Annotated in this window: 116 protein-coding genes, 2 tRNA genes, 1 pseudogene, 3 riboswitches and 4 other annotated features (1 of these 126 running past the window's edge); of the genes and pseudogenes, 93 read left to right on the forward strand and 26 right to left on the reverse strand. The window is 36.0% G+C overall.

What is annotated here, in order from left to right; genetic code table 11:
* The first annotated feature begins 80 nt into the window (after positions 1-80).
* Together H9650_RS04695 and H9650_RS04700 are read left to right on the forward strand one after the other, a co-directional pair.
* Positions 81-171: transfer RNA gene (locus H9650_RS04695), tRNA-Ser, on the forward strand.
* Positions 172-178: 7 nt separating this feature from the next.
* Positions 179-250 (forward strand) — tRNA-Glu (locus H9650_RS04700).
* 505 nt (positions 251-755) lie between these two features.
* On the opposite strand, the gene H9650_RS04705 is transcribed toward H9650_RS04700, so the two are convergent.
* Positions 756-1,667, reverse strand: a complete 912-nt coding sequence (locus tag H9650_RS04705; RefSeq protein WP_191696710.1) for a 1,4-dihydroxy-2-naphthoate polyprenyltransferase — start codon at positions 1,665-1,667, stop codon at positions 756-758.
* Between the two features lie 151 nt (positions 1,668-1,818).
* Here H9650_RS04705 and H9650_RS04710 point away from each other — a divergent pair, with 151 nt between their 5' ends.
* The 7 genes from H9650_RS04710 to H9650_RS04740 all read left to right on the forward strand — a co-directional run bounded on the left by H9650_RS04710 (position 1,819) and on the right by H9650_RS04740 (position 9,122).
* Complete coding sequence (locus tag H9650_RS04710; protein ID WP_154310238.1) at positions 1,819-3,180, forward strand: isochorismate synthase; 1,362 nt, start codon at positions 1,819-1,821, stop codon at positions 3,178-3,180.
* Entirely contained in the window at positions 3,173-4,885 is a 1,713-nt protein-coding gene (menD, locus tag H9650_RS04715) for a 2-succinyl-5-enolpyruvyl-6-hydroxy-3-cyclohexene-1-carboxylic-acid synthase (protein WP_191696711.1), read from the forward strand. Before H9650_RS04710 ends, menD begins: the two co-directional genes overlap by 8 nt.
* Positions 4,873-5,700, forward strand: a complete 828-nt coding sequence (gene menH / locus H9650_RS04720) for a 2-succinyl-6-hydroxy-2,4-cyclohexadiene-1-carboxylate synthase (protein WP_225215926.1) — start codon at positions 4,873-4,875, stop codon at positions 5,698-5,700. Before menD ends, menH begins: the two co-directional genes overlap by 13 nt.
* On the forward strand, positions 5,697-6,515 hold the full coding sequence (menB, locus tag H9650_RS04725) for a 1,4-dihydroxy-2-naphthoyl-CoA synthase (protein ID WP_144535134.1): 819 nt from the start codon (positions 5,697-5,699) through the stop codon (positions 6,513-6,515). The genes menH and menB overlap by 4 nt, the downstream gene beginning before the upstream one ends.
* 155 nt (positions 6,516-6,670) lie before the next feature.
* Positions 6,671-8,089, forward strand: a complete 1,419-nt coding sequence (locus H9650_RS04730; RefSeq protein ID WP_191696712.1) for an o-succinylbenzoate--CoA ligase — start codon at positions 6,671-6,673, stop codon at positions 8,087-8,089.
* Positions 8,090-8,286: 197 nt separating this feature from the next.
* Positions 8,287-8,835, forward strand: a complete 549-nt coding sequence (locus H9650_RS04735) for an AAA family ATPase (protein WP_191696713.1) — start codon at positions 8,287-8,289, stop codon at positions 8,833-8,835.
* Positions 8,836-8,930: 95 nt separating this feature from the next.
* Positions 8,931-9,122: a hypothetical protein gene (locus H9650_RS04740; protein WP_191696714.1), complete on the forward strand. Its 192-nt coding sequence runs from the start codon at positions 8,931-8,933 to the stop codon at positions 9,120-9,122.
* A 373-nt stretch (positions 9,123-9,495) separates the two neighbouring features.
* On the opposite strand, the gene H9650_RS04745 is transcribed toward H9650_RS04740, so the two are convergent.
* The 3 genes from H9650_RS04745 to H9650_RS20625 form a co-directional block, all read right to left on the reverse strand.
* Positions 9,496-10,503 carry a metal ABC transporter solute-binding protein, Zn/Mn family gene (locus H9650_RS04745; RefSeq protein ID WP_191696715.1) on the reverse strand — a complete coding sequence of 336 codons (1,008 nt, stop codon included), beginning with the start codon at positions 10,501-10,503 and terminating at the stop codon, positions 9,496-9,498.
* A gap of 103 nt (positions 10,504-10,606) precedes the next feature.
* The gene (gene yidD, locus H9650_RS04750) at positions 10,607-10,840 is read right to left on the reverse strand and encodes a membrane protein insertion efficiency factor YidD (RefSeq protein ID WP_144535143.1); all 234 of its coding nucleotides are present in this window, start codon (positions 10,838-10,840) and stop codon (positions 10,607-10,609) included.
* A 1-nt stretch (position 10,841) separates the two neighbouring features.
* Positions 10,842-10,967, reverse strand: a complete 126-nt coding sequence (locus tag H9650_RS20625) for a hypothetical protein (RefSeq protein WP_255475367.1) — start codon at positions 10,965-10,967, stop codon at positions 10,842-10,844.
* A 100-nt stretch (positions 10,968-11,067) separates the two neighbouring features.
* On the opposite strand from H9650_RS20625, the gene H9650_RS04755 reads away from it, so the two are divergent.
* From H9650_RS04755 to H9650_RS04790, 8 genes are all read left to right on the forward strand, one after another.
* Positions 11,068-11,517, forward strand: a complete 450-nt coding sequence (locus H9650_RS04755) for a Dps family protein (RefSeq protein WP_144535145.1) — start codon at positions 11,068-11,070, stop codon at positions 11,515-11,517.
* Between the two features lie 50 nt (positions 11,518-11,567).
* Positions 11,568-11,744 carry a putative motility protein gene (locus tag H9650_RS04760; protein ID WP_151113387.1) on the forward strand — a complete coding sequence of 59 codons (177 nt, stop codon included), beginning with the start codon at positions 11,568-11,570 and terminating at the stop codon, positions 11,742-11,744.
* 72 nt (positions 11,745-11,816) lie between these two features.
* Positions 11,817-12,140, forward strand: coding sequence for a transposase (locus H9650_RS04765; RefSeq protein WP_144535149.1), 324 nt, complete (start codon positions 11,817-11,819; stop codon positions 12,138-12,140).
* Positions 12,140-12,313 (forward strand): hypothetical protein, encoded by a 174-nt coding sequence (locus H9650_RS04770; protein WP_154310252.1) that lies wholly within the window; start codon positions 12,140-12,142, stop codon positions 12,311-12,313. Before H9650_RS04765 ends, H9650_RS04770 begins: the two co-directional genes overlap by 1 nt.
* Positions 12,314-12,373: 60 nt before the next feature.
* Positions 12,374-13,021 carry a CPBP family intramembrane glutamic endopeptidase gene (locus tag H9650_RS04775; RefSeq protein WP_151113389.1) on the forward strand — a complete coding sequence of 216 codons (648 nt, stop codon included), beginning with the start codon at positions 12,374-12,376 and terminating at the stop codon, positions 13,019-13,021.
* A gap of 115 nt (positions 13,022-13,136) precedes the next feature.
* Complete coding sequence (locus tag H9650_RS04780) at positions 13,137-13,613, forward strand: NUDIX domain-containing protein (protein WP_191696716.1); 477 nt, start codon at positions 13,137-13,139, stop codon at positions 13,611-13,613.
* Positions 13,588-14,379 (forward strand): alpha/beta hydrolase family protein, encoded by a 792-nt coding sequence (locus tag H9650_RS04785; RefSeq protein ID WP_151113393.1) that lies wholly within the window; start codon positions 13,588-13,590, stop codon positions 14,377-14,379. The genes H9650_RS04780 and H9650_RS04785 overlap by 26 nt, the downstream gene beginning before the upstream one ends.
* A 1-nt stretch (position 14,380) precedes the next feature.
* The gene (locus H9650_RS04790; protein WP_154310256.1) at positions 14,381-14,830 is read left to right on the forward strand and encodes a hypothetical protein; all 450 of its coding nucleotides are present in this window, start codon (positions 14,381-14,383) and stop codon (positions 14,828-14,830) included.
* A 277-nt stretch (positions 14,831-15,107) separates the two neighbouring features.
* Here the strand turns inward: H9650_RS04790 and pckA are convergent, their stop codons facing one another.
* Entirely contained in the window at positions 15,108-16,694 is a 1,587-nt protein-coding gene (gene pckA, locus H9650_RS04795; protein ID WP_151113395.1) for a phosphoenolpyruvate carboxykinase (ATP), read from the reverse strand.
* A 218-nt stretch (positions 16,695-16,912) separates the two neighbouring features.
* Positions 16,913-17,029: riboswitch (SAM riboswitch) on the forward strand.
* Between the two features lie 190 nt (positions 17,030-17,219).
* Here pckA and metK point away from each other — a divergent pair.
* Positions 17,220-18,416, forward strand: coding sequence for a methionine adenosyltransferase (gene metK, locus H9650_RS04800; RefSeq protein ID WP_191696717.1), 1,197 nt, complete (start codon positions 17,220-17,222; stop codon positions 18,414-18,416).
* A 247-nt stretch (positions 18,417-18,663) separates the two neighbouring features.
* Here metK and H9650_RS04805 read toward each other — a convergent pair whose 3' ends face one another.
* The gene (locus H9650_RS04805; RefSeq protein WP_151113399.1) at positions 18,664-19,179 is read right to left on the reverse strand and encodes a gamma carbonic anhydrase; all 516 of its coding nucleotides are present in this window, start codon (positions 19,177-19,179) and stop codon (positions 18,664-18,666) included.
* Between the two features lie 108 nt (positions 19,180-19,287).
* Between H9650_RS04805 and H9650_RS04810 the strand changes: the two genes are divergently transcribed.
* Entirely contained in the window at positions 19,288-20,079 is a 792-nt protein-coding gene (locus H9650_RS04810; RefSeq protein WP_151113401.1) for an alpha/beta hydrolase, read from the forward strand.
* Between the two features lie 119 nt (positions 20,080-20,198).
* Positions 20,199-21,515, forward strand: a complete 1,317-nt coding sequence (locus H9650_RS04815; RefSeq protein ID WP_151113403.1) for an NAD-dependent malic enzyme — start codon at positions 20,199-20,201, stop codon at positions 21,513-21,515.
* Positions 21,516-21,573: 58 nt separating this feature from the next.
* Here H9650_RS04815 and H9650_RS04820 read toward each other — a convergent pair whose 3' ends face one another.
* Genes H9650_RS04820 through H9650_RS04835 form a run of 4 tightly spaced genes read right to left on the reverse strand, consistent with a single transcriptional unit; the run spans position 21,574 to position 24,769 of the window.
* Entirely contained in the window at positions 21,574-22,116 is a 543-nt protein-coding gene (locus H9650_RS04820) for an isoprenylcysteine carboxyl methyltransferase family protein (protein WP_144535169.1), read from the reverse strand.
* 1 nt (position 22,117) lies between these two features.
* Positions 22,118-23,200, reverse strand: a complete 1,083-nt coding sequence (locus tag H9650_RS04825; protein WP_191696718.1) for a type III polyketide synthase — start codon at positions 23,198-23,200, stop codon at positions 22,118-22,120.
* Positions 23,201-23,246: 46 nt separating this feature from the next.
* Positions 23,247-23,816, reverse strand: a complete 570-nt coding sequence (locus H9650_RS04830; protein WP_154310267.1) for a class I SAM-dependent methyltransferase — start codon at positions 23,814-23,816, stop codon at positions 23,247-23,249.
* Positions 23,813-24,769, reverse strand: a complete 957-nt coding sequence (locus H9650_RS04835; RefSeq protein ID WP_191696719.1) for a TIGR01212 family radical SAM protein — start codon at positions 24,767-24,769, stop codon at positions 23,813-23,815. Before H9650_RS04835 ends, H9650_RS04830 begins: the two co-directional genes overlap by 4 nt.
* Before the next feature lie 123 nt (positions 24,770-24,892).
* On the opposite strand from H9650_RS04835, the gene H9650_RS04840 reads away from it, so the two are divergent.
* The 11 genes and pseudogenes from H9650_RS04840 to H9650_RS04885 all read left to right on the forward strand — a co-directional run bounded on the left by H9650_RS04840 (position 24,893) and on the right by H9650_RS04885 (position 32,072).
* Positions 24,893-26,077 carry an MDR family MFS transporter gene (locus H9650_RS04840; protein ID WP_154310271.1) on the forward strand — a complete coding sequence of 395 codons (1,185 nt, stop codon included), beginning with the start codon at positions 24,893-24,895 and terminating at the stop codon, positions 26,075-26,077.
* A 307-nt stretch (positions 26,078-26,384) separates the two neighbouring features.
* Positions 26,385-26,837 carry a GNAT family N-acetyltransferase gene (locus H9650_RS04845; RefSeq protein ID WP_191696720.1) on the forward strand — a complete coding sequence of 151 codons (453 nt, stop codon included), beginning with the start codon at positions 26,385-26,387 and terminating at the stop codon, positions 26,835-26,837.
* Between the two features lie 178 nt (positions 26,838-27,015).
* A complete protein-coding gene (locus H9650_RS04850; protein ID WP_225215927.1) occupies positions 27,016-27,231 on the forward strand; it encodes a DUF6366 family protein in 216 nt (71 codons plus the stop codon).
* A 227-nt stretch (positions 27,232-27,458) separates the two neighbouring features.
* Complete coding sequence (locus H9650_RS04855; protein WP_191696721.1) at positions 27,459-27,968, forward strand: YfiT family bacillithiol transferase; 510 nt, start codon at positions 27,459-27,461, stop codon at positions 27,966-27,968.
* Positions 27,969-28,089: 121 nt separating this feature from the next.
* Positions 28,090-28,608: a GNAT family N-acetyltransferase gene (locus tag H9650_RS04860; protein ID WP_144535180.1), complete on the forward strand. Its 519-nt coding sequence runs from the start codon at positions 28,090-28,092 to the stop codon at positions 28,606-28,608.
* A 118-nt stretch (positions 28,609-28,726) separates the two neighbouring features.
* A complete protein-coding gene (locus tag H9650_RS04865; RefSeq protein WP_144535182.1) occupies positions 28,727-29,017 on the forward strand; it encodes an RNA polymerase alpha subunit C-terminal domain-containing protein in 291 nt (96 codons plus the stop codon).
* A 354-nt stretch (positions 29,018-29,371) separates the two neighbouring features.
* Positions 29,372-29,746 (forward strand): hypothetical protein, encoded by a 375-nt coding sequence (locus H9650_RS04870; protein ID WP_191696722.1) that lies wholly within the window; start codon positions 29,372-29,374, stop codon positions 29,744-29,746.
* A gap of 170 nt (positions 29,747-29,916) precedes the next feature.
* The gene (locus tag H9650_RS04875) at positions 29,917-30,378 is read left to right on the forward strand and encodes a hypothetical protein (protein ID WP_191696723.1); all 462 of its coding nucleotides are present in this window, start codon (positions 29,917-29,919) and stop codon (positions 30,376-30,378) included.
* A 53-nt stretch (positions 30,379-30,431) separates the two neighbouring features.
* Positions 30,432-30,884 (forward strand): NUDIX hydrolase, encoded by a 453-nt coding sequence (locus H9650_RS04880; protein WP_191696724.1) that lies wholly within the window; start codon positions 30,432-30,434, stop codon positions 30,882-30,884.
* 205 nt (positions 30,885-31,089) lie between these two features.
* Positions 31,090-31,398, forward strand: a pseudogene (locus H9650_RS20865) (DUF6843 domain-containing protein); the annotation flags it as partial.
* Positions 31,399-31,667: 269 nt separating this feature from the next.
* Positions 31,668-32,072, forward strand: a complete 405-nt coding sequence (locus H9650_RS04885; protein WP_191696725.1) for a hypothetical protein — start codon at positions 31,668-31,670, stop codon at positions 32,070-32,072.
* A gap of 251 nt (positions 32,073-32,323) precedes the next feature.
* Here the strand turns inward: H9650_RS04885 and H9650_RS04890 are convergent, their stop codons facing one another.
* Complete coding sequence (locus H9650_RS04890) at positions 32,324-32,764, reverse strand: Lrp/AsnC family transcriptional regulator (protein WP_191696726.1); 441 nt, start codon at positions 32,762-32,764, stop codon at positions 32,324-32,326.
* Between the two features lie 121 nt (positions 32,765-32,885).
* On the opposite strand from H9650_RS04890, the gene H9650_RS04895 reads away from it, so the two are divergent.
* The 12 genes from H9650_RS04895 to H9650_RS04950 all read left to right on the forward strand — a co-directional run bounded on the left by H9650_RS04895 (position 32,886) and on the right by H9650_RS04950 (position 44,253).
* Positions 32,886-33,308, forward strand: coding sequence for a carboxymuconolactone decarboxylase family protein (locus H9650_RS04895; RefSeq protein WP_191696727.1), 423 nt, complete (start codon positions 32,886-32,888; stop codon positions 33,306-33,308).
* A gap of 74 nt (positions 33,309-33,382) precedes the next feature.
* Positions 33,383-33,943 carry a cysteine hydrolase family protein gene (locus H9650_RS04900; RefSeq protein WP_191696728.1) on the forward strand — a complete coding sequence of 187 codons (561 nt, stop codon included), beginning with the start codon at positions 33,383-33,385 and terminating at the stop codon, positions 33,941-33,943.
* Between the two features lie 61 nt (positions 33,944-34,004).
* On the forward strand, positions 34,005-34,643 hold the full coding sequence (locus tag H9650_RS04905) for a hypothetical protein (protein ID WP_191696729.1): 639 nt from the start codon (positions 34,005-34,007) through the stop codon (positions 34,641-34,643).
* 358 nt (positions 34,644-35,001) lie between these two features.
* The gene (locus tag H9650_RS04910) at positions 35,002-35,508 is read left to right on the forward strand and encodes a hypothetical protein (protein ID WP_154310289.1); all 507 of its coding nucleotides are present in this window, start codon (positions 35,002-35,004) and stop codon (positions 35,506-35,508) included.
* A gap of 77 nt (positions 35,509-35,585) precedes the next feature.
* Positions 35,586-36,020 (forward strand): SMI1/KNR4 family protein, encoded by a 435-nt coding sequence (locus H9650_RS04915; protein WP_191696730.1) that lies wholly within the window; start codon positions 35,586-35,588, stop codon positions 36,018-36,020.
* A 113-nt stretch (positions 36,021-36,133) separates the two neighbouring features.
* Positions 36,134-36,553: a flavoprotein gene (locus tag H9650_RS04920; RefSeq protein WP_191696731.1), complete on the forward strand. Its 420-nt coding sequence runs from the start codon at positions 36,134-36,136 to the stop codon at positions 36,551-36,553.
* Between the two features lie 27 nt (positions 36,554-36,580).
* Positions 36,581-37,141, forward strand: a complete 561-nt coding sequence (locus H9650_RS04925) for a DUF4256 domain-containing protein (protein ID WP_191696732.1) — start codon at positions 36,581-36,583, stop codon at positions 37,139-37,141.
* A gap of 415 nt (positions 37,142-37,556) precedes the next feature.
* Positions 37,557-39,521: an LTA synthase family protein gene (locus tag H9650_RS04930; protein ID WP_191696733.1), complete on the forward strand. Its 1,965-nt coding sequence runs from the start codon at positions 37,557-37,559 to the stop codon at positions 39,519-39,521.
* Between the two features lie 238 nt (positions 39,522-39,759).
* The gene (locus tag H9650_RS04935; protein ID WP_144535204.1) at positions 39,760-40,449 is read left to right on the forward strand and encodes a CoA transferase subunit A; all 690 of its coding nucleotides are present in this window, start codon (positions 39,760-39,762) and stop codon (positions 40,447-40,449) included.
* A gap of 13 nt (positions 40,450-40,462) precedes the next feature.
* Positions 40,463-41,116, forward strand: coding sequence for a 3-oxoacid CoA-transferase subunit B (locus H9650_RS04940; protein ID WP_144535206.1), 654 nt, complete (start codon positions 40,463-40,465; stop codon positions 41,114-41,116).
* An 85-nt stretch (positions 41,117-41,201) separates the two neighbouring features.
* Positions 41,202-41,417, forward strand: a binding site (T-box leader).
* 98 nt (positions 41,418-41,515) lie between these two features.
* The gene (leuS, locus tag H9650_RS04945; RefSeq protein ID WP_191696734.1) at positions 41,516-43,927 is read left to right on the forward strand and encodes a leucine--tRNA ligase; all 2,412 of its coding nucleotides are present in this window, start codon (positions 41,516-41,518) and stop codon (positions 43,925-43,927) included.
* 83 nt (positions 43,928-44,010) lie between these two features.
* The gene (locus H9650_RS04950; protein WP_191696735.1) at positions 44,011-44,253 is read left to right on the forward strand and encodes a hypothetical protein; all 243 of its coding nucleotides are present in this window, start codon (positions 44,011-44,013) and stop codon (positions 44,251-44,253) included.
* 313 nt (positions 44,254-44,566) lie between these two features.
* On the opposite strand, the gene H9650_RS04955 is transcribed toward H9650_RS04950, so the two are convergent.
* The 3 genes from H9650_RS04955 to H9650_RS04965 all read right to left on the reverse strand — a co-directional run bounded on the left by H9650_RS04955 (position 44,567) and on the right by H9650_RS04965 (position 48,143).
* Positions 44,567-45,139 (reverse strand): aminodeoxychorismate/anthranilate synthase component II, encoded by a 573-nt coding sequence (locus H9650_RS04955; protein WP_191696736.1) that lies wholly within the window; start codon positions 45,137-45,139, stop codon positions 44,567-44,569.
* Positions 45,136-46,524 carry an anthranilate synthase component I gene (gene trpE, locus H9650_RS04960; RefSeq protein WP_144535214.1) on the reverse strand — a complete coding sequence of 463 codons (1,389 nt, stop codon included), beginning with the start codon at positions 46,522-46,524 and terminating at the stop codon, positions 45,136-45,138. The genes H9650_RS04955 and trpE overlap by 4 nt, the downstream gene beginning before the upstream one ends.
* Before the next feature lie 65 nt (positions 46,525-46,589).
* Positions 46,590-46,815, reverse strand: a binding site (T-box leader).
* Between the two features lie 74 nt (positions 46,816-46,889).
* The gene (locus tag H9650_RS04965) at positions 46,890-48,143 is read right to left on the reverse strand and encodes a BaiN/RdsA family NAD(P)/FAD-dependent oxidoreductase (RefSeq protein ID WP_191696737.1); all 1,254 of its coding nucleotides are present in this window, start codon (positions 48,141-48,143) and stop codon (positions 46,890-46,892) included.
* 103 nt (positions 48,144-48,246) lie between these two features.
* Here H9650_RS04965 and H9650_RS04970 point away from each other — a divergent pair, with 103 nt between their 5' ends.
* Together H9650_RS04970 and H9650_RS04975 are read left to right on the forward strand one after the other, a co-directional pair.
* The gene (locus H9650_RS04970) at positions 48,247-49,872 is read left to right on the forward strand and encodes a putative polysaccharide biosynthesis protein (RefSeq protein WP_144535218.1); all 1,626 of its coding nucleotides are present in this window, start codon (positions 48,247-48,249) and stop codon (positions 49,870-49,872) included.
* On the forward strand, positions 49,873-50,595 hold the full coding sequence (locus H9650_RS04975; protein WP_144535220.1) for a pseudouridine synthase: 723 nt from the start codon (positions 49,873-49,875) through the stop codon (positions 50,593-50,595).
* 29 nt (positions 50,596-50,624) lie between these two features.
* On the opposite strand, the gene H9650_RS04980 is transcribed toward H9650_RS04975, so the two are convergent.
* On the reverse strand, positions 50,625-50,846 hold the full coding sequence (locus H9650_RS04980; RefSeq protein WP_144537096.1) for a DeoR family transcriptional regulator: 222 nt from the start codon (positions 50,844-50,846) through the stop codon (positions 50,625-50,627).
* A gap of 531 nt (positions 50,847-51,377) precedes the next feature.
* On the opposite strand from H9650_RS04980, the gene pepV reads away from it, so the two are divergent.
* The 8 genes from pepV to H9650_RS05020 all read left to right on the forward strand — a co-directional run bounded on the left by pepV (position 51,378) and on the right by H9650_RS05020 (position 58,689).
* Positions 51,378-52,769 carry a dipeptidase PepV gene (pepV, locus tag H9650_RS04985; protein ID WP_144535221.1) on the forward strand — a complete coding sequence of 464 codons (1,392 nt, stop codon included), beginning with the start codon at positions 51,378-51,380 and terminating at the stop codon, positions 52,767-52,769.
* Between the two features lie 17 nt (positions 52,770-52,786).
* Complete coding sequence (gene dat / locus H9650_RS04990; RefSeq protein ID WP_144535223.1) at positions 52,787-53,638, forward strand: D-amino-acid transaminase; 852 nt, start codon at positions 52,787-52,789, stop codon at positions 53,636-53,638.
* Entirely contained in the window at positions 53,635-54,168 is a 534-nt protein-coding gene (thpR, locus tag H9650_RS04995; protein ID WP_225215928.1) for an RNA 2',3'-cyclic phosphodiesterase, read from the forward strand. The genes dat and thpR overlap by 4 nt, the downstream gene beginning before the upstream one ends.
* Positions 54,169-54,183: 15 nt before the next feature.
* Complete coding sequence (locus tag H9650_RS05000; protein WP_151113445.1) at positions 54,184-55,167, forward strand: nuclease-related domain-containing protein; 984 nt, start codon at positions 54,184-54,186, stop codon at positions 55,165-55,167.
* Entirely contained in the window at positions 55,160-56,098 is a 939-nt protein-coding gene (locus tag H9650_RS05005) for a diacylglycerol/lipid kinase family protein (RefSeq protein WP_191696739.1), read from the forward strand. Before H9650_RS05000 ends, H9650_RS05005 begins: the two co-directional genes overlap by 8 nt.
* Before the next feature lie 4 nt (positions 56,099-56,102).
* The gene (trmB, locus tag H9650_RS05010) at positions 56,103-56,753 is read left to right on the forward strand and encodes a tRNA (guanosine(46)-N7)-methyltransferase TrmB (protein ID WP_191696740.1); all 651 of its coding nucleotides are present in this window, start codon (positions 56,103-56,105) and stop codon (positions 56,751-56,753) included.
* A gap of 31 nt (positions 56,754-56,784) precedes the next feature.
* Positions 56,785-57,633, forward strand: coding sequence for a YtnP family quorum-quenching lactonase (locus H9650_RS05015; RefSeq protein ID WP_191696741.1), 849 nt, complete (start codon positions 56,785-56,787; stop codon positions 57,631-57,633).
* 165 nt (positions 57,634-57,798) lie between these two features.
* Positions 57,799-58,689: an alpha/beta fold hydrolase gene (locus H9650_RS05020; protein ID WP_191696742.1), complete on the forward strand. Its 891-nt coding sequence runs from the start codon at positions 57,799-57,801 to the stop codon at positions 58,687-58,689.
* Positions 58,690-59,008: 319 nt separating this feature from the next.
* Here the strand turns inward: H9650_RS05020 and H9650_RS05025 are convergent, their stop codons facing one another.
* The gene (locus H9650_RS05025; protein WP_186318030.1) at positions 59,009-59,179 is read right to left on the reverse strand and encodes a hypothetical protein; all 171 of its coding nucleotides are present in this window, start codon (positions 59,177-59,179) and stop codon (positions 59,009-59,011) included.
* Positions 59,180-59,255: 76 nt separating this feature from the next.
* On the reverse strand, positions 59,256-59,570 hold the full coding sequence (locus tag H9650_RS05030; protein ID WP_144535237.1) for a hypothetical protein: 315 nt from the start codon (positions 59,568-59,570) through the stop codon (positions 59,256-59,258).
* 173 nt (positions 59,571-59,743) lie between these two features.
* Between H9650_RS05030 and H9650_RS05035 the strand changes: the two genes are divergently transcribed.
* The 10 genes from H9650_RS05035 to H9650_RS05080 all read left to right on the forward strand — a co-directional run bounded on the left by H9650_RS05035 (position 59,744) and on the right by H9650_RS05080 (position 69,445).
* Positions 59,744-60,817, forward strand: coding sequence for a M42 family metallopeptidase (locus tag H9650_RS05035; RefSeq protein ID WP_191696743.1), 1,074 nt, complete (start codon positions 59,744-59,746; stop codon positions 60,815-60,817).
* Between the two features lie 180 nt (positions 60,818-60,997).
* Positions 60,998-61,546: a DUF84 family protein gene (locus H9650_RS05040; RefSeq protein WP_144535241.1), complete on the forward strand. Its 549-nt coding sequence runs from the start codon at positions 60,998-61,000 to the stop codon at positions 61,544-61,546.
* A 93-nt stretch (positions 61,547-61,639) separates the two neighbouring features.
* Complete coding sequence (locus tag H9650_RS05045) at positions 61,640-62,152, forward strand: hypothetical protein (protein ID WP_154310303.1); 513 nt, start codon at positions 61,640-61,642, stop codon at positions 62,150-62,152.
* Between the two features lie 11 nt (positions 62,153-62,163).
* Positions 62,164-62,475, forward strand: coding sequence for a thioredoxin family protein (locus tag H9650_RS05050; protein WP_144535245.1), 312 nt, complete (start codon positions 62,164-62,166; stop codon positions 62,473-62,475).
* 131 nt (positions 62,476-62,606) lie between these two features.
* Positions 62,607-63,422 carry a DUF1444 family protein gene (locus tag H9650_RS05055; RefSeq protein WP_144535247.1) on the forward strand — a complete coding sequence of 272 codons (816 nt, stop codon included), beginning with the start codon at positions 62,607-62,609 and terminating at the stop codon, positions 63,420-63,422.
* Complete coding sequence (gene ytpR, locus H9650_RS05060) at positions 63,419-64,024, forward strand: YtpR family tRNA-binding protein (protein WP_144535249.1); 606 nt, start codon at positions 63,419-63,421, stop codon at positions 64,022-64,024. Before H9650_RS05055 ends, ytpR begins: the two co-directional genes overlap by 4 nt.
* 127 nt (positions 64,025-64,151) lie before the next feature.
* Positions 64,152-66,794, forward strand: coding sequence for a DNA translocase FtsK (locus H9650_RS05065; protein ID WP_191696744.1), 2,643 nt, complete (start codon positions 64,152-64,154; stop codon positions 66,792-66,794).
* Between the two features lie 112 nt (positions 66,795-66,906).
* A complete protein-coding gene (gene murC, locus H9650_RS05070) occupies positions 66,907-68,208 on the forward strand; it encodes a UDP-N-acetylmuramate--L-alanine ligase (RefSeq protein ID WP_191696745.1) in 1,302 nt (433 codons plus the stop codon).
* Between the two features lie 144 nt (positions 68,209-68,352).
* Positions 68,353-68,811 (forward strand): DUF948 domain-containing protein, encoded by a 459-nt coding sequence (locus tag H9650_RS05075; RefSeq protein WP_144535255.1) that lies wholly within the window; start codon positions 68,353-68,355, stop codon positions 68,809-68,811.
* Positions 68,812-68,830: 19 nt separating this feature from the next.
* Positions 68,831-69,445 carry a YtxH domain-containing protein gene (locus tag H9650_RS05080; protein ID WP_144535257.1) on the forward strand — a complete coding sequence of 205 codons (615 nt, stop codon included), beginning with the start codon at positions 68,831-68,833 and terminating at the stop codon, positions 69,443-69,445.
* 430 nt (positions 69,446-69,875) lie between these two features.
* Here H9650_RS05080 and pilM read toward each other — a convergent pair whose 3' ends face one another.
* The gene (gene pilM / locus H9650_RS05085) at positions 69,876-72,011 is read right to left on the reverse strand and encodes a pilus assembly protein PilM (protein WP_191696746.1); all 2,136 of its coding nucleotides are present in this window, start codon (positions 72,009-72,011) and stop codon (positions 69,876-69,878) included.
* A gap of 166 nt (positions 72,012-72,177) precedes the next feature.
* On the opposite strand from pilM, the gene H9650_RS05090 reads away from it, so the two are divergent.
* From H9650_RS05090 to H9650_RS05120, 7 genes are all read left to right on the forward strand, one after another.
* A complete protein-coding gene (locus tag H9650_RS05090) occupies positions 72,178-73,263 on the forward strand; it encodes a bifunctional 3-deoxy-7-phosphoheptulonate synthase/chorismate mutase (protein ID WP_144535261.1) in 1,086 nt (361 codons plus the stop codon).
* 127 nt (positions 73,264-73,390) lie between these two features.
* Positions 73,391-74,389 carry a catabolite control protein A gene (ccpA, locus tag H9650_RS05095; RefSeq protein WP_144535263.1) on the forward strand — a complete coding sequence of 333 codons (999 nt, stop codon included), beginning with the start codon at positions 73,391-73,393 and terminating at the stop codon, positions 74,387-74,389.
* Positions 74,390-74,976: 587 nt separating this feature from the next.
* Positions 74,977-75,543 (forward strand): signal peptidase I, encoded by a 567-nt coding sequence (gene lepB / locus H9650_RS05100; RefSeq protein WP_318245391.1) that lies wholly within the window; start codon positions 74,977-74,979, stop codon positions 75,541-75,543.
* Between the two features lie 141 nt (positions 75,544-75,684).
* Entirely contained in the window at positions 75,685-76,227 is a 543-nt protein-coding gene (locus tag H9650_RS05105; protein ID WP_191696748.1) for a ClbS/DfsB family four-helix bundle protein, read from the forward strand.
* 144 nt (positions 76,228-76,371) lie between these two features.
* A complete protein-coding gene (locus H9650_RS05110) occupies positions 76,372-76,752 on the forward strand; it encodes a VOC family protein (protein WP_144535269.1) in 381 nt (126 codons plus the stop codon).
* A 379-nt stretch (positions 76,753-77,131) separates the two neighbouring features.
* On the forward strand, positions 77,132-77,839 hold the full coding sequence (locus tag H9650_RS05115; protein ID WP_144535271.1) for a DNA alkylation repair protein: 708 nt from the start codon (positions 77,132-77,134) through the stop codon (positions 77,837-77,839).
* A gap of 732 nt (positions 77,840-78,571) precedes the next feature.
* Positions 78,572-84,361, forward strand: a complete 5,790-nt coding sequence (locus H9650_RS05120; RefSeq protein WP_191696749.1) for an NPCBM/NEW2 domain-containing protein — start codon at positions 78,572-78,574, stop codon at positions 84,359-84,361.
* 117 nt (positions 84,362-84,478) lie between these two features.
* On the opposite strand, the gene H9650_RS05125 is transcribed toward H9650_RS05120, so the two are convergent.
* The 3 genes from H9650_RS05125 to H9650_RS05135 are packed head-to-tail and all read right to left on the reverse strand — an operon-like array spanning position 84,479 to position 86,970.
* Positions 84,479-85,654 carry an acetoin utilization protein AcuC gene (locus tag H9650_RS05125; RefSeq protein WP_225215929.1) on the reverse strand — a complete coding sequence of 392 codons (1,176 nt, stop codon included), beginning with the start codon at positions 85,652-85,654 and terminating at the stop codon, positions 84,479-84,481.
* On the reverse strand, positions 85,651-86,298 hold the full coding sequence (locus H9650_RS05130) for an acetoin utilization AcuB family protein (protein ID WP_144535279.1): 648 nt from the start codon (positions 86,296-86,298) through the stop codon (positions 85,651-85,653). The genes H9650_RS05125 and H9650_RS05130 overlap by 4 nt, the downstream gene beginning before the upstream one ends.
* A 39-nt stretch (positions 86,299-86,337) precedes the next feature.
* Positions 86,338-86,970 carry a GNAT family N-acetyltransferase gene (locus H9650_RS05135; RefSeq protein ID WP_144535281.1) on the reverse strand — a complete coding sequence of 211 codons (633 nt, stop codon included), beginning with the start codon at positions 86,968-86,970 and terminating at the stop codon, positions 86,338-86,340.
* A 173-nt stretch (positions 86,971-87,143) separates the two neighbouring features.
* Between H9650_RS05135 and acsA the strand changes: the two genes are divergently transcribed.
* Both acsA and H9650_RS05145 read left to right on the forward strand, forming a co-directional pair.
* The gene (acsA, locus tag H9650_RS05140; protein WP_144535283.1) at positions 87,144-88,862 is read left to right on the forward strand and encodes an acetate--CoA ligase; all 1,719 of its coding nucleotides are present in this window, start codon (positions 87,144-87,146) and stop codon (positions 88,860-88,862) included.
* A gap of 211 nt (positions 88,863-89,073) precedes the next feature.
* Complete coding sequence (locus H9650_RS05145) at positions 89,074-89,283, forward strand: hypothetical protein (protein ID WP_144535285.1); 210 nt, start codon at positions 89,074-89,076, stop codon at positions 89,281-89,283.
* A gap of 444 nt (positions 89,284-89,727) precedes the next feature.
* Here the strand turns inward: H9650_RS05145 and H9650_RS05150 are convergent, their stop codons facing one another.
* Positions 89,728-91,122: an amino acid permease gene (locus H9650_RS05150; RefSeq protein WP_154310320.1), complete on the reverse strand. Its 1,395-nt coding sequence runs from the start codon at positions 91,120-91,122 to the stop codon at positions 89,728-89,730.
* 83 nt (positions 91,123-91,205) lie between these two features.
* Positions 91,206-91,457, reverse strand: a binding site (T-box leader).
* Between the two features lie 397 nt (positions 91,458-91,854).
* Between H9650_RS05150 and H9650_RS05155 the strand changes: the two genes are divergently transcribed.
* The 6 genes from H9650_RS05155 (at position 91,855) to H9650_RS05180 (ending at position 96,518) form a co-directional block, all read left to right on the forward strand.
* Positions 91,855-92,265: a VOC family protein gene (locus tag H9650_RS05155; RefSeq protein ID WP_191696918.1), complete on the forward strand. Its 411-nt coding sequence runs from the start codon at positions 91,855-91,857 to the stop codon at positions 92,263-92,265.
* A 245-nt stretch (positions 92,266-92,510) separates the two neighbouring features.
* A complete protein-coding gene (locus H9650_RS05160; protein ID WP_191696750.1) occupies positions 92,511-92,936 on the forward strand; it encodes a hypothetical protein in 426 nt (141 codons plus the stop codon).
* Between the two features lie 310 nt (positions 92,937-93,246).
* Positions 93,247-93,684, forward strand: coding sequence for a VOC family protein (locus H9650_RS05165; RefSeq protein WP_191696751.1), 438 nt, complete (start codon positions 93,247-93,249; stop codon positions 93,682-93,684).
* A gap of 556 nt (positions 93,685-94,240) precedes the next feature.
* Positions 94,241-95,071, forward strand: a complete 831-nt coding sequence (locus H9650_RS05170) for an amino acid ABC transporter substrate-binding protein (RefSeq protein ID WP_151113490.1) — start codon at positions 94,241-94,243, stop codon at positions 95,069-95,071.
* Positions 95,058-95,747: an amino acid ABC transporter permease gene (locus tag H9650_RS05175; protein ID WP_144535296.1), complete on the forward strand. Its 690-nt coding sequence runs from the start codon at positions 95,058-95,060 to the stop codon at positions 95,745-95,747. The genes H9650_RS05170 and H9650_RS05175 overlap by 14 nt, the downstream gene beginning before the upstream one ends.
* Before the next feature lie 36 nt (positions 95,748-95,783).
* Positions 95,784-96,518 carry an amino acid ABC transporter ATP-binding protein gene (locus H9650_RS05180; RefSeq protein WP_191696752.1) on the forward strand — a complete coding sequence of 245 codons (735 nt, stop codon included), beginning with the start codon at positions 95,784-95,786 and terminating at the stop codon, positions 96,516-96,518.
* Between the two features lie 371 nt (positions 96,519-96,889).
* Here the strand turns inward: H9650_RS05180 and H9650_RS05185 are convergent, their stop codons facing one another.
* Positions 96,890-99,805, reverse strand: a complete 2,916-nt coding sequence (locus H9650_RS05185; protein ID WP_191696753.1) for a transglycosylase domain-containing protein — start codon at positions 99,803-99,805, stop codon at positions 96,890-96,892.
* Positions 99,806-99,903: 98 nt separating this feature from the next.
* Positions 99,904-100,099, forward strand: a binding site (T-box leader).
* An 81-nt stretch (positions 100,100-100,180) separates the two neighbouring features.
* On the opposite strand from H9650_RS05185, the gene tyrS reads away from it, so the two are divergent.
* The 6 genes from tyrS to H9650_RS05215 all read left to right on the forward strand — a co-directional run bounded on the left by tyrS (position 100,181) and on the right by H9650_RS05215 (position 104,431).
* Positions 100,181-101,446 carry a tyrosine--tRNA ligase gene (gene tyrS / locus H9650_RS05190; RefSeq protein ID WP_144535302.1) on the forward strand — a complete coding sequence of 422 codons (1,266 nt, stop codon included), beginning with the start codon at positions 100,181-100,183 and terminating at the stop codon, positions 101,444-101,446.
* Positions 101,447-101,757: 311 nt separating this feature from the next.
* The gene (locus tag H9650_RS05195) at positions 101,758-102,006 is read left to right on the forward strand and encodes a DUF3006 family protein (protein WP_144535304.1); all 249 of its coding nucleotides are present in this window, start codon (positions 101,758-101,760) and stop codon (positions 102,004-102,006) included.
* A gap of 170 nt (positions 102,007-102,176) precedes the next feature.
* Entirely contained in the window at positions 102,177-102,554 is a 378-nt protein-coding gene (locus H9650_RS05200) for a VOC family protein (protein WP_151113496.1), read from the forward strand.
* A gap of 17 nt (positions 102,555-102,571) precedes the next feature.
* A complete protein-coding gene (locus H9650_RS05205) occupies positions 102,572-103,387 on the forward strand; it encodes an alpha/beta fold hydrolase (protein ID WP_151113498.1) in 816 nt (271 codons plus the stop codon).
* A 45-nt stretch (positions 103,388-103,432) separates the two neighbouring features.
* Positions 103,433-103,741 carry a hypothetical protein gene (locus H9650_RS05210; protein ID WP_225215930.1) on the forward strand — a complete coding sequence of 103 codons (309 nt, stop codon included), beginning with the start codon at positions 103,433-103,435 and terminating at the stop codon, positions 103,739-103,741.
* A gap of 96 nt (positions 103,742-103,837) precedes the next feature.
* Entirely contained in the window at positions 103,838-104,431 is a 594-nt protein-coding gene (locus tag H9650_RS05215; RefSeq protein WP_191696754.1) for a hypothetical protein, read from the forward strand.
* A gap of 106 nt (positions 104,432-104,537) precedes the next feature.
* Here the strand turns inward: H9650_RS05215 and H9650_RS05220 are convergent, their stop codons facing one another.
* Positions 104,538-105,512 carry an ABC transporter substrate-binding protein gene (locus H9650_RS05220; RefSeq protein ID WP_191696755.1) on the reverse strand — a complete coding sequence of 325 codons (975 nt, stop codon included), beginning with the start codon at positions 105,510-105,512 and terminating at the stop codon, positions 104,538-104,540.
* 187 nt (positions 105,513-105,699) lie between these two features.
* Between H9650_RS05220 and H9650_RS05225 the strand changes: the two genes are divergently transcribed.
* From H9650_RS05225 to H9650_RS05235, 3 genes are read left to right on the forward strand one after another with little or no spacing between them, the layout of a single operon-like run.
* On the forward strand, positions 105,700-106,704 hold the full coding sequence (locus tag H9650_RS05225; RefSeq protein WP_154310336.1) for a FecCD family ABC transporter permease: 1,005 nt from the start codon (positions 105,700-105,702) through the stop codon (positions 106,702-106,704).
* Positions 106,701-107,756 (forward strand): FecCD family ABC transporter permease, encoded by a 1,056-nt coding sequence (locus H9650_RS05230; RefSeq protein ID WP_191696756.1) that lies wholly within the window; start codon positions 106,701-106,703, stop codon positions 107,754-107,756. The genes H9650_RS05225 and H9650_RS05230 overlap by 4 nt, the downstream gene beginning before the upstream one ends.
* A 20-nt stretch (positions 107,757-107,776) precedes the next feature.
* Positions 107,777-108,589 carry an ABC transporter ATP-binding protein gene (locus H9650_RS05235; RefSeq protein ID WP_191696757.1) on the forward strand — a complete coding sequence of 271 codons (813 nt, stop codon included), beginning with the start codon at positions 107,777-107,779 and terminating at the stop codon, positions 108,587-108,589.
* 214 nt (positions 108,590-108,803) lie between these two features.
* On the opposite strand, the gene H9650_RS05240 is transcribed toward H9650_RS05235, so the two are convergent.
* Entirely contained in the window at positions 108,804-109,277 is a 474-nt protein-coding gene (locus H9650_RS05240) for a hypothetical protein (RefSeq protein ID WP_191696758.1), read from the reverse strand.
* 220 nt (positions 109,278-109,497) lie between these two features.
* Between H9650_RS05240 and H9650_RS05245 the strand changes: the two genes are divergently transcribed.
* The 4 genes from H9650_RS05245 to H9650_RS05260 all read left to right on the forward strand — a co-directional run bounded on the left by H9650_RS05245 (position 109,498) and on the right by H9650_RS05260 (position 113,195).
* A complete protein-coding gene (locus H9650_RS05245) occupies positions 109,498-110,622 on the forward strand; it encodes a DUF418 domain-containing protein (protein WP_191696759.1) in 1,125 nt (374 codons plus the stop codon).
* 59 nt (positions 110,623-110,681) lie between these two features.
* Positions 110,682-111,722 (forward strand): sensor histidine kinase, encoded by a 1,041-nt coding sequence (locus H9650_RS05250; protein ID WP_225215931.1) that lies wholly within the window; start codon positions 110,682-110,684, stop codon positions 111,720-111,722.
* Positions 111,723-111,734: 12 nt separating this feature from the next.
* Positions 111,735-112,343: a response regulator transcription factor gene (locus tag H9650_RS05255; protein ID WP_154310343.1), complete on the forward strand. Its 609-nt coding sequence runs from the start codon at positions 111,735-111,737 to the stop codon at positions 112,341-112,343.
* A gap of 105 nt (positions 112,344-112,448) precedes the next feature.
* Positions 112,449-113,195 (forward strand): alpha/beta hydrolase, encoded by a 747-nt coding sequence (locus H9650_RS05260; protein ID WP_154310345.1) that lies wholly within the window; start codon positions 112,449-112,451, stop codon positions 113,193-113,195.
* A 261-nt stretch (positions 113,196-113,456) separates the two neighbouring features.
* Here the strand turns inward: H9650_RS05260 and H9650_RS05265 are convergent, their stop codons facing one another.
* A complete protein-coding gene (locus tag H9650_RS05265) occupies positions 113,457-113,825 on the reverse strand; it encodes a DUF2294 domain-containing protein (RefSeq protein ID WP_144535326.1) in 369 nt (122 codons plus the stop codon).
* 245 nt (positions 113,826-114,070) lie between these two features.
* A riboswitch (cyclic di-AMP (ydaO/yuaA leader) is annotated at positions 114,071-114,212 on the reverse strand.
* A 253-nt stretch (positions 114,213-114,465) separates the two neighbouring features.
* Positions 114,466-114,607, forward strand: a riboswitch (cyclic di-AMP (ydaO/yuaA leader).
* Between the two features lie 543 nt (positions 114,608-115,150).
* Here H9650_RS05265 and H9650_RS20870 point away from each other — a divergent pair.
* Positions 115,151-115,228 carry a potassium-transporting ATPase subunit F gene (locus H9650_RS20870; RefSeq protein ID WP_144537104.1) on the forward strand — a complete coding sequence of 26 codons (78 nt, stop codon included), beginning with the start codon at positions 115,151-115,153 and terminating at the stop codon, positions 115,226-115,228.
* Between the two features lie 26 nt (positions 115,229-115,254).
* A protein-coding gene (gene kdpA, locus H9650_RS05275) for a potassium-transporting ATPase subunit KdpA (RefSeq protein ID WP_191696760.1) crosses the window boundary here: on the forward strand, positions 115,255-115,343 show its beginning. It continues 1,582 nt past the right edge of the window; 89 of the gene's 1,671 nt are visible here — the first part of the coding sequence; the start codon lies at positions 115,255-115,257; the stop codon falls past the right edge of the window.

Genomic DNA, 115,343 nt, shown 5'->3' on the forward strand with positions numbered 1-115,343 from the left:
CGAAGTAGCTCAGTGGTAGAGCAATCGGCTGTTAACCGATCGGTCGTAGGTTCGAGTCCTACCTTCGGAGCCATATATATGGGGAAGTACTCAAGTGGCTGAAGAGGCGCCCCTGCTAAGGGTGTAGGTCGGGCAACCGGCGCGAGGGTTCAAATCCCTCCTTCTCCGCCATATATAAGGCCCCTTGGTCAAGCGGTTAAGACACCGCCCTTTCACGGCGGTAACACGGGTTCGAATCCCGTAGGGGTCATAACTTAAAAAAAGACAATCACTTAGGTGGTTGTCTTTTTTGTTTTGAAAAGATAGAGTTGCGCAGGTGTTTTTAGAGTATTAATGTTTTGTCCTTTGTTCTGTAAATGCTACTTATTAATACGGAGTGAAAGGACCGATTTCATAAAACAATTCCATTTCTAAGTTTTACTTATTGGTATCAAATCATGAGTTATGTATTTATACACTTTCTTCTTTGTTCTTGTGTCCATCTATAATTCCCACTCTACTATAACCTCATCACACTTTGTTCATTAATACTCACAAGAACATTTCTTAACAGGTTTCTACACACTGAATTCTGCTTACATTATCCTGCTTCGCTAAGTAACTCTTTTCAAGCCTTAATCATCACATAAATAGCAAATTCATACTAACCAATTTTAGTGGCTGGCCATGTGTTCCAAATTATAATAAATCATTTTTTCCATTCACATAGCAAAAAATAAAAAAGCCAGGAAGCTATTAAACTTCCTGACTGACTGTTAAATTATAAAGCCGAGCAATAACCCTATACCTAAAAGAAATACAAAAATCGTGTTGGTGAGTGCAGTATTCTTCATTGCTAATCCAACTTCAAGATGATTTTCTTTTGCTTTAAATAGTTTTATAGCATCTAAAGGTTTCTTAGCACTTAATAGGACTAGTAGTGCCCAAGGGGTGATAATCTGTAGAATTACCAATAGAATGATCCATACATAAGAAACGATGAAAAATAAGGCTAACACATTAATAGCACTATCTCTACCAATGAGAATGGCCATCGTCTTTCTACCACCTTTTGTATCCTCAACTATATCGCGAATATTATTGGAAAGCATAATAGCAGCAACAAGTAGAGTACTAGGGATGGATAGGAATAAGGCAAAGTTTGGTATTGAACCAACCTGAATGTATGTAGCAATTAATACGATAAACATTCCCATGACAACACCGCTAAATAGTTCACCGAATGGTGTATACGCTATTGGGTAAGGTCCACCAGTATAAAGGTAACCAATAAGCATACAAACAGCTCCAACGATCAATAATAACCAAGACGATTGGGAGCAAATATATATACCTAATATCGCTGCAAGGATATATAATGCTAAGGCTAATTGAAGTACTATTTTTGGTTTAACCCCATTACGAACAATAGCTCCACCGATACCAATTGATTCTTCGCTATCGAGCCCCCTAACAAAGTCATAGTACTCGTTAAACATATTTGTAGCTGCCTGGATAAATAAACATGCAATTAGCATTGCTAAGAATAATAGCCAATCAATATTTACGTAGTAAAGTGCAATCATTGTACCTAAAAATACTGGGGCAAAGGAGGCAGTTAATGTATGTGGTCTTGTCAACTTCCACCATATACGCCAGCCTTTATCAGCTTGTAGTTCCTGTGACATATAAATTTCTCTCCTTTAAAAGACTCAACATCAATTTTAGCATACATTTGTAGCGAAATGTGTGCCGAAACGCGGAGAAAGTTGTATGATAAAGGGTAGAGTAATAAAACAAGAAATTTAACAGCAGGTAATTTATACGGAGGTCATATATATGCCGAACACCACCGGGCAAAATAAAACAACATTACGTTTTTATACGGAAACAATAGAAGTATCTAGAATGTCCGCTCACGCCTTTTTTGAAGCCGGAGAGGATTGCTATAAAGGGAAACGTTTCTTTTGGCAAAACAAAGAGAAAACCTTCACACTGGTTGGACTTGGACATGCTTATGTACTGGCTAATGATTTAGAAAAAAATAGATATCAGGATATAGCACAAAAATGGGAAGAGTTGTGTGCATGCTCTTTAATAGAAAAAGCGGACGTATCTCCAATCCTATTTGGTGGATTCTCATTCGATCCTGCCAACAAGATATCCTCGGAGTGGAATAGCTTTCCTTCCAGTTTTTTTGCTGTGGCTACATTCCAATTAGTCATTCGGGATGACCAGGCATTTGTAAGCATCCATCTTATTACGGAAGAGCAAGACAGCGCGGCGGCTTTTGAAAACTTGAGAATAGAAAGAGATACATTAATTCATACAGCTCAAGTAAAAGAGTTAAAAGTCCATGAAAAGCCACAGCTTCTTCAAAGAGAAGATAGACTAAAGGATGAATACTTATCTGCGGTTGAAGCCGTTACAAACCGTATTCGCAATAAGGAAGTTAATAAGGTGGTCATTGGACGCTCCTTGAAATTGACCTTTGAGAATAGTTTTTCATCTTCTACAGCTATTTATAATGCGTCTATGGAACAACCAGAGAGTTATTTGTTTGGTTTAGAAAAAGAAGACAAAATTTTCTTTGGAGCAACACCCGAGAGATTAGTTAAGCTAGAAAAAGGCAAGGTTGAATCTGCAGGGTTAGCTGGATCGGTTCGTAGAGGTACAAATCTAGAGGAAGACAAGAAGCTAGGGGATGCGCTATTAGCTGACAATAAAAACTTAATGGAGCACCAGTACGTAGTTAATATGATCCGAAAAGTATTTGATCAATATTGTGAACAGGTTAAAATTCCATCTAGACCAAAGCTAATGAAAATAAGAGATATTCAGCATTTGTTTACCCCTATTGAAGGAAAAATTAAAGGAAGCTCTTCTCTTTTCGAATTTGTAGAGGCAATGCACCCAACTCCAGCACTTGGGGGAGAACCTAGACAAGAGGCAATTGAAATTATTAGAGAATCTGAGCAAATGAACCGTGGCTATTACGCAGCACCAATCGGCTGGGTCAATGCCGAGGGAGAGGGAGAGTTTGCCGTAGGAATCCGCTCAGCACTTATAGAGAACCAATACGCTTATCTATATGCCGGAGGCGGACTAGTTTCAGAATCTACTTCGTTAGAAGAGTTTGAAGAAACACGAGTAAAATTCCGACCAATGCTTCGCACACTTGGAGGAAATATGAATGACTAATACAAGCTTTTTGACATCTTATGTAAATCAATTTGTGGAAACAATTAAAAAGGCGGGCATAGAAGATGTTGTATTATGTCCAGGATCTAGATCTACTCCTTTAGCTTATGGGTTTGCCAAAACAAAAGGATTTAACTTCTATCGTCAAATTGATGAGCGATCTGCAGGGTACTTTGCTTTAGGAATTGCTAAAGCAAAGAAAAATCCTGTAGTTCTTTTATGTACTTCTGGCACTGCTGCAGCTAACTTTTTCCCAGCAATTGTAGAAGCATATTATGCAAGAATCCCGTTGCTTGTTATTACAGCAGATAGACCTCATGAACTAAGAGAGGTTGGGGCTCCCCAAGCGATTGACCAAATTCATATGTACGGTAAGCATGTGAAGTGGTCTGTTGATTTTCCTTTACCGGAAGCTAGAGAAGAAAGTCTAGCTTTTGTAGAGAGACATATCCACCGTGCAGTATCTTCTTCTAAAGCAGCTCCGATGGGTCCGGTTCATATTAACGTGCCTTTCCGTGAACCACTTTTATTAGAAATGGATAAGCCTTCTACTACAACGCAAATGCATCTTGCTGATTTAGGAAAGCTTGGACCAAGTGAAGAATTTTTAAAATGGTATACGCATTTAATTAGTAACACAGAAAAGGGACTTATCATTGTTGGGGATTCCTTAGCAACAACTGATGGATTTTGGGAATTTGCTAAAACCATTCAATGGCCAGTGTTAGCTGATCCATTATCTAATCTTCGTAGCAATGTCCCAGCAGATTGTATGCATTTGTGTGTAGACCAATACGATGCTATTTTAAAAAGTGAAATTTTTAAAGAGGTAGCTGTCCCAGAAGTAGTTATTCGTTTTGGTGCTCAGCCTGTTTCTAAACCGCTAGTAAAGTTTCTAGAAGCTCACCAGCCTGAGACTTTTATAGCAGTTGACGAAAGCCCATTATTTAGAGACTCTATTCATATTGTGACTCATCATATTCAAGTAGATGCCTCTTCTCTATGGATGTCGATAGAAGAAAAGCAACCATCGGAGTATCTAAAGCACTGGTCGAAGGCTAATGATATAGCAACAGCGCATATTAAATCCTATATTTCCGAGGAATTGGATGAAGGAGCATTAGCCGGAATTTTGTTTGAGAGTTTATCCGAAAATACAGATTTAGTTGCTAGCAGTAGTATGCCTATACGTGATGTAGACACATTTTTCAATAAAACCTCTAAGGATATTCAAGTATATGCAAATAGAGGAACTAACGGGATTGATGGTGTAGTATCTACTGCGTTAGGTATACAAGCAGCTACTAAAAGACCAGGTTTTCTATTAATCGGGGATTTAGCATTTTTACATGATATAAACGGATTAGTAGTTACACGTTTTAATGAGACAGATTTGACGATTGTTATTATGAATAATGATGGGGGAGGCATATTCTCTTACTTGCCTCAATCAACGGAGACTAACTACTTTGAGCATTTGTTTGGTACACCTACAGGTCTTGAATTTTCAGCTATTGCAACTATGTACGATGCTCAGTACGATGTAGTACATACAAAAGAGGATTTTCAAACCGTGTTGAGTAAGAATAAAACTAAAAATATTCGTATAATTGAAGTTCGTACTGATCGAAAAATCAACACTGAAACTCATCGAAAACTTTGGGCCGCTATAACAGAGGAGCTGGATGCTACTTGGAACGCTTAAATATATCTGTTAGAGACATTCAGATGAATGTAAAAAGGTACAATAGTGAAAGCGATAAAAAGGTCGTTTTGCTTCATGGCTTCACTGGCTCCACAAACACATGGGAGGAAGTTGTTTCTTCTATAGATCCATCTATTGAAATACTTACTATAGATTTGATCGGGCATGGGGAGACTGATAAACCTAAAGAGGCAAGACGGTACCTTGTAGAGGAGCAGGTGGCAGATTTACACGAACTGTTCCAGCAGATTGGGTGGGAACATTTTACGCTTGTAGGGTATTCTATGGGCGGTAGATTGGCACTCGCATATTCAAGTAAGCATGGAGTGGACCGTTTAATACTAGAAAGCAGCTCTCCAGGCTTGATTGACCAGGATGCTCGTATTGAAAGGAAATTTGCGGATGAGCAGCTTGCTCAAAGAATTATAGAAGAAGGAGTTCCAGCATTCATTGACTACTGGGAACAGATTCCTTTATTTGATTCGCAAAAGAGATTATCTCACAAAAAGAAAAAAATGATTCGGGAAGAACGATTATCCCAAACAGCAGTAGGGCTATCAAATAGTTTGAAGGGCTTTAGTACTGGGGAACAGCCCTCTTTATGGGGGAACCTAAATTCGCTCCACATTCCCGTGACCTTATTAACAGGGGAATTAGATGTAAAGTTCTGTGAAATAGCCAAAAAAATGTTGGCATTATTACCGAATGCTGACTGGAAAATAATAAACAATGTTGGGCATGCAATTCATGTGGAAAATCCTAAATTGTTTGCTACAATAGTAGAGGATATAATTTTAAAGGAGGATATAAAATGACTCGTGAATGGACAACATTACATACATACGAAGACATTAAGTATGAATTTTATAATGGAATTGCGAAAGTAACTATTAATCGCCCTGAAGTGCGAAATGCTTTCCGCCCAAAAACAGTTATGGAAATGATCGATGCATTTTCTCGTGCACGCGATGACAAAAACGTTGGGGCAATCATTTTAACTGGAGAAGGCGAAAAAGCTTTCTGTTCAGGTGGAGACCAAAAAGTTCGCGGACATGGCGGTTATGTGGGAGAGGATGAAATTCCTCGTCTAAATGTTTTAGACCTACAACGTTTAATCCGTGTAATTCCTAAACCGGTTGTAGCTATGGTAGCTGGATATGCTATTGGTGGTGGTCATGTATTACATGTAGTTTGTGACTTAACAATTGCTGCTGATAATGCAATCTTTGGACAAACTGGACCTAAGGTAGGTTCATTTGACGCTGGCTACGGTTCCGGCTATTTAGCTCGTATCGTCGGTCATAAGAAAGCACGTGAAATTTGGTTCTTATGCCGCCAATATGATGCACAACAAGCATTGGATATGGGCTTAGTTAACACAGTAGTTCCTTATGAGCAATTAGAGGACGAGACTGTTCAATGGTGTGAGGAAATGTTAGAAATGAGTCCAACAGCTCTTCGTTTCTTAAAAGCTGCTATGAATGCTGATACAGATGGATTAGCTGGTCTTCAACAAATGGCTGGAGATGCAACTCTTCTTTATTACACTACTGATGAAGCAAAAGAAGGTCGCGATGCGTTTAAGGAAAAACGTAAACCAGACTTTGGTCAATTCCCACGTTTCCCGTGATTTAGTAAGATACTTTATGATGTTCTCAGGCTGTCCTAATAAGGGCAGCTTTTTTTAAAGATTAGAAAAGTAATTGTTAAGCTCCAGCTCCAGCGACTTGCCCAATGAGGAAATATAGATCGCTTACACTTTTCTTAAAAAAGGAGTTGTTTTATATGTACCCTAATCTATTAGTTAAACGAGCAAGTCTTACGCCAAATAGATCGGCTATAATATTTGAAGGCCGTCGATGGACATTTTCACAATTAAAGCAAGAGGCAATAGATTTTGCCGAAAAACTGCATATGTTAGGTATTAACAAAGGTATGAGAATTGCTATTTTAGCTTCTTCCAATCCTCAGCTGGTGACAGTTTTACACGGATGTATGCAGTTAGGTTGCGAACTTGTCATGCTCAACGAGCGCTTAACAGAGGAAGAATTATTATATCAATTGAACGATAGTCAGCCTGACGTATTATTGGTAGATGGTTTAAATAGAAGTCTTATGTATGTAAATAGACTTTCCTTCGATGAGATTATAGCAGCTCCCAATAAACCGATTAAAATAGATTCCGAGTGGTCAAAGGATAGAACCATTACGATAATGTACACGTCAGGTACAACTGGTAATCCAAAGGGAGTGAGACAAACACTTGAGAATCATGTGATGAGCGCTACAGGGTCTGCTTTAAATTTGGGTGTTCATCCTAACGATTGCTGGCTATGTGCAATGCCATTATTTCATATTAGTGGTTTTTCTATTTTGATGCGCTCCGTTTTATATGGTATGACAGTAAGTCTCCATACGAAATTTAATGCTGAAAAGGCAACAGAGGAAATTTTAAATGGAACGGTTACTAGAATGTCAGTAGTCGCTGTAACATTAGAGAGAATAATAAGCGTGTTAGAAGAACGAAATCTTGCAATCCCCGACACTTTTCAATCTATGTTAGTGGGAGGAGGGCCAGTTCCTCTTAATTATCTTGAAAGGGCGATAGCACGTAATATACCTGTTTTACAGACATATGGTATGACGGAAACTTCCTCTCAAACAACGACTTTGTCTAGTGAGGATGCCATTCGAAAGCTTGGGTCAGCAGGTAAACCGCTTTTCTTCGCAGATATCCGTATTTCAGGGGAAAAGGAAAAAGGGGAAATCTGTATTAAGGGACCCCATGTTACTAAAGGTTATGTTGGAGCAGCATCCTCCAAAAATCCTCAAGTTGATGGATGGCTCCATACAGGAGATATCGGCTATATCGATGATGAAGGTTATTTATACGTAGTTGATCGTAGGTCAGATTTAATCATATCCGGTGGTGAAAATATTTATCCCGCAGAGGTGGAGCAGGCCATTGTTAAGCATAAGGCTGTAAAAGAAGCTGGAGTAACTGGTATAAAGGATGATACATGGGGACAAGTACCAATTGCCTTTGTCGTATTAAAGGGGCAAGTAACCGAGGAAGAATTGAAATCCTTTATGAAAACTCAGCTTGCTACATATAAACAGCCTGTGGGTTACTATTTTATCGACGAGCTACCTAGAAATGCTTCAAACAAAATTTTAAGAAGAAAGCTACATGAATATTTGTAGGGTCGAGAGAAACACTTCTCTCGGCTTTTTTTAAAGGCGCATGCGTTTTTATATTGTCTAGCGCAAGCAGCTTGGCCCTCGAGGTCAAATGGAAAAAAGCAGCGGTGGCTGAGGAACTGCCTCCTCGCTTTTCTCCATCTGCTTGTCTGGCCAGACGTAGGCGCTTACGCTTTTATAGTTATAGGAGGGGAAATCTTATGAGAGTGCAAATTATTGGTGGGTCTGGAACAGGGAAGAGCACACTAGGTAAATATATTGGTCAGCAAGAGAATATTAAATGGATTGATACGGATTCTTATCTTTGGAAGGACAATTCATTTCTAGAGAATAATCCAATTGAAAAAAGAATAGAAATGTACGAGAAAGATATAATTTCAAATACATCTTATGTAGTTTCAGGCTCTATTTTTTCTTGGCTACCAGAAGGTTTTTCAAATCGAGACCTGTTAGTCTTTTTAACTTTAGATGAGGAAGAAAGGATGGAACGCGTAAGAAAAAGAGAAGTATTACGTAAATCTTTAAAAGAGTCATGGCTTGATGAGCATGGAGACTTTACGAATGAATTCATCGAATGGTGCAAAACGTATTTAACCGAGTCGGATAAAAGCCAAGGAGGAACATTCGTCGCTCAGAGCTATGAAATGGAGTTATCTGAGAGTCCTATACTTAGGTTAGATAGCTCAAAAAGTGTAGAAGAGCTGTACAATGAAATCAAACAATACTTAGTAAAAACACATTTAATCTAGGCATGGGAAATGACTTACAATTATCGGAAGGTTTTTTAAACGCACTTAACGAATATTAGAAAGAGGGAGAGATAGAGCATAGGGGGAATATCATCGTGGAAGGTATTTTTAGCTTAATCATTTTATTTATTGGTTTTTATATACTTTATATTGTTATTCATTCAGCAGTTACTAAAGGAATTAACAATTCAATAGTTGGTAAATTACTAGAAGGTGAAAATAGAAGCGCTGATATAAATGAGATACTTGCTAAATACGGAAAAATAGATGAGAGCCAAAAGAATTAACACTTCAAATTTTGTCATAGGTGGAGTCTAAGGGGCGTACAAATGATTTTCTGTAGTAGATTATTACAGGCCAAGTGATGATTTAAAATGCTATGGGTTATATTATTACTTTTATTTATGGTATATGTGATATATAGTCTATCAACTATAAAATATCAGCTTAAATTGATTTCTAAGCATCTTAAAGTTAACGAAAAAATAGAGACAGTTAAAATTAGTAATGAAGAAATTGAAAAAATTTTAGAAGATGAAGGGAAACAGTAATACTTATAAAGCAAAGAAAAAACTCAGAGCTTTTATTATAGGCTGCTGAGTTTTTGTGCTTATTTCAAAATGTCCTTCGTGGCCGTATAGGAAAGGAGCTCCATCATTTCTAATTTAATGCTGTTTTTAAAGTTTCAAGATTTTTCTTCATTAAAGTAAAGTAGGTTTCTTTGTTTTTTATATCCTCTTTGGAAAGGACGCCTAGATTATGGAGTACAAGACTTTCAGCACCAATTTCTTTTTGAATGACTTCTGTCAGCTTAGAGCTAACATTTTGTTCAAATAGAATATACTCAACATTTTTCTCTTTTGCCAAATCAATAATTTTAGTTAGCTCTTTTTGAGAGGGCTCTTCCTGAGAATTTAAACCTGCAATAGCAATTTGTTCTAGATTATATGTGTTTGCAAGATAACCAAATGCAGCATGTGATACAAAAAATGTTTTAGTTGATGCACTATTCGCCATTTCTTCAAAGTCTGTGTCTAGTTGTTGAAGCTCACTGACAAGTGTTTGATAGTTTTCTTCAAATAATTCTTTGTTTTCTGGTGAAGCTTCTACTAGTGAATCTTTAATCTTTAAGGCTAAGCTCTGACTAATTTTTGGAGATATCCAAACATGTGGATCAGTGTCTCCATGATCATGTCCCTCATGTCCTAATTCCTCAGCTTCTGAACCATGATCATGTTCATTTGCAGCTTCATTATCTTCGTCATGTCCGTCATGATCGTGGTCATGTTCATCGTTAGCTTCTAAGACAGTATCTGGCACCCCATCAATAACGGCTACCATTGAGACATTTTCTTCTGCTAAAGTCTTTTTAGCATTTTCAACAAAACCCTCTAGACCTAAACCTATGTAAAAAAATAAATCAGCATCAGCAAGTGCAATCATATCCTTTTGAGTAGGCTCAAATGTATGCTCGTTTGCTCCTGGAGGATAAATTGATTGAACGTTAACATGGTCTTCTCCAATTCTCTGTGCAAAATACTGCAATGGATAAACGGTTGTATATACTTCTAATTGGTCGCTATCTGTAGTAGTGGATTCTTTTTCATTTCCACAAGCAGCGATGAATAAAACAAATGATACTATGCATAATAGGAAAAGACGTTTCAAATTTATCAACCTTTCTAAATAGTAATGATTACGCTTTAAATCATAAGAACTTTATTAGCTTACAGTATTTTGTTCAAAAAGGCAAGAAAAAATAGCCTTTGAATTATTTTTTCTTCAAAGGCCATTCTTCTGGCACTGGGTCAAATCCTCCTTCATGAAAGGGATGACACTTAGATATGCGTTTGACAGTTAGGTAGCTACCTTTTATAGCACCATGTTTCTCCACAGCTTCCACCCCGTAGTGAGAGCATGTGGGATAGAAGCGACAGCTAGGGGGAGACAATGGCGATATAAACTTTTGATAAAAGCGGAATATACTTAATATGATTCGTTTCATCTTACAGTTCCGTATCCTTAGGTTTAGGGTCTATAGCTGAAATATTTTCTTTTGTTGCTAATTTATATAGGAAGGTAAATCCAACAATACTAAATATAATTGCTATACCTAAGATCCAAAATACCATTGAGTTCACTCCAGTTAATTGTCGTTATGTTTATTGTAAGAAAATAAGAGGTATATGAAAAGAGAAAGCAACTATAATTCTAGAGGAGAGTGTCAATATTATGTCAGCAGCATTAAACAAGGAACTAAATAATCTAGTAGCAACCTTTTCGGTAATGTATACAAAATTACATAATTTTCATTGGTATGTAAAGGGACCACAGTTTTTTACATTACACGCTAAATTTGAAGAATTATACAATGAAACAACATTAAACATGGATGAAATCGCAGAACGCTTATTAACTTTAGGCGGAAAACCAACAGCTACCTTAAAAGAGCATTTAGAGCTTTCAGCTGTGAAGGAAGCTACAAATAAAGAAACAGCTGAGGAAATGGTAGAAACAGTAGTGAAGGATTTTGACAAAATTATGAAATCCCTAAAAAAAGGTATGGACGAGGCAGCGAAGGATGAAGATGATATGACAGAAGACATTCTGAATGCCATCTATCAAAAAACAGAGAAACACCAATGGATGTTAAATGCATTCCTAGGAGATTCCAATAAGTAATGAAATAAACAAATTTTATACCGATAATAAGCTTGTAAGGGGGAATTATTTTGGATATTAACTCCATAATGTCTTCTCAGCTAGCGCAGTTACAACAAACAGTTCAAATGAGTGTATTGAAAAATGCACTCAATATGGAAACGGTAGCTGCAGTAACAATGCTAGAAGATATGCCTCAACCTGCTTCGCATCCTTTTAAAGGAACGGTAGTAGACGTACAAGCATAAGAAAAAACATGTACCGTAATTGGTGCATGTTTTTTTGTTTTGAGTACATACTACACAAAAAGGATGTGTGATATGACAGAAATAAAAGCTTACATTTCATTGAGTCAAAGGAGAGTTTATTTATATCCAGATGAATCGCCGTGGGAATATGAAATAACTGCAAGACAGGACATTATACCAGTTTTTGAAACACTTTTTTATCAGCTCTATCACAAAGACATGAATACATTTTGGAGGGCGCATGTACCGATAAAGCTTTATAGTAATGATTTTTCTAATGAGGAATATGATAATCGGATTAAAAAATTGTATGCCCTCATTCACGAGTTTAGTGACAAGGATTCTCAAATGTTTATTGAACAGCTTCCATTTTTTAAAGAAAGTAGGCATCTATAATGACAAAAAATATTAATAATAATGGTAAAGGTAATGACACTACTACCTATCGTAATGCAAGCTCCCTTCTAAATCTTTCTCCTCAAGACAAAGCTAAGATTAACGCTGGTCAAAATAGTCAAGAGGGCGGTAAAAACTTTAAACAACAAGAGCAAGAAAAGTGGGAAAATTAAGACTTGGCACATTGCCAAGTCTTTTACCGTGTGATAAATTAGAAATAATTAGGAGGTTATATGGTTAAACAGCTTGTTTTATTATTCGGACCTACAATTATGATTATTCTGGGTCTTCCTATCTTACAGAATGTCCCGATTACTTTTCTGCTTTTCTATGGTTGGTTGCTTCTAATACCTATTGTAGTCAGCTTTAGAAGAAAAAATCGTAACCGTTTTTTTGTACCACAGCCAAAATCCTCACTGACAGTAGGAATTATAAGTGGAATCATATGTTTAATAGCTATTTATGGCTTTTTCTATTTGTTTCAATCACTGGTTATTGACCGAGAAAACTTGTCTACTCTACTGGTTCAATGGGATTTTACAGGATCAAAAGTAATTCTTCTAGTATTTTTCTTGATTCTTGTTAACCCCATTCTAGAGGAATTTTATTGGAGAAGGTTTATGTATGATCGATTATATCCAAGATTAGGTTCTACTTTTACGATTCTGATTACTTCTTTTTTCTATAGTCTTTATCATTTGGTAGTAGTAATGCCTATTTTTAATTCTCCCTTTCATATTCTAGCAGCTATGATAGTTTTTCTGGCGGGCATTATGTGGGGAATCTTTCGTTCGAAATTTCACACAATCGTACCATCTATTGTTAGCCATAGCTTAGCTGACTTAGGAATTATGCTTGTTTATTTATTCATTATTCTTTAAGCTTAACCAGGTTTAGTATAACTACTAAGCCTTTTTTTGTTGCGTATGCTAAACTTTTAAGTAAATATCTCAAAAGAATCTAAGGCAATAGGGATTAAAAAGGGAGAAGACTAATATGATTTCTTTCTATGATTTAAATGGCTATAAGGTGGATCTTTCCTTTGAAAAAGATAGATTTACAATAAAACCACAGCATGTACTCGTTTTAGCAAAAAAAGAACATAAATGGTTATTAACAAACCATCCTAAAAGAGGAATAGAGTTTCCTGGAGGGAAAAAAGAGGTATATGAAACTATAGAGGAGGCTGCCGTACGAGAAACACTAGAAGAGACGAATGTAGTAGTTTCTAACTTAAGATGGCTTGCAGAATATGTAGTTCATGATGTCAGCCCCTTTTGTAAGGCGGTATATATCGCAGAGGTCGAGGATATACATACAGGGTCAACCATATATGAAACAGATGGAGCACTCTGGCTTACTCAGGAGGAGCTGGAAGCTTGTACAAATCTAAGTTTTCATATGATGGATAAAGGTATGATAGCTATTCTTAAAGAGGTGAGGGTTCATGAAGAAAAATGGAACGATCGATAGGATTCGAGTCTATCCATCTCCAAATCCTAATGTTCATTTAAAGGAAATCACTTACTGGTCTTGTGGATTGCGCATAAAAGGCATGCTAGCATTCCCTGTTAAAAAGGGGAATTATGATGGGATGCTTTATTGTAGGGGTGGTATTCAAGGGATAGGCATGGTTCGTCCTGCACGAATAGCCCAATTTGCTTCGCAGGGCCTTGTTGTCTTTGCTCCCTATTATCGAGGAAATCGTGGTGGAGAGGGGCGAGATGAATTTGGTGGAGAGGATCGATGGGATGCCGTCTATGCAGTGGATGTCTTAAAGCAATTTTGCAATCCTGACAAAATTCATCTATTTGCCTTTTCTAGGGGCGGTATGATGGCATTATGGACAGCCGTCATAAGAGAAGACATAAGTTCTCTTGTTTCCTGGGCAGGAGTAACTGATATTTTTCTTACATATGAGGAAAGACTGGATATGCGGAGAATGATGAAGCGTGTAATTGGTGGCACTCCTTCAAGCCGTGAGGAAGAATATGAGGATAGAAATGTATTAGAGCGAGTAGAAGAAATCAGTGCTCCTATTTTAATAATTCATGGTAGAAAAGACGTCAATGTTTCTATTGAGCATGCAAAAGTATTAGAGCAGGCATTAATAGGGTATAACAAAATTGTAGAGACATGGTATTATCCGGATTACACACATTACTTTCCTTCTAAGGTAAATCGACAAGTAGTGAGAGACGTGTGTATTTGGATGAAAAAACATGGAGGAGGAAAATAATTTGGGTCAGTTAGTTATTCAAGTAGAGTCAATGAGTTTAGAGGAAAAAACGTTATTCCCAATAGATTTAAGCTTTTGGGAAGACTTATGGGATCAGTATACAACACAGTATTCTGAAGTAGTTATACATTGCTGGGCTGAAGAAGAGGATGCAGTCAATGAGCTTTGTGAAAAAAGCTTTGAAGTGATGAATGAGGGATTGATGAAGGTAATTACTGTTAATTTAAACGATGAAAATAGATTGTTTTTCCGGAATTACTCCATTGACCCAGTCGGAGGACTTAAATGGTTCACGATGTTTTTCAATGCAGAGGGCGAAGAAGAGTTAGAAATTGGACATTATGGCTCTGAGATTATTTTTTCTAATGTAGATGAAGAAAAAGCAGAAGAGATAAAAGGAATCTTCCCCATTTCTACTGACATGGAATATCACGACGACTTTGAGGAGTAATATTCTTTTAAATTTATAGGAGAGGAGGTGATAGACTATTGTCTATGGCCTCCTTCTTTTATGCGACGATAGCTGGATGATTATTATTTGTTTTCCACATAAGCGTCATTTGTGGAGGAGAAGTGAACTTTACAATTACTATGGTGACTAAGGAAATATATCCTAGCTTCAATAATTGCTTGTATGTACAAATAAGACGACTTAGCTATTATTATCACTAAGCAAATAAACAAAAAAATGGCCGTGAAAAGTTTCACGGCCATTTAAAGTATATAGATTAAGCAGTTGGACCGCCTTTAAGAGATATCTCTTCTGATACGGTACCAAACTTTTTGAAGTTCTCATGGAAAGATTGAGCAAGCTCAGCAGCTTTTTTATCATAAGCAGTTTTGTCTGCCCATGCGTTACGAGGAACTAATACCTCAGAAGGAACTCCATCGATGCTTGTAGGAATATCTAAACCGAATACTGCATCTTTTGTTGTTTCCACTTCGTTTAATTTTCCTTCAATCGCTGCACGGACCATTGTACGAGTGTAAGAAAGCTTCATACGACTTCCAACGCCATATTCTCCACCAGTCCAGCCAGTGTTCACTAGGAATACTTGTGCTCCATGCTCGTCAATTTTCTTACCAAGCATTTCTGCATAAACTGTTGCATGCAATGGAAGGAATGGAGACCCGAAGCATGTTGAGAATGCAGGCTGAGGAGAAGTAACTCCACGTTCTGTACCAGCTAATTTAGACGTAAATCCACTTAAGAAGTGATACATTGCTTGCTCTTTAGTAAGTTTGCTGATAGGAGGTAGCACGCCAAATGCATCTGCAGTTAAGAAGATGATTGTATTTGGATGACCCGCTACAGATGGATCTACAATATTATCGATATATTGAATTGGGTAAGCTGCACGTGTATTTTCTGTTAAAGAGTTATCTGCATAATCTGCAACTCGTGTTGTATGGTCAACAACAACGTTTTCTAAAACAGTACCAAATTTAATAGCGTCAAAGATTTGTGGTTCATTTTCTCTTGTTAGGTCGATACATTTTGCGTAGCAGCCACCTTCAATATTAAATACACCGTTATCTGACCAACCATGTTCATCATCACCGATTAGCTTTCTTCCAGCATCAGCAGATAATGTAGTTTTACCTGTACCTGAAAGGCCGAAGAATAATGTTACATCGCCTTTTTCTCCAACGTTAGCAGAGCAGTGCATAGGCAAAATATTTTGTTCTGGCAATAAATAGTTCATAATAGAGAAGATAGATTTTTTCATTTCTCCTGCGTATTCTGTTCCACCAATTAAAACAATACGTTTTTCCATAGATACAATGATAAAAGTCTCTGAATTTGTTCCATCAATAGCAGGATCTGCTTTGAAGTTTGGTGCGCTGATTACAGTAAAGTCTGCTTTATGAGCTACTAATTCTTCTTCAGAAGGACGAATAAATAGTTGGTGAGCAAAAAGATTATGCCAAGCATATTCGTTTATTACTTGAATGCTTAGACGTGAATCCTTATCAGCACCAGCAAATCCTTTGAATACAAATAGTTCATTTTGTTCTTTTAAATAGTTCATAACTTTTGTATATAATGCTTCAAAATGAGAAGATGAGATAGGTTGGTTTACAGAGCCCCAATCGATTTTGTCTTTTGAGATAGGTTCATCAACAATATACTTGTCTTGTGGAGAACGTCCTGTATATTTGCCTGTCTCTGCTTTAACAGCTCCAGTTGAAGTTAGTACTGCTTCTCCTCTAGAAGTAGCTTTTTCCACCAATTGTGGTACTGATAATTGAAGGCTAATGTTGTTACCAGCTAACAATTCGTTCAGTTCGCTCACAGTATCGATTGAATTCATTTAGTATTACCATCCTTTTTTAATTTTTATCTCTTCACGTAAATAGTCAACATAAAGAGGATTTTTCATTGATATGTGAAATAGTATAACACATTACACTAAATAGTCTACACTAATAGAAGCCCATTATTGGAATAATTTTTGTTTTTGAGAAAAAATTACATTTAATCGGTTGACTTATAACATATTTTTACGTATGATGGTGAATTGAACGGATACTCTTATTCCGAGCTGGTGGAGGGGTCAGGCCCTGTGAAACCCGGCAACCTGTAATTGAAAAATCATTACAAAGGTGCCCAACCTGAGACAAGGTGAAATCCCTTGATTGATAAGAGTGAAAGGTGTTTATGATATTAATCCCTTTCCTCATGTAATTACGTGAGTGAAAGGTTTTTTTATTTTACATCGCCCTAAATCCTTGTGTGCCAAGTCCGAAGCAGCTTCAAGTTTACTATTGGCTTGACATGGGAATGAGTACCGTATCAATTCCTGAGAGAAATCTCGCAGGATATAGGAGGGAATCTTTTGACACAACGTCGATTATTTACATCGGAGTCAGTAACAGAAGGGCATCCAGATAAAATTTGTGACCAAATTTCTGATGCTATATTAGATGCAATTTTAACGGAAGACCCTAATGCACGAGTTGCTTGTGAAACAACCGTTACTACAGGTTTAGTGTTAGTTGCAGGAGAAATAACAACTTCTACATATGTAGACATACCTAAAGTTGTACGTTCGACTATCCAAGAAATTGGTTATACACGTGCTAAATACGGCTTTGACTCTGAAACTTCAGCAGTTTTAACTGCGATTGATGAGCAATCCGCTGATATTGCAATGGGTGTAGACCAAGCGCTAGAGGCTAGAGAAGGTGCGATGACTGATTCAGATATCGAGGCTATTGGAGCAGGAGACCAAGGGTTAATGTTTGGTTACGCATGTAATGAAACTCCAGAGCTAATGCCACTACCAATCAGTCTAGCTCACAAACTTGCCCGTCGCTTAGCACAGGTTCGCAAGGATGAAACTTTAGACTACTTACGACCAGACGGTAAAACACAGGTAACAGTTGAATATGATGAAAATAACAACCCTGTTCATATTGATACGATTGTTATTTCTACACAACATCACCCAGAAATAACTTTAGAACAAATCCAAAGAGATTTAAAAGAGCATGTTATAAAACCGGTAGTACCTACTGATTTAATAACAGAGGAAACGAAATACTTTATTAACCCGACGGGACGATTTGTTATTGGTGGTCCTCAAGGTGATGCTGGACTAACTGGACGTAAAATTATTGTTGATACATACGGAGGTTATGCTCGCCATGGAGGAGGAGCTTTCTCTGGTAAAGATCCAACAAAAGTAGACCGTTCTGCAGCTTATGCCGCTCGTTATGTAGCAAAAAATATTATTGCTGCTGGTCTTGCAGATCGCTGTGAGGTACAACTAGCGTATGCAATTGGTGTAGCACAACCAGTTTCTATCGCAATCGATACATTTGGTACAGGAAAAGTAGCAGAGTCGGATTTAGTGTCATATATCCGTGATCTATTTGACCTTCGTCCAGCTGGAATTATTAAAATGCTAGACCTTCGTCGCCCAATTTACAAGCAAACGGCAGCTTACGGACATTTCGGACGTACTGACATCGATGCTCCATGGGAAAAAACCGACAAGGCAGAGCAATTAAAGCAAAAAGCAGGTATTTAAGAATTCAGAGACTTCCTTCTATTGGAATGCCTCGCCTAAAGAAAGAAGGTATTAAGAGGCTAGCCTCTTAATACCTTTTGTTTTTTTCAAACAATTATACAGCTTAACGGTAAATAGGCTGACCAAATAAATGGATCTATTTACTCTTAATGGATTATTGTATAAAAATAACCGGAGTCAAATTTATAAAAATTTTAAAATTAGGTGTTTGTTAATTCTAATTTATTCTATTTTAAATTCGATCTTTCTATAAGGGTTTGATGGATTTATAGTACTGACCTTTTTCAGCATATTCATGAATAATTCGTTGGACATCTTTTTTATCTTCGTCATTCAATTCACGTATAATCTTAGCTGGACTACCGAATGCTAAAGTATTAGGCGGGATTTTTTTCCCTTGAGGGACAAGACTACCAGCACCAATAAATGCTCCTTCGCCTATTTCTGCACCATCTAAAATAATGGACCCCATGCCTATTAATGCGCCTTTACGTATAGTACAGCTATGTAATGTAACCTGATGGCCAACAGTTACCTCATCTTCAATTATGAGTGGATTATTTGGGCTTTGATGAAGGCAACTTAAATCTTGAATACTAACTCTGCTTCCTATTATAGTAGGGGCAACGTCCCCTCTTATTACCGTATTAAACCAAATTGTAGTCTCTGGACCGATTGTAACATCACCTGTGATTGTGACATAATCAGCAATATAGGCAGATGCATCAATCGAAGGTTTCTTATCTTTGTATGGATAAATCAAAATAGACACGCTCCTTTGTTTTTCGAGTATAATTAATCCTATCAAACAAATCGAAAGAAAGAAATAAATAGGACGTAGAGAGTGTTACAGAAATGAGGTATGTTGAACATGTGGAAGTGGGAGTCAGATGAAAAGGCTAAAGCGGTTGTAATTATTGTTCATAGTGCCTATGAGCATCACAGACGTTATGCTTGGCTAATCGAAAAATTGCGAAGCTCAAATTGCCATATAGTGATGGGAGATTTGCCAGGTCACGGGGAGTTAGTGAGAACCAAGACCATTCACGATGAATCCTTTGATCTTTATAAAGACTACATAAAGCAAGCAGTGCAGGTTGCTGTTTCATATGACCTTCCTATTTTTATAGTAGGACATGGGCTTGGAGCAACCTTAGTTATGAAGATGTTACATAAGATAGAGGTGGAATATGCTGGTGTTATCTTAACATCTCCGTGGCTTTTGTTAAAAAAACTTCCTTCCAAGTGGACAAAGGCATTAGCTAAAATCTCAGTGCAGCAGAAGATCAATCATGACATTGAACTAAAGGAACTAACTAGAAACTACAGCGCCTATCAAGATCTAGTAAACGATCCGTATTATCGAACGATTATTTCACATGATTGGTATAAAGAGCTTGAAAATGAGATGAAAACTGTAAGCCAGTATCCCGAATCTATTCCTAATGTCCCGGTTTTATTAATGACGGGAGAAAGAGATAAGATAACGGACACCGCAGCTGCCAAAGCATGGTTAAAAAAACAGGAGCTATCGGATTATCAATTCAAGGAATGGAAGAATTGTTTTCATGATCTGTATTTAGAGCCAGAAAGAGAAGAAATTTTTACATATTCTCACTCCTTCATTAATAATGTACTGAGATCTATCGGTTATATCGTTTAAAATGCATCTTTATTTCAAACAAATATATTAAGCAACAATTAATCTTCATTTTTATAAATGGGGATTTTTTGTGTTATAATCATATAATTGAAAATAGAGTAAGAGATTAGGAGAGAGATATGGAAAACCAACATATTATTCGTAATATTATCGTCGAAACACCTTCAAAACCTGGTAACTTTGCTAAGGTAGCGACTGCCATAGGCATGGGAGAAGGAGATATAGGAGATATCACTACTTTAAAGAGTGGTGCATTGACAACTATTCGAGATATATCCGTTACGAGCAAGTCTAAAAAAGACTTCGAGCTAATTATAAAAAACATTGAAGCAATTGGAAATGGTGTGAAAATCCAAGCTATCAGTGATGATGTGTTAAAAGCCCATGAAGGCGGGAAAATTGCAATGAAGAGCAGATATGATGTCCGCTCATTAGGAGATTTGCAAAGAATCTATACACCTGGAGTGGCAAGTGTATGTATGGAAATTGTTAACGAACCAGATAAGGCCCAATATTTCACTTCCATCGGAAACTCCGTTGCTATTGTAACGGATGGTACCGCTATTTTGGGTTTAGGCAACATTGGTTCCGTGGCAGGTATGCCAGTAATGGAAGGGAAATCTGTACTATTAGATCAGTTCGTTGGATTGAGCGGAATACCAATTCTATTAGATACTAGTGATCCCGATGAGATTGTAGAAACTATAAAGCATATTCACCAAGGATTTGGTGCAATTCTATTAGAAGATATCGGTTCACCGCATTGCTTTGAAATAGAAGAAAGACTGAAAGCAGAGCTTCCAATACCTGTGATGCATGATGACCAGCACGGCACTGCTGTAGTGGCTTTAGCGGCTATACTTTCTGCTTGCCGAGCTACTGAGGTAGACATAAAAACTGCGAGAATTGGTCAGATTGGCTTAGGAGCAGCGGGATTAGCTATTTGTCGTATGTTAATGGCTTACGGTGTGGAAGAAGTGTATGGCTTGGACCGTCAGGAAGCGGCTAAAGAGCGTCTTCTTCACTATGGAGGAAAAACGATTGATTCATTAGAAGAGATGATGAAGAATTGTGATATTATTGTTGCTACGACAGGTGTCGAGGGATTGATTAAACCTGAGATGGTGCGAAAAGGTCAAATTATTTTAGCACTTTCCAACCCTAATCCAGAAATCCTTCCATCTATTGCTATCGCAGCGGGAGCAGCCTTTGCAGCAGATGGTCGCTCTGTTAATAATGTAATTGGCTTCCCAGGTATTTTTAAGGGTGCTTTAAATGCTGGGGCAAAAGAAATTACGTATCCAATGCTTATTGCAGCAGCTCAGGCAATAGTCGATTATACAAGACCGGGAGAGTTAATACCAAATCCATTAGACCCTGCGGTACATTATATAGTTGCTCGAGCAGTTGAAGAGGCAGTGACTAAAGAAGCTTAATAATCTAGCATGAGTCAGCATTATTTAATATGATATATACAAGAAAAGAAGATATCGCCTAGGAGGCCGATATCTTCTTTTTTAATGCTTCATTATAATCAGTTGCTTCTATTAAAGCCTTTTCTTCCAATGGAATTCGGACTGACAGCATAGCCAAATTCAACAATGTGAAAGCTAATGCAGTAAAGTATGCCTGGAACATTAGAGGCAATAATAATATCTCGGTGCAAACAACAATATAATTCGGATGTCTGAAGTAAAGATATGGTCCTTTCGTAACCACATTTGCCCCAGGAAGAACAATTATTTTTGTATTCCAGAACTTTCCGAGAGAAGTTAAACACCAAACGCGAAGAATTTGAACTAACAAGAATACGAAAAAAAATACAGGAAATAATGGAGAAGTTGTTCGGTTTAAAAAGACGACCTCCGCAACCAAAAAGAGAAAAAAGCTAATATGCAAGGCTAGCATATAAGGATAGTGAGAGGCTCCTACTTCATATGCACCTTGAGCCAGCATATGTTTCTCGTTCCTCTTAGCAATTACTACTTCCACCAACCTTTGAATAATAACTAGTGCAATGATTATGAAAAACAACATACTAATTCCTCCAATTTAATAACACTGCTTCGCCACAAAATCCTGGGCCTAAAGCGACTAGCATGCCATAGTTATTAGGAGTATTTTCTTTAAGCATAAATTGCTCTAATACATAGAGAACGGTTGGTGAAGACATATTCCCATGATTTTTTAATACTTCTCTTGAAATAGCTGTTTGGTTTTCAGACAGACTAAGAGAATCCTCATAAGCTTTCAAAACTTTTTTTCCACCTGGATGAGCAACGAAATTAATGATATCCTCACTAGTGAGATTTTCCTCACTCAAGAATTCGTGCATAAATGGACCAAGCCATTTGGAGATAATTGTTGGAATGCTCTTTGAGAATACAACGTGTAAACCGCTGTTTTTTACTTCCCAGCCCATTACATCCTCAGAGTCGGGCATCCATTTGGATGCTGTTTTGATAATATGAGGTACTGGTCTTTTAGTAGCTATATCAACATCGTCTCCGCAAACTAACACACAAGCTGCTCCGTCTGCAAACAAGGAAGCACCGACTAAATTGCTCTTTGAATAATCATTTGGTTGAAAAGTGAGGCTACATAGCTCTACACAAACTACTAAAGCCTTGTCAGAAGGATGTGCCTTACAATAATCGAACGCTCTACTTATTCCAGCTGCGCCACCTGCACAACCTAGACCCCATAAAGGAATCCGTTTAAGACGATCTGAGAAGGGAAGATGGTTCATCACACGAGCATCAATACTTGGAGTAGAAATGCCAGTACTGCTTACAAAAATAATAGCATCGATTTCCTCTGGTGATACTTTATTCGCTAAAAAAGAACTGTTTTGGAGACAGGCTTGGATGACTTCCACGCTATATTTGGTAGTAAGATCGATATATGTGGAATTTCTTTCTTCAAATGAATGGGTGGTTTTATGCCACTCTAAAGGAACACAGAAATTTCGGGTATTAATGTCACCATTTTCAAATACTTTTAGTAATCGTTCGAGCTGTGGGATTTTATCGTGAAAAAGCTCTTTCGTTAATTGTTCTATGTTGGATTGTTCTAGGGTGTATGGAGGTTTGTATGTACTAACAGAAGCAATTTTTGGCATGGTAATCTCCTTTTTGTATTAGTCTCTCCATCCTTCATCCATATATTCACCTTTCTTTCATTTTTTCAATGGCAATTATAAATGGAGGGTCATTTTCTTGGTTTAGAAATTGGTAGCATAATACATGAACGAAAGATTGAGGAAGTCGTCGAACAAAAGAAATGAGTTCATCTTTTTCTTGTTTACCACCCTCATGCCCATGATAAACTACTAATACTATAAGACCCCCGACCTCCAAAAGGTCTAACAAGGAGGAAATAGCCTTAGTAGTAGAATTCCCTGTAGTTACTACTTCATGGTTGCTTCCGGGCAGGTAGCCTAGATTGAAGACTGCTGCAGAAATTTTATTCTTTACATATTCTCCTACGTGCTCATGACTATCTAAAATAAGAGAAACCCGATCTCTTAGTTCTGCATTGCAGAGTTTCTCAGAGGTCGATTCAATCGCTTCCTTTTGGACATCAAAAGCGAAGACATGACCCTGTGTGCCAACTAAGCTTGCAAGGAATAGTGTGTCATAACCATTCCCTGCAGTTGCGTCTACAACTGTGTCACCTTCTTTTACAATCCCTTGAAGAAGCTCTTTTGCATATGGAAGAATTCTTTTTAACTTCATATTAATTCACCAGTTTTCGTATAAAATTTTCCTTGATAACTATCTCTTCTAGCTAGCTCAGCATCAATTCCATTTAACACTTCCCATTTGTTGGAACTCCACATAGGACCAATCATTAAATCGATAGGCCCGTCTCCAGTAATACGATGAATTATCATTTCTGGCGGGAGGATTTCTAATTGATCGGCTACTAGCTGGATATATTCATCACGACCCATAAATGCTAGCATCCCTTTTTCATATTGCTTCACCATAGGAGTTCCTTTTAATAGATGAAGAAGGTGAATCTTAATACCTTGAACATCCAGCTTTGCTACCTCTCTAGCTGTTTCCATCATCATATCGCGATTTTCTAATGGTAAGCCGTTTATAATGTGGGTGCATATACGGATCCCGTGTTTTCTTAATTTGGAAACTCCTTCTATATAAGTAGGATAATCATGAGCTCTATTAACTATTTTTGCTGTACTTTCATGGACAGTTTGTAAGCCGAGCTCAACCCACAGATATGTACGTTCATTTAACTCAGCCAAATATTCCACTACATCATCAGGTAAACAGTCTGGTCTAGTGGCGATAGAAATGCCTACTACTCCTTCTAATGCTAATGCGGCTTCAAATTTCTCCTTTAAAACAGGAAGAGGTGCATGCGTATTTGTATAAGCCTGAAAATAAGCGATATATTTTCCTTGCTTCCATTTCTCATGCATCTTATCTCGAATTTTCTCAAATTGCACCGGAATTGGGTCTACTTTATCACCAGCAAAATCCCCACTGCCTGCAACACTGCAAAATGTGCATCCTCCGTATGCTACTGTGCCATCACGATTTGGACAATCAAAGCCTGCATCAAGCGCAACCTTAAAAATCTTCATATCAAAAATGTCTCGCAAATATCGGTTCCACGTATAGTATCTTTTCCCATCTGTAGGGAAAGGGAAGTTATTAGTCATATTCTTCACTCCTTAACAGAATTATTTTATCATGAATATTTGATTTAAAGATGTAATTATCTTGAAGTGGTGACTAAAAACAGCTACAATATTTTGAGTGTCTAAAGAAATGAGGTATTTAAAATGCCAAAAGCAGTATGGCTCTTAATAATAGGAATGTTCATAAATACGACCGGAAATTCATTTTTATGGCCTTTACATACAATTTATATGCATGATTATTTAGGTCAATCGTTGACCACTGCAGGCTTAGTATTAATGCTTAACGCAGGGACCGGAGTAATAGGGAATTTATTGGGTGGATATTTGTTTGACCGCATAGGAGGCTATAAGTCTATTATGTTTGGTATTCTCCTGTCTATGTTGTCGTTAGCAGCGTTGACTGTATGGCATGACTGGCCCGAATATATTTGGCTCGTTGCTATACTAGGATTTAGTGGGGGGATTATCTTTCCTAGCATGTATGCAATGGTAGGAAATGTTTGGCCAGAGGGAGGTAGAAGAGCATTCAACTCTATCTATTTAGCCCAAAATTTGGGAGTGGCAATTGGACCTGCCTTAGCGGGTCTGGTAGCGGATAATAATATCAACAATATTTTTGTAGCAAATTTATTTGCGTATGTTTTCTTTTTAGTGATTGCCGGCGTATTTTATAAAAATATGTCAATCGTTTCTAATCATCAAGCTTCTGTTTTAGGAGAAAAGAAGAAAATAAAAAAAATGGCTCCTATTTATGCAATGATGATTGTAACTTTTGGTTATATGCTTACATGGATCATATATGTACAATGGACATCGACTATTTCAACCTATGTACTAGATTTAGGGATCACCTTAAAACAATATAGTCTTTTATGGACAGTTAATGGAGCACTAATCTTACTTGCTCAGCCACTTATTAAGCCTATTATAAATAAATTAGAGCATAAGATTAAAACGCAAATGGTCTTAGGGCTTGTCATATTTATGATTTCTTTTGTAGTAGTAGCATTTGCTGAAAACTATACGATGTTTGTAGTTGCTATGGTCATACTCACTTTTGGTGAAATGTTCGTTTGGCCAGCTGTTCCCACGTTAGCTAGCCAGTTGGCTCCGAAAGGAAAAGAAGGATTCTATCAAGGTATCGTTAACAGTATGGCTACAATTGGACGGATGATTGGACCATTTATAGGAGGGGTTTTAGTAGAGGCATACGGAACTCCGGCGATGATACTAATCTTAGCTAGTCTAATAATTATATCTATAATTACTAGCTTACTTTACGATATACCTTTAAAAAAAGAAGCAGCTTTAAATGAGCAAAAATAAATAAATAATTCCTAAACCTAAGTTCAATATTTTGTTGACTTAGGTTTTTTTATAGAAAAAAGCAACTGACAAAATTAACTCATCTGTAATATAAAAGGTTATTTAGCTCTCAAGTCGCATAAGTCATTTAAAGAAGAATCTAGGATACGTTTAAAAAGTGAAGGAAGCGGGTCAAACATAGTAATAGATAATAACAAAAGTTTTATTCAATTATTATTGAGGAGGTGCTTGCAAGATCTCTATTATTAATTTTAATATCATTTATAGCTTTTGGATGTTCGTCTGAAATAAAAAGAGGAGGCGTAGCATGAAGCAACATAAAATCAGAATTACTCCGTATAACTCCAAATATGCAGAACAAACAGTGGAAATGTGGCGAGATAGTAAGGAACAGGCTATTGGCCAAAAAGAAATTCATGACTTTGAAAATCATGTATATTTTTTAAATAATATATTACCTGAACGGTTTCAAATAGAATTAGCGTTAATTGATGAAGAAGTGGTTGGAATGATTGCATATAATGATAGGGAAATAAACCAATTATATATTCATCTAAAATATCAAGGATTCGGTATAGGGCGGACATTACTAGATAAAGCAAAAGCACAATCTAGTGGGAAATTAATCTTGTACACATTTGAGGTAAATGAAAAGGCACAAAGATTTTATGAAACTAATGGGTTTGAAATCATAAGTAGAGGTCATGAAAACGAAGAAAATTTACCAGATATTCAATATGAATGGATATCTGCAAAATAGGTAACTCTTCCAAGGCATTAACATGAATCAAGATTGAATGTGTTTTTGAGAAAAGCATTGCGATGTTCTATTTTTAACCCACCAGTATAAATTATTACCCTTAAAACATTGAAATTGTTTAGTAAAGGAAGGTGAACCATAAAAAATAGATAATACAGCAATCTAGGAGGTGTTTGGCTTGAAGAATAGACAAGAAACTCCAATGGAAAAAAGAGAAGGGTTAAGGCAACAAGAACTTAATAAAAATCCTGGCGGGGCATTAAGAGATGGATTTAATCGAGGTGAAAATGGAAATTATACTGATATAACAGGTGGTATGGGTTGGAAAGGTACAGTAATATTGATTATTATTTTAATAGTTGGATTTGTTTTATATAAACTTTTTTTAAAATGATTTTAACTGTGATTCGCTTCGCGGAATTAGAAATTTTTTTAATCCAATACTTGCTGGCTCTTAATCAGGTCTTACTGAACTAAAAAGGTAGGATAGTTCCCAACCTTAAAACAAGCAGAGAATAAAAATGAACATATATAGCCTATTAATACGGAAATTTAACAATATGGTAAAATAACTTAAGTAATAATGAATAGTAAAATAACGAAGAGGGAAGGGGTTTGAAAATGGATACAAGATACCCAATTGGAGAATTACAGGTTCCTAAAAAAGTCACATTAGAAAATATTCAAGAATGGCTAAAGAAAATCGAAAATTATACGATTCGTTTAAGAGAAAATGTTGACTCTTTAAGCGATGACGAATTAAGTAAAACATATCGTGATGGTAGCTGGACAGTTCGTCAACTTGTCCATCATATTGCAGACTCTCAGTTGAATATGTATCAACGTTTGAAGCTAGCTTTAACAGACGAGAATCCAACAGTACCAGCTTTTGATCAAGAAAAGTGGGCTATTCAACCGGATACCAAGCTTCCTATAGAAAGTTCTATTAAAATGCTAGAAGGTATAAATGAGCGCATCGTATCTTTAGGATATAGTTTAACTGAAGAGCAATTAGATCGAGCTTTTACTCACCAGGAAAATGGTAAAATAACAGCCGCAACAAAAGTAGCAAAATTAGCTTGGCATGAAGAGCACCACTTAGCCCATATAAAAATCGCATTATCAAAATAATACATTATGTGTGGAATTGGCTTATCGAAGTTCGATGGGTCAATTTTTGTTTATATTTTTTCCTAATACACATTTGTAGGGCATAACTTCTTACTTATTATTAAAGGAGCGACGTATTGAAATGACTATAAATTTAAAAAAGTGTACTATTGAGGATTTACCTGTGCTTCAAAAAATTAGTTATGAAACATTTAATGAGACATTTAAGCATCAAAATTCACCTGAGAATATGAATTCCTATTTAGAAAGAGCATTTAACTTAAAACAATTAGAAAAAGAAATTTTAACTATTTCTTCGCAATTCTTTTTTGCTTATTCTAACAATGAAATTGCAGGTTACTTAAAGATCAATACCAATGATGCTCAGTCTGAAAAAATGGGTGATGAATCACTTGAAATAGAGAGGATTTATATAAAGAACAAATTTCAAAAACATGGAATTGGTAAATATCTCTTTAATAAAGCCCTGGACATTGCGGTGGAAAGAAATAAACAGAAAATCTGGTTAGGCGTTTGGGATAAAAATGAAAATGCTATAGCTTTTTATGAGAAAATGGGGTTTATTCAAACTGGCGCTCACTCCTTTTATATGGGGGACGAAGAACAGATAGACTTTATAATGACCAAAACACTAATATAACTCATTTAGAAAGGAGAATTATTATCTACCATCCTTGCGATTGTTCGGATGGGGCATTGATAAAAAACATCTAAATAATAAATAAAATTAGTTGCAGACTTTGTGTGGAGGGATTAAGTTGACAGTAGAAAAAAGTTTAAGGGTTTGTGAAAAAGGACATAAGTTTTACAAAACTAGTGAGTGTCAAAGTTGCCCTACCTGTGATAAAAAGAATAAACCTAAAAGTGGGTTCCTTTCTAAACTCAGTTCTCCCGCAAGAAATGCATTAGTTCATGAAGGAATTGACACTTTGCAAGAACTATCAAGCTATACTGAAAAAGAAATTTTAAAAATTCATGGCATTGGACCTGCTTCATTACCTATTATGAGAACTTCATTAAAAGAAGAAGGGTTAACATTTAAAGAATAAAAAAACAAAAATACTTGAAGCTTTTTATTAACCAATGCGTGCCTAAATTGAACAACAAAATAACAGTTTATATAACTCAGGTTGGATTCAATAGGGGTCCAGTATATTTGTTTCAATAGTTCCTCACCCTCTAAATAAAGAAAAAAATCATTAGTACAATAGGGAACAGAGTTTTAATGAGAAATTAAGTTTTAAAACTGTCAATTTATCACAAGGCCATCAATTCGATGGTCTTTTTTAAAGTCTGAAATGTTACACTTGCCTAATGGGAAGGTTAGTTGAATAAGGAACCTAAGTTGAAATTGTATTACTTCAAGCTAAGGTAGGGGTAGTTTTATTAGGGAGTGTGTGACAATGAACAAATATGATAGCTATGTAAATAAAGCGAATCGCTACGAAATTTTTGGGTTTAGAAAAAAAGCAATAAAAATAATGGAGTTAGCAATAGAGGAGCCATTCACAAAATTAGAAATAGGAAGTGGCTTAATCTATATTGGTTTAATGTATCGTAAATTAAAAGATTTAGACAAGGCGAATAAAAATTTTGAAAATGCTTTGGATTTATGCAAAGACGAACAGTATCCTTATAGTTCTAACTTTAAAACTATTATTCAAAGTTTCTCAGAAAATAGAGAAACAGAAAAGGCAATGAAATGGATTCATCATTTAACTGAAAGAGCCATCTATGATAAAAATTTCTCTAAACTAAAAAAACTGAAATTAGAATAAGGTAATTTTGACTATTATTTTCCTAATCTTGCTTACCAAATAAATTAGCTTACTCTCAAGGTGAAATGTGAATGGTTCTACTGAAAGGTATATTATATATAGACAATAGCTTCTTCTACTCAATAAGGAAATTGATACAATTCGTAAAAAATATGATTGAGAGTGATTAAATGGAAATAACAAAAAATTTTTTGGATGATGTGTTTTTCAATGATGGAAGCTTAAGGGATATTTATGTTCTTGACGTTGATATAAATGACTGGCAAATTTTTTTGAATTGGATTCTTAGCACTCATTGGGCGGTTGCTTTCTACAAGGATGGTCAAGTAAAAGTGTATGAAAAAACAGAGGCTACTCATCTATTTGACGAAAAGAAGAATAGTGCTATTAAGATGTCTATTGATATTATGGGTATTATTTTCAATTGTTATTTCTTTTCAGAAGATGAATTAGAGGTTGATATTCAACCCAAGGAAGTTAGAGGTGTTACTGAAGCAATTGAGGTATTTAAATTTATGAGGGAGTTATCGAAGATCCTTGGTAAAGAAATTATATTAACCGAAGAGAACACTCCTGAGTATCCATTGGTTACCGTTAAACCAGATGGAGAACTGATTATTAATAATTCATAGGTACTTGTTCAAATTACGGAGCAGGTTTTTAATTTAATTGAGGAGATGATTTAGTGTTTAAATATAATGTTTGTTTTTTGAAAAGCAATGACCGTATCCTAATGCTGAATCGTGAAAAGCCACCTATAATGGGTGTCTGGAATGGAGTTGGCGGTAAAAATGAAGCAGGAGAAACAGCTGATGAAGGTGCAATTCGTGAAGTATTTGAAGAAACAGGTATCAAAGTAGACAAATATTATTCAAAAGGTGTAATTACATGGGATAAAAATGATGGAGAAAAAGATGGGTTATACGTGTACTTATTTGAAGTAGATGCGACATTAGGGAATGAACCCATACAAAAAACACGAGAAGGGATCCTCAATTGGAAACAAGTAGATTGGATAATGAACCCGAATAACTTAGGGATTGCCGAAATGGTAATTCAGTACCTACCTGTCTTATTAGAAAAAGAGAATGATTATTTATTTGAATACAAAGACGGTATAGTGAAGCTTATAGGGTAGGAAATATCATATAATAATATTGCTTTTAAAAGTTAGGTTTTGAGATTAATAAGAAAATAGTATACAAAGCGACTACATAACTGTAAGTAAGTGATTGGAGTAGTGATATGTCGAGGATGTTGTGGATTTTGATTTGTATAGTTCTGATGGTTGGCCTAGTGTGGTGGTTAAGTAAACCAAGCAATAATACTACCGTGTTTATAATTTACCTGAAGGGTTCAAAGGATGTTTTAACATTTATTTCAATCAACCTAATGAGAAAGAGCTGGAAATTAAAGACGATACCTTGCTATTTATAGTACCTGAACATGGAAATATCTTAACTTCATCCCCATCAAAATTTATTATTGATTTGGGTTGGCATAAAGAAAAAGCTTTTTATATAGACAATGAAGGTAAGATAGTAAAGGAAATAAATATGGATGTCTCTGGAGGAATCCATACTGCGAACGGTAATCTATTATCTGAGAGAATGTCGCGAACGTTTGATTCAAATCAAGAACATTGTTATTGACGTAGTATTTAAATCAATTAACAGATAAATATATGTGTATGATAGTGAAACTGAAACATGGTCCAAAGAATTTTAATAAGTCATAAAAGTCATATCTATAGAGGTGTGGCTTAGTTTATGTTAGATGGTTTACGGGTTTGATAGTTAACGCTTCAAATATTAGTAATGAAACATATCGATTATATTTTCAGCTATCTTAATTCAAAACAGAGCTGTAAAATTTTCAATGTGCTGATATTAAATCATTAAAGAAAAAAGTGAGTGTATAGATGAATAAAGAAATTGAAGAAATAATTGTTAAGACATTTTTTGAAAAAAGAATTCAGCAAAGAGTTTTATTCGAACTTTCTTCACCCCAAAAACGCTATGATGCTTTTGGAAGAAGAAACAATTTCATCCGTAAAGAATTAATGCTTGAAATTCCTAAACCGAATTCAGACCCTGAAAAAATTGAGAAGTTGTTGAAAAAACAAGGGGCAGGAAATCTATGCTATGTAATAACATCGGCAGAAAGTGATGTTGATGGAAAAGAACTACCATTAATAAAAGCATTAGAAGATTTAATCTGGTCTGGACTGCCGTTCATAATTTCTTGCATACCAAATAAACTAGCTTACTATCAGGGGGAACAAGCCTATGGTTCTCCTGAAAAGTATATTTTAAAAAGAAGATAGCTTATCCGTCTAATGAGCTGTTTTATTAAAAAAATTATTAAAATTATAATAAATTTAGAAGAGTTGTTGCTATTGGCTGCATTACTATGCGAATCTTGTTATTGACAACCAGAGTGCATTTCAATATTAAATAACGGAAAAACAGGACCATCATTTTTCGATGGTCTCTTTTTATATTCACAATACGGCAATCCCTGTCGTAATGTTGCATTTAACGTAACGCAGCATAGTTAACCAAGTAATAGGAAAGATCAATAAGAATCCATTCGTAATTTCGTTTGGACTTGAGAAAAAATGAAATGTGTTACAGTGTGGGCGTAAGGATTTACATCTTCTATAAATTCCTCTGCTTTCGAAAAAGTCTCGAATTGCATCTTAAGCATATAACAAGCATTTCCTGCTATTCGGTAACAAAATTCCACATTTGGGAGACCTTCAATATAGGTTTTAAAAGAATTATAATCTCCATTTTTAACTGTTGCTTCTATAATACATTGGATTGGGAGCCCTAATTTCTCGTAATCGACTTCTAATGTATACCTCTTTATAATTCCAAATGACTCCATTTGTTTTACCCGTTCTGTTACAGATGGTGAAGATAAATTGATTCTTCTTCCTAGTTCACTCATCGATAATCGACTATTTTGCCTTAATTCATCTATAATTTTCTTATCAGTTGAATCTATTTTCATTTTTAAAGTAAATTCTCCTTTTACGTTAATTTTTTAAAGTAATATCTTTAAAATGATATCACATTTAATGTAAAGCGATAGAATTATTCGGTATGATAAATACTAAAAGGAGGTAATAATTATGGCAAGAATTAATCAGTCAGATTTCGGGGAGACCTCTTTTCAAAAACTTTTAGGGCATAACAAAGATGTATTGAACGGGTGGAATCAATTAGGCGAAATTTTAGAAAAAGATGGGCATTTATCATCTCAATTAAAAGAACAAGTAAGGAGAACTTTAGCACAAAGTAATGGTTGTGAGTATTGCAAAGTAAAGGGAAAACCTGAACCGCATTTATTTGATGAAAAAACATCCATTGCTGTTGGATTTGTGGAGGTATTTATAAAACAAAAAGAGAATATTTCAGATGCTCAATTTAAAGTTTTGAAAGAAACTCTTTCAGATGCAGAGATTAGTGAGCTTATTGCGTTTATTACGTTAACTACGGCTTCACAGTATTTTGGTGCCATTATGAAATTAGAAGCGATCAATGTTGAAAAATAACGATTACAGTTGAACTTAATAGAATAGGCACATAAAATGAAATAAATGATAAATTCAAAATTTTAGGAGGAATTATGTTAGATAAAGAAAATAAAGCGTTAATAGTGATAGATGTACAAAAAGCTTTTAATGATAAAAAATGGGGAGAGAGAAATAATTTAAATGCAGAAGAAAACATTAGTAGAATTCTAACGTTGTGGAGAGAGAAAGGGTGGCAAGTAGTGCATATTAAACATATGTCGGATAACCCTAGTTCTGTATTTCATCCAATGAATGAGGGATTTGCTATAAAAGAGTTAGTTGAACCCATTGAAGAGGAAGTAATTATAACAAAGAAAGTTAATAGTAGTTTTATTGGTACAAATTTGGAAGAGTTCTTGAAATTAAATCATATAACAACATTAATAATAACAGGTTTAACTACGCCGCATTGTGTATCTACGACTACAAGAATGAGTGGGAATCTAGGTTTTAATACATACCTTATATCTGATGCGACAGCAGCGTTTGGTATGAAAGACCAAAATGATAATTACTATGATGCCGAGACTATACATAATACTTCACTAGCTACTTTAAATGAAGAGTTCGCTACTATACTTACAACAGAACAACTAATAAATCAATTGCTTTAAATTCTAAGATGTTATCAAACCTTTAACTGATTTTACAGTAATGAAAGGAATACGTTGTCGAATGAAAAAAATAACTAAGATCCTTTATTTTAATATTTCTTTATGTATGCTAGTAGGATGCTCTAACAACACTAATGAAGAATACATAAATGATTCTTCAGAAAAAAATTCTGCTTTAGAATCAACAAAAGAAACAGAAAAAAGTATTTTAAAGGAGACCGCTGATGGTGTAAATGATACATCTACAAAAGAAACGTTAAAAATTAATTCAGTCAGTACCAAAAGCAGTAGTGATTCAAATGAAGCATCTAAGGAAGATAAAGAAATACTATCTCAGTATTCTAGTGAGCAAATTGAATACGCTCGAGTCTGGCTGAAGCTAGGTGCCAATCAAGAGATAGATGGCTTATATGTTCAACATATTCCAGCTGGTACTCTAATAAATCCTAATGACGATACAAGTGCTAGCTATCCAGAAGATGTTATCCAGTTAGCAGGTTCTCGTTTAGTAGACGGATCAGTAACCTATAGTGGTAATGGGGATGGGACGATTAATGTTTATAACATTCCATCACGTTGGGATGGCAGTTACCCTGCCGGTGAAAAATTCTACACCGATATTATTGAAAATACAAAGCTAGTATATGTAGACCCAGGTAACGATGAAAAAATTCTAGCATTAATCAAATTGTTAAAATGATTTTCCGACGATACAGCTTCAAAATACCTTAAAAAGTTTGAAAAGGATGTATTTAATAAGGATACTCAGAATTTATATGGTGTATTTCAAGGGAATCCCGTGACTTATGATAATAATGATAAATTCTATTATAAATTGGAAGAGGATAATAGCTATATACTTGCAATTTTAAATTTGATAGAACAAAAACTGTTTGAGATGGAATAGATTTAATAGTTGAACAACATAAATAATCATACTATTCTCTCAGAGGTATTTGAAAAATCAAAGAGCTGTATAGACAGCTCTTTTTTTCTTGTTAAACTAATGGAAGCAAAATATAACAAGTTAGCTCGGGAAAACAGGGAAGTGGTGAATTGTGTTGAAGAAAAAAAGAGGGAAGATTAATGGAATAATATACAATAATACAGCTTACTATAAGGGAAAATATAGATATTACCCGACCATTACAGATTTAAAAGGTATCCTTGAAGAAATTATTAGTTGTAATTCAACGACTAATTGTCTTAGAGTGACACCATTCTATATCAATGAAGAACTGAATCACCAAATAGAATTTGAGGAATATATGTTTTATATAGAATGCAGAGATTGGTTTGATGAAAAGGACCAAAAGATGCACATCTTAGATTGTCTAGATTCAGTAGATACCCCTAGAGTACTTAATGATATGAATCTAGGTGCCATACTATATCCATTATGCAAACATAACGATGTTGTTTCATATCAAAAGGCACTTAAAGTATATAAGGACTCTTTAAGAGAAATTCTACTCAAGATGATGAAAATAGCAAAATCTGAAATGAAATTAAAAGAAAAGCATTTGCCATTTGGATATTTTTGCTTTGAAATTCAAAGTGACTGAGTTGTTTTTTTCTTCAACAAAATAAATAGGTGAGGTTATAGAAGGAAAAATATTAAAAACGACAGGAAGGTTATTTAATGAAAGATGTAATAGGACTAATACATACAAGGAAAACCGGCGTTAATGAATCAGACATAAAGGAAACGGAAGATAAGCTAGGTGCAGTCTTCCCAGGACAATATAAGGAACTTTTCAAGTTAATCAATAATGCAGAAGTAGGTGAATGGACACTTTTTCCTATCAAAGACCAGAGAAATCCTAAAAAGACTTGGGATGATATTGTTAGACAAAACACTGAGGTCAAAGAAGATATCTCAAAAGAGCTTATAGCAATTGGTGATGATGGTTCGGGAGATAAATTATGTTTTAAAATTAATAATGGAAGAATGGAGAATGAGATTTATATATGGTATCACGAAGACGCAGAACTTGAAGAATATGCCTCTAATTTAAAAGAATTTATTATTTTAATTTCAGAAAAAAAGATCGAGGATGACTTTGATGATGAATAAATTTGGACACTTCAATAATTTATTATGTTTCTAATAACAGTTCAGGTTAAAATAAAGGTATGTTCCTTCTTATATAGAATTGTAATTACAAACAATATTAAGGAGGCACCTCAATGCCCAGCTCATTTTCAATGTTTTTAGATTCTTATTTGGATGTTTGGAGAAATTCATCTTTAACAGGCATGAAAAACTTAATATCACAAGAGTATAAAGCTAGAGAAATAAAAGAGGGAAATATAGTTGACTTTGGTTATGAAGAATCATTAAATGGATGGGAACAAGGTTTTAAATTTGCAAAAGAAAATAATGCAGAGTGGATGATAAATGTAATTACAGTTCTTCCTTTAAGAGATGACGAAACTATGGCTATTTTATCTGCTACTTTGGTTATTCGAGGTAAGAAATTAGACACAGCAAATTTGTTCTTTCAAACGTTCCAAAAAAATAGCAAGAACGAATGGAATTTAGTAAGAAGTTATATAGAAGCAGGAGTTACTAATGTTAGTACATTCATTAACACAAAACAAATTTGAATAAAAACAATATAGGAGGAAGATTATATGACAAGTAAGGAGTATTCACCAGAGCAACGTGAGGAACTATTTGAAACTTTGAAAGACCGTTTTGAGAAAAATATGAACCGGCATATGGGACTTGACTGGGTTAAAGTACAAGCTCAGCTTGAAGCTAACACTGATAAACTGTGGTCGCTCCATGAAATGGAAGTAACTGGCGGTGAACCTGATGTTGTTGGATATGATAAAACAACAGCCGAATTCATTTTTTATGATTGTTCAGCGGAAAGTCCTAAGGGTCGCAGAAGCGTTTGTTATGACCGTGAAGCACTGGAGTCAAGGAAAAAACACAAACCAGAGAATAGCGTTCTTGATATGGCAGCTGATATGGGTATTGAGCTTTTAACGGAGGAACAATACCGGGAGCTTCAGAAGCTTGGAGAATTCGATTTGAAAACGTCTAGCTGGGTGCAAACACCTGATAATATTAGAAAATTCGGGGGAGCCATCTTTTGTGATCGTCGCTACGATACTGTATTTATGTACCACAATGGAGCAGATTCTTATTATGCTGCACGGGGCTTCCGTGGCTCTTTAAGAGTTTAAATTTTGACATAAGCAGCTCTTTTTTCTTGTTCAACTATAGTTGATAAATCTCTATTATTCGGCTTGTTAAATATATTACCCCAAAAATCAAAACCTCTTACTCCAATGGACTTTAAAATGGAGCAAGAGGTTTTTGTTAATTAATTCCAATTTAAATGTGGGTCTTCAACTAAGTATCTAATTTTTATAATCCCTTCAAATATAAAGTCAGCACCATGAAAAGAAGTATCGATATATAATGATAAGTATCTATCTAAAGGCTCTGCAAAGATAAATGCAGTAGTTTTTTTACTTGACAAAAGTCGAAGAAAGAGGTAGGTTATATTAGCTTTAGAAATTATATTAAAATTATGTTCCCCTAAATATAATATTAAATTTAAATCTTGAAATACTAGACTTATAGGAAGGTGATCAAATGGAAATTTTAAATAAAAACAAGACTGCCTTTTTAAACAAGTTTAGTAGTCTGTTTATTTTAGCCGTTTTCATGTTATGGATTAAAACATATATCACGCAAGTAACTCAGTTTAACTTAGGAGTAGAAGGACTCCTTCAACAATTCCTTTTATTTATAAATCCGCTTGGCTCTGCCTTGCTATTTCTTGGATTTTCTTTTGCTTTCAAAGGTCGAGGAAGATACACATTACTTGCTGTTATTTATGCTTTAATGTCCTTCCTTTTATATGCAAATGTAGTTTATTATAGATTTTTTAGTGACTTTATTACATTACCAACGATTACTCAAACGCAGAATTTTGGAGACTTAGGCGGCAGTGTTATTTCTTTATTAAAACCCTACGATATCATGTTCTTTGTCGATGTATTTTTGTTAGCTTATCTATGTGTGTCTAAAAAAATACAAAAAAACAATAGTAGAGTTGGATATAAGAAAGCAATTGCTGGGCTTGCTTTTGTAATAGGAATATTTGCATTAAATTTAGGATTAGCTAACTATGATCGTCCACAGTTATTAACTCGTGGTTTTGATAGAAACTATATTGTTAAGTATTTAGGAATGTATAACTATACTATTTATGACGCTACTGAAACTATAAAGGCATCTTCACAGAGGGCTTTAGCTGATAGCGATGATATGACAGAAGTTATTAACTATACAAAATCTATCTCTGCGGAGCCTAATCCAGAATATTTCGGCGCTGCAAAAGAAATGAACGTCATCTATATCCATTTGGAGTCATTCCAAAACTTTTTAATGAATTATAAATTAAACGGTGAAGAAGTTACACCATTCTTAAATTCATTAATAAAAGATCCGAATACACTATACTTTGATAATTTCTTCCATGAAACAGCGCAAGGCAAAACTTCGGATGCTGAATTCATGCTTGAAAACTCATTGTTTGGTTTACCACAAGGGTCTGCATTTATTACAAAAGGTCAGAATACTTATCAATCAGCTCCCGCGATTTTAAAAAAAGATGGTTATACATCTGCTGTATTCCACGGCAATAACGGCACTTTCTGGAATCGTAATGAGATTTATAAATCATTCGGCTATGAGCATTTCTTTGATGCCAATTATTATGACACTACTTCTAAAGAAGATATGGCTGAATATGGATTATTGGACAAGCCATTCTTTGAACAATCATTAGAATATGTAAAAACTTTACCTCAACCTTTCTATGCTAAATTTATTACGGTTGGGAACCATTATCCATATAAAATGAATCAAAACTTAACAACAATTGATAAAGCAGATACTGGTGATGCAAGTGTAGATGATTATTTCCAAACTGCTCGTTATGCTGATGAAGCAATTGAACAGTTCATTGGTGAATTACAAAACTCCGGCTTATATGATAACAGTATGCTTGTTTTTTATGGTGATCATTATGGTATTTCTGAAAATCATAATAAAGCCATGGAACAAATCATTGGAAAAGAAATTACTCCTTACGAAAGTACTAATTTACAACGGGTACCTTTAATTATTCACGTTCCTGAGATGCAAGGTGGAGTCAATCATACTTATGGAGGGCAAATAGACCTTCTTCCAACCTTATTACACTTACTTGGAATTGATTCACAAGATTATGTTCAATTTGGTACAGACATATTATCAAAAGAATATAATGATATTGTACCTTTCAGAAATGGTGATTATGTCAGCCCTACTATCTATTCAATTGATGAAAAATTCTATGATGCAACAACTGGTTTGCCACTAGTTGATGATAATCAAATTCAAAAAGCGAATGAGTATAAGAAAAGAGTAGAAAACAGGTTGCATTTATCTGATAAAGTTGTAAATGGTGACTTATTGAGATTTTATACACCGGCAGGCTTTACTAAGGTTAATCCTTCTCAATATAATTATAATAAGGATGTAACAGAAAAAGCTGACAACGAAAAATAATAGATTTATTTAATATAATTTAATCCGATTAAAGAACAAATTCTCCATGTGGAATTTGTTCTTTTTTTTATTCTAAAAAAATGTAATAAGAATTTTGTTACCAAAAGAAGCATTTTTAAGATTTGATATACTGTCTCGAGATGAATATATACCGTAAATAATCAAAAAGGTTTGCGGAGTAGTCCGATATTTGAGAATATAATAGGGTAGGCTGTATTTTTTGAAAGGGGATAGGGATATGAAACCGATTTATAGTTCAGCAAAAGAAGCTGTCGCAGGTATTGAAGACGGCATGACGTTAATGGTAGGCGGATTTGGATTAGTAGGTATTCCAGAGCAGCTAATTTTAGCGTTAGTTGATAAAGGGGTAAAGGATTTAACCGTAATTTCCAATAACTGTGGCGTAGATGACTGGGGCCTAGGCCTTTTACTAAAAAATAAACAGATTAAAAAAATGATAGGCTCCTATGTAGGTGAAAATAAAGAGTTTGAAAGACAAGTAATTTCAGGAGAGATTGAAGTTGAGCTCACTCCACAAGGTACTTTAGCGGAAAAAATTCGTGCCGGAGGGGCAGGAATTCCTGCATTTTTTACTCCAGCAGGTGTAGGTACAGTAGTTGCAGAGGGTAAAGAGGTACGTATTTATGACGGTAAGGAATATGTTCTTGAAGAAGCCCTTAGAGCAGATTATGCCTTGATTCGGGCGGCTAAGGCAGATAAGTTTGGTAACCTAATATACAACAAAACAGCTCAAAACTTCAATCCAATGATGGCTGCTGCTGGTTTGGTGACGATAGCAGAAGTAGAGGAAATCGTAGAGACAGGCGATTTAGATCCAGCCCAAATACATACACCAAGTATTTATGTCCAAGGTCTGTTCCAAGCAGAGCAGGAAAAAAGAATCGAACGTCTAACGACACGTTCATAAGGGGGAGATTCGGATGAATACACGTGAAAAAATTGCGAGAAGAGCAGAAAAAGAAATTGAAAATGGGAACTATGTAAATCTAGGGATTGGAATTCCTACCTTGGTTGCCAACTTTATATCGCCAGATAAGACAGTGGTGCTTCAATCAGAGAATGGACTTTTAGGCATAGGGCCATATCCAACGGAGCAAGAAGTGGATCCAGACCTTATCAATGCTGGTAAGGAAACAGTTACTACAATACCAGGGTCATCCTTCTTCTCAAGTGCTGAATCCTTTGCGATGATACGCGGAGGACATGTAGATGTTGCTATTTTAGGGGCAATGGAGGTATCCGAAAAGGGAGATTTAGCTAACTGGATGATCCCAGGTAAGATGATTAAAGGAATGGGAGGAGCGATGGATCTTGTACATGGTGCCAAGAAAATAATTGTTATTATGGACCATTGTGCGAAGGACGGCTCCGCAAAGATTAAAAAAGAATGTGCCTTGCCTCTAACTGGTAAGGCAGTTGTGAATAAAATAATAACAGAACGGGCAATGATTGAAGTAACTGAAGATGGCCTAGAGTTAAAAGAGGTATTTGAAGGGTATTCTGTTCAAGATATTATCGATGCTACTGAAGCTGGTTTAATCATCAAAGATGTAAAAGAGAATGTAGCGATTTAATTTCTCATAATATAAAATTTTTGATGAGAGTACATCTTGTGTTTTCCTTCAATATCCATTAGAATAAATGCATTACATTGAATAAAATTCGACTAAGAAAAGGAATAGTAAATAACACTCGTTTCTGAAGAGAGCTAACATCTGGTGCAAGTTAGTGTAACGAATTATTGAACTCGCCTTTGAGTCTGTATAAGTGAACGATTAGTAGCTTATACCGTTTTCCGCGTTAAGGAAACAAGTTGAGTGATAATTTTTTCACTAATTTGGGTGGTACCGCGTGAGTATATCTCTCGTCCCTTAGTTTTTTAAGGGGCGAGTTTTTTTATTTGGCGCTGTTATCTTTTGGGATTTTAAACCAATGATAGTTATAAAGCGCCATTAACTGAAGGAGGAAGAAAGATGAGCTTTAATCATGAAGCAATTGAGCAAAAGTGGCAAAGTTATTGGAAAGAAAACAAGACATATAAAATGATTGATGATCCTTCCAAACCAAAATTTTATGCATTAGATATGTTCCCATATCCATCAGGAGTAGGTCTACACGTGGGCCATCCACTTGGATATATTGCAACAGATATTCTAAGTGCATTTAAACGTAAACAAGGCTACAATGTACTTCACCCAATGGGATGGGATGCATTCGGTCTTCCTGCAGAGCAGTATGCAATTGATACAGGTAATGATCCTGCAGAATTTACTGCAAAAAATATTGCGACGTTCAAACGTCAAATGATGGATCTTGGCTTTTCTTATGATTGGGATAGAGAAATCAATACAACCGATCCTTCCTATTATAAATGGACACAATGGATCTTCATCCAGCTTTATAAAAAGGGCTTAGCTTACGTGGATGAAGTGCCAGTAAACTGGTGTCCAGCATTAGGTACAGTTCTAGCGAATGAAGAGGTAATTGATGGCTTATCTGAACGTGGTGGGCATCCAGTAGAGCGTAGACCAATGCGCCAATGGGTTCTTCGCATTACGGCTTATGCAGATAGATTGTTGGAGGATTTAGATGATTTAGATTGGCCAGAGAGCTTGAAAGAAATGCAACGTAACTGGATTGGCCGTTCTGAAGGAGCAGAGCTAACGTTTGAAGTTGCAGGAACAAAGGAATCCTTCCAAGCATTTACGACTCGTCCAGATACTATTTTTGGCGCAACATATGCAGTATTGGCACCAGAGCATAAATTAGTGGATGCTATTACAACTCCAGAGCAGCAGGAAGCAGTTCAAGCTTATAAAGATCAAGTAAAATTGAAAAGTGATTTAGAGCGTACAGATCTTGCCAAACATAAAACTGGAGTGTTTACAGGAGCCTATGCCATCAATCCAGTTAGTGGTGAAAAAATGCCAATCTGGATCGCAGACTATGTTTTAGCAACATATGGAACAGGTGCTATCATGGCAGTTCCTGCACATGATGAGCGTGACTATGAGTTTGCTAAGCAATTCGATCTTCCGATTGTAGAAGTTGTTTCGGGTGGAAGCATTGAAGAAGCTGCTTACACAGAGGATGGCATACTTGTTAATTCGGATTTCTTAAATGGTCTTAACAAAGAAGAAGCAATCGCTAAAGCAATTGAATGGTTTGAAGCGAATGGAAAAGGCGAGAAGAAAATTACTTATCGTTTACGTGACTGGTTGTTCAGCCGTCAGCGTTATTGGGGAGAACCAATTCCGATTATCCATTGGGAAGATGGAACTTCAACACCTGTAGATGAATCAGAGCTTCCACTTATGCTACCTGTTACTACTGATATCAAGCCAAGTGGTACAGGTGAATCTCCATTAGCTAATATTGAGGAATGGGTAAATGTAGTGGACCCAGTGACTGGTAAAAAAGGACGTCGTGAAACAAATACAATGCCTCAGTGGGCAGGAAGCTGCTGGTATTATATACGCTACATCGATCCACATAATGATGAAGCACTAATTGATCCAGAGCTAGTAAAACGCTGGTTGCCAGTAGATCTTTACGTAGGTGGGGCAGAGCATGCTGTACTTCACTTGCTATATGCACGTTTCTGGCATAAATTCCTATATGATATCGGTGTTGTTACAACGAAAGAGCCATTCCAAAAATTATTTAACCAAGGAATGATCTTAGGTGAAAATCACGAGAAAATGTCTAAATCTAAAGGGAATGTAGTTAATCCTGATGATATCGTGAAGAGCCACGGAGCTGATTCACTTCGTTTATATGAAATGTTCATGGGACCTCTAGATTCTTCTAAACCATGGTCAACGAATGGTCTAGACGGCTCTCGTAGATTCTTGGATCGTATTTGGAGATTATTCGTAACAGAAGAGGGCACTCTAAGCCCGAAAGTTAGCGACACATCATCTGACAATATGGAAAAAGCGTACCACCAAACGGTTAAGAAGGTAACAGAGGATTACGAGGCAATGCACTATAACACGGCTATCTCTCAAATGATGGTATTTATTAATGAAGGATATAAAGCTGAGAAAATTTCTAAGGAATATGTAGAGGGCTTCGTGAAGCTTATTTCTCCTATTGTTCCTCATATCTCAGAGGAGCTTTGGAGCATTTTAGGCAATGATAATTCTATCGCTTATGAATCTTGGCCAACATTCGATGAATCCAAGCTTGTGGACAACGAGGTTGAAATTCCAGTACAGATCAAAGGGAAAGTTCGTGCAAAACTTGTCGTTTCTAAAGACGCAACAAAAGATGAGCTAGAAGCATTGGCATTAGCTTCTGAACAAGTTCAACAATGGATTGAAGGCAACGAAGTCAAAAAAATCATTGCAATCCCTGGTAAAATGGTAAACATCGTTATTTAATAAATAATAAAGCTGCTTAGTCTCTTATGAGAGTTAAGCAGCTTTATTTTTTAGAAAAACACAAGCATGATGAGAACTGAGAGATGATTGAGACAAAACAGGAAGAGCAGCTAAAAAGGGATGATGGCTTGTTACTTTCCGACAAAGCCTTTTATCTGTTTGTGCAACTCTTAACGTCGTCTGCGCAACATTTCAAGCGTTTTGTGCAAGGTTTTGCTCCATCACTGCAATGTTCCACTTCATCTGTGCAAGGTTATTACTCATCACCGCAAGGTTCTCGCAAATCTTCAAAATTTCATGTTCACCACAACACTTTCATCCATTGAAAAGTCGTCCACTTTCTCACTACTACACCCCACATGATTGCAGCGACAGGCGGCGACTCCTGTGGGATGAGTGAGACTGATAAGCCATCACAAACGACGCGTAAGCGACGGTGATGGCTTATCGCTCACCCCACGGAAAGCGACCGCCGAAAGCGAAAATCTGCAACCTATTAATTAAACTTTTCCTGCAAACCATTTGCACTTTTCATGAAGCAATATCTTCTTTTGGAAACATGAACTTTAACAAAAGCAAGCCAACAATATGAACTAAAATAATACCAAGAGCAGCTACCATCAAACTCTCCTTTCAAGGTTAATCCAATGTATCTACAAAAGCCTTCATAAGAACAGTACCATGCTCTGTTCCAATAGACTCAGGGTGAAACTGAAGTCCATAAAGTGGATAGTCCCTGTGCTTTATTGCCATAATTTCATGATCATCATCAGCTCTTGCGAGAACCTCGAAACAATCTTGTAAACTATCCTCTTCAATGACAAGAGAGTGATAACGCATGACGGATATAGGGCCTTCAAACCCGTGGAACAATTCATTTTGTGTATGATGTATTGTAGATAGCTTGCCGTGCATAATTGTTTTAGCCTGCACGACATTGGCACCAAAAGCAGCACCAATCGATTGGTGACCAAGACAAATTCCAAGGATAGGGTATTTCTTATAAAATGCTTGAATAACTTCAACAGAAATACCTGCTTCAAGCGGATTACCTGGTCCAGGGGAGATGACAATTGCTTCCGGGCAAAGCTTATAAATAGCTTCAATGGTAATAGCATCATTTCTAATAATCTTAACATCCTTACCAAGAATACCTAATTGCTGATAGAGATTATACGTAAAGGAATCATAATTATCTATTAGGAGTATCATCTGTGCACCTCCAAAAGTGCTTTTGCCTTGTTTAACGTTTCCTCATATTCATTTTTAGGAATGGAATCATAAACAATACCCGCACCAGCCTGCACAAATGCCTCATTATCTTTTACAACCATTGTTCTAATTGCGAGAGCGAGATCCATATCTCCTGATACTGAAATATAACCTACTGCACCAGCATAAACCCCGCGTTTCATAGGCTCCAATTCGTTTATAATTTGCATAGCTCGAATTTTTGGTGCTCCGGAAACAGTGCCCGCTGGTAAGCATGTTGCCAATACATCTAATGCGTGAGTATCTTTTGTTAAACGTCCTGTTACCTCTGAAACTATATGCATGACATACTTGTACAATTCTATTTGCATATATTTATTTACCTGAACGGTGCCAATTTCAGAAATTTTGCCTATGTCATTTCTTCCTAAGTCAACAAGCATTCGATGCTCTGCTACTTCTTTTTCATCTATTAATAAACTGGCAGCAATTTGCTTATCTTCTTCTGAGGTTTTCCCTCGTGGCTTTGTTCCTGCAATTGGATTAGTAGTGACAAATCCATTCTTTACCTTTACTAGACTCTCAGGAGAAGTACCTAAAACGATATAATCTTCGAAATCCATGTAAAACATATAAGGTGATGGATTAGAAGTTCTCAGTTGCCGATAAAGAGAGAATGGATTTCCTTTAAAAGGAGAGGAGAAGCGCTGTGAGATCACCACTTGGAATATATCTCCTTTTACGATATGTTGCTTTGCTTTCTCCACCATTTCTTTAAAGTCATCTTCTTTTATCGCCGGCTTAAATGATAGGCTACCTCCCAACTCTCCTTGCTGTGGAGAACCCGCTTGGAGGTCTTCATAAATTATTTCAATATCCTTTTTCATATGCTCGGGAGAACGCCCACTTAAAAATAAATCAATAGCTGCGATTGTCACCTTTTGTTTTAAATGATCATAAATAAGAAAGGTATCGTAAAATAACACATGAATATCAGGCATATTTAAATCATCGGGAAGATACTCTCCGATTCGTTCGTTATAAAATGCCGTTTCATATCCAAAATAACCCAGCATTCCACCAAAAAAAGAAAAGGGATATTGTTCATTGTGTTCAGGAAGAATGGTTTTAAGTTTATCGATAATGGGTTCATGACCAACTTCTTTGTTTCCTTGTTCGTCTGTAAATACATAATTAAACTGATTGCCTTTAATTTCTGCTACAGGGTTTAATACTATAAAAGAGTAGCGTCCGCTTTCCTCGTGCTTTGCAGAGGATTCAAATAGCATTTTTTTCATTCCACTTAAGGAGTGATAAATGGAGATAGGAGTCATCATATCCCCTTGGATTTCTTTCATTTCATAGCTTCTCGTCTCAACTGTCATTTTCTACACTCTCCTCTTTCTCGACTCGGCTCATCTAAAAAAGAATACAAAAAGGCCCTCCATCCAAAAAGGACGGAGAGCCGTGGTGCCACCTTCATTGATTACTATTGTAATCCACTTGTTTGCAGCTCATAGCTGCTAGTCCTGTAACGTAGACAAACGCCAAGGCCTACTATCATTTCGGCCTTGGAACTCAGAAGCCCATTCATCATATGCTATGCACTGACTTGCACCAACCGTCAGCTCTCTAAGGCATCACATATGACTACTACTCTTCGTCATCGCTCATTAAAGACCATTGTATTATAAATAGTTTCAAAATTCAATGGATTCGTATAAAATATTCCAAATTTTATCCATTTAATCTAAAATACTTTTGCTGCACTCATGCCAGCTAGTTTTCCCGTGACAAGAGCGGAGGTAATGTTATAGCCACCTGTATAGCCGTGTATGTCTAATATTTCCCCACAAAAGTATAGGCCAGCTTTTTTCTTCGATGCCATTGTCTTTGGCTCAATCTCTTTAATAGAAACGCCGCCACCAGTGACAAAGGCTTTTTCAAGGGGCTGAGTACCATGTACCTTAACAACAAACTGCTTTAATAGATGGGCGAGGGATCTGATTTTCTCGTGGGATAGGTTTTGGCCATCTTCACTTTCTTGTATTTTTGCTTGTTCCAACAAAAACAAAAGCCATCTTTCTGGAACTAGTCCTTTCCATACATTTTTAACAGCTTTCTTAGGATCTTCCTTAATAGAAGAGAGGAGCTTTTGGAAAGTTTCTTCTTCATTTATTTCAGGTAGGCTATCAATTCTTACAGAAACTGGTCCGCCATTTTTCTTAATTTCTTTTACAACGAACTGGCTACAACGTAAAATAGCAGGACCACTTAAGCCAAAATGTGTAAAGAGCATGTCCATTTGATGTGTGATGATTGCTTTTCCTTTTTTATTTAGAACTGAAACAGCTACATCTCTAAGTGCTAGCCCTTGAAGCTCCTTAGACTTTATGAATGCCTCACTAGATAATAAAGGAACCTCTGTTGGATATAAATCGGTTACCGTATGCCCAGCTTTTTCAGCCCAAGGGTAGCCATCTCCGGTTGAGCCTGTTTGAGGAACGGCCTTTCCACCGACAGCAACAACTATAGCTCCAGCAGTTATTTCTTCGCCAGTCGCCAATCTAATTCCAATAACTTTTTCTTCATTCATTAACAGTTTAGAAACGGGAGCATTTAGCTTTATATCTACTTTTAATCTTTTTAATTCGTCAAGAAGAGCGTTCACAACATCCATTGCCTTGTTGGAAACAGGGAACATTCTACCATGGTCTTCCTCTTTTAACGGAACACCTAAGTTCTCAAAAAAGGCAATAATATCTTCATTGTTAAAGACGGAGAATGGACTGAATAGAAATCGACCATTTCCTGGTATGTTTTTTACGATTTCCTCCTGAGGAAGTCTATTCGTGACGTTGCATCGACCTCCACCAGATATAGCAAGCTTTTTCCCTAGCTTATTCCCTTTTTCAATCAATAAAACCTTTTTGTTTTCAGCGCCAGCTGCGGCAGCGGCCATAAGTCCTGAGGGACCCCCACCGATAATAATTACGTCATACATAGTAAATTCACACTTTCATTTTTTCTTTATTATACATGATTGTAGTTTTGATGAGACAGTTGTAAACTGTAATATAGACATTTTAAAGGATTGGGCGGGTTTGATGGCATCGAATTTATTAAAAGGGACAATGATCTTAACGGTCGGTCTCTTGTTATCTAGAATTTTAGGAGTTCTTTATGTAATTCCTTTTTATCAAATTATTGGCGAGGAATACATTGCGCTTTATCAATACGCTTATACTCCTTATTCAATCATGCTGGCAATAGCTGTTTCAGGAGTACCAGTTGCAGTTTCAAAGTTTGTTTCCAAATATAATGCTCTTGGAGATTATGCTACAGGAAGGAAGCTAATGAAATCCAGTATGCTATTAATGAGTATCACTGGTTTCTTAGGATTCCTTATTCTTTTTTTCTTAGCGGATCCTATTGCACATATGATCATTAAGGATGATGAAGCAGCTTTTTCTCTTAATGATGTAGCTAGTGTGATTAAATATGTCAGCTTCGCAGTAATCGTTGTACCGCTTATGAGTTTAATAAGAGGTTTCTTCCAAGGCTATCAGCATATGACACCAACGGCGGTTTCTCAGCTTTGGGAGCAAATAGTACGTATTTTGTTCGTGTTAGCCGGAGGATTCTTTGTTGTATACATATTAAACGGAACGGAGAAGACAGCGATTTCCTTTGCGGTATTTGCTGCCTTTTTAGGAGCATTGGCCAGTCTGGGTGTTCTCTATTGGTATTGGAAAAAGCTAAAGCCAGAATTTGATTTAAAGTTAAATGATTCTGGCAGTCCTAGGTCAGATGTTTCTCTCAAAAATATATACAAAGAAATATTAATTTATACGGTACCATTTGCATTAGTCGGAGTGATTAATCCGCTATTTCAATTTATCGATATGATTACTTTTAATAGAGCGATGTCTAGCATCGGAATAAGCGGAGATATATCTAATACTTTGTTAGGGATGTTAAACTATTCAACTCATAAATTAGTGATGATACCGGTCATGCTAGCTACCGGATTTAGTATGGCTTTAATACCTTTTATCACGAGTTATTATGCGAAACAAGATTTTGTTCAAGTAAGAAAATCATTAGACCAATCATTTCAAATATTATTATTTCTAACAGTTCCAGCAGCAATGGGAATTGCAGTATTGTCAGGTGATTTTTATCACTTGTTTTATGAGACAAGCAAAACAGGTTCTACAGTTCTTGCACATTATGCACCTGTAGCAATATTATTTGCTTTATATCCAGTAACAACTGCAATTTTGCAGGGGATAGATCGTCAAAAACTAATTATTTTAAATCTATTATTGGGTATACTTACCAAGCTATTATTGAACACACCGCTTATAAAAGCGTTTGAAACAGATGGTGCTATATTGGCAACAGCTTGTGGCTATTTAGTGGCAATAGGGTTGAATATGTTTGCGATTCGAAAAACATTGCATTATAAATCCACTATGGTGATTAGAAGAAGTATACTTATACTCATTGTTAATGCACTTATGTTAACAATAGTATTCGTTATCAAACTAGGCTTAGAGAACCTGTTTGTGATTGATAGTAAAATGGAAGCATTATTGGTCATCATGGTATGTGCTAGTATCGGAGCAGTTTTTTATGGCTACATAACTCTTCGTCTTGGCTTAGCACAAAAGTTATTTGGTGAGAAGATTACGCGCTTTACGAAAAAATTAGGTTTTAAGGAGAAATAAATGCGATTAGATAAATTTCTGTCTCACATGGGATACGGTACAAGAAGTGAAGTAAAGGTACTCATCAAGTCAAAGGCAATTGAAATAAACAATACCGTTGCTAAAAATGGGTCCACGCATGTCAATGAATTAGAGGATCAAGTTTCCGTTTATGGGGAAGTGGTGGAATATAGAGAGTTCATCTATTTAATGATGAACAAGCCACCCGGGGTTGTTTCTGCAACAGAAGATTCTAGAGACCAAACTGTAATTGACCTGCTAGACGATGATGTAAGACATTTTGAGCCGTATCCCGTCGGAAGACTAGATAAGGATACAGTTGGGCTGCTTCTCTTAACAAATGACGGTGCGCTTACACATCGGCTGTTATCTCCTAAAAAGGATGTTCCGAAAGTATATTATGCAAAAGTTGCAGGAAGAGTAACAGAATCAGACGTAGAGGCATTTAAAGAAGGAGTAATTTTAGATGATGGGTATCATACGAAGCCTGGGCATCTTCATATTTTGAAGAGTGATCAAATATCTGAAATTGAGCTGACTATCACCGAAGGAAAGTTCCATCAAGTGAAAAGGATGTTTCAGTCAGTAGACAAGGAAGTAATTTATTTAAAGAGACTTTCGATGGGGGCTTTAAAGCTAGATAATTCTCTAGAAGAAGGGTCTTACCGGGAGTTAACGACTGAGGAATTAATAAGTTTAGAACAAAAGAATGACCATGCATAAGCGTGGTCATTCTTTTTAATATAGTGAATCTAAGATGTCATTTTAACTCGTTTGTTCGTCGTGGTCCATTTGCCTCTTGTTGGACTAATGACTAGGTCATTAAACGCAAGTACATTCAAATCTCGTTGAATTGTTCGAGGAGTGATTCCAAATTCATCGACCAGATCTTGTGTTGTAACAGTTCCGTTGTCTCGGATGAACATATACATATCTTTGATTCGAGTGAGCATCCGATCAGTAGTAGGTTTCAAAAATAACCACTCCTTCATCTTGATATCTCGTGGCAAGACTAGCGGACGACTTGGGCGAAAAGCAACAGATGTATTGCAATTGACAGCCCCTTTACATTTTGGTAGTCAGAATTTTATTATCTGACAATTTAATTATAGTAGAATTACAAAGAAATTTCTATAAAAATAACTGATTATTTACAAAAAAAACATATGAAGTTCTTCTAAGGAAGTTAAAAGAACCCATTCATGACTGGATTTTCTAATGGATTTGTCTTAATTTAAAATTATAAAAATATTAACCTTAGTACCAGAATACATCTCTAAAATAATATTGATAATCTGATAGAACAATTGAATAGTATGTTGAAATCTTTGCGATATGAAAAGAAACAAAAATTATTTTTTACTTATATGAATAGCTTAAATATGCAGTTACCGCTCTAATAATATTATTTGATAGAGGTTTAAAAAAACCTTCTTTTTGCTGTGTGTTTGAACAAATTAAGTGTAAAATAAGAAATATGCAATATACATAGGAGGATATAATAAATGAACTGGTTAGACCTAGCAGAACAAAAAAAGCCTGAGATCATTAAAGAGTTACAGGCATTAATCCAAATCCCTAGCGTTTTAGACGAAAAGGAAGCTACAGAAGAAGCTCCTTTTGGTATAAAGCCACTTGAGGCGCTTCAACATATGTTAAATGAGGGTAACAAAGAAGGCTTTGTTACGAAAAATATAGACAATATGGCTGGTCACATTGAAATGGGTAGTGGAGAGGAACTAGTAGGAATTCTTTGTCATGTTGATGTAGTTCCGGAAGGACAGGGCTGGACTTACCCACCATTCGAAGGTGTTGTTGCTGATGATCGTATCTATGGTAGAGGAGCAATAGATGATAAAGGTCCAACTATTGCAGCATGGATGGCAATGAAACTAGTTAAGGAAGCTGGTATCGAGCTTTCAAAACGTGTGAGACTAATTATTGGTTCTGATGAAGAAAGCGGATTCCGATGTGTTGATCGCTATTTCGAAAAAGAGGAGATGCCTGACCTAGGCTTTGCTCCAGATGCAGACTTTCCAATTATTAATGCAGAAAAGGGGATTGCTAATTTAATCTTCTCTCAAACGGGTTCTTCCGAAACAGAAACAATTCAATTTTTCCAAGCCGGAAAGCGCACAAATATGGTGCCGGATGAAGCGTTTGCATTTATTTTTGGCGGAGCTCATTCTATTAAAGAAAAATTTAATGCTTTTGCAAGTGAACATGGTATTACTGGAGAGGTATTGCCAGAAGGGCCAGTCGTGAAAGTATTGGTTCGTGGAAAATCTGCTCATGCTATGGAGCCAGATCAAGGAGTGAATGCAGGGGTTTTTCTAGCTAAATTCCTATTAACATTATCTTTAACACCACATTCCAAAGCATTCTGTGAATTTCTTGTAATGGCTTTTGGTGACGAAAGCAGAGGTCGTGCATTGGGCTTAGACTATGCGGATGAAGTTTCTGGTGAAACTACATTAAATGCTGGGGTTATTCATTATGCACCTGCTCAAGGCTCATGCACACAAGTAAGCCTACGCTATTCTGTTAGCTACCCGTTTGAGGAAAAAGTAGGAGCTTGTAGAGAAAAGCTACAAAATAGTGGTGTTACATTAGATTTAGGCTCTAACTCTACACCACATTTTGTCGATAAAGAGGATGTACTGATTCAATCTCTTCAAAAGGTATACGAGCGTCAAACGGGAGAAAAAGCAGAACTATTATCTATTGGTGGAGGAACATACGCACGAGTACTGAAAAAAGGTGTAGCATTTGGAATGTTATTCCCTGGTAGACCAGATGTAGCACATCAAGTGGATGAATATGTAGATATTGAAGATTTAATAAAAGCAACGGCCATTTATGCAGATGCAATTGTAGAGCTTGCTGGGAAAAAATAAGGAGAGGATGATAGAACATGACTAAAATTTTATGGAATGATCAAATCGTAGAGGAAAAAGAGGTAAAAATCGGCTTTGAGGATCGTGGTTATCAATTCGGAGATGGAATTTATGAAGTGATTAAAATTTATAATGGTGATTTGTTTACAGCAACGGAGCATATCGATCGTCTTTACGCAAGTGCAGACAAAATTCAATTAGTCATGCCTTATACAAAAGATAAATTACATCAATTGATGCACGAACTAATTGAAACGAATGAGCTTCAAAATGGTCAAATTTATCTTCAAGTAACACGTGGAAATAGTCCTCGTATTCATAACTTTCCTAACCCAGCAGTTAGCTCTGTACTGACTGCTTATACAAAAGAAACGACTCGTCCTCTTGCTCAACTAGAAAGTGGCGTAAAGGCTTGTTTTGTAGAGGATATCCGTTGGTTGAGATGTGATATTAAGTCATTGAATCTACTTGGGAATGTACTTGCTAAACAAGAGGCTGTTACAAAAGATTGTTTTGAAGCAATTTTACATCGCGGAGAGACGGTGACAGAAGGATCATCGTCTAATATGTATGGAATAAAAGATGGTGTCTTGTATACACATCCAGTTAGCAACCTAATTTTAAATGGTATTACAAGAAAAGTTATATTAGATTGCTGTGAAGAAATTGGATTACCGATAGTGGAGAAAGCAATGACTAAAGAGGAAACATTGCAAATGGATGAATTTATCATGTCATCTACTAACGCTGAGGTTATGCCGATTATTTCGATTGATGATAAAGCTATCGGCGATGGAAAACCTGGAGAATTTACAAGAAAACTTCAGAAGGCTTTTGAACAAAAGATTCCCTCCACTCTACAAGTATGAACACACATTATTTCATAGGAATCAAAGTACCTGAGATGGTTGGAAGATCTCTCATAAAGGCAAGGGCGACAACAAATATGCATAGAACACATAAAACGTTGCCCCTTGCAGAGGATCTCCATATCACATTAGCATACTTGGCTGCTGTCGATGAAAATGTATTAAATGACTTAATAGCATCTTTGAATCAAATTAAGTGGGATGCCTTTTCTTTAACTACAGATGGACTAGCTCATTTTGGTAACGATGAAACTCCTAGAGTTGTATTCGTAGCCTTAGAAGAAAAAGATGAGTTAATGAAACTGCAGCAGGCAATTGTTCAAAAGGTTTTGAATTTTTTAGAGTTAAATATTTCTAAGGACTTCCATGCACATATAACACTGGCAAAAAAGTGGATGTCAAAAGAAAAATGTGTCTATGATTCATTTGATCTGGAAAAACAGTCTTTTGAAGTCCGTGATTTTATCATCTACAAAATAAATCCAGCGAGTACTCCACGTTACGAACATTTTGCAAGAATAAACGTGTGATAGGGAGGCAACGGAATGGCTCAGTTAGTCAAACTGCAAGATTATATATCCAGATATCAGATTGATTTAAAGCGCTATCCTACACAATTTGTTCGTTTGAAAAAACAACAATGGGAGCGTATTAACGCTTCTTGGGAAAACGGAGCTTTAGATACATCGTGGATTGAAAATGAGCAGGAGGAAGATATAGAGGTAGAGGAAAAGAAATCCTTTATCTCTAAACTATTTTCCCGAAATAAAGAAGAAACCTCTGCAGAATTACTGGAAGAGGAAAAAGAAGAGATTGGACATGATGTACCAGAAGAATCTACAACTCTCTTTTTTGAGCCTAATATTGTTTATAATCCAAATTCTAAAGAAGAGCTACGAAGAATGTATTTGGATCAATTATTCCATTTTCAATTAAAATGGGCTAGCTCTACCTTAATGGAAAAATCATATGTGGACCCCAAGTATATGAGAGATAGTTTGCTGAGGCAATTAACACTACAATTGCCTGATAATTATTTTCTGTTTTATTATCCGATTCTTAAATTGAAAAAAGCTCCTGTAGAACTAGATATCATTATTGTTTTACCTACAGAAATTATATGCTTAGTAGTTTTAGAGGGTAGAGATTCAGACGCTTTTATCGGTAGCGGGGATCGATTCTGGGTGAAAAAAAGTGGGAAAGCAGAGAGTAAAACATTAAGTCCGATGATTAGCTTAAATAGAATGGAATCTATTCTTTTACAAGTGTTTAAAAAGGAAGAGATTGACTTGCCGATAAGAAAGGTAGTCTTGTCTAGGAATGGGTATATCGATTATCCAGGTTCCACCTATCAGACTCAATTAGTGGATACAAGAAGTTTTTCTGCTTGGTTTCAATCCTTAAAATCATCTCCTTCACCTATGAAGCATATGCAGTTTAAGGCAGCGCAAGCATTACTTAATCTTGTTCAAACCACCTCCTACTCTCGAGCAGGCTGGGAGTTAGAGAGTGAGATAGAAAATGAATAATGTAGTGATAATTGTAAATGAGGTAGCAGGTCAGGGAAGAGCTAAAAAGCTATGGGAGTCATGGAAGGACCGGCTCCCGTTCTCCTTTACACTCTTTAAAACTGAATACAGTGGGCATGCAACTGCTATATCGAAGGAATATGCTGACGCTAGCCAAGAACCTCTTCTTATTATTGCAATAGGTGGAGATGGTACCATACACGAAATACTCTCAGGTTTGATAGGATACAATCATGTTCGAGTTGGAGTTGTTTCTGCAGGAAGTGGAAACGATTTTGGTCGAACTTTTTTTGTGTTTAAAACAATAGAACAATTAAATGAATATGTTTTGGAATTTCAATCATCAGAATATATGGACATGGGAACATTAAAAACCAATTCAGAGAAATTTCATTTTGTAAATAATGCGGGCTTTGGTTTTGACGCTCATGTTGTGTATGCAGCCAATAATTCTAGCTGGAAAAAGTGGTTAAATAGATTAGGCTTAGGTAAACTAGTATACATACTTTATCTAGTGAAGGAGTTATTTTGTTTTCAAAAATTTTCTTTTTCTTTACTAAATAAAGAAGATGAGATAAAGTTTGAGGATGTTTGGTTTATCACTGTATGTAATCAGCCTTATTTTGGAGGAGGTATGAAAATTTCTCCGTCCTCCTTACCGAACGATTCATTAATCGAACTAACCATAGTACACCATTTAAAAAGAACAAAGCTATTATTTATATTTGGCACTGTGTTTTTTGGAAAACATACTGCTTATAAAGAAATTAAACAAATTCAAGCAAAAGAGTTCACCATTCAAATGAACGATGAAGTATATGGGCATGTAGATGGAGAATTTTCCTGTATGACTACACCTGGTAGTACTTTTACGTTTAAGGTGGAGTCCGATGCTTGGAATTTAGCAAAACCACCAAGTAAAAGGAGTTAAAGTAATGAGATTAAGAAACAAACCATGGGCAGAGGATTTTATAAACGCTCATCCAGAAATAGTAATTCCAAATCCAGAAGAACAAAAAGGAAAATGGAATTCAGTGTTCAATAACGAGAATCCACTTCACATTGAAGTAGGTACAGGTAAAGGCCAATTTATCACAGGAATGGCAAAACAAAATCCTGATATCAATTATATAGGAATTGAGCTTTATGATAGTGTCATTGTATCTGCTTTAGAAAACGCATTAGAAGCACAGCCTTTACCAAATTTACGTTTGCTTAAGGTGAATGGTGCTGACTTAGCAAAATATTTTCAAAAAAATGATGTACACCGTGTGTATTTAAACTTCTCAGATCCATGGCCAAAAATTAGACATGCAAAGAGACGCTTAACTCACGAAGGGTTTTTAAAGCTGTATGAATCTATTTTAGTAGACAATGCAGAAGTTCATTTTAAAACAGATAATAGAGGGTTATTTGAGTATTCTTTAACAAGTATGTCGGCTTATGGGATGCTGTTGACTTATGTATCGCTTGATTTACATGCGAATATGCCAGAAGATAATATTATGACGGAATATGAGGAGAGATTCTCAGCAAAAGGTCAGCCGATTTATAGACTAGAGGCTAGGTTTTTGAGCAACAAGTAAAAGGTCAATACTATTCAAAGGGGATGAAAGTATGGATACGTATAAGTTTCAAGAGATGACATTAACATGGTTAAAGGGCGGTACGACACATATGGACGGGGGAGCCATGTTTGGAGTAGTGCCAAAGCCTTTATGGGAAAAAAAATATCCTGTTAACGAAAAAAATCAAATAGAGCTTCCTTCCGATCCAATTCTTATCCAATATCAAGGTAAAAACATTTTGCTAGAGGCGGGCATAGGATTTGGTAAGTTTTCAGAAAAGCAAATAAGAAACTATGGGATTACAGACGAATCGATGGTAGATGATAATCTTGTCGAGCTAGGTCTACTAGCTGAGGATATCGCTATCATTTTAATGACACATTTACATTTTGATCACGCTTGTGGATTAACTAAGTGGGTAAATGGAGAGTTAATTTCTAGTTTCCCGAATGCTACTATCTATGTTTCAGATGTAGAGTGGAATGAAATGAAGAATCCTAATATTCGATCTAGCAATACTTATTGGAAGGAAAACTGGGAACCAATTCAATCTCAGGTCACAACATTCAAGGATTCTATTACTATATTAGAAGATATTCAGATGGTTCACACAGGTGGGCATAGCGACGGGCACAGCATTGTACTATTAAGACAATCTGGCGAAACGATCATTCATATGGCAGATCTAATGCCAACGAATGCTCACCAAAATCCTTTATGGGTTTTAGCTTATGATGATTATCCAATGACTTCTGTGTTTGCTAAGCAAAAATGGGTGAATGAGGCATTACAAAACAATTATTGGTTTAGCTTTTATCATGATGCTTACCATCGAATGATTAAATGGTCTACAGATGGCAAGGAAATTATAGAGAAGCTAGAGAGAACGAGAAAATGATGTAAACAGTTATAAGTGTCTAAGGACATTTATAGCTGTTTTTTTGTTGTGTATTCACATAATTATAGAAGGTTATTGGTAAATTATAGAGAATTAATGAAGGATAAACTACTAAAGTTTGAGGTGAGTATAATCAGGACTTTTTTAAATATAGACGAACAGAACATGGAGATTTTATTTAAAGGAAGTGAAGGTACCCCGGTAATGATTGTTTCGGGTATGGGCTCCTCATTTGATGAGTGGTATGAAATAACCGAAACATTAAGTAAAACGAATCGTGTGATAATGTTTCATAGACCTGGGCTTGGTGAAAGTGAATTGCTAAAGGAATTACGAAATACAGAAACTGTCATAAATGAAATATCAGAGATTATTCGTCTCCTTGAAATAAATGAACCATTTATTTTTGTTGGGCATTCTTATGGAGGATTATGTGTCCAGCATTTTATGAAGAAGCATGAAGAGAAGGTGTTGGGAGTAGTATTGGTAGATTCCACATCTGTAAACTTTAAAGCTCTCGATCAATTGGATTTACCGGTGATCAATGAAGATTCCACGGATGAAGCTTGGTTAGAAAAATGCCTTTTTTATTCCTCTATGAATGAAGAAAGACTGCGGGTTCAACTAAAACCAACGCTGACAAAACAGCAACTACAATTTCCTATAGACATTCAAAAAAGACTACTAGAGTTTCAAGTAAAGCCAAATTTATATAAGGCAATGTATTTGGAGATAAGTCACTGGGAAAGAGATGCTGAAACAATAAAAAATTTAAATACTTCTCTCAATCTCCCTTTGATAGTCATTGGCAGAGATAAAGCTCATTGTATATCATTAGCAGTGGAAGAAGGATTGCCTGAAAAAGAAGCTGAACTTCTAGAAAATAAATGGGAGGAGCTTATTGAGGGGCAAGCTTATATAACAAAAAATAGTAGGTTAATCTTTGCAAAAGGCTCCAGTCACTCGATTCATTTAGATCGGCCAGATATCATTCTAGAAGCTATAAGAATACTAAAAGGAATGGAGCTAGAAGAAAAGAATGGACATATTAAATAAGGATGTGAACGTGATCTTCTTTGACGCGGGCGGGGTTCTTTTTGACACCTTAGTAAAAGGGGAGCAACGAGTCACTAATTTGATGATGCAACGAGGATTCACACTTCCTTGCTACCGTTTCCACAACACTTCACTTATTTCCCGCAACAGTAAGCCAATTTTCCGCAACACTTAGAGACTTTTGCGCAACACTACGCAAGTTTTGCGCAACATTTCAGGCGTTCCCGAAACACTCCGCAAGTTTTGCGCAACATTTCAGGCGGTTTCTGCAACACTCCACTAAAAAAGAAAAAAGGTGAGCTTTTAACTCACCTTTGCTTTATTTTTTGTTATTCGATTCTTTAGTAATATGTTTCGTTACCTTGTTTTTCGAGACTTCAGCAAAGTCAATTCCCATTTCTGTATCTGGGTTTACGGTAGGATTTTTGTATAATTCTTGGCTGTTGTGCGTTCGCTCGTTCATGGTTTTTTTACTGTTCTTGCTACTCATGGAATATCACCTCCTACAGATAATTTACACTTAAGAGGTGGATTTATGCTCCATGACTGAAAGCAACATCATTGTATTATACTCTTGTAAGGTCTACGACAGTTCCAGACTTCGAATCAGCAGCAAACTCAAATTGTTCAAGCTCTCCATTTTTAACTCTTGATATTCCGCCTTTATATACTTCCAAACGGATTGCTTCTTTTTGGAAAGGTTCTGGACTCATATAAATCCATGAGCCATCGATTGGTCCCTCTTCTTTAAAAGAGTTCTTTATATTATTAAGCACTAGATCTGCTGGTTTGTTTGGATTTATTTTATTTGCAGCCTGACTTGCAACAATACCTAAAACGACTCCAGTACCTAATCCCATCATATAGTCTCTTAATTTCATTCCAATTCCTCCCTCTTGTTTATTTTAGTTTATCACATAACTCGATTTCGTAAAATTTTTCGATTGTCGAAATTTATTAGTAGTAAACAATTCAAACTTTTATTACAATAGATAGGAAATGTATTTAAAAAGGCAAAATTAACTTTTCTATGCTTTAGGAGGCATCTACTGAGATGAATGAAGAAACACGCGGGTTGTTTAAAACATTAACCGAGTTACCTGGGGCTCCAGGAAATGAGCATGCTGTTCGAGCATTTATGCGAACCGAGTTAACTAAATATGCAGACGAAATAGTACAAGACAATTTAGGTGGAATTTTCGGATTGAAAAAGGGCGATGAAAATGGTCCTAAAATATTAGTTGCTGGGCATATGGACGAGGTCGGATTTATGGTTTCTGGCATCACGGATAATGGAATGCTACGTTTCCAGCCACTAGGTGGATGGTGGAACCAAGTTCTACTCGCTCAACGTGTAGAAATTGTTACAGGTTACAAAACAATTCCAGGTGTAATCGGATCTATTCCTCCTCATTTGTTGAGTGATGAGGTTCGTAATAAACCAATGGATATTAAAAATATGTTAATCGATGTTGGTGCTGATGATAAAGAGGATGTACTTAGAATGGGTATTAAACCTGGCGATCAAATTGTCCCTGTTTGTCCGTTTACTCCAATGGCAAATGATAAAAAAATTATGGCTAAGGCTTGGGACAACCGTTATGGTTGTGGGCTTGCGATTGAATTATTAAAAGAAGTTCAAAATGAACAGTTACCAAATATGTTGTACTCTGGAGCAAATGTTATGGAAGAGGTAGGTCTTCGCGGGGCACAAGCCTCCACTAATATGATCAAGCCTGATTTGTTCTTCGCTTTAGATGCTAGCCCCGCAAATGATGCTTCTGGCAATAAAAATGAGTTTGGTCAATTGGGGAAAGGTACTCTACTACGTATATTTGACCGCTCCATGATCACTCATCGAGGGATGAGAGAATTTGTATTAGATACTGCTGAGACTAATAATATTCCATATCAATATTTTATCTCACAAGGTGGAACAGATGCAGGAAGAGTTCATACTTCGTTAGAAGGTGTACCTAGTACAGTAGTTGGTATATGTTCACGTTATATTCATACCTCTTCGTCTATTATTCATACAGATGATTACGCAGCAGCGAAGGAATTAATTGTGAAGCTTGTAAAGGCATGCGATCGTTCAACACTTGAGACTATTAAAGCAAACGTCTAAAAAGGATGCCCAGAGTGGCATCTTTTTTTAAAATTAAAGATATAAATTATACATATTCAATACATATTGCTTGGAATAATAGATAGCAACAGACAGTCCAAAAATCATATCTTTTTCAGCCGATGAAATTGAACTGTCTTATTGTTTTCATTGGCTTGTTTCAAAGAAGGAGATTAAACGATGCATAAAATACTAATTGGAACTAATAATAGAGCTAAAACAAAGGCAGTTGAAGTGGTAGCTGGCAAATTTTATCCTGATGCTATTTTTGTAAATCAGGAGGTTTCCTCACAAGTGTCGAATCAGCCGATGAGCAACGAGGAAACTAGGCAGGGAGCAATTAACCGAGCAAAACGATTAATGCAAGACTTTGATGGTACCTTTGGCATCGGCTTAGAAGGCGGTGTACAGGAAATTTCTGATACTATGTATGTTTGTAACTGGGGTGCTCTTGCAACCAAAACAGGAGAAGTGTTTACTGCTACCGGAGCAGGTGTAGCCTTACCAAAGGAAATAGCAGATAGTTTAAAAGAGGGTGCGGAACTTGGACCCATAATGGACGTCTATACTAACAAGAAAGGTATACGTCATCACGAAGGAGCAATAGGAGTATTTACAAACGGTTTTGTAAAACGAAGTGATATGTTCGAGCATATTATGTTATTGCTCATTGGTCAGTATGAACTTTCTTTAAAGACTCAAAATGCGAAATTAGATTTACAGGAATGAAAAACCAACTAGCTTAATAAGATATACTAGTTGCAAGTAAATAAAATCATAGTTAAAATATATAGCAGTTATGCATTGAATGGAGGAAAGAATTTGACGAGAATTTGGATGCGGGTTATTCTCGCGTCGCTAGCTGTCATTTTAATAGCAGGGTGCGCATCTATAGATGAACAAGCTGTAGACGGCCTTGAACAAGCTGAAAAAGCCTTTCAAGGGGATGCTGAAGATCCTAACGAAGAAATTAACAGTATAAAACTTTTCTTACCAAGTGGATATTCTATTGAAGATGATTCCGATGAAACTAATATTCTTCTCAACAAAGGGAAAAATTCTTTTATTTTATTTATCAATCCCAATGAATCATCTTCGAGTAAATTATACTATGATTTAATGATGGCAAATAAAAATGTGAAAATCATTAAGGAAGCAACCTTTGAAAAAGATGATCGGTTTGGTTTTGTTGCCATTTTAGAAAATAGCGAAGAAAGATATGAGTTAATAACCAGTATTGGCGGTATCAAATTAACAACTATTACTAAAGAGAAAGATGTTGCTAATAATCTTGAACAGATGATGATGATAGTCAGATCTATTCAAACGAAATAGGGGGAATTCACGTGGAAAACTTACAATCCATTGATCAATTCGAACAATTAAAGAATACTGGGAAGGTTGTATTTAAATTTACAGCCGATTGGTGTCCAGATTGTCATTTTATCGACCCGTTTATGGGAGAGGTGGAAGAGCAGTTTTCTGAATTCCAATTTATCTCCGTAGATAGAGATAAGTTTATAGATTTATGTGTTGAGTTAAACATTTTAGGTATTCCGAGTTTTGTCGCTTTTGAAAATGGAAACGAGATAGGTCGTTTCGTAAGTAAAGATCGTAAAACAAGAGAAGAAATTGAATTATTTCTTCAATCTATCTAAGAGACTAAACGGTTCACAAATTGTGAGCCGTTTTTATTTGGGATTCCATACATAATATTTGTTTTTAACTGCTATATAGCGATAGAATTCACATAGGCAAGTCTTTTGTGAATAAGAAAGGAAGGGATACTTTGAAAGCACTTGAATTGATAAGATTATTTAAAACTAAAATGACAGAAGAAATATATATGTATGATTACAATCGTGAAACGAATAAGCTTCGTTTAACCCATAAGCAACTAGGAAAAGGTATGGATATTTCGATTCCTCCTATATTAGCGAAATATGAAACAAAAAAAGAGGAAGCAATTAACGAGGTAGTATACACAATACAAGAGACATTTTCAGCTATGGAGAAGGAAATGGCAGGAGAAATTGATCCAACGTTAGCGGTTTATCCTGTAATTCGTTCTACTTCCTTTCCTCTTAAATCTAACGAGGGAAACCGATTTGTTACGAAAGACCATACTGCTGAAACTAGAGTTTACTATGCTTTAGATTTAGGAAATACTTATCGTTTGCTAGATGAGAAGATGTTAGCGAGCTGGAATGTGCGGGAAACTGAGATAAGGGAGAGAGCTCTATTCCAGGTTAGAAATCTAAAAACAAATTATAAAACGGATGAAGTTGCTGGCAATATCTTTTACTTTTTTAACAATAATGACGGATATGATGCAAGCAGAATCTTAAACGAATCTCTATTAAAAGAAATGAAAAAACAGATTTCTGGAGATATGACTGTTTCTGTACCCCATCAAGATGTTATGATTATTGGTGATATAAGAAATGAGACAGGTTACGATGTTCTTGCTCAAATGACTATGCATTTCTTTACAGTAGGGACAGTGCCAATTACCTCATTATCTTTTATATATGACAAAGGAGATTTAGAGCCAATCTTTATCCTGGCTAAAAATCGAGTAACAAAGGAGAACGAAGACAAATGAATATATTTTACAATGCAGCCGGTATAGGTGACGTGTTATTAGTCCAATTAACACCAGAAAAAACAGAAAAAGTTATAACTGAAACTAAAGGCGATGTAACGCTTGTTAAGGATCAGCAATCAGCTGAGATTCTTGCAATCAATATATTTGGATTTAGTAAATATGCACAACTAGAAGCAAACGGACAAGTTACTTTAAATGAGGAGCTTGTGACAAAAATTCAAGCAGTATTAAATTCAAATGAAGTAGATTACCAATTAGAGGTGGACCTGTCTCCTAAATTCGTAGTTGGTTATGTGGAATCTTTAGAGCAGCATCCAAATGCGGACAAGTTAAAGGTGTGCCAAGTAAACGTAGGAACTGAAACCTTACAAATTGTTTGTGGCGCTCCAAACGTGGACGCTGGCCAAAAGGTAGTGGTAGCTAAAGTCGGAGCTGTTATGCCTTCTGGAATGGTTATTAAAGATGCAGAACTTCGAGGAATTGCTTCAAGTGGAATGCTTTGCTCTGCCAGAGAGCTTGCTTTACCAAATGCTCCTGAGGTGAAAGGTATTCTTGTTTTGGAAGATAACAATGAAATAGGAAGTGCCTTTGTTTCATAAAAGTATGAAGAAGTTCTTAAAGCATGCCTAATAGGTGTGCTTTTTTTCTACTATCTTTTAATTTTTAACAGACGTATACCGTAATTATTGGTAAAATAGATGGTATCGAGTAGAAAGAGTGATGTAAATGAACTGGTTTAAAAAATTATTTTCAAATAATGAGGAAGAAAATATAGAAGAATTTGAAGCTGAGGAGTTATCTCCAAAAGAAACGAAAACTCCTTTCCGCTTTCCATTAATATCGGATAATGAAAAAAACGAATTCCTGTATGGAGTAAAGGAAGAAAAAATAATTAACGAGCCGATTGTAAATGAGAAAAAAGTATATGAAGCTCCTCCTATCTATGAAGGCTGGCAACAAAGAAAAATACAGCCAGTAGTCAAAAAAGTGGAAAAAGAAATAGTTGAAGAAGCAGCTATCGTAAAGAAAAAGAGACCCTTCACTCCAACTCAAGTTCCTTCTCCAGTATATGGCTATAATAAGCCAAAGGAAAAATATGGGACAACCCACAAGGAACCAATTATAGAGAGAGAGCCTATTATAAGTAAAGAAAAAATTGTGAGTCCTTTCCCCATGCCACAGGAGGTAAAGGCAGAGCAATCAGTGGAAATCAAAGAAAATGCCATAGAGGATCCAGTACTTGTAGTAAGTGAAAAAACATCGGAGGTTCTCGATAAAGCTCCAAATATCAATACTTCTTTAGAGGAATCGCCAAACGAGATAGTAGAAGTAAAACAAGAATTGGAACAAATTTCTAAGGTGGAAAAGCCGAAATTAGAGCATGTTGAAGTAAAAGAGGAATCACAAGTAGCAGAACCGCTTGAAGTAGTAGAGGAAACAGTTGTAAATAATCTTGAAGTTAAAGAAGAGCAACCAATGGTAACTGAGCTCCTTAAAGTAGAAGAACAGCCATTAGTCGAGCAATTTGAAAGAAAAGAAGAACATGAAGTCGAAGAAGAAGCAGTAGTTAATGCTCTTGAAGTAAACGAAGAGCAACAAACGGTAACAGAGCTACTTGAAACCAAAGAAACACCGCTAGTCGAACAACTTGAAAGAAAAGAAGAACAGCAAGTAGTAGAATCGCTTGAAGTCAAAGGGGAATCAGTAGGAGAACCGATTAAGACGCCTGAAGCAACTCGAACAGAGAAAATCAGACCCTTTAACGTTTTAATGCTAAAGTCAGATAAGGATAAGTTGAATAAACTAGGAAATAAAATAATACCTAACCAACAGAGCTTTTCATCCATGCCGCCTGTTTCTGTAGCTGAGCCGACACAAGCCCGACATAAAGAAGAAGTAAGGGTGGAAGAAAACTCTGTAACAGAACCAATTGAGGAAATGCAGGAAGAATACACTTCTAGCTATCAAAAACCTTCCTTTAGTTATCTTTTACCTCCAGAGATGAAGGATGAGGATAAGGAGTGGATGGAGGATCAAGCTGCCACTTTAGTGGAAGCCCTTTCGTATTTTCAAGTGAGCGGGGAAATTGTTCAAATGTTTCAAGGACCAGCAGTTACTCAATTTGAAATTACAGTAGGACATGGTACGAAGGTAAGTAAAATTCGCAACCTAGCAGATGATCTTAAGCTTGCTCTAGCAGCGAAGGACATTCGTATACAAGCTCCTATACCAGGAAAAAGCTCAATAGGTATTGAAATTCCTAATAGAAAATCACGTGCTGTACGTATATCGGAGGTTCTTAACACGAATGTATTTATTGAATCTGACTCTCCTTTAGAAGCAGCCCTTGGTTTAGATTTAACTGGTAAACCTGTGACAATCGATTTGAGAAAGATGCCACATGGGCTAATTGCAGGAGCAACAGGCTCGGGGAAATCTGTGTTTATCAATTCTTTGCTTGTTAGTCTGTTATATAAGGCAACTCCAGATGAATTGAAATTATTGTTAATCGATCCTAAGATGGTGGAGCTTGCTCCTTTTAACCATATTCCTCATTTAGTAAGTCCAGTAATCACAGATGTGAAAGCTGCAACAGCAGCTCTCAAATGGGCAGTTGAAGAAATGGAACGTCGTTATCAATTGTTTGCTCATATCGGAGTGCGTGATATTAGCAGATATAACACATTGGCCACGGAAAAAAGACAGTTTGCTCAAAAACTACCTTACCTTGTTATTGTAATTGATGAGTTAGCTGACTTAATGATGATGGCTCCAACCGAGGTGGAGGATGCTATTTGTCGTATTGCACAAAAAGCAAGAGCTTGTGGAATACATCTTGTTTTAGCAACACAACGTCCTTCTGTTGATGTAATTACAGGCCTCATAAAGGCAAATATTCCTACACGAATTGCTTTTTCTGTATCATCCCAAATAGATTCACGGACTATTTTAGACCAGCAAGGTGCTGAGAGATTGCTTGGTCGCGGAGATATGCTTTATCAAGGCAATGGTATGTCGAGTCCAGTAAGGATTCAGGGTACTTATGTGACAGACGATGAAATAGAAAGTGTTATTGACTTTGCAAGAAGCCAAGGAACCCCCAATTATATGTTTGAACAGGATGAGCTAATACAAAAAACAGAGACAGCCTCCGAACAAGACGAATTATTTGAGGAAGCTTGTCGATTTGTAGTTGAACAGGGCAGTGCATCCACATCATTATTGCAACGGAAATTCCACTTAGGATATAATCGGGCAGCTAGGCTGATTGATGCTATGTATGAGAGTGGTTATATTTCTGATCAACGAGGAAGTAAGGCTAGAGAAGTGTTATTGACAAATGATAGCATTGACCAAATTTTTAGTTAAATATATTTATTAATATAACGTACTAAAAAGTGATATAATGGGGAATACGTCTAATAGGCGAACGCATAATCAATGTATATAAGTGGGACTAATCCCAGGAGGTTTACAATGTATGACAAAGTATCATTTTACAGGGATTAAGGGGTCGGGTATGAGCCCGTTAGCTCAAATCCTTCATGATGAAGGTCATGAAGTTCAAGGATCCGATATTGAAAAATATTTTTTTACAGAAAAACCATTACATGATCGCCAGATAAATGTTCTATTGTTCGATGAAGATAATGTAAAAGAAGGAATGACAGTGATTGCAGGAAATGCATTTCCTGACACTCATCCTGAAATAGTGAAGGCTAAGGAACTAGGGTTGGAAGTTATTCGTTATCATAAGTTTTTAGGTGATTATATGAACCAGTTTACTTCAATTGCAGTAACTGGAGCTCATGGGAAAACGTCAACTACAGGTCTACTCGCTCACGTTTTAAGCGGTTATAACGCTACTTCTTATCTAATTGGTGATGGCACTGGTAAAGGGGTTAACAACGCCTCTAATTTCGTTTTTGAAGCATGTGAATATCGCAGACACTTTTTGGCATATAGTCCAGATTATGCGATTATGACTAATATCGATTTTGACCATCCAGATTATTTTACAGATATTGAGGATGTATTTAACGCGTTTCAGGAAATGGCGATGCAAGTTAAAAAGGGCATTATAGCTTGTGGAGATGACTCTCATCTTCAACGCATTAAAGCGTCTGTGCCTGTTGTCTATTATGGTTTCGGGGAGCATAATGATTTTGCTGCTCGTAATATAGAAAAGACAACAGAGGGGACTTCCTTTGACGTATTTGTAAGAAATGAGTTTTATCATCGGTTTACGATACCAATGTACGGTGATCATGTCATTTTGAATTCTTTATCGGTTATATCTTTATGTCATTATGAGGGTGTGCCTGTAGAGGTTATCCAGGATGGTTTAGAATCCTTTGAGGGTGTTAAAAGACGTTTTACGGAAACAGTTATAGGAGATCGTGTAATTATTGATGATTACGCTCATCACCCGACAGAAATTGCTGTAACAATTGAAGGCGCACGTCAAAAGTATCCAGATAGAAAGCTTGTAGTGATATTCCAACCACACACATTTACTAGAACTCAAAAGTTCTTAAATGAGTTTAAAGAAAGCCTTAGCTTAGCTGACGAAGTGTACTTATGCGACATATTTGGATCAGCTAGAGAAAACGCAGGCTCTTTAACTATCGAAACACTAGGTGATCTTATAGAGGGCAGTCATATCCTTCAAGAGGAGTCGGTGGAACAATTATTAACTCATGAAAATGCTGTGTTTATGTTTATGGGTGCAGGAGATGTCCAAAAATATCAAAAGGCATTTGAAAAAAAACTAAATAATTAATAAAAATGCTTAATCTCTTATGTAGATTAAGCATTTTTTAGAGGAGTTTTCAAAAAAAAGTAGTATAGTATATAGAGTAAGAAGTTTAGTTTGGTTCAATTAGGGTAAAAATACTACATAACAAAAATGATGGGGAGTGTCCAAATGGAAAATCTATTATACATAGCTGCAATTGTAGCGGCCATAGCATTTCTAATATTATGTATAAGCTTGGCGGTAACTTTGTCTTCCGTTAAAAAGACCTTGAACAATGTGGCAGATACATTAGATGGGTTAGAGGCTCATTTACAAAACGTAACAAAAGAAACTGCTGAACTTTTGCATAAAACAAACGAACTGGCAGTGGATATTCAAGATAAATCCGAGAAGCTTAATACGGTTGTAGAAGCAGTGAAAAATGTTGGAACATCGGTGAATGGATTCAATAACTCAATACAACGCCTGTCAACTTCTGTCACTTCAGAAGTGGAAAAAAATGAAGATAAAATTGCACAGGTTGTTCAGTGGAGCAGCATTTTCCTTGGCATACGTGACAAGTGGAAAGAACGTAAAGCAATGGAACAAGCTGGCTTTTATACATTTGAAAAAGACAATATAAAATAAGCTAACTGGAGGAATTGAAATGACTAATTACGAATCAAACAAACCAAATTACAATGATGCAAAATTTGACCACGAGTACTATGCAAACCAATCATCATATGATCGACAAGGGCAGCCTAGCTATCCACCAATGCCTTCTTATAAGGAAAGCCGCCACAATATCTATAAGGATGAAGAAGTAAACGGTAAGGACTTCATCATGGGAGTAATTATCGGTGGTATCATAGGTGCTACGACAGCACTATTATTAGCCCCAAAAACAGGGACAGAGCTTCGTGACTCCTTAACATCTCAAGCAGGCCAGCTGAAAGAAAAAACAATCGACCTTTCTTCAACTGCTAAAGAAAAAACAACTCAAATTTCTAAACAGCTGCAAGAGCAATCTGGTCAGCTAGTAGACAAAGTGAAAAACATTAAAGGTTCACCTGCTTCACCATTAGATGATGGTACTGCTTCATCTGAAGGAGAAGAACCAATGGATTTCATGGAGACTATTTCTCAAACGACAGAAGAGTTAACAGAAGAAGAGGAAAATGCTACTGCAGTTGCTGAAGCTATTAAAGAAGCGATTACAGAAGAAAACGATTCTAATTCAAACTCAAACTCTAAAAAGACTACCACTACAAAAAAATAAAAAAGAACAAGCAGAGATGCTTGTTCTCAAACTGTAGAAAAAGTACCCCCGGAGTTCTTCTCTAGGGGTACTTTTTATTTAAGTTCAAATTACCACCCTGAATTTTATGGTGAGTCGTCTATGTTTTCAACTCACATTAGGCAGTTTGCCAAGTCCAAGTGGCATGATTACTTTTAAAAGATGTCTTAGAAGATTTAAAAACTCCACACATTTAAAAAGTTAACATTGGTCGATTGGAATGGAAGGCGCGAAGATTCCTACCGGAACAGCACGAGCCGAAGCACGCGGACTGAGCGACGCCTGAAATGGAAATCGACGATTTCTTACTATAGTACCGTTAATAAAAAAAGACTATAAGACAATTCCAATATCTTTGGGTTTGTCTACAGTCTGATAGAACAAGCAGAGATGCTTGTTCTTTTTTATTTTTCTACCCTACTCGAATTTCCAGTTGGTCTCCTCCGAAAATTTCTTCATCAAATCGGGAAGGTTGACCATTTCTCAAAATTTGAAAAGAGGTGGCATTCTCTGGAAGAGTCCACTCTGTGAAGCGAAACACATCTTGAAAAATCCAGGAGGAGTCATTTGCTTCTTCCCATACAATCTTGGCATTGTTTGGTATGACATCACTTCCTTGAAGAGTCAATTCTCCCATAGAAACTATAGCAAGCTCTTTAAAAAGTTCAACTTTTTCACTTTGAAAGGTGACTACTGTTCTAATAGATAATTTTTTGTTTAATATCTCAGCCAATTTTTCCAACGTAGGGTACTCTAAAGTATTGATTACTATTACGTCATTATCTTGAATGGAACTCTGTAATTTGCCTTTCATCCCGTTGATGAGTAGGTTAGGAGAAAGAACGGGCATATAGTGGTTTTTATCGTTAATGGTAACTGTGTAAGGGTTTAGCTTCTCTATATAGCTTTCCTTGTTGATGATATGTAGGAACTGTTCTACTGTCTGAACTGTTTCCACAGTAACCTTGTCTCTTTCCTTTAAAGGAGTGTCTATTGTAGAAGAAGCACCGTTGATATAAATCTTTGGTTCTACAATATACATAACTCCTTGGAAGGTGACTGTTTGAACAGATGCCTCATCCAACAAGTCTCGAACAGTAGCTACTCCTGGGTTTCCATCTTTTCCTTCTAGAAGCTCAATTGTATCTTTATTTTTTATGATGGTTTTCGTATTAGCCTCCATTCCATTTACCATTATCAAAGCCGCTTGACCATGTTCTCCAGGGATATGAAGAGTTTGATTATTAAGTTGGATAGATAGAGCAGCACCAGGTTTCCCGTATAATTTTCGGGTTGATATATTCGCAGCTAATAACGCATCACCAACTGTCATTTCCTTAAGTTCAAATAAACGAACAACCTGCCCATTCACCTTTACAGACATATACTGAATAGGAGACTTTTTCGCTGCAATTGCAATACCAATCGGTGTGACAAGCTCCGGTGTGATTGGAATATGTTCTTCCTTTGTTAAATCTTGTATTGCATCGATACCTCTAACAGCAACTCTATTAGCTGGCAAATTTAATGCTTGTTCTAAAGAGGTGGTGATGGTAGGTGTTAGGCTACCACCTCCTACAAGCATGACAGCTTTAGGAGAGCGATTATTATTTAAACGTAGTATCTCTTTTGAAATTTCAGTTGCTAGTTCTGTAATTGTTGGTTTTAGAGCTTCTATAACTTCTTCCTTTGGTATGTCCTGTTCAAAACCAAGGATATCCTGCACTTGAATGTAATCATTAGTATTGATTGCTCTCTTTGCTTTTTCAGCAAGAGGAAAGTCCAATAAATAATGATCGCTTAATGCTTCGGTAATTTCATCTCCCGCATATGGAACCATACCATAGGCGACTACTGTACCAAAGTCAGTGATTGCTATATCTGATGTTCCTGCTCCAATATCAACGAGGGCAACATTTAAACGACGCATTGATGTGGGAATCAATACATTAATAGCTGCGATTGGCTCTAATGTAAGAGCCTCCATTTCTAAATTAGCTCGCTTTAAAGCAGAAATCAGAGATTCAACTACAACTCGCGGAAGAAAGGTAGCTATTACTTCTATTGAGGCTTCCTCACCTTGTTGGTCAACCAAGCTCCCAATTTCTTCTCCATCCAATTTGTAGTATAAAACACTATATCCAACACAATAATAGTGACTAGACTGATTTCCATTGTCGGGCTGAACAAGAGCATTTTGAGCCTGTTGAACTGCTGAAAGCTCTAGTCTACTAACGTCTTCCTCGGAAAAAATCGGTCTATTTTTTATATTCATTTTTATCTCGGCTTGCTCAGTTTTTAAAGCTCTTCCTGCTGCAGCAACGCTTACTTTTTCTAAAGGACCATGCTTAGCTTCTAGTTTTTCCTTTATCAATTGTATTACCTCTGCTACTTTGAGCACGTTATGTATTTGACCATCCATCATTGCTCGATCCTTATGTTCTTCCACAAGTATGTCAACTACATGAAACGTTTCATTTCGTTGTTCTAGAATTATTCCTACGACAGATCGTGTACCGATATCTAATGCAAATAGGGTAGATGACAAGTTCTCACTTCCTTTTTAATATGAGACACTTTAGCGAGTTGAATCGCTAAAATAAAAAGCGTGACATTTCTCAAATGATTGATTATAATATGAATTATATCCTAAAATGTATCATAATTTTCAGGCGATAGAAAGAGTCGTAGCTGAGACGAAAGGAGAAATATCTATGAATCAAGTGGATTTAGAGGCTTTACGAAGCCGTGTAGACGAGATTAATGTAGAAATTCTACGTTTAATCAATGAAAGATCGGAAGTAGTGCAAGAGATAGGTAGAGTTAAAGAAAAGCAAGGTGTAAATAGATATGATCCTCTTCGTGAAAGACATATGCTAGATCATCTTAAAGAAAACAATGACGGTCCAATGCCACAATCAACTGTGGAGCATATATTTAAAGAAATCTTTAAAACAGCTCTAGAATTACAAGTGGATGACCAGAAAAAAGCACTTCTCGTTTCTCGCAAAAAGAAATCAGAAGATACAATTGTAACAATTAATGGAGAACAAATTGGTACAGGAACGCCATCGTTTGTATTTGGCCCTTGTGCTGTTGAATCATATACGCAGGTTGCAGAAGTTGCTGCTGCGATTCAATCTAAAGGATTAAAGTTAATTCGCGGAGGAGCATACAAACCACGTACGTCTCCTTATGATTTCCAAGGACTTGGCTTAGAAGGATTGAAAATTTTAAAACAAATTTCTCAAGAATTCGGTTTAGCGGTTGTTTCGGAGATCGTAACACCTAGTCACTTAGAGGAAGCACTTGACTATGTAGATGTTGTACAGGTCGGTGCCCGAAATATGCAAAACTTTGAACTATTGAAAGCAGTAGGTCAAATAAATAAACCTATCCTATTAAAACGTGGGATTGCAGCTACTTTAGATGAATTTATCCATGCTGCTGAATATATTATCTCTCAAGGTAATGACCAAATCATTTTATGTGAGCGTGGTATCCGCACATATGAAAGAGCTACAAGAAACACTTTAGATATTTCGGCAGTGCCTATTTTAAAACAAGAGACTCACTTGCCTGTATTTGTTGATGTGACGCATTCAACTGGTCGTCGTGATATTTTACTACCTGCTGCTAAGGCTGCAATTGCTATTGGAGCTGACGGAGTAATGGCAGAGGTTCACCCAGATCCTGCAGTGGCATTGTCTGATGCTGCTCAGCAAATGAACTTAAAGCAATTTGATGAGTTCTATGATTCCATTCAAAAATTCATGAAAAATCATGAAGTTCACGCATAAAATATAGTATTGTCACAAAACCGACTCTAAATAAGAGTCGGTTTTATTATTTAATTGAAAGTTGTTGAGGATATAAAGTATTATTTTAATATATACTGTAAATTAGATAAGAAAAGGAGGGTATGCAATGACTATCACTATTTATGATGTAGCAAGAGAAGCTAATGTATCTATGGCTACTGTGTCACGTGTAGTTAATGGCAATCAAAACGTAAAACCAGCAACTCGCCAAAAGGTGTTGGCCGTGATCGAACGACTAGATTACCGTCCTAATGCTGTGGCAAGAGGTTTAGCAAGTAAAAAGACAAAAACCGTAGGGGTTATTATCCCGGACATATCAAATGTTTTTTATGCGGAATTAGTTCGCGGTATTGAAGATATTGCAACTATGTATCGCTATAATATTATTTTAACGAATTCCGATCAACAGGAAGAAAAAGAAGTTCAGTTATTGTCGACCCTCTTAAGTAAACAAGTAGATGGTATAGTCATGATGAGTGACTATGTTTCAGAGGAAATGTTACATGAGATGAACCGGGCAAATGCACCGGTTGTTTTAGCAGGAACAGTGGAGCATTCTAATTCGTTCCCTTCTGTGAATATTGAATATCGTGAGGCTGCTATTGATGCAGTGAATCGACTTATTCAAAACGGTCACAAGCGAATCGCCTTTATATCAGGTTCCATTTCATCTCCGATTAATCGTGACTTTAAGCTTGCGGGCTATGAGGAAGCGTTGGAAAATGCGGATATCGAAGTGGATGAGGATTTAATAGTAGGCGTCGATAATACATACGACGACGGTTTAGCGGCATGGGAACAGCTTTGTAAACTGGACAATCCACCAACTGCATTTTTTGCAGGAAGTGATGAAATAGCAATCGGACTTATTCACGGAGCACAGGATAGTGGCTTAAATGTCCCTAATGATATTGAAATTATAAGCTTTGAGAATTCCAAACTTGCTCGAATGGTACGACCGCAATTAACTAGCGTAGTGCTTCCTTTATATGATATTGGAGCGGTTTCCATGAGATTGCTGACTAAGTTTATGAATAAAGAAAAGATTGAGGAACAAAATGTAGTTCTTCCTTATCGTATTGAGGAAAGAAATACAGTTAAATAACATTGTTGAGGGAGAGTCATGATGCATTCATGACTCTTCTTTTTTATGGAGAGAACCATTTGCATATTAGTACCTATCCATTTAATCACATAATTGCTATTTTATAAGATACGGGAGAATGAACAAAGAATAGTCGATTTCAGCTTTATGCGGACGCTTTCCGTGGGGGAATGATAAGCCATCACCGTCGCTTACGCGTCTCATCTGTCGCACTGATCCCATTGGAGTCGCCGTATGCTGCTCCAATCATAAGTTGTGTGGAAGTTAGATTGCCGGATGGATAAAACAAAATCAACTATTAAAGTTAAATTCAATTTATATAAAAAGTAGGATCAATAGATGGCAAACTTCCGCTTTCGACTGACGGTTTTCGTGGGGGGAACGATATTTGAACGACTACTCTGTAACATTGCTTAATTAAACCAGCTCATAATCTCGATGATCTACTTTACAATTTCGTTGATTCAGTGAGAAAATATTTTGCTTAAACTAACAATGCTGTTTAGTTTAAAAAAGCAGGTATTACTAAACGGATGTCGAAGGTGTTAATTAAAGGAATTATTCTATTAGAGAAAGAGGTATTAAAAGTGAGAAAAACTAAAGATAAAAATGAATTATTGGAATGGGTAAAAGCAATAGGCATTGCTATCTTATTTGCCTGGGGAGTTCGAGTATTTATATTAACACCTATTGTCGTTGATGGTGCTTCTATGATGCCCACCTTTGAAGACGGTGACAAAGTAGTAGTGAATAAAATTGGTCCAAGATTGACGGAGTACAAGCGATTTGATGTGATTGTATTTGAAGCAAAAGAAGATACAAATTATATCAAGCGTATTATAGGTATTCCTGGTGACCGTATTGCTTATGAAAACGATGAACTTTTTATTAACGGTGAGAAGTACGAAGAACCCTACTTGGATGAATATAAAAAAGCTTTGCTAGGCAATGATACACTCACTCAAGACTTTAAATTAGACCAAAAATTAGGTGAAATTGCTGTGCCAGAGGGACACTATTTTGTACTGGGAGATAATCGTCTTAATAGTATAGATAGTAGAGATCCTAGTGTTGGTTTTGTACCGATGGACAAATTTTTAGGGTCTGCAGAAATTGTTTTTCTTCCTTTAGATAATTTAAAGTTAATAAAATGATTCTGTTATTGTTATTCAACAAAATTGGAAAGTAGTAAAAGTAGGATAGAAATTATTGTAAAGAATATTTAATGATATAAACTATTTTTGCGGAAGACCATTTGATAATAAAAGCTTATAGTAAAAAAGGATGGAATGATTATGATGGTAGTAAGTGAAAAAGAAGTTCTTATACTGAATAGCGACAGAAATTTTAGATCACTTCTTGATATAATTGATTCTGTACCAAGCAGAAAAAGAAGTGTTTCTATTGAGACTCTAGAAAGAGATAAGAATTTTCGAGATGTATTAATGCATCTGTATGAGTGGCATGTAATGCTTGAAAGGTGGTATAGAGAAGGGATGGATGGAGATATCCCTTTTATGCCGGCACCCAGTTATAAATGGAGTACTATCAAGCTACTTAATATGCAGATTTGGAAAAACTATCAAGATGTAACATTAAATCAAGCTATAAAAAAATTTAAGTTAAGCCATGAGAGAGTAATGAATTTAATAAAGGCACATACGAATGAAGAAATCATGACAAAGAAATACTATAAGTGGACTAAGACAAGTAATTTATACAGCTATTTTGCAGCAAATACCTCCAATCATTACATATGGGCTATAAAAAAATGTGAAGTTATTGCAAATTATATTAATGACGGAGAAAAGGACAAGCTTGTGAAACAAAGTACCTAAAGTAATGTGATAAGTTCAAAATGACCATCATTTCCAGGGTTTATTTTAAACTAAGCAGTAAAATTAAGAAGGATTCTTTTTCCCAAACAAAGAATATTAGTTAAGATAGTAAATCAGTCTTTTTAAAAGGGAGTGACGGAGAAGATGTTAAGTAAAATCGGTCAAATTATGTTGTATGTAAATAACCAAGATAATGCTGTGAAATTCTGGACAGAAAATTTAGGTTTTACTGTAATAGCTGAAGAGAACAATGATCAGGGTTTTAGATGGATTGAAATTGCTCCGATAAATGGTGCAGAAACAAGTCTCATTCTGCATAATAAAGATTTTGTCTCTAAAATGTCTCCTGGATTAAATCTTGATACTCCTTCATTAATGTTTTTCACAGAGGATATCGAACAATTATACAATGACTTATTAAATAAAAAAATTACAGTCGGAGAGATAGTAAATATGCCGACTGGTAGAGTATTTAACTTTGCAGACAATGAAGAGAACTATTTTGCAGTAATGGAAAAAAAGTAATTTCCTAAATAATAGTTGATAAGTACAGGTAAGGCTACTTAATCTAGGTAGCTTTTTTATTATGTAAGGATAGATATTAACTTTAAAGAAAACATTTGTAATAGGTTTGCAGAACTTGGCACTTCATAATGAAGTAATAAATGCCTTGTTAAAAAATATTTTTGTTTTTTATTATTAATTTTAAGCTTGTGATATAGTACAACAAAAATCTCATTTCGGTAGATAAGCATGCAAATCAGATATGAGCGAACACTTTCATTCGTTTTATATTAGTGAGCAGAATACGCGCATAGTGACTCCTTTGTATAGGATAATAGTGATGAATTGGATAGGTATAAATATTAGGTTGAAGAATTCTTAAAAAGGGAAGTGTGAAACAATGAACTTAGAAACGGTAATGCAGGAGCTTGAAGCACTAGGCAAGGAAAGAACTAAAAAGATATATCTTTCTAACGGAGCACATGAACCGCTATTTGGCGTTGCAACAGGTGCAATGAAACCAATCGTAAAGAAGATAAAAATAAATCAGCATTTAGCTGAGGAACTATATGCCACTGGGAATTATGATGCGATGTACTTTGCGGGTATTATTGCAGATCCAAATGCAATGAGTGTGTCCGATTATGATCGATGGATGGATGCTGCTTATTTTTATATGCTGTCTGATTTTGTAGTAGCAGTTACTTTATCTGAGTCAGATATTGCACAGGAAGTTGCTGACAAATGGATTGCAAGCGGGGAAGAGCTAAGAATGTCTGCTGGATGGAGCTGCTATTGCTGGCTTTTAGGAAATCGAAAAGACGATGAATTTTCAGATGAGAAAATTTCCAATATGCTTGATATGGTAAAAAATACGATACATGAATCGCCAGAACGAGCGAAATCCTCTATGAATAACTTTATTTACACAGTAGGGCTTTCCTATTTACCGCTCCATAAGAAAGCATTAGAAACTGCTAAGGCTATAGGTCCTGTGGAAATAAAACGTGAGAAGAAAAAAAACAGTTTTCTTAATGCTTACGAAAATATTCAAAAAGAGATTGAAAAAGAAAGGCTTGGTTTTAAACGTAAACATGTAAGATGTTAATTTGTTAGAGGGATACTTAAAAACATCCAACTATAAAATTCACTTTTTATAGCATGTGCGTAATTGAATAAAATTGTATTCCATTGTCTGCTTTTAATTCCTAACTAATTAGGAAATAGAAGCAGCTTTTTTGTATTCTCGTTAATTTCCATTTTATATTCACTACTGGGGAATATTATCAATAGGATGGCGTCCTTTTATTCACTGTAGCTTCTAAGCTACAAGTCCAAAAGTATTATTAAGAATTGTACTAAAATAGCTTACATATTCATTTTTACTTCTATAAAAAAATTAGGCTTCTTCACCTTTTAAAATACCTGCTATTATTTTACATTATTTTCTTTACTTTTATTCGAAAAGGATACATTGTAAACTTATAAATACCATTTAGGTGCAACTTAAAACCCTCTAAAAAATTTTGAAAACAAGAGGTAATTAGTAATATTATTGTGTCTAAAATGGTACATATAAACCGTTCTAAAGTATTGAACATCAAAAAAATAGCATTTTAGAATTCATAAAATGTTGACACACTATTGTGAACGTTATAATAATAAAATTGTGAATAAATGGATAGGTAACTTTTACTAAAGAATCTAATAGTTTATCATGAACTCATTATTTGAAAATAACTTATCTTACATTTTATTTAGTAAGTCTTTGGGGAAAATAGTTTCTTACCCGGCAGAGTTCTTTTTCCATGTTTCACAAAAAAACATTAGGAGGTAATGTATGAAGAAGGCTAAGAAAACTATGTCAAAAATGATTGTAGTTGCAACCTCGGCTGCCTTAATTGCTAGTTATTCGGGAAGTGCCGTAAACGTTTTGGCGGCATCGAGTACTGATGCAATAAAAACGGCTGTAGAGCTCGAAGTAAAGGAAGCGAAAGAGGCAACTGTTAGTAAGTTTGACTTGTACGAAAATAGTTATTTAAACGCGTATAACGAAGTGTTTAAAGTAGCGAGAGAGGTTATTACATCCGTCACAACCAACGGCGGAAATTATTCTGGCTCTCCTGTTGAATATGCGATAGATGGAAATTTAAATACCCATTGGGAAACTGGAAAACCAAATAGTACTACATTTACTAATGAGTTGATATTCACCTTCAAGGATTCAACTGAATTAAACAGAATAGTTTATGCTGCAAGACAGTCAAGTGCGCAAGGAAAAGGTTTCGCCCAAGAGTTTGAGGTATATAGTTCTTCTACTGACACAGGTGATGACTTTGCATTAGTATCTCCAGGAGAATATAAAGGAACAACAGGAGATATAATTGAGATCGAATTTGATTCAACAGAGTTTAAGAGAATCAAATTTGTATTCAAAAAGGCAAATCAAGATTGGGCAAGTGCTGCTGAATTTGGCTTTTATAAAGAAGACCATGTAAGAGCTAGTATGAAATCATTATTTACAGATAGCACTTTTACTAAAGTAAGTGCTGAATTTAGTAGTGTCGAGGCTTTAAATAACTTAGATAAAGAAGCGCAAAATCATCCTTTATATGAACAATATAAAGAAGATATTGAGAATGCTAGAGCTTTAATTACGGAAGAAAAAATAGAATCTACAATAGCGACCACGAAGCAATTTAAATATTATTCGGATAACGAGTATTCAAAACTATTTAGAATGGATAACGATAATATTCTTAGCATTAGAAACAATGGAGGTCACTATAGCAGTTCTGTGATTGGAAATGCTGTGGATGGTAATATAAGTACATATTGGGAAACAAATAGAGCTAACACGACTAGTTTTTCTAACGAAGTAGAAGTGACCTTTAAAGAAGCAATTACTCTAGATAGAATTATGTACGGAGCAAGACCTGACAATAAAGGCTTTGCAGAGGAATTTGATATTTATGCCTCTCAAACATCAACAGGTGATACTTATCAGGTTGTAGCAAATGGACAACATAATCTAGTTACTGGATTAGTGGAAGCTAAGTTTGAACCTACAAATTTTAAGCGAATAAAATTTGTGTTCAAAAAGTCAAATCAAAACTGGGCAACGCTATCAGAATTAGCATTTTATAAAGAAGATGTTTCATCTAACAAAATGGCAAAGTTGTTTACGGATAGCAATAAAAATAGAGTAGCAGCTGAGTTTAATACGGTAGAAAAATTAAAAATCTTAGAAGATAGCGTCAAGGAACATCCTTTATATGATGTCGAGTTCAAAGAAGATCTTACCAATGCCTATGTATTAATAAATCAAGAAGATGTAGAGACAACCACAGCGGTAACAAGAGCTTTTGGTTACTATGATAACGTAGCATATACAGAGCTATTTAAAATGAATAATGAGAACATAAAAAGCATTCGTAATAATGGTGGGCATTATAGCAGTGCTGTCCTCGCGAATGCTATTGATGGGAACATAAGCACATACTGGGAAACAAATAGAACGAATACAGCTAGTTTTTCAAATGAGGTAGAATTAGAATTTAATGAATTGATAACGTTAAATAGAATCGTGTATGGGGCAAGATCTGACCGTAAAGGCTTTGCAGAGAACTTCGATATCTATGCTTCTCAAACGTCTAAAGGTGATACATATCAATTAGTGTCTACCGGTAAACACAATGTAATTAGCGGCTTAGTGGAAGCCAAATTTGTGCCTACACAATTTAAACGTGTGAAATTTGTATTCAAAAAATCAAATCAAAATTGGGCAACATTGTCAGAAATAGCATTCTATAAAGAAGATCCTATAGAAGATAAAATAAACAATATTTTCACTGATGATACAATGAGTGAGCTTACATCTGAATATAATGAGGTAGCTAAAATTAATGCGTTAGAAAACGAAGCAAAGGCACATCCATTATATAGTATTTTAAAATACCGTTTAGATTTAGCCAAACAGCTACTAAAAGGTGAAATCGTTACGGATGGAAGAATCATTCAAGTAGAGCAGCATGGGAATATGATGAGTCATGCTAACCAAAATTTAAAGTTTGGTTTCGGGAATAATTATCAACCAACAGGAATTGCTGCACTGCCAGGAGATAAAGTAACTGTTTATGTAGAGGCGGATTCAGATGGGCCACTACCACAAATTGTATTCGCTCAACAGGAAGGAAGTTTTGCTAACTGGGCTAGAACAGTAAATTTACAACCGGGAAAAAATGAAATTACTGTACCCGCAGTGCCTCAGGATAGCTGGTATAAACAAGAAGTTACAAAGGGCGGGACAATCTACATTCATAATCCATATACGCCAGAACAACAACAGACTTCACCAATCATTCGTATTGAGGGTGGAGAAAGAATACCTTTTGTAACGAAAGATACAAATCCAGAGGAGTTTAAAGCTTTTTTAATCGATTATAAAAATCGTTTGGATTTGGACAAACAGAATCATCCAAATGTGGAAGATAGAAAGCTGATCGATGTGGTGGAGGTAGTGAGTGACCACCTCGTATTCACTGGGACAGCAACTGGCGCCTATCAAACTTATTCCGTGAATGGTTACAACCCTTTAGACACTGTAAAATCCTATAATAATTATATGGATGAAATTTTTAAATTTTATGGGTTAGACGGAAGTAATGAAAAGAACGATCCGAAATATATTCGTGAGAATATAAGGTTAGCACAGCCATTTGGTTATATGTATGCATATACGAATCATATAGGTGTTCAAGGTGACGTTATGGAAAGTATGTTAGTGCCAGACAGCTATGGCTGGGGAATATCACATGAAATAGGGCACAGAATGGATGTTAACGCTCGACTTTATGGGGAAACAACAAACAATATGATTGCAATGCAAATGTCAGTATATTATGGAAAAACAGATCAACGAATTCCTTATGAAGATGATATCTATAAAACGATCTTCGATGATAATCCTAGTCCATATGAGCCACAAGGGTACTTCAAAAGACTGGGTGTATTCTGGCAATTGGAAATGTATCATAAGGATTATTGGGGAGAATTAAATAAGCTATACAGAGAAAGAGATATCTCAGCTGCTACGGAAGATGCTAAACAGCAGTATCTAGTCGAACTTTCATCTGAAGTAGTCGGTCAAGATTTAAGTGAACACTTTGCTAGACATGGCTTCACAGTGAACCAGGAAACAAAAGAAAAAGTTAGTAAATATCCAAAGCCTAAGAAAGTATGGTATTTAAATAATAGTGTACTAGGATATGAGGGTGTTGGATTTTCTAAAGGTGCTTCAGTAGATGTAAACATTGTTCGTGATACTGAAAAGAAAACTAATACAATTCATTTCGTTATGGACAAAGCTAATAAAGACGACTTACTTGGATATGAAATTAGTCGAAATGGTAAAATGATTGGATTTACTTCTACAGCATCATTTGTCGATCAAAATATTAGTTCGAACGAAAATTATACGTATCAAATAGTAGCCTATGATAAGAAATTAAATACCTCAGAGCCATTAGAAATTAAGGTATTTAAACCTACGCTTTCAGTTGAAGACCATCTGACACTTAAACTAAATCAAAGCTTCGATCCAATGTCTTATGTGAAGGCATCTGACTATCAAGGCATAGATATTACAGAAGATGTTGTCGTTAAATCAAATAATGTAAATACAACCCAAAAAGGGAACTATGAGATTGTTTACGAAGTAATCAATAAAGATATTAAAGAAACGAAAACGACACAAGTGACAGTAGTAAGTGACTTCGAATACGCTTCTGATATGAATCCTGTATCTTCTAACATAGCATGGGGTGGATATAAAAAAGATAAATCACCATCTGGGGGAACAATTGGTCTTGTTAGACAGGGACTAGAGGCAACGTACGCTAAAGGCATCGGCGCACATGCTATTTCAGAAATCGTGTATAACATTGATGGTAAGGGATTTGATTTCTTTGAAAGCTATATAGGAATTGATCAAGCCATGAGAGGAAAAGGTTCATCTGCAGCATTTGAAGTATGGGTAGATGGCGAAAAGAAATATATAAGCAATAATTTCAATTCAAACACAGACAGTGAATTTATAAGAGTTCCTTTAACTGAAGCTAAAGAAATAAAACTAGTAACGACCGATGCTGGAAATAATGGATCTGACCATACAGTGTGGGCGGATGCAAAGTTTACAAAAAACTCTAGTAAACCAGTTATTACTGTTAAATCAGAAGCAACTAAGGTTGGACAGCCTATCGATATCAAAGGACAATATTCAGCTGTAGATGCGGAAGATGGTGATTTGACTGATCGAGTAGAAGTTACAGGAGTTGATAAAGTTAACTTCAATAAAACTGGTAAATATGAGATTAAATATACTGTAACAGATAATGATAATATTACGGTAACAGAAATGAGAACAATTTCAGTAGTAAACATGGAAGACTACAAGTATCTTTCAGATTTCGATTGGAAGTCCACACAGAATAGCTATACCGCTCCTAAGAAAGATAAAGCAGTAAGTGATAACATTTTAAGATTAACAAATGAGAGTGGTAGTCAAGTCTCCTATGAAAAAGGGATTGGAGCACATTCAAATTCAACAATTGTATATGATTTAACAAATAAGGATGTAGATTACTTTACTTCATTTGTTGGGGTAGACCGTCAAATGTATGGCACTGTGGGCTCTGTTATATTCCAAGTATTTGTCGATGGTGAGAAGCGATTCGACAGTGGGCTCATGAATTCTAGAGATGCTCAAAAGTTTGTTGAAGTTAATTTAGCTGGAGCAAAAGAAATAAAATTAGTCGTAACTGACGGTGGGAATGGAAATGGATCTGACCATGCAACATGGGGTAATGCTAAATTACATTTCGCTAATAGTGAGAGAATTTATATGCAGGATTTAATGGTGATTATTGAAACTGCAAAAGCTATTAATGCAGAAGACTATACGAAAGAAAGCATGAATGCTCTAATAGCTAGCCTTGCAAAAGCAGAAGAAGTTCTAGCTAATACAAATGCTACTCAAACAGAAGTCGATGAAGCGGTAAATGCATTAGAAACAGCAAAAGCAGGTTTAGTTGAAGTAATATTAACACAAGTAATTACGATTAAAGACGATTATTTACGAGAATCTATTAAAAGTACATTAGGCTTAAAAGAGGAAATTACGCTTAATGATATGCGTAAGCTCACATCACTAACAAGTGAATCGAAAAGAGTACGTTCTCTTGAAGGTATAGAGTACGCACAAAATTTAGAGACGCTAGATATTTCTGGGAATGAAATAACAGATTTTTCTCCATTAAATGAGTTAAAAAATTTAAAAACGTTAATTGCTGACCTTCAATTTGTTGATGTGGGAGAATTAAAAGGTCCCCTAGTGGAAGTAGAAAACCTTGTTACAGGGTTCGATGGTAAAAAAGTAAGACCTGATGTAGCTGGACTTAACAAAACTATTACAAATAAAGAGATACAGTTAGATGTAAATGCATGGGAGAATAACCCAGAAAGGTTTACAATAGATCTTTCTGAGGAAGAGAAAGGACTTTATTGGTTAGGTCTTTCTTATAAAGTCGGAGAAAATACTGTAATCTTACGCTACCTAATCAACAATAAATAAAAATCATAGTTACAGAGGCAAAACTTTAGAAGCCCAGCTACCTTTTGGTAGCTGGGCTTCTTCTATTATCCTAAATATTTATAAATCCGGATCAACGACTTTCAAGTGCAAGAGCAGCTAGTCTATATCCTTGTATGATTTTTGACTTCGCAATTGATATAATGCTTTATCGAGCATTTGTTTATTCTTTTCCATAATTTCTATTTTTCTAGGTATAGGCTCGTAGAGAGGATGAGGATCCATCCAAGTTGGGATAAAGGGAACCGGCGATTCTGGACTCCATTTTTCTATCCAAGTTTTTGGTAGATCTCCTGTTGGAGATTGGATATCATTCATCTCCATCCAAAGCAAAGACCAGGCTCTTGGGACAACTCTCCAAATGTCATATCCGCCTCCACCTACAGCAATCCATCGACCATCACAATATTTATGTGCTAATTCATGAGCAAGCTTAGGTATTTCCCGATAAATATTCATCGTTCCATACAGATGGGTAAGAGGGTCAAAATAATGGGCATCTGCACCATTTTGACTTAGAATGACATCTGGCTTAAACCACTCTACAATCTCAGTAAAGCTAGTACGATATATATCTAGAAACGACTCATCCTCTGTGAAGGCATCAATAGGAAAGTTAAAAGAAGTACCATAACCTTCTGCTGTCCCTCTCTCAGTAATATTACCTGTTCCGGGGAAGAGATATCTTCCAGTTTCATGAATGGAAATAGTGCAAACATTTGGATCGTCGTAGAAGCTCCATTGTACTCCATCACCGTGGTGAGCATCCGTATCTATGTAAAGAACACGAGCATTAAATTTTTCTTGCATATACTTGATAGCAACAGAACTATCATTATACACACAAAACCCAGATGCTCTGCCTTTGAAGCCATGGTGTAACCCACCACCTAAATTTATTGCATGCGTCGATTTTCCCTCCATAACATAATCAACGGCAGTTAAGGTGCCCCCAACTAAACTAGCGCTTGCCTCATGCATATGAGGGAAAATGGGAGTGTCTTCCGTACCTATCCCATAACTCTCGTATTTAGAGGTATCACCAGTTTCGAGGCTAGCTTTTTTTACTATATCAATATAGCTAGGGTCGTGCACTAGACTCAGTTCTTCATCAGTGGCTATGCGAGGTGCAACGATCTCTGAAGATGATAATGCATTCATTTCCTTTAGAAGGTCTACAGTAAGTGTCAGACGTTTTTGGTTAAAGGGATGTGTATCGGAAAATTTATAACCAAGCTGATTCTCTGAAAAGATAAAGACGGCATTCTTTTTCATACAATCAATCCCGGTTGACTTGGCCATAAAACTTCAAACCCAGCATCTTTTACTGCCTGCACTAATTTAAGAGTATTCATCGTTTTAACGCGTAGTACTAAAATTTTATACTCACTATCGTTTTTATCAGGATATACCAATACACTAAGTAAATTCATTTTTTGCTCATAAAATACTTTGGATATTTCAAATAAGACGCCAGGTCGGTTGGGCACTCTTATTTCCATTTGGGATCCCGGCTGGTGGACACCAGTTAACTCTATAAATTTATAAAGAAGATCAGATTCTGTAATCATGCCGACTAACTTTCCTTGGCTTGTGATAGGCAGGCAGCCAATTCGATTGTCGTAAAAAATACATGCGGTTTCTTCCACGAAATCTAGCGGATGTCCTGTTATAGGATTCTTAGTCATAATTTTTTCTAATGGCATATTTAAAACATCCGCATCTTGTATAACTTGAAGGGAGGAGGGGGTTGCTTCCTTTAAGTCACGATCAGTTACCACCCCTAGTACTTCACGTTCCTCGTTAATAATTGGTATATGCCTAATACGTTGTTCTTTTAAAACTTTTAAAGCATCATTTATTGTATGTGATGGTGTTAAAGTAGGTACTGATGTATTCATGATTTCTTCTACAAGCATAAAACCAAACCCCTTTATAAGAAATTTAAAACATCTTTGTTAGTACATAAAACGGTTCATAAAGCGCAGCTGATCAAATTGCTGAATGGATTCATTGTCAACTCGACTTCCAATTTTGGCCATCAAGCAATTGGCAGGATGTGAGCTAATCTCTGGATCGTCAGTAGCGTAATATTCAAGCCCTCCGGCCATCATCATTTTCTCCATCATCTTTCGATACTCCCATACATTTAAACCAGTTCCCTTTAAGTCCCAATGCCAGTAATACTCAGTCGTGATCGTAATGTAATCCTCCATTGCGTCATCCATCATTGACACACGAAGTAATTCTTTTCCAACTCCGGTTCCACGAAATTTTGGAATGACTTCAATAGCACCTAATTCTATCAAATTTTCCATATTCCCTTGGGACCATCTTTCTAGTGGATCTGGATGGAGGAACGTACAGTATCCGACAATCATATTCTTATCTCTGACAATGATAATCCTGCCTTCGGGTAATTTTGCAATTTCGATAATTGCCTTATGCTGTTGTGCAGGATTACGGAACGCTATTAACTCTTCATGGAAAGTCAGATTTGCTAAATCTTCAGATGGTACCGGTCCTTCAATAACGATAGTGCCATGTTTCGTTTCTTTCTCTATCGAATTAAAAACTTTTTTGTGTTCCACATATTCACCACCTATAATTTAGTAACAGTTGCCACTATTATACATGATTTTTTATGAAGAAAGGGAATTCTATAAAACTGTAACAAAAGATTCTAAAAAGTAAAAACATTAGCATTATTTAATGAGAGTATTGTAGAATATAAGAGTGTATATTTATAGAAAGGGTGAATGGGATGAAAATCGAAGCGCTACCTGTAGTACAAGAGGAGTATCAATTAAAGGACTATGATGCTACTGCACGAGATTTCCAATGGGAAGAAGCCGAAAAGACTTTTACTTGGTATGAAACAGGGAAGGTAAATATGGCATACGAAGCGATTGATCGTCACGCAAAATCAGATAAAAAGGACAAAGTTGCCCTTTACTATCAAGATGCTGATCGTAAGGAGTCGTATACTTTCGGTGATATGAAAACTTGGACTGATAAAGCTGCAAACGTTTACAAAGAGCACTCTAACCTAGCAAAAGGAGATCGTCTTTTCATCTTTATGCCAAGATCTCCGGAGTTATATTTTGCGTTGTTAGGAGCAGTAAAAATGGGAACAATCGTTGGCCCATTGTTTGAAGCCTTTATGGAGGGGGCAGTATATGATCGTCTTCTTGATAGTGAGGCAAAGGCCATTGTAACCACACCTGACTTGCTAGGAAGAATACCATTGGATCGCCTACCAGATTTAGAAACTGTTTTCTTAGTAGGAGACAATATTAAAGAAGATGATAAGTTTATAGATTTTAATAAGGCTCTAAAAAATGCATCTGATGCTTTTGAAATCGAGTGGGTAGATAAGGAAGACGGACTAATTTTACATTATACTTCTGGCTCCACCGGGAAGCCAAAAGGAATTTTACACGTTCATTATGCGATGGTACAACAATACCAATCCATGAAATGGGTTATGGATATAAGAGATGATGATATATATTGGTGTACAGCTGACCCTGGGTGGGTTACTGGAACATCCTATGGAATTTTTGGCCCTTGGCTAGCAGGAACAACTTCACTTATTTTAGGTGGACGTTTTTCACCAGATGCTTGGTATAAAGCAATAGAAGAATATAAGATTACTGTTTGGTACAGTGCTCCAACTGCATTTCGTATGTTAATGGGGGCAGGGGATGGTATCGTGAAGAAGTATGATCTTACCTCCCTACGCCATGTATTATCGGTTGGTGAGCCACTAAACCCTGAAGTTATTAAGTGGGGCATGCAGGTGTTCAATAAGCGAATTCATGATACTTGGTGGATGACAGAAACAGGTGCTCAAATGATTTGTAACTATGGCTGCCTTCCTATTAAGCCGGGCTCTATGGGTAAACCATTACCAGGTGTAAAAGCTGCTATTATTGATAACAATGGCGTGGAAGTTCCGCCATTTACAATGGGTAACTTGGCTATCAAAAAAGGCTGGCCATCTATGATGCGTCAAGTTTGGAAAAACCAAGAAAAATTTGAATCCTACTTTATTAATGATGAGTGGTACTTCTCAGGTGACTCTGCCTATATGGATGATGATGGCTACTTTTGGTTCCAAGGTAGAGTGGATGATGTAATTATGACTTCTGGTGAGCGAGTTGGGCCATTTGAAGTGGAAAGTAAATTATTAGAGCATCCTGCTATTCTAGAAGCAGGTGTAATAGGTAAGCCAGATCCAGTGCGTGGAGAGATTATTAAAGCGTTTGTTGCTTTAAATGAAGGGTATGAGCCTTCTGATGAACTGATTGAAGAAATTCAACAATTTGTGAAGAAGGGTCTTGCTGCTCATGCGGCTCCAAGAGAAATTGAGTTTAAGGATAAGCTTCCTAAAACTAGAAGTGGTAAGATAATGCGCCGAGTCTTAAAGGCTTGGGAATTACAACTTCCGACTGGCGACTTATCTACGATGGAAGATTGATAATAAAGGTCGTAGCATTGAAAAAAATGCTACGGCTTTTTTTTATGAATGATATAAATAACATTTACATAAAAATGGCTATGTTAAAGGTCAGGATTGATTTTTTGTGGGGTGGTATAGTTTGTGAAATGTTACACTGAAATTAACGCAAGTATAGTTGAATGGCTTAGGTTCAATATCTAATATATTTATTTGGAAGGTGTTTTCAGTTATGGAGTTAATTGTGTTTTCCCTAGGTGGATTTTCGATACTTTATTTTGTAATTCAGGCCGCAGTTACAAAAGGAATTAACAGTTCAATAATTGGGAAATTACTTGAAAAAGAATACGAGGAAAGGGTAAATGAAAGAGTAAATGAAAGTTTAACAATTGATGATGTGCTTGAGAAATATAAAAAGAGAGATGATAAAAACAAGAGTTGATGCTAATTTCTTTTACTAAGGGGTGCTTAGTAAAAAATGTACATCAAAATTTCAATAGCAAAATAAAAAATGGTTAGGGAATCTAAACAGTTTTTTTACATCACGACTGAATTATACGAGAACAAAACCTGTTGCTTTGTAATAAAGTTTAATCAAAAATACCCACGAACCCATATTTTACTGTAAACAAGAAGAATCCATTTTGAAAGAAAGTTTGATCAAAATAGATTCTTCTCTTGCATATTTTAAATATCGGTATTATAAGTAAAGTTTAATCATTTTATAAATGTGCTGCTCAACAATCGCTCCCATTAGTGGAATAACCAAAATATGATCTATGCCCTAATAAAATCAGTTGCTTCTTGTTGAACTAATGCATCCGTTTGTTTATGTATATTTAGTCACATACGGGTGTTATTTGGTTTTGAGTTCTAGAAAAGAGGTTTATTCAACAATCTCACTTTCAATGGAACCTTCTGTAAAATCTTTTTTTTTGATTTTATATCCTATATATAGAATCAAAAACCATATAGGTGCTACAACTAATGCTATTCGCATGTCCTCAATAAATCCAATTAAGACAATGACAAGCGCTAAAAATGTTAATGCTAGATAGGTTGAAATTGGATATAATGGCATTTTAAATGCTAGTTTTTCTATTTCTTTTTTTGTTTTTGATTGTCTGAATTTTAGTTGGGCAACCAGGATAATCGTCCAGCTGGTAATAACCGCAACCGTGGCAACAGCAGAAATATACAAAAACACTTTTTCAGGAACAATATAATTCAAAACTACTGCGACTAATAAAAACAATGAAGAGAACAGGATTCCACGTCTTGGACTACCATTTTTGCTAAGCTTTCCGAAATATTTCGGACCGTTATTTTGCAGTGATAAATTGTGTAACATTCTGCCAGAAGCGAATAACCCACTATTAAAAGCAGATAATGCTGCTGTTATGACAACAAAATTAATTATATGCGCAGCACCAGGAATTCCTACCTTTTCAAAAATTAAAACAAATGGGCTCCCATTTGTGCCTACCTCATTCCAGGGATATATAGCCATCATGACTCCTAATGCACCAATATAAAAAATTAATATCCTCCAGATAACATTGTTGATGGCCAATGGAATTGATTTTTGAGGATTTTTCGCTTCCCCTGCCGTAATTCCAACTAATTCTACCCCTCCAAATGAAAACATCACGAGGACCAAGGACATTACAATACCGTTGATTCCATTTGGCATGAACCCTCCATGAATCCAAAGATTGTCCAAACCGATTGGCTGTCCTCCGTTCCCGATTCCCAGGAAGATGATTCCTAGTCCAAGGAGAATCATTCCGATAATGGCTACAACTTTAATCAGTGCAAACCAGAATTCAAACTCTCCATATGCTTTTACATTGGCAAGGTTTATCAGTGTAATTACGATAAGTACAGCCAGTGCTACCAGCCACTGTGGAATATCAGGAAACCAGTAATTCACATAAACACCAGTCACCGTTATTTCTGCCATCCCAACGACAACCCACATAAACCAATAGGTCCAGCCAGTTAAGTAACCTGCAAACGCCCCTAAATATCGATGTGCATATGAACTAAATGAACCAGAAACCGGTTCGTCCACAGCCATTTCCCCAAGTGCTCTCATAATGGTAAAAATAACTAAGCCTCCGACTAAATATGAGAACAAAATGGATGGACCAGCCATTTGAATGGTTGCACTCGAACCATAGAACAATCCAACTCCAATTGCACCTCCAAGTGCAATTAACTGGATATGCCTATTATCTAAACCCCGTTGAAGTCTCTGATTTTGATTACCTTTACTCAATCATTATTCCTCCTTAAAATATTATTTCTAATATTGCAAGGATATAAAAAAAAAAGTATAAAAAAACGCCCTTTTGGATTAACCAAAAGGACGATTCAACTCGTGTTACCACCTTTAATGCATAAGCAACTCATATTGCTTACCTTTGTAAGTACAGTCATCTGACGATACTTTAGCACATGATTACGGGTGCTAAGCCGGTGTAGCCTACTAAGGAATCCTATTCAGTACACTGCTCCAAGATGAATTCACAATCGTTCAACATGCACCTCTCATCAACCGGTAACTTTCTGTCTGTTTGCATGATTGCTACTATTTCTTATCATAGCCTTTATTCTTATATCCCGAAATGTTTTAAACAAATCTTCGTTATGCAAATATTAATTATATATTATATTATAGATTAATTTAACTTTGTCAATATAAAATGTTCTGCTTCAACTCCCTCAGTTTAATACGATTTTCTTTAAATATGTTATTCAAGAATAGGGCCCTGATATAGATATTAACTACCATCAGACTGTTAGCCTGATAGGCAAGTTTATTTCTTTTATTCCTTTAAAGATACAGAAAAAGAATTTAGAGTTAGATATGCAATCAGTTGAATAAAAGAAATCCAGCTTCATATGTTGCTTAACAGATTCTGTATAATAATTTTATTCTTTGAAGGAATTCATTTATGAAATAGAGAACTATAGTGTGAATGACAATACTATAGTAGAGGTGAGTAATATGGGGTTTCAGGCTGATAAGATATTCGTAAATTTAGCAGTAAAAGATTTAAATAAGACTAAGGAATTTTTTTCTAAATTGGGGTTTGAATTCAATTCCCAGTTTACCAATGAATTTGCAGCAAGCATGATTATTAGTGATAATATATTTGCTATGTTGTTAGTTGAAGAACATTTTAAGACTTTTACGAAAAAAGAAATCGCCGATTCTACAAGAAGTAATGAAGCGATCTTGGCACTATCTGTTGATAGTAAAGAAAAAGTCGTTGCGATCGTAAACAAAGCTTTAGAAGCAGGCGGGAAACCTACAATGGATCCACAAGACCATGGGTTTATGTATGGATGGAGTTTTGAGGATATTGACGGTCATCTTTGGGAGCTTTTTTACATGGATGAAAGTGCAATAAAATAATTTATTCTAAACATTAAGTAACTCACAATAAACCGAATGAGGAAGCTAGCACATGATGTTGGCTTTTTTGTGTTACATAATGAAGATTATGTGGAACAGAGTTACAGTTGCTTATTAAACTATTGGGAGCTTTACTTTAAGAAGAGGCTATTGCCTTTTTTCTTATTCAACCATAGAGGCAAGTTTGTTTAATAATAACATTCAGGTTTTTATGGTAATGTGGAGGAATTTAAGGTGGTTGATCAATGTATATTAAAAAAGTTTTAGCATTTTTATTAATTGCAGTTACTCTTTTTTATGTTTCCTATCTTATGGTGTATAAACTTTCATTTTTACCAAATGGATATGATATTGAAGAAATTAAAAAAGATTATGTTTCGCTAAAATCATTCAATTTCTTAGGAGTTGAAAAACATATAATAACTCTGCCCTTTTCTGAGGATGACACTTGGAAAATTGATGAAATTGAATATGCAGTAAATAGACAAAAGGAATTTTTATGGCTGTTGTTTTCTTTTGTTACTATTTCAGGATTTTTGTTGATTTATAAGGTTCTAAATGGATTAAAATTATGGAAAGCAGTCTTAGAAAGTAATATTGTTTTTGCTGTTTTGTTACCTCTTCTTCCTGTTCTAAACTCATTGAATAGGTTATTTGACTTAATCTCCTGATTACTCAACTACCGATTGCTTTACTTTAAGAAATGTAAAGCCTTTTTTCTTATTGTACTAACGGTCAGTATTGTTCAATAATCAAAGAGAAACATTTATTAAAAATAGGTGAAAAGTAGATGAATAGTTCCAGTTGATACTGTTGGGGAGATGAGTAAGAATATAAAAATAATTTAATGCAAAATTAGTGAAATGATTCTTTTTATCACGGGCAATGCTAGTATCTTACTATTTTAATCATCCCTTTGTTAATACTAGAATTTCAATACAGGATAATGCAAGATAGCATGAATTTAGGAGGCATTAAAATTTGAAAATCCAAAAAATAGATCATGTTGGTGTAATCGTAAATGATCTCTCTGCCACTAAAGAGTTTTTTCTCGATTTTGGACTTGAGGTGAAAGGGGAATGGGAAATGGAAGGAGAGTTGATGGGATATGCAGTTAGGCTTAATAACGCTAAAGTAGCGTGTGTAGGATTGGGAACACCAGACGGTCAGACATGGATAGAGCTAATCAAATTTTATTCACCGTCAGATGAAAAAGATATTCAGCAAACCTTTGCTAATACCCTTGGTATCCGTCATATTGCATTTACTGTTGAAGATATTGAAGCTGTTGTTGCTAAACTGAAAAAGAAGGGTACGGAAATATTTAGTGAGATACAGCGATATGAAGAAAGTTATAAATTATGCTACGTTCGTGGTCCAGAGGGAATTATTTTGGAGTTGGCTGAAGAAATCAAATAAGCAGTGTAAAAAATTGTTACTTTCTATTTTTTTAGTTTGTGAAGAAATGTACTTAAGCTAACGAGTGCTTTAGCAAAACAAGATCATCATTTTATGAGGGTCTATTTTTTATCTAATCATCCAGTGGACCTCAGAAGAAATCCATTGTGAAATGTTACACTTAAACTAAAGCGATAGTTTAGTTGAAGAAGTTTTTTTCGATTGGGATAAATAATATTTGTAAATTATTGAACAAAAATTTTTATTTTGTGCTCTCATCGCTAAATCAAAAAACAATCTCTTGAAATTACCGAACTAAAGAAAATAAGGATGTACTCTGGTAGGAAAGCTTTGTATTAAACGTTCAGAAATTAGTGGTCTTGGTTATAATAACAATGTTTTCAAATTTATTGCGATAATTAGACCTTCTACTATATTATAAACGATTGAAATATATGTGATAATTCTTAATGATTTGGGTATTAATACTTGGAGATAATTGTTTTGACTCGTGGGTATCCATGTATTAAGATAATGATTACCAAGTATGTTTATCTGAATTAGGAGGAATCATGACATGAAAAAATTTAGCTATTTGCTATTATTGATTATTTCTGCTGTGCTAGTGTTAGCTGCATGCAGCGGCAAAGAGAACGGAAACGAAGGCGGAAATGGAAATCAAAACGAATCGGGCAATGCTGATGGGGATCTGCTAGCGAAGGTAAAAAACAGCAGTGAGCTATTGGTCGGTACTGAAGGAACATACGCACCTTTCACATTCCATGATGAGTCTGGTAAGTTGACTGGGTTTGACGTTGAGATTGTAGAAGAAATTGCTTCACGCCTTGGCGTAAAGGCAAAATTCATGGAAACACAGTGGGATGCAATGTTCCCGGGTCTAGATTCAGAACGTTTCGATATGATTGCCAACCAAGTGGGAATTAAACCAGAACGCCAAGAAAAATATGATTTCTCTGACCCATATATTTCATCATCTGCAGTATTGGTAACACAAGCAGACAACAATGACGTTAAAGCATTTGAAGATATTAAAGGCTTGAAATCTGCTCAATCCCTTACAAGCAACTACGGTGAAATAGCGAAGTCATATGGGGCTGAATTAGTTGGCATTGACGGGTTCATTCAAGCAATTGAATTGTTGAATTCAAACCGTGTAGATGTAACCATCAACGATAAATTAACTGTACTTGATTACCAAAAACAAAAACCTGAAGCAAATATCAAGATTGTAGCAGAAGCTGACGATGCTGCACAAAGTGGTTTGATGTTCCGTAAAGGAAGCGAAACACTAGTGGAAGCTGTAAACAAAGCATTGAACGAAATGATCGAAGATGGCACGTACAACGAAATTTCTGAGAAATGGTTCGGCGAAAATGTTTTGGAATGATCCTGATAAAGTGGAGCGCTATATAGATATTGCTCAATCTTCTCTCCTCCCTCTGTTGGAGGGTGCTGTTGTATATACGCTCCCATTGACGCTAATTACATTCGTTTGTGGACTTGTACTAGCAATTCTTACAGCGTTGGCTAGAATATCAACCATCAAACCGTTCCAATGGATTGCACGCATTTATGTCTCCGCCATTCGGGGAACGCCTTTATTGGTACAGTTGTTTATTCTATTTTATGGTTTGGGATCAGTTGGGGTTGTCATTGACCCGTTCCCAGCCGCTGTTATTGGGTTTTCATTGAATGTGGGGGCATACGCTTCTGAAGTGATCCGTGCGGCTATCCTATCTATCCCTAAAGGGCAGTGGGAAGCTGCACAAATGATAGGGATGACTTATTCCCAGACATTGCGCCGAGTTATTTTGCCTCAGGCTACAAGAGTATCCATCCCGCCTCTTTCGAATACATTCATCGGTCTGGTGAAAGATACTTCTTTGGCATCTGCTATTCTAGTAACCGAAATGTTTAGAAGAGCGCAAGAGATTGCGGCATTCAACTATGAGGTCCTATTACTTTATACTGAGGTTGCTATCCTGTATTGGATCATCTGTTTCTTGCTTTCGCTTGTCCAAGGTAGATTGGAAAATCGATTCGATCGCTACGTAATGAAATAAATCTATTTAACGGATGAAGTAGAAAGGAGAATAGGATTGATAAAAATTAATGGACTGCACAAACGATTTGGCGACCTTGAAGTTTTGAAGGGAATCGACCTGGAAATCGATCAAGGTAAAGTGGTCGTTGTCATCGGACCTTCAGGTTCTGGAAAAACGACTTTGCTTCGCTGTCTGAATATACTGGAAGTCCCTTCGGCTGGAAGCATTTCCATTGACGGCCAAACGATTGATTTTTCCAAACCTGTACCTAAGAAAGAAGTTGATTTAATCAGAAGAAAATCAGCAATGGTTTTCCAGCACTACAATCTTTTCCCTCATATGACGGCACTTCAGAACGTCATGGAAGGGCCGATGATCGTGCAACAGAAATCAAAAGAAGAAGCCCGTCAAAAAGCAACACAATTATTGACTAAAGTAGGGCTGGGAGACAAACTTGACTATTATCCACATCAGCTTTCTGGCGGACAACAGCAGCGTGTAGGGATTGCCAGAGCCCTTGCGCTAGAGCCAAAAGTAATGCTTTTCGATGAACCGACTTCTGCACTGGATCCCGAGCTCGTAGGGGAAGTACTGCAGGTCATGAAAGATCTCGCAGGGACGGGCATTACCATGGTCGTAGTTACCCATGAAATGCGGTTTGCAAACGATGTAGCATCTGAAGTTATCTTTATGGATCAAGGGAAGATCGTCGAACGAAGCCAGCCGTCCGAGATGTTCACAAATCCTAAAGAAGAGCGGACAAGACAGTTCCTGAATTTGATTCAATAATGAAAAGCCCTTTCCTCAATTCAGTGATTTATTGAGGTAGGGCTTTTATTATGATTAGGTGATGGGAAGTCTATTTTCCTGTTCTGTTCTTTCTACAGAGCGATCGAGCATCAACTGGTTCTTGCGTTGAGTAGTTATATGGTTAATTTTGAACTTGTAAACTTTTATTAGACCAAATTTTGGGGTTTCGATTGGTATTATACTACTTAATGCAACATTGATTTGGAGAAAAATAAAAAAGTAATGTTAATCGATTTTTTAAGAGGGGGAGAGATAGAACTTCCCCATCCTCACACGTCGTTTTTAACGTTCTAAAGATGTGAGTATATAAAGAAGGCGGTGACTTTTGTCACCGCCTTCTTCTTTATTAGTTACGGAGTAGACTCTTCTGGTGTAGTTGGCTCTACAGGAGGAGTGATAATTACATCACTTCCGCCACCATTACCATCACCAGGGGCAGGCTGCTCAGGCTCTTCTCCCACTGGCTCCTCGGGAGGAAGAACTGGGATTACTGGATCTGGCGCATTCAAAGTAGTTATATTAGAAGCACCAGACTGTAGACCAGTGATATCTACTGTTACTACCACATATTGTCCAGGAGAAGTAATTTGATGACTATAGTTTTCCGCCTCGAGCTTAGTCGTTATAAGAACTCTGTTTCCATTCACCACTTGATATACACGATAACCAACTACATCATTAGAAGCTGATTTCGTCCAAGTCATTGTGTTTCCTGAAAGAGAGGTGACAACTGGAGCTGGTGGAGCACCGTCTGCCTCAAATACTTTTTCTGATACGACATTGCTAGCAAATGATGAGTCGTTCGGGAATAGCTTACTAGCGTCCCCACCAAAGCGACCAAGCATTCGTTTTATAAAGCTCTCGCTTACTCCATGTCCACCTGCAACAACAAATTCACTTGGAGTAGAGTCCAATGAACGGTACTTACTTCCGTTGATGACTACGTAAGACGATGATACTAAACTATCATCAGCCTGAGTAGGCAACATCACCTTTGCATTAAATAAGTCAGATTTCACAAGACCTGCTTGTTCACATGCAGTAGAAGGTGCTAGACCAGAAATACCACAGAATGACCTAGATACCACTCCATCAGGTGCTTTGAAAGCGTTTGGTGCATCCACAAGCTCGGGGTTGATATCGTACATTGCATTCATCATATTGGACCAAAGTGTATTAATACGAACGCTTGGGTGTCCATAACGGTTGTTCATATGGAATAGCGTAAGTTTTTGCTCGTCATAACCTAGCCAGACACCTAAGGAAACATTAGGGTTATAGCCTATTAGCCACGAATCACTGTGTCCTTGTGTTGTACCAGTTTTTGCTCCAAAATCTGATTGGAATTTTAGACGAGAATTTGCTAATTTAGCTGTACCTTGTGTCATAACATCTCTTAAAATATCAGTCATAATGTAAGCTGTCTGTGGACTAAAAACATCGACAGGCTCTACTTTGTGCTGGTAAATAAGATTCCCTTCAACATCTTCTATCTTTTCAATCATATATGCATCAATGAACTGACCATTATTAGCAAAAGTTCCATATGCATTTGTAGTTTCTTCTATAGAAGCTCCTTTTTTCATACCACCAATAGAAAGTGCAAGGTTAGCATATTCATCTTCTTCAATGCTTTTGAAGCCCATTTTCATCATGAAATCAGTTGGCTTTTTATCCTTTATTTGATCGTAAAGTCTAATGGTCGATAAGTTTTGGGAGGTAGTAACTGCTTGTCGAGCTGAAATAATTCCTAACTCCTGAGCAGTTGTATAGTTAGTTGGTGCCCATTTGTTTCCGTTATCATTAATATTAAATTTAACATCTGCAAGGGGGCTTCCGGCTCCGATAACACCGTATTCAAGAGCAGGTGCATATACTACCAATGGTTTAATAGTAGAACCCATTGAGCGCACAGCCTGAGTAGCATGATTATATTGCTCTACATTATAATCACGTCCACCTAGGAAGGAAAGAATCCGACCGGTTCCGTTTTCAATCAGCATACTGCCGACTTGGACAGGAAAATCTTTTGTAACTGTTTCTCCAGTAGTAGGGTCCTTCACACTAATATTAGTATAAGTATGACCATAGGATTCAAATTCGTCCCTTACTTGAAGCATTTTCTCATACATATCTTTGTTGATAGTAGTATGAATACGATAGCCACCAGTGCTTGCAGCACGTTGAGCCATAATATTGTACTTCTCGATTAGAGGATCACCGTTTTCCAAGGCCTCTAAATCGACTCCATCCTTTTCAGCTAGCTGAACGCTTAAAATATCTCGTACTCTCTTTTCAATCTCAAAGGTTAACCAAGGATATTTTTCTTCTGGAAGAGCTTCCTTACTTCTAAAATCTTTTGTAATATCATAGTTAACAGAAGCTTCATATTCAGCTTCAGTTATGTAACCTGTTTCTTTCATACGATATAAAACAACCTTCATACGGTCAATTCCATGCTGTAACGATTCTCCTTCTTTTAAAACACCACCATTACTAAAAGGCGTATATTTGAATGGGGCTTGGGGAATCCCAGCAATGTATGCAGCTTGAGGAAGTGTAAGGTCTTTCGCCTTCACATTAAAAATTCCCTGTGCGGCAGTTTCAATACCAGCGATATTACGACCGTTAGCGTTTCTTCCATAAGGGATGATATTTAGATAGGCTTCTAATATTTCATCCTTAGACATAAATTCCTCTAATCGCATGGCTAAGAGAATTTCTTTTGCTTTTCTTTCATAAGAAACTTCATTTGTTAAAATTTGATTTTTAATCAGCTGTTGAGTAAGTGTTGAACCACCTGTTTGCGTATCTGAGTTTGTCATGTCTTGTAATAGACCACGGATGATTGCTTTAGGAACTATTCCATTATGAACTTTAAAATATTCATCCTCTGTAGCTAGGACAGCATCAATGACATATGGGGAGACATTCGATAATTTTGTTTCAGTTCTTTCTAAATCTGTTCTAAGTTTCCCTAAGTAGACATCTCCAGCGAAGTATATTTCTGAGGTTTCTTCATAATTAAACACAGCAGCTCGCATTTTTTCTTTTTCTCGTAAAGGTTCATCCTTTATTAAAGAAGTAAAATAACCTGCACCAACAGAAGCGGCAAATATTCCAAGTGTTAGACCAACTACTAAAAATATTAAGCATAAGTTCCACACTACACTTGAAGATATACGCAATCTTCTTGCCCATTTGGTTGATTGCCAGGCATCTACTTTCTCTTTATATAAGTGGAATTTCTCCATCCATTTATTCATTAATTTCTCGACCTCCAAATCAACAATATTATATCATAGTCCTATATTATAGACGATAGTTATTGACATACGATTCAAATTAGGTAAAATAGGTATAACATTTAACGAAGAAAAGTCCGAAGTAGTGCTTATACATACTGTTTAGAGAGCTAACGGTTGGTGAAAGTTAGTCGGTGGTTAAGATGCGAATTACAGGCTTGGAGTTATACGTCGTCACAACGTTACATGTGAAAAAGCGGAAGGATTGTTCCTTCAAGCTGGGTGGTACCGCGCTAACTAATAAGCGTCCCTGCATGATTTTTATCATGCAGGGACTTTTTGTTTTTTGGCAATTAAATCAGTACTGCCTTTTCCAATAATAAGGAGGAGACAAAAATGACAAACTCATTAATTGAAGACCTGCAATGGAGAGGACTTTTGTATCAGCAAACTGATGCAGAAGGAATGGATGAGCTTCTATCCACTGAAAAAGTATCCTTATATTGTGGAGTTGACCCAACTGCAGACAGTATGCATATTGGTCACATTGTTCCGTTATTAACACTTCGCAGATTTCAAATGCATGGTCATCGTCCAATTCTTTTAGTCGGCGGAGCTACTGGAATGATTGGTGACCCGTCTGGTCGTTCAGAAGAAAGACAACTACAAACTACCGAACAAATTGATTTAAATGTTCAAGGGATTAAAAAGCAAATGGAACGTATTTTTGATTTCCAATCTGAAAATGGAGCACAGATGGTAAACAATCGCGAATGGATTGGGCCTATGTCTGTTATCGAATTTTTAAGAGATTATGGAAAGCTTATTAATATCAATTATATGCTAGGGAAGGATTCTATTGCTTCACGCTTAGACTCAGGACTTTCCTTTACAGAGTTTGCCTATACATTAATTCAAGGAATCGATTTTAATCACTTATTCAATCATTATGGCTGCCGAGTTCAAGTCGGTGGATCAGATCAATGGGGCAATATTACGACTGGTTTAGAAATAATTCGTAAAACACATGAGGAAGAAACAAAGGCATTTGGTATTACGATTCCTTTAGTGACTAAAGCAGATGGTACTAAATTTGGTAAATCAGCTTCAGGTTCAGTATGGTTAGATGCACAAAAAACATCTCCATATGAGTTCTACCAATTTTGGATAAATACAGCCGATTCAGATGTTATTAAATACTTGAAAATTTTTACTTTCCTTGAGAGAGAGGAAATCGAAGGATTAGAAGTAACTGTACAAAATGAGCCACATTTACGTAAAGCTCAAATGACTTTAGCAGAAGAAATGACTCGCTTGATACATGGTCAAGAGGCGTTGGATCAAGCGGTGAGAATTTCTCAAGCATTGTTTAGTGGAAACCTAAAGGCGCTTACAGCGGACGAAATGAAGGATGCTTTTAAGGATGTTCCATCGGTAGAAATGACAAAGGATGAAAAAAATATAGTTGATTTCATTGTAGAAGCAACTGTATCTCCCTCTAAAAGACAAGCACGTGAAGATGTAACTAATGGTGCTATTTCTATAAATGGTGAAAAAATTACAGAAGTTGGATATGTTGTAGGGCAAGTGGACAGATTAGAAGATGAATTTATGATTATTAGAAGAGGTAAGAAAAACTATAAAATGATTAAATTTGTATAATATTTAAGTTGCTTCTCATACTAATGGGAAGCAATTTTTTTTGTTAAAAAGTAGCCTTTTATACGATTTTTATTCAACTTTTTTAAAAACATGCCAAATATTTATGTTATATAGAAAAAGTTTCATGCTTTTCATTAAAAAGGTTAAATTTTGAACGTTTTAAAAAGTTTATATAAATAGTGGACAAAATAGGTGAAAATAAGTAACTATATAGTATAGAATAAGATTTAGGAACACTTCACCTAAAATAATTAAAATAAATTCTTATTATTTTTGAATATATTAGCTTTTAAAAAAGGGGGTTAGTAAACATGGAAGCGAAAAAATATATACTAAATCATTTCGATGATTTTTTTGTTATTCTTTTTGGGAAAAATGATAAAGCTGATAAGCTAGTTATTTTAAAAGAGAAGTTTACAATCGACGCAAAAGAAGGAGATCTTTTAGAGATTTCTATTAACGAAGATAAGACAGGATATGATTTTAAAATTATTCATGAGGAAGCCGATGATAAAAGACAAAGATTATTGGACTTAATCGAGAATATGGAAAAGAACTAAAAACCTTGAAGCTGATTTAGCTTCAAGGTTTTCTTTTTGAAAATAATCTTTGGGGAAATAGATGAAAATAGTAATTTAGTTTGTTAATGGGAAATTATTAATTATTAAAGGAAAATCTGGAAAGACATCGAATAGTAAATACATAATATATAAAGGTAGGAGGACACATATTGGGAACATCGTTATTAAATGGAGTAGAGGGAATTTTTATTCCTGTGAAGAATCCAGCTGTTTCAGCACAATGGTATGAAACCGTTCTAGGATTTAAGTTAAATTATATTGAAGAAGAAGCAGCTGTCATGAAAATATCGAATAATTCACCGACTGTCGTTTGTTTAGTTAAAGTAGAAAATTATACGCCTATGAAATTTCCTTCCAATAATTTTGGAGTGGGGAAATATGTTAACTTTATACCAAAAAATATTGAGAAACTTTACGATGAGCTAAAAAACAAAGGAATTGCAGTAAAACCCCTTGGAGGTGATGAGGAAAAGAAATACTTTACGTTTTTTGATCCGGATGGTAATCCACTTGGTGCTTGTCAGTAAAAGAGGAGGACAATTAAATGTATACAACTGTAAATGATGTAGAAGTTTACTATGAAATATACGGAGAAGGCACTCCTATTTTAATGCTTCATGGATTTTCACCAGATATGGAGCTGATGAAGGGTTGCATGGAGCCGTTTTTTCAAAAAACTAGAAGATCTTATAAAAGAATATACATAGATTTACCAGGGATGGGAAAATCAAAACAATTTGCTCATCTAAATAATACAGATGATTTAATGGAAGTAGTTATTGGTTTTATAGAGAAGGAAATGCAAAATGAGCCATTTTTAATTGCAGGGGAGTCATACGGTGGCTATTTAGCTCGTGGAGTTATTGCCAAAAATAGGTTTCCTATTCTAGGTGCTTTCTTTATTTGTCCTGTTATTAATACAAACCATGATCAAAGGACACTTCCTGTTAAAAATATAGCAGAAAGAGACGAATGTTTCTTTAAAAAATTGTCTAGTAATATACAAAAAGAGTTCGAGAATAACTGTGTAGTATTAAACGAACTAACATTTAATCGATGGACTGAAGAGGTTGTTGCAGGAATGAAGCGAGGGGATGTAGCGTTTTTACAGAAAATCGCCGGTAACTATGCCTTTAGTAATTGGTTTGAAGAGCCACAATTTAATAATCCTGCTGTGTTTTTACTTGGAAGGCAGGATGACGTGGTAGGTTATCAGGATGCACTAGACTTAAAAGAAAATTTTCCTAGCGCATCCTTTGCAATTTTAAGTGGGGCTGGTCATAATTTACAAATTGAAAGGCCTGTTCTATTTAATGCTTATTTAACCGATTGGTTGAATCGTTGTGAACAAAATAAATGATCTTTTGTTACATAAGTACGCTACAGAAAGATGTGACTGACTTATATGCATGAATTATTAAAAGGTTTTATAGATGACCCATGGTGGTTAATGCCAAAAAGTATGTCGGAAAATTTAAATAAGGAGTTAACAAAAGAACTTTCGCCAAGCCACCAACTCTATGGAAAATTTGCTGTAGCAGTAGCTCGAAGAACCGATAATGATGATGTGATATTTTGGATAGATGAGCTAAATAAGTATGCGGTAATTCATTTAACGTATTCAAAAGAAACTTCAAGTGAATTCCCAATTACTACACTATACACGTTGAGTGAGCTGGAAAAACACTGTAGAAATATATCGTCCATTTATTAAAGAAAGGGCAACTTTATATTGTGAGCTATTATATATTGCTCTTTTTTATAACTTAACTAAAGAGGTTACAGCAAATTAAGGAGTTTAAGTTTAAGAATGAATAATGAATTTAATATACAAAAGCAGTTTTATAGGATCTATAAAGGATATATTACTGTATCTGAATTTGAAGAATGGCTTTATAAAACAAAAGAAATAGAAAGTATTTATGGCTCTAATTTTTACTTTGATTTACTTGATTTGAATTATAGAAAGAAATACATAAAAAATGAATTAATGAATCTTATCGAGACGAAAATTCCGTTTTATGCATTTGAACAGGAACGAATCATGTCACTCTTGGAAAGCATAATAAAAGAAAAGAATGACTTAGTAGATATTTTAGAACAATTATATGAGGATTATTGTAGTGGATACACATTTCTACGATATTTAGGTCTTACCTATATTACTGGAATTGATGCCATTCCCAAGGTAGAACATAAAGATGAATGGGATAAAAATGAATTTGACCGTAAAAGAGAACTACTTAATAGTATTAAGCCCAAGGTTATTAATGAAGCTATGCGTTTATTATCTTTTTTTCAAAAAGGTTTGATAAAGATAACGGAGGAAAATGATTATAGCGATTATCGAAGGGAGGAAGATCGAATAGAGCTTAATAATATTGAAGGGATGTTTAAAGAATAAATTTAGGACACTAGGACACTAACACAAGAATAGCTACTAAAGTGGTAAAGCTTTGTAAAAAAAACTAGACAACCAAGATTGTCTAGTTTTTTACATTTATATTCTTTTATTTATTAAAAATCTCTTCGACTTCATCTAACATAATATTAGCTGCTAAAACTCCACCTGCTGTATTCCAAATAGCATCACTTACTTCATGAACATTTCCGCTTTTAACAGCATTTAAATTTTTCCAAAGGGGATCGTTCGTCCATTCCTTTGCGGTATCTAGGGCAGCTTTATCACCTTGTGGTGCATATGTGAAGTAGAATAATACGTCCCCATCCATTTTAGGAATAACTTCTTTGCCTACTTCTATAGCTAAATTCCCAAGCTTGTTATCAGCAGTAAAAAGTTCGGTTTGCTGGGAAGCACGTTTAAATCCTAAATCTTCAAAAATTACGCCGGAGAAAGAATCAGTATAATAAATTCTAGATTGGCCAGCCATGAAGCGTACAATAGAAATTTCTTGATCAGTTTTATCCCCAAGACTCTGTTTTACTTCATCTAGATGTGCGTCAAATTGACTTAATACTTCATTTCCTTTTTCTTCAAGGTTTAACGCTTTAGCATATAATTTAAAGTTTTCTTTCCAATCGCCTCGTAATGTATCAGAAAATACAGTTGGGGCAATTGCACTTAGTTGATCGTATACAGCTTCTTGACGAACTTTGGTACCTATAATTAAATCAGGTTTTAATGCTGCTATCTTTTCTAAATTTACCTCTTGCTCTACTCCTACAACTTCTACGTCTTTCATCTCGTCACTGATGTGGTCGTACCAAGGATCTCCAAGCCAAGATTGAACAGCGCCAACTGGTTTCACTCCTAAAGAGAGCAGGGCTTCTGTGCCTTCGTTAGTAAGAATTACAATCTTTTCAGGTGTTTTTTTGAGTGTAGTACTACCCATTGCATGTTCTACTGTGTAGCTAGTGTCGTCTTGTTTTTCACCTGTTGTAGTATCTTCTTTTTGTCCACAAGCTGCTAATAGCAATAAAGAAAATATAGAAATAATAGCGAAAAAAGGTTTTATTTTATTCAATTAGCTTACCTCCTAAAGTTAAATATTAATGATAATCATTTTCAATACAAACCTTATAATAGTTCTCTTGTAAACTTATGTCAATATGAAAATGAAAATGATTCTCAAACTCATTGACACTCTATATAACATGCAATAGACTAGAGGTAAATAGTGTAAATTTACGGATAATAGAAAGGTTACTTTTATGTTATTAAAAACGAACGGACAAAGACTAGTGGGACTAATTATTGTCATTTCTATACTAGTCTTCTTAATGTGTGCAAGTGTTATTTATGGATATACACAGACATCTTGGAAAATGGTGCTAGATGCTTTTCAAAATAATAATGGTTCAAACGAACATATTGTAATTGAAACAGTTAGACTCCCAAGAGCTCTAATCGCTGCAGCTGTTGGAAGTAGCTTAGCTATTTCTGGCGTTTTAATGCAAACTCTAACGAAAAATCCGCTTGCATCGCCTGGGATTTTTGGCATTAACGCTGGAGCAGGGTTTGCAGTAGTTTTAGCAGTAACTCTTTTCTCAGTAACTAATCTTCAAGCATTCGCTTGGATTTCTTTTTCAGGAGCTGCTGTGGCAGCAATTGCAGTATATACAATCGGTTCTGCAGGAAGAGAAGGACTTACACCAATGAAGTTAACTTTAGCTGGAGCAGCTATGTCAGCTATGTTTGCTTCTTTTACCCAAGGATTTCTTGTCATTAATGAGGCTGCTTTTGAGCAGGTGTTATTTTGGTTAGCTGGATCAGTTGAAGGTAGAAAGATGGAAATTTTATTAAATGTTTTTCCATATTTACTGTTAGGTTGGATAGGATCTTTTATTATAGCTTCTAAAATGAATGTTTTATCTATGGGAGAAGATGTTGCCAAAGGTCTAGGAGTAAACACTGGATTTTTAAAAATAATAGTTGCTATTATCGTTATACTCTTAGCTGGAGGATCTGTAGCTATCGCTGGACCAATTGGCTTTATTGGAATTGTTATTCCCCATCTAACTAGATATATCGTTGGTATCGATCATCGTTGGCTTATACCTTTTTCAGGTCTTCTAGGAGGAATTTTGTTGTTGGTTGCAGATATATTCGCCAGATATATCATCATGCCTCAAGAAGTTCCAGTAGGAGTTATGACTGCTATCATAGGGACTCCATTCTTCATTTACATTGCAAGAAAGGGGTTTAATGCACGATGAATCAATATAAAAATTTTAGAGTGTTTAAAGGAAAAGTATCCTTTCTATTAGATAAAAAAGCTATATTCATATTAATGAGTCTCCTAGTAATTACAGGAATTGTTTTTATCGTAAGCACAGGTTTAGGTGATATGAAATTAAGCCCCTTAACCGTTCTGAGTGTTTTTTTTGGTGGTGGAAGCGATTTGGAACAACTTGTAGTTCAATCCTTTCGTTTGCCTAGAATTATTGTCGCATTAATGGTGGGGATTGCTTTAGCGGTAGCTGGTGGCATCCTTCAAGGGATGATTCGAAATCCTTTGGCATCGCCTGATATTTTAGGGATAACAGGCGGTGCATCTGTGGCCGTTGTTAGTTTTTTAACTTTATTCAGTGATACAAATAATTCTCTGACAGTAAGTATTAAATGGTTACCTCTCGCAGCGTTTGTTGGCGCAGTGGTCATTGCACTACTTGTATATTTTCTTGCGTGGAAAAATGGCGTATCACCTATAAGAATAGTACTTATCGGTATAGGGATATCTGCGCTCATGCAAGCATTAACTACATTGATGATGATTATGGGACCGATTTATAGAGCAAGTCAGGCGAATATATGGATAACTGGCACAGTTTATGGTTCTAGTTGGAATAATGTTGCTATATTAGTTCCATGGACGATTATTTTTATAGCTATTGCTTTTTTTATGGTTAAAAATATAAATATTTTAGAGCTTGGAGATGACATAGCTACTGGAATAGGAGGACGCATTCAACGCCACCGTTTCGTTCTATTATTAATAAGTACTGCTCTTGTAGGAGGGGCTGTAGCTTTTGCAGGTGGTATTGGGTTCGTCGGTTTGATGGCTCCACATATGGCAAGAAGGCTAGTAGGCTCTTCATTTGGAGCACTTTTACCTGTATCTGCATTAATCGGTGGAATCCTAGTCATGCTGGCTGATCTAATTGGAAGAACGATGTTTTCTCCCTTGGAAATTCCTGCAGGTGTATTTACGGCAGGAATAGGAGCACCTTATTTTATTTACTTATTGTTTAAAACTAGGAATGCTTAAATGTGAAGGAGTGTATTGAAATGAAACAAGTGATTGAGACACAAAATTTAACCCTTTCTTATGGGGAAAGTATTATTATAGATGATTTAAATCTTCAAATACCAAAAGGGGAAATTACTGTTTTCATTGGTGGAAACGGGTGTGGGAAATCAACACTTCTTCGTTCAATTGCTCGTTTGTTAAAGCCAAAAAATGGCGCAGTATTGCTTGAAGGTAGTGCAATATCTAGAATGTCCACTAAGGATGTTGCTAAACAAATGTCTATTCTTCCACAATCGCCAATTGCGCCTGAGGGATTAACGGTTCTACAGTTAGTGAAGCAAGGAAGATATCCTTACCAAACATGGCTAAAACAATGGACAGAGGAAGATGAAGAAAAAGTAAAAAATGCTTTAAAAGCAACTGGTATTGAAGACCTCAAAGATCGACCGGTGGATTCTTTATCCGGGGGGCAACGTCAAAGAGCATGGATTGCCATGACTTTAGCTCAAGATACAGATATTATCCTACTGGATGAGCCAACTACTTATCTTGATATGACACATCAAATTGAAATTCTTGATTTACTTTATGAACTAAATGAAAATGAGAAACGAACGATTGTAATGGTACTACATGATATCAATTTGGCATGCAGATATGCGGATAATATAGTAGCGATTAAGGACCGGGAAATATATGCTCAGGGTAAACCAGAGCATATTATAAGCTGTCCTTTAGTAAAAAATGTGTTTGGTATGGATTGTCAGATTACAAAAGATCCGCTGTTTGGTACGCCATTATGTATTCCATTTGGTAAGGGAAGATGCATTCTACAGGAAGTAGAAGTCTAATTGGATCTGAATCTCGATATAGATAAACTTCAGAACAATGTTTTCTTATCTTTTTATATGAAACATTTGACTCCCTAGAACTAAAGATAGCAACTAACTTTGACTTCCTTACTTCTTCTTTCATCAACAAGATGTGCAAGCCTCCCGTGGAAACTTACATGCATAGCTGGGAGATTGTTTAGCAGTGACAAAGATAGGGTTACTGTTTATATAACTATTTATCGGTGAATTCGTTAGAAATTGGTGAAGTTTGACCATTCGATATTGGAGCATTAGACATATCTTCAGCTACAGGGAGTCTTTCATTTTTAGTTTTAGGTAGACTAGATTTCTCGTCTACAGTATTGTTTTTTAACAAAGCAATTTTAAATTTGGATGGAGTTTCATACTTAAGAACAGTAGACTTTTTGATGTACAAACTGCCACCGCCCTCATAATAACCACCATCATGTCCACTGAAGGAATAGACTCTAAACTCTTCTCCCCCTATAGGCCAATGACTGTGTCTTAGTATGCCTTCATGATCCTTCTGATAAAGCTGTGTAGTACATAACACAGTCACTTTATCAATTTGTCCTTTTCGTAATTTAGTTTTTCCCCACATCACTTTTGTTGATGCTTTTGCTAATGTCGCAGTTGTTATTAACAAAGCTGAAAATATTAAAGCAGCTATTATTAGATTTTTCATAAGTATTCACTTACTTCTAAGATAAATCAATAATTATATCGGTATAATATGTTAATTTTGTTACTAAAAATAAATAGTGTTACCAACATTTCATGTAAAACCTCTTCATGACATGTGTCATCTTATACTCCTGACTGTTGTGAATGTTAGTGACTGTCGTTTTTCTTTATATTTTATCTAGGGGCATGAGCTCATACTTAAAATGAAAGAGGGATTTCTGATGACAAGTGAAAGACTGCGCTTAATCGATATTCTCCGAGGCTTTGCAGTGCTTGGAACGCTGGGAACTAATATTTGGATTTTTGCTTATTTGGGAGACCTATCTTATATAACGACTGCTAACTTTACCGAATGGTGGGTATTAGAGGACTTTTTACGAATGGTAGTGCTCTTTATTGTTAATGGGAAACTTCTCGGATTACTTACGATTATGTTTGGAGTAGGATTAGAGATGAAATATCAGCAGGCAATCAGGAAGGGTAATGCCTGGCCTGGTGTATATATATGGACTTTATTGTTTTTACTCTTAGAAGGGTTTATTCATTTTACTCTAGTAATGGAATATGACATTTTGATGAGCTATGCCGTAACTGGATTAATCGTTGCTCTTGTTCTAAAAAGAGGAGATACCTTTATAAAAAAAATAATGATTGGAGTTGGTAGTTTTCATGCGATAATTGTTCTATTGATCTTAGTGGGAGCACTAGTAGGGGTCGTAAACATGTCCTTAGGTTCATATGAAGGAGCTGCACTCTATGAAAGTGGTACATGGCTAAAACAGGTTGAAAATCGTTTATTTAATTTTGTTTATTATAGATTAGAAGCTATTTTGATAGTACCGATGAACATATGCTTGTTTTTGTTAGGAGTATTCCTTATGCGTTCAGGAGTATTTTCAAAAACAGAGAAGGGCAAAAGTCAGCGTAAAAAACTGTTTCAAATAGGGATGTATATAGGTGTTCCGTTAAATCTTCTTATTTTTATACCAGGAGGAGCATTTGATTTACCTGTTCGTTATTTATTCGCACCAATTATGTCTCTTGGCTATATAGGATTATTTGGTATATTAATAGAATATAGAAAGTTTGAGTGGCTTTGGTCTCGATTTGAAGAGGTTGGGAAAATGTCACTAAGCTGCTATGTATCACAGAATCTCTTAGCTTCTATTGTATTTTATGGCTGGGGTCTAGGATTAGGTGGGAAATTAGGAAGTTTATCTATCATTACAATTTGGCTCAGTATTACTCTATTTCAATTTCTATTTGCCTATTTTTGTATAAGGAAGCTACACACTGGACCGTTAGAGTGGATGAGAAGAAAAGCGGTAGCGATAGTCTCTAAATAACTTAAATAATTGAGGTGATCAATATAAAATTTTATCCAAAGGATCAAGCTGCCAAATACTTGATCATAGATGTGGCCTCAATAGTTTTTCTTTTTACCGTAGTAATGCTATCTGATTCAGACTTGCATAACGGGGTGAAGCTAATCCTTCTCCTATCGATTATTTGTTCCTATTATATTGCATTGTGGAATAAGGATTGGCGCCTTCTATGTGCTGTGCTAGCAGGTTACTTCCTCCTTATAATATTAAGCCTTTACGAAGGCTCAGTAATTATTACTTTTGGTTTTTTGTTTGCAGATTTGTTAGGGAGAGCTAAGTCTAAACTTCACATAGGGCTTGGAATAGTAGGAGTTGCCTCCCTGTTTCTTCTTATTCTCTGGAAGGAGCAGCTCAGTGGTATAGATTTCGCTGTATTAGTGGCATTCATGATTATTCAGCTTGCCTTGCCAATACTTCGATATTTTCTTTTAAAAACAACGAATCTACAAACAAAATTAAATGAAGTAAATAAACAACTCGTTCAACAAGAAGAAAGGCAACGAATTGCAAGAGATCTTCATGATACAATCGGCCATACTTTGACGATGATCAAGCTGAAGACTGAGCTTGCTTCGAAATTAGTAGAGCCGGAACAAACCAAGGTAAAGGGAGAGCTAAACGACATCTTAGCAACCACAAGGACTGCTATGAAGCAAGTGAGAGAATTAGTGACGGATATGAAATTTGTATCTCTAGAAAGTGAGCTAGAACATACACAGGAATTGCTAAAATCCGCTGGTATTATCGTTCACTATAATAATAATTTCCAGCAGTTGTTATCGAGTGTAGAAGAAACTATGATATCTCTTTGTTTAAGAGAAGCGACAACTAATATTCTTAGACATAGTCAAGCGAAACGTTGTGAGATACATACAAGCATAAATGATAGGTTATTCTGCGTACACATAAAGGACGATGGAATAGGAATAGAGATGAAGAAATTTGGCAATGGTCTAGTATCGATGAAGGAACGTATGAATTCTTTACAGGGGGACGTGTTTATAGACGGTGCTCCCTCGGGAGGCACTTTGGTAACGATCACATTACCTATTCATTTGTAAGGGGGATACATAGTGATAAGAGTGGTAATTGCAGAGGATCAAAAAATGCTCCTAGGAGCATTTTCTTCATTAATAGCATTTGAAACTGATATAGAGGTCGTTGGAGAAGCTCAAGATGGTCAGAAAGCCTGGGAATTGATCGTGGAGAAAATACCTGATGTATGTATTTTGGATATTGAAATGCCACATATGACAGGTCTGGAGCTTGCACGAAAAATTAAAGAGGAACAAATTCCGAGCAAAGTAATGATTGTGACAACTTTTTCACGAGTTGGATATTTGCAAAAAGCTATTGATAGTGATGTTACAGGATATCTATTGAAGGATGAGCCAATCGATTATTTAATAGATTCAATACGGAAGGTGGCAGCTGGTGAGAAAGTTGTGAGCAGAGACTTAGCTGCTACACTATTCATGAAAGTAGAGAATCCGCTTAATGATCGAGAAATAGATGTATTACGCCTTGTAAGAGAAGGTCTAACTACATCAGAAATCACGAGGAGATTATTTTTAACAAAGGGCACCGTCCGTAATTATTTGTCCTCCTCTATCCAAAAGCTACAGGTGGAAAGCAGGCAGCAGGCTGTTAACAAAGCAAATGAAAACGGGTGGCTTGAATGAAAGACCCCTTTCTTTTTATTGTTTATAGTATATACAAATGTGGTAGAGGAATAATGGCATAAAACATAGTTTTGTAAATATGACAATTTAAAAGGGGATGGGAAAGTGAATTATGAAGTGTTGAAGGATGCAGAGGAATTTTACTTCGAGGGAAATCACGTTGGAGTTTTAGTTATTCATGGCTTTACAGGTACAACTCAAAGTATGCGTTTTTTAGGAGAAAGGTTTGCGGAAGCTGGTTTTACTGTTGTTGGACCAAGGCTCACTGGCCATGGTACGGCTCCTGAGGATATGGAACAAGCAAGCTACGAAGATTGGATAAAAGATGTGGAAAGAGGATTGAACAAGCTGAAAGAAACTTGTACTGATATCTTTGTTTGTGGATTATCTATGGGTGGTACTCTTACTTTATACCTGGCAGAAAATCACAAGGAAATCAAAGGGATTATGCCTGTTAATGCTGCAATTTATATGCCGGAAATGATAGAAAATTATGAAGTCCTTTCAAAAGAGGAAACTAGGTTTGTTGATGGAATTGGGTCGGATATTAAGCTAGAGGGAATACAAGAACTAGCGTATTCGAAGACACCAGTGAAGTCAATGTCTGATATCATTTTGCTGTCTAGATTAGTAAGAGATAATCTTTCTAAAATTACGGCACCAGCTTTGATATTTAAATCTACAGAAGATCATGTCGTGCCACCTGATAACTCACATCAAATATTCGAGGCAATCTCCTCTGTCGGAAAAGAAATAGTGGAATTAGAAAATAGCTATCATGTTGCTACGCTTGATACTGATAAAGAGTTGATAGCAGAAAGAAGCATACAGTTTATAAATGCTCGAATATAAAGATGAACGTCTCGGAACCACTGGTTTCGAGGCTTTTTTTGAAATACAATCGTCCCATTAATCTCCGTCATTAAACTTTGCAGTTGGAGGAAGGTGACGCCAAGTAAAAGTCATAAGATAATATAAAAAGGAGAATGGTCGCAACGTGAAAAACGACCATCTCTCTATAGTTTTCAGATAATGTATTGTTCCAAATCGTATCAAAAAGTAGAAAATTAGTACCTATAGGCAATGTTGCGTATTCACTTTAATAGGTTGTTGTCATTCATTTACCAAAAGGAATTGCTCTAAATCTTTTTCAAGGATAAATACCTCGATTCTTTCACCAGTCTTAGTGCTTATATCCGAATGAGAGGAAAGAACCTTGCAGCCAGTATACTCTTCTACAATTTTTTCATATTCCTTACTATACTGTTCGCGAAGTAATGTACGCATTTGTTTGACAAGACGTCTTCCAGTAGTATGATTGACGAGGTGTTTTTCCTCTACTGTTAGAACTCCTTTAAAACGGGTGATTAACATATCATTAATAATATATGTTTTAGCCTCTTGAGGTCCCTTTCCAATCAAATCAAGCTGTAGCTTAATGAATGCTGAACTGATATCAGCCTCTAGTTTCTTTTTTGACATAATGCCTCCAAATGGAATTGTAAGATTTAATATCTAACTAAAAGAGAATAAGTATCTCAGTTATTAAACTTGAAAAAATCTCTGCTAATTCCACAAAATTTATTAATTTTAATATAGCTTAAGAGATAGCTTCAGCTCTTTAGTCGGGCTATTTGAAATAGTAAAAGTGAAAGTATTAACAGTTTAGCCTTTTCGTAGTTAGAAGTAAGTGTTTCTTTCAGTCTTCTAAGAACTTTCTATTCACCTTCTTTCTCCAACAACGCTTACGGGGTTAGCTGTCGGATTCGGATGGTCAGAGTCACCCTACCCTTTGAAAGGATTCACCCCAGTTTTAGATAATAACAGGTGGTTCCCCCGATTCAATAATGAATTCAGCGATTTAGGTTGAAATTGAAACTATCATACTACTTGGGAAAATTTCTGTAAAGAGGATAAATAAGTAAAGAAAATTTTTTAATCCTTTTTATCGAACTGATATTTTCTGAAAGCCATACACTAAATCAATTTACTGTTGAGATAGCAATGATATGAGTTGTTAAACTATATTAAACTTTTTTTATTTTTAAAAAGAATAATATAAATAGTACTTAAGGATTATTTACTTCGGAAAAATAACGTCGTAAAATCCAAACATAACCAATTTGAATATCGGTCTAATCCTGAGCAATCAGGAACGGAGGAACCAATTTTTTGGGGTTAATTCTACAAGTTGTAGAAAGGATGAGATACTCTTTCGCCATCCTACCCGTCAGCTAACTTCGTCGGCTAAAGCGAAGGAGGTCAATGAGACCACCTTATTAATTCACGGGGCTTTTTTGTAGGATTTTAAAGCAGAAAAGCAGCTTGATAAATAGTAGGTCTTTTTATAATGCCTATAATAACTGAAAAGGTTTCATGGAAGACAGAACGCAGAGAGGGCTTTTTGCTTGCTAGGCGCTAAGTAGACCAGTGATACTTTTTCTCCATTAAAAATGTATACTGCTGCAAACTTTTCTAAGTCAGAATATGTGATTGTACTTCACTATTTTGTCTGAAGAATATTTGCACAGTAGCATGTCGGGGAAAAAGTAGTCATTGGTCTTTTTTTGTCTTTATTTTTCGGCAATGGCATTAATCTGAAGGAAATTTCTTGATTCCGTTAAGGGGGAAATTTAAAGATGTGATTTTTAAGAAGGTTAGTTAAAGGATGAGCTACAAGCAATTATAGAAAGGAAGAATTATATGGATGTCGTATCTATTTTTCTAATAATATTCTCATTTTCTCTTTTTTTTGGATTTACAGCATTTTGCAACAAAGTAATTGAAGAGAAAGGAAGGGAAAAGCGATGATTATTTTACTTGTTTTTTCTATTGCAACTTCAATTTATTTGCTGGATGCATTGATTCGTCCTGAGAGATATTAAATTTTCAAGTATATGGAGGAAATGAAATGGATTTATTTCAAATCGCATTAGTCTTGGCTATTGCGTTATTAATCGCAATACCGATGGGTAAATATATTGCTTTAAGCCTTTCACT

The sequence above is a fragment of the Psychrobacillus faecigallinarum genome, from assembly GCF_014836595.1.
GTDB classification, from domain to species: Bacteria; Bacillota; Bacilli; order Bacillales_A; family Planococcaceae; genus Psychrobacillus; species Psychrobacillus faecigallinarum.

Bases quoted from the DNA above. Each gene is read 5' to 3' on its own strand.
- H9650_RS04705 (WP_191696710.1), bottom strand. From the start codon at position 1,667: ATGTCACAGGAACTACAAGCTGATAAAGGCTGGCGTATATGGTGGAAG.
- H9650_RS04710 (WP_154310238.1), top strand. From the start codon at position 1,819: ATGCCGAACACCACCGGGCAAAATAAAACAACATTACGTTTTTATACG.
- menD (WP_191696711.1), top strand. From the start codon at position 3,173: ATGACTAATACAAGCTTTTTGACATCTTATGTAAATCAATTTGTGGAA.
- menB (WP_144535134.1), top strand. From the start codon at position 5,697: ATGACTCGTGAATGGACAACATTACATACATACGAAGACATTAAGTAT.
- H9650_RS04730 (WP_191696712.1), top strand. From the start codon at position 6,671: ATGTACCCTAATCTATTAGTTAAACGAGCAAGTCTTACGCCAAATAGA.
- H9650_RS04735 (WP_191696713.1), top strand. From the start codon at position 8,287: ATGAGAGTGCAAATTATTGGTGGGTCTGGAACAGGGAAGAGCACACTA.
- yidD (WP_144535143.1), bottom strand. From the start codon at position 10,840: ATGAAACGAATCATATTAAGTATATTCCGCTTTTATCAAAAGTTTATA.
- H9650_RS20625 (WP_255475367.1), bottom strand. From the start codon at position 10,967: ATGGTATTTTGGATCTTAGGTATAGCAATTATATTTAGTATTGTTGGA.
- H9650_RS04755 (WP_144535145.1), top strand. From the start codon at position 11,068: ATGTCAGCAGCATTAAACAAGGAACTAAATAATCTAGTAGCAACCTTT.
- H9650_RS04765 (WP_144535149.1), top strand. From the start codon at position 11,817: ATGACAGAAATAAAAGCTTACATTTCATTGAGTCAAAGGAGAGTTTAT.
- H9650_RS04770 (WP_154310252.1), top strand. From the start codon at position 12,140: ATGACAAAAAATATTAATAATAATGGTAAAGGTAATGACACTACTACC.
- H9650_RS04775 (WP_151113389.1), top strand. From the start codon at position 12,374: ATGGTTAAACAGCTTGTTTTATTATTCGGACCTACAATTATGATTATT.
- H9650_RS04780 (WP_191696716.1), top strand. From the start codon at position 13,137: ATGATTTCTTTCTATGATTTAAATGGCTATAAGGTGGATCTTTCCTTT.
- H9650_RS04785 (WP_151113393.1), top strand. From the start codon at position 13,588: ATGAAGAAAAATGGAACGATCGATAGGATTCGAGTCTATCCATCTCCA.
- pckA (WP_151113395.1), bottom strand. From the start codon at position 16,694: ATGAATTCAATCGATACTGTGAGCGAACTGAACGAATTGTTAGCTGGT.
- H9650_RS04810 (WP_151113401.1), top strand. From the start codon at position 19,288: ATGTGGAAGTGGGAGTCAGATGAAAAGGCTAAAGCGGTTGTAATTATT.
- H9650_RS04815 (WP_151113403.1), top strand. From the start codon at position 20,199: ATGGAAAACCAACATATTATTCGTAATATTATCGTCGAAACACCTTCA.
- H9650_RS04820 (WP_144535169.1), bottom strand. From the start codon at position 22,116: ATGTTGTTTTTCATAATCATTGCACTAGTTATTATTCAAAGGTTGGTG.
- H9650_RS04825 (WP_191696718.1), bottom strand. From the start codon at position 23,200: ATGCCAAAAATTGCTTCTGTTAGTACATACAAACCTCCATACACCCTA.
- H9650_RS04830 (WP_154310267.1), bottom strand. From the start codon at position 23,816: ATGAAGTTAAAAAGAATTCTTCCATATGCAAAAGAGCTTCTTCAAGGG.
- H9650_RS04835 (WP_191696719.1), bottom strand. From the start codon at position 24,769: ATGACTAATAACTTCCCTTTCCCTACAGATGGGAAAAGATACTATACG.
- H9650_RS04840 (WP_154310271.1), top strand. From the start codon at position 24,893: ATGCCAAAAGCAGTATGGCTCTTAATAATAGGAATGTTCATAAATACG.
- H9650_RS04845 (WP_191696720.1), top strand. From the start codon at position 26,385: ATGAAGCAACATAAAATCAGAATTACTCCGTATAACTCCAAATATGCA.
- H9650_RS04855 (WP_191696721.1), top strand. From the start codon at position 27,459: ATGGATACAAGATACCCAATTGGAGAATTACAGGTTCCTAAAAAAGTC.
- H9650_RS04860 (WP_144535180.1), top strand. From the start codon at position 28,090: ATGACTATAAATTTAAAAAAGTGTACTATTGAGGATTTACCTGTGCTT.
- H9650_RS04870 (WP_191696722.1), top strand. From the start codon at position 29,372: ATGAACAAATATGATAGCTATGTAAATAAAGCGAATCGCTACGAAATT.
- H9650_RS04875 (WP_191696723.1), top strand. From the start codon at position 29,917: ATGGAAATAACAAAAAATTTTTTGGATGATGTGTTTTTCAATGATGGA.
- H9650_RS04885 (WP_191696725.1), top strand. From the start codon at position 31,668: ATGAATAAAGAAATTGAAGAAATAATTGTTAAGACATTTTTTGAAAAA.
- H9650_RS04890 (WP_191696726.1), bottom strand. From the start codon at position 32,764: ATGAAAATAGATTCAACTGATAAGAAAATTATAGATGAATTAAGGCAA.
- H9650_RS04895 (WP_191696727.1), top strand. From the start codon at position 32,886: ATGGCAAGAATTAATCAGTCAGATTTCGGGGAGACCTCTTTTCAAAAA.
- H9650_RS04900 (WP_191696728.1), top strand. From the start codon at position 33,383: ATGTTAGATAAAGAAAATAAAGCGTTAATAGTGATAGATGTACAAAAA.
- H9650_RS04905 (WP_191696729.1), top strand. From the start codon at position 34,005: ATGAAAAAAATAACTAAGATCCTTTATTTTAATATTTCTTTATGTATG.
- H9650_RS04915 (WP_191696730.1), top strand. From the start codon at position 35,586: ATGAAAGATGTAATAGGACTAATACATACAAGGAAAACCGGCGTTAAT.
- H9650_RS04920 (WP_191696731.1), top strand. From the start codon at position 36,134: ATGCCCAGCTCATTTTCAATGTTTTTAGATTCTTATTTGGATGTTTGG.
- H9650_RS04925 (WP_191696732.1), top strand. From the start codon at position 36,581: ATGACAAGTAAGGAGTATTCACCAGAGCAACGTGAGGAACTATTTGAA.
- H9650_RS04930 (WP_191696733.1), top strand. From the start codon at position 37,557: ATGGAAATTTTAAATAAAAACAAGACTGCCTTTTTAAACAAGTTTAGT.
- H9650_RS04935 (WP_144535204.1), top strand. From the start codon at position 39,760: ATGAAACCGATTTATAGTTCAGCAAAAGAAGCTGTCGCAGGTATTGAA.
- H9650_RS04940 (WP_144535206.1), top strand. From the start codon at position 40,463: ATGAATACACGTGAAAAAATTGCGAGAAGAGCAGAAAAAGAAATTGAA.
- leuS (WP_191696734.1), top strand. From the start codon at position 41,516: ATGAGCTTTAATCATGAAGCAATTGAGCAAAAGTGGCAAAGTTATTGG.
- H9650_RS04950 (WP_191696735.1), top strand. From the start codon at position 44,011: ATGATTGAGACAAAACAGGAAGAGCAGCTAAAAAGGGATGATGGCTTG.
- H9650_RS04955 (WP_191696736.1), bottom strand. From the start codon at position 45,139: ATGATACTCCTAATAGATAATTATGATTCCTTTACGTATAATCTCTAT.
- trpE (WP_144535214.1), bottom strand. From the start codon at position 46,524: ATGACAGTTGAGACGAGAAGCTATGAAATGAAAGAAATCCAAGGGGAT.
- H9650_RS04965 (WP_191696737.1), bottom strand. From the start codon at position 48,143: ATGTATGACGTAATTATTATCGGTGGGGGTCCCTCAGGACTTATGGCC.
- H9650_RS04970 (WP_144535218.1), top strand. From the start codon at position 48,247: ATGGCATCGAATTTATTAAAAGGGACAATGATCTTAACGGTCGGTCTC.
- H9650_RS04975 (WP_144535220.1), top strand. From the start codon at position 49,873: ATGCGATTAGATAAATTTCTGTCTCACATGGGATACGGTACAAGAAGT.
- pepV (WP_144535221.1), top strand. From the start codon at position 51,378: ATGAACTGGTTAGACCTAGCAGAACAAAAAAAGCCTGAGATCATTAAA.
- dat (WP_144535223.1), top strand. From the start codon at position 52,787: ATGACTAAAATTTTATGGAATGATCAAATCGTAGAGGAAAAAGAGGTA.
- thpR (WP_225215928.1), top strand. From the start codon at position 53,635: ATGAACACACATTATTTCATAGGAATCAAAGTACCTGAGATGGTTGGA.
- H9650_RS05000 (WP_151113445.1), top strand. From the start codon at position 54,184: ATGGCTCAGTTAGTCAAACTGCAAGATTATATATCCAGATATCAGATT.
- H9650_RS05005 (WP_191696739.1), top strand. From the start codon at position 55,160: ATGAATAATGTAGTGATAATTGTAAATGAGGTAGCAGGTCAGGGAAGA.
- trmB (WP_191696740.1), top strand. From the start codon at position 56,103: ATGAGATTAAGAAACAAACCATGGGCAGAGGATTTTATAAACGCTCAT.
- H9650_RS05015 (WP_191696741.1), top strand. From the start codon at position 56,785: ATGGATACGTATAAGTTTCAAGAGATGACATTAACATGGTTAAAGGGC.
- H9650_RS05020 (WP_191696742.1), top strand. From the start codon at position 57,799: ATGGAGATTTTATTTAAAGGAAGTGAAGGTACCCCGGTAATGATTGTT.
- H9650_RS05025 (WP_186318030.1), bottom strand. From the start codon at position 59,179: ATGAGTAGCAAGAACAGTAAAAAAACCATGAACGAGCGAACGCACAAC.
- H9650_RS05030 (WP_144535237.1), bottom strand. From the start codon at position 59,570: ATGAAATTAAGAGACTATATGATGGGATTAGGTACTGGAGTCGTTTTA.
- H9650_RS05035 (WP_191696743.1), top strand. From the start codon at position 59,744: ATGAATGAAGAAACACGCGGGTTGTTTAAAACATTAACCGAGTTACCT.
- H9650_RS05040 (WP_144535241.1), top strand. From the start codon at position 60,998: ATGCATAAAATACTAATTGGAACTAATAATAGAGCTAAAACAAAGGCA.
- ytpR (WP_144535249.1), top strand. From the start codon at position 63,419: ATGAATATATTTTACAATGCAGCCGGTATAGGTGACGTGTTATTAGTC.
- H9650_RS05065 (WP_191696744.1), top strand. From the start codon at position 64,152: ATGAACTGGTTTAAAAAATTATTTTCAAATAATGAGGAAGAAAATATA.
- murC (WP_191696745.1), top strand. From the start codon at position 66,907: ATGACAAAGTATCATTTTACAGGGATTAAGGGGTCGGGTATGAGCCCG.
- H9650_RS05075 (WP_144535255.1), top strand. From the start codon at position 68,353: ATGGAAAATCTATTATACATAGCTGCAATTGTAGCGGCCATAGCATTT.
- H9650_RS05080 (WP_144535257.1), top strand. From the start codon at position 68,831: ATGACTAATTACGAATCAAACAAACCAAATTACAATGATGCAAAATTT.
- H9650_RS05090 (WP_144535261.1), top strand. From the start codon at position 72,178: ATGAATCAAGTGGATTTAGAGGCTTTACGAAGCCGTGTAGACGAGATT.
- ccpA (WP_144535263.1), top strand. From the start codon at position 73,391: ATGACTATCACTATTTATGATGTAGCAAGAGAAGCTAATGTATCTATG.
- H9650_RS05105 (WP_191696748.1), top strand. From the start codon at position 75,685: ATGATGGTAGTAAGTGAAAAAGAAGTTCTTATACTGAATAGCGACAGA.
- H9650_RS05110 (WP_144535269.1), top strand. From the start codon at position 76,372: ATGTTAAGTAAAATCGGTCAAATTATGTTGTATGTAAATAACCAAGAT.
- H9650_RS05115 (WP_144535271.1), top strand. From the start codon at position 77,132: ATGAACTTAGAAACGGTAATGCAGGAGCTTGAAGCACTAGGCAAGGAA.
- H9650_RS05120 (WP_191696749.1), top strand. From the start codon at position 78,572: ATGAAGAAGGCTAAGAAAACTATGTCAAAAATGATTGTAGTTGCAACC.
- H9650_RS05125 (WP_225215929.1), bottom strand. From the start codon at position 85,654: ATGAAAAAGAATGCCGTCTTTATCTTTTCAGAGAATCAGCTTGGTTAT.
- H9650_RS05130 (WP_144535279.1), bottom strand. From the start codon at position 86,298: ATGCTTGTAGAAGAAATCATGAATACATCAGTACCTACTTTAACACCA.
- acsA (WP_144535283.1), top strand. From the start codon at position 87,144: ATGAAAATCGAAGCGCTACCTGTAGTACAAGAGGAGTATCAATTAAAG.
- H9650_RS05145 (WP_144535285.1), top strand. From the start codon at position 89,074: ATGGAGTTAATTGTGTTTTCCCTAGGTGGATTTTCGATACTTTATTTT.
- H9650_RS05155 (WP_191696918.1), top strand. From the start codon at position 91,855: ATGGGGTTTCAGGCTGATAAGATATTCGTAAATTTAGCAGTAAAAGAT.
- H9650_RS05160 (WP_191696750.1), top strand. From the start codon at position 92,511: ATGTATATTAAAAAAGTTTTAGCATTTTTATTAATTGCAGTTACTCTT.
- H9650_RS05170 (WP_151113490.1), top strand. From the start codon at position 94,241: ATGAAAAAATTTAGCTATTTGCTATTATTGATTATTTCTGCTGTGCTA.
- H9650_RS05175 (WP_144535296.1), top strand. From the start codon at position 95,058: ATGTTTTGGAATGATCCTGATAAAGTGGAGCGCTATATAGATATTGCT.
- H9650_RS05185 (WP_191696753.1), bottom strand. From the start codon at position 99,805: ATGAATAAATGGATGGAGAAATTCCACTTATATAAAGAGAAAGTAGAT.
- tyrS (WP_144535302.1), top strand. From the start codon at position 100,181: ATGACAAACTCATTAATTGAAGACCTGCAATGGAGAGGACTTTTGTAT.
- H9650_RS05195 (WP_144535304.1), top strand. From the start codon at position 101,758: ATGGAAGCGAAAAAATATATACTAAATCATTTCGATGATTTTTTTGTT.
- H9650_RS05205 (WP_151113498.1), top strand. From the start codon at position 102,572: ATGTATACAACTGTAAATGATGTAGAAGTTTACTATGAAATATACGGA.
- H9650_RS05210 (WP_225215930.1), top strand. From the start codon at position 103,433: ATGCATGAATTATTAAAAGGTTTTATAGATGACCCATGGTGGTTAATG.
- H9650_RS05215 (WP_191696754.1), top strand. From the start codon at position 103,838: ATGAATAATGAATTTAATATACAAAAGCAGTTTTATAGGATCTATAAA.
- H9650_RS05225 (WP_154310336.1), top strand. From the start codon at position 105,700: ATGTTATTAAAAACGAACGGACAAAGACTAGTGGGACTAATTATTGTC.
- H9650_RS05230 (WP_191696756.1), top strand. From the start codon at position 106,701: ATGAATCAATATAAAAATTTTAGAGTGTTTAAAGGAAAAGTATCCTTT.
- H9650_RS05235 (WP_191696757.1), top strand. From the start codon at position 107,777: ATGAAACAAGTGATTGAGACACAAAATTTAACCCTTTCTTATGGGGAA.
- H9650_RS05240 (WP_191696758.1), bottom strand. From the start codon at position 109,277: ATGAAAAATCTAATAATAGCTGCTTTAATATTTTCAGCTTTGTTAATA.
- H9650_RS05245 (WP_191696759.1), top strand. From the start codon at position 109,498: ATGACAAGTGAAAGACTGCGCTTAATCGATATTCTCCGAGGCTTTGCA.
- H9650_RS05265 (WP_144535326.1), bottom strand. From the start codon at position 113,825: ATGTCAAAAAAGAAACTAGAGGCTGATATCAGTTCAGCATTCATTAAG.
- H9650_RS20870 (WP_144537104.1), top strand. From the start codon at position 115,151: ATGATTATTTTACTTGTTTTTTCTATTGCAACTTCAATTTATTTGCTG.